Source organism: Bradyrhizobium sp. BWA-3-5, from assembly GCF_032917985.1.
Taxonomy (GTDB): Bacteria; Pseudomonadota; Alphaproteobacteria; order Rhizobiales; family Xanthobacteraceae; genus Bradyrhizobium.
In genome coordinates this window covers 6,559,981-6,675,323 of the sequence record NZ_CP136626.1, presented here as the reverse complement: position 1 = coordinate 6,675,323, position 115,343 = coordinate 6,559,981, and the positions used below count along the sequence as shown (strand labels likewise).

Sequence of the window (115,343 nt, the reverse complement as noted above, 5' to 3'; positions counted from 1 at the left end):
ACGGCGAATTGTCGGGCCCAAGGTCCGTTCTCAGGTAGATCGAACCTCCAAGGCCATTATAGGTCCCGAAGACGGTGAGGGCATTGCCGACGCTAGTGGCATCGTTGCTGGCGACAAAGATCCTGCCTGCGTTGTCGATCGCACCTGCCGTCATTCCGGTTGTCGTCGAGCGACCCGACATGTACGAGGGTACCGTTTGACGCGATCACGAACTTCGCCACGTCTCCGGTGGAGGCGTTAGTGAACTTGATGGTGCCGCCGTTGACGACGCCGACGTTGACGATTGGCCTATTGGCCGGATCGTTGATCACGAAGCCGGTGGCGTTGACGGTAAAAATATTGCCGTTCTCCAGGCTCAGGACATAACTCGGGGCCGTGAAATTGAGCGTGCCAATGGACTGATTGTTTTGGTCGCGGACCGACCTGTTGGCCGCCGTAGCCAGATTAGTGAAGTTCGCAAGCAGGAGCGGCACAGCATGGCCGCCTGACTGGGTTTGCCAGTTGTTTTGATTGTTCCACTGATCTGTCCCGGTACCGCCGATCCATGTCGCCGGCTCGTTGGTAGTGGCGAACGGCGTCTGCGTCCCCGTCCGGGCCCAAGCCGGCGCGGCGAGGCCGAGCGATATGAGCGTCGGCAAGGCAAAGCACTGCTGCCATTTCGCGATTGCAAGACCGAGCACCCGGCGGCGATGCTGCTGAGGTCCTTGGTTGAAAGAAAACATGGCTGCGGAAGCGAAGCGCTCTCGAAGAAAGTCTACCCACATGCCCCAAGTCTAAGCAAATCGCGTCGGCAGCTCGTTGGTACGCATGCGCAATGCAGGCGACCCTACGACCTGCCGGAAATGGGGACTTTTCGCATTGCCTTGTTCGCAGGCACTAAGGTCCCCGACGCAGATGGTTGGGGGACTGCGCCGGGGCCGCCCGTTCCGCCGATATTTAAAGGGGGCTGGGAACCGGGAAACGAGCATGTTGATTAGAACACAACCTTAGCGGTTTTGCCAATGAAGTTTGTGCTAACTGCAGCGAAAGGTTGTGCGCAACCTTTGATCAAGCGAAAGTTTTGAGAGGAGAACCATGAGGCCGTTAGAGCACAAAGACATGCTGTGGTGCTCGCAATCGGGGTCGCAGTCCACCTACGGACACCCATCCCGACTATTTGTCGGACGCCAGCGATTGCGCGACACCGCCCTCGATTTGGCCGCGGCATTGCATCGGATTGGCGACACGGCCGGCATCGGCCGCCTGCACGCTTCTGAGAATCCTGAGTTCGCCGGTGTATTTGTTCACGGCGACACGAAAGCCCTGCACATTGAAGGTGACGGAGCGCGGCGTCGAAAAGATCGCTATGCGCGGACGCAGCGAACGAAAAGCGCACGTATCTGGTGCGGTACTCCCGCTGCGGCAAAACAAGGCCGGATAAGCAACTGAGTTCGCTGGTGGGCCCGGCAGGACTCGAACCTGCAACCAGACCGTTATGAGCGGCCGGCTCTAACCATTGAGCTACAGGCCCCGCCGCGAGACGGCCGCGGGAAGGGCGGCCGGCAACGGTGCCGCCATCGTTTACAGGCATGACAGCGATACGGCAATGCCGGGTTTGGGGCGGAAAACGCGCTTTCACAAGCGGCCGGGCTTGCCTACAACCTCCGTTGCATCATTCGTCCTGGAACGCTTGAGGCCAACAATGAAACTCGCTTGGATTGCCTGCATCGGCCTGCTGCTTGCGGGCAACGCCGGGGCGCAGGAGGGAGGCAAGGCCATTACCAAGATCACGATCAGCTTGGGGACTGCGACGCCGGGCGGCGGCTTCCCGGTTTACGGGGGCGCGTTTGCGGAAATCATGAATGCGGCCGATCCAGCGCTTTCGATCGAGGCGCGCAACACCAAGGGCTCCAACGAGAACATCCCGCTGCTGGAGGCGGGCCAGCTCGACATCGCACTGGTGGCGGGGGAGCCGGCCTATGAGGCCTTCATGGGCATCGGGCGGGCGCCGACAAAGCTGAAGATCCTCACCGCGATGTATTCCAGCCCCGGCATGTTCGTGGTGCGGGCGGACAGTCCCTACAAGACGATCAGGGATCTGGTCGGCCAGCCGGTTGCCTTCGGCGCCAAAGGCTCCGGCCTGCCGATCCTGTCGCGCTATATCCTCGACGGCATCGGGTTGAAGCAGGACGAGGATTTCAAATCGATCTATCTCGACCGCGCCGGAGAAGGCCCGGCCATGGTGCAGGACGGCCGCGCCGCCGCATTGTGGGGCGCGGGCATCGGCTGGCCCGGCTTTGCCGCTGTCGCGCAGGCGCCGGGCGGCGCGCGCTTCATCGCGCCCGATGCCGGCGAGATTGCGCGCGTCCGTGCCAAGCACACCTTCCTGAAGCCGCTGACGGTCCCGGCCAACAGCTATCCGAACCAGCCGGCCGCCATCGATTCCATTGGCTCGTGGAGTTTTGTACTGGTACGCGAAAGCCTTCCGGACGATGTCGCCTATCGCCTCGCGCGCACGCTGCACGGAGCCGAGGCTGCCCTCTGCAAGAAGCTGCCGCAGGCCTGTGAGACCACGGCCGTCAACACGGTCGCGGCCGCGCCGAACGCGGAGCTGATTCATCCGGGGGTGATGAAGTATTTTAAAGAGGCGGGGGTGGTGAATAGGCGAATAACGAATGGCGGGTAGCGAATAGATGTTTCTTCGTATTCGCCACTCGCCACTCGCCACTCACTATTCGCTCTTCATTTCTTCGCCATTGCACAGGCCGGGTCCGGCGGGCCGAACGCTTCATCGCCTGATATCTTGGCGAGGATCTGATAATAGTCCCACGGATATTTCGATTCCTCCGGCTTCTTGACCTGCACCAGCCAGAGGTCGTGCACCATCAGATTGTCCTCGCGCAGTCTGCCGTTGCGGGAGAAGAAGTCCTCGACCGGCTTCTCGCGCATCTTCGCTGCCACCTTCAGCGGCTCGTCGGTGCCGGCCTCCTTGATCGCATTGAGATAGCTCATGACAGAGGAATAGACGCCGGCCTGCCACATCGTTGGCATCCGGTTCATCTTGGCGAAATAGCGCTTCGACCATTCGCGGGTCTTGTCGTCCATGTCCCAGTAGAACGAGGTCGTCAGCAACAAGCCTTGTGCCGCCGGTAGTCCAAGCGAATGGATGTCGGTGATCAGCGCGAGCAGGGCTGCCATCTGCTGGCCGCCCTTGAACACGCCGAACTCGGCAGCCGTCTTGATCTCGTTCATGTTGTTGGGCGGGCCGGCGGCGATGCCGATGATCTTGGCCTTGGAGGCCTGCGCCTGCAGCACGAACGACGACAGGTCCGGCGTCGCGAGCGGCGGCCGCACCGAGCCCAGCACCTTGCCGCCATTCTTGGTGACCACGGCGGAGGCGTCGCGTTCCAGCGAATGGCCGAAGGCGTAGTCGTCGGTGATGAAGAACCAGCTGTCGCCGCCCCGCTTCACCACGGCCTGCGCAGTGCCGACCGCGAGCGAACGGGTGTCGATCACCCACTGCATCGCGTAGGGCGAACAGGATTTGCCGTGGAAGTCCGCGGCCAGGGTCGAATGCGTGATGAACAGTTTCTTCTTCTCGTTCGCGATGCCTTGCACGGCAAGGCCGACTGCCGACACCGGCACGTCGACGATCAAATCGACCTGTTCGACATCGTACCAGCGCCGCGCGATGCCACCGCCGATGTCGGGCTTGAGCTGGTGGTCGCCGACGACGATGCTGATCGGCTTGCCCAGCACCGTGCCGCCGAAATCGTCGATCGCCATTTGCGTGGCGGTGACCGAGCCCTGGCCGGTCGGCGTCGATGCCGGGCCGGTCATGTCGGTGAGGACGCCGATCTTGACCACGTCATCTGAAATTTGCGCGAGCGCCGCGACTGGTGCCAGCAGCGCAGCCGCGACCAGTCCCAGCCTGGAAATGCTCCTGGCGAACATGCGTTTTCTCCCTCAGGATCGGCGTGATTGGCCGTATCGATTGGTCGGCGGTTGCCTCCGCCAATTGGTCTCATTTGCAACTATTTCGCATCGTCGTCAACCAGCCGAAAGGGGAAGGAAGAACGCGAGCGGGTTCTGTTTATTTCCGGCCCGATTCAGGGCATAGCCGGGCCATGACGTCGTCCCAGCGCCTGCCAGCTTCCCTCACGCCGCTCGATGCGGCCGTTGCAACATTGCTTGGCGGTGTGGGAGCGGTCGCGCCGGTGGAACTGGCGCTTGCAGATGCGCTGTACTGCATCGCAGCGGAGACGCCGCCGCTCAAGGCCTGTCCGCGGCGCGATACCGCCGCGGTCGATGGTTATGCGCTTTGCGCCCGCGATCTCGTCGGCGCGTCCTCCTATTCGCCGCTGCCGCTACCGGCCGCGCCCGTTTGGGTCGAGGCCGGCGAGGCCATCCCGGATGGCTGCGACTGCGTGCTGGATTTGGATTCCGTGGATGTTTCCGGGCCGATGCCGCAGGTGCTGGCGGAAGCGATACCGGGGCAGGGCGTGCGCCGGGCCGGCAGCGATATCGCCGCGGGCCGTCTCGTCGTAGAGCCCGGGGAGCGGGTACTGCCGCACGCTCTTCTGATGGCGCGCGCGGCCGGGCTTGAGCGCTTGAACGTCCGCCGTCCACGACTGCGGGTCGTCAACGTTCCCGGCGGCCAGGTAACCTCGGATCTGGTCGCGGAGAGCGCGCGCGCCGCCGGCGCCGCAACGGTTTCCTTCACGGCTGCGGGACGCGATGCCGGATCGATCGGTGCGGCGCTCGATAGCAGTTCCTGTGATCTGCTCCTGATCATCGGGGGCTCCGGCGTCGGGCGCACCGATGCGACGATAACGGCGTTGGCTTCACGCGGCGAGGTGCTCGCCCACGGCATTGCGCTGCAGCCCGGGCGCACGGCGGCCATCGGACGCGTCGACAAGACGCCGGCTGTAGTGCTACCGGGCGCATCGGACCAGGCGCTTGCGGCATGGTGGACGCTGGTGCTGCCCGTGCTCGATCGTCTTTCGGGCCGCTGCCCGCACAGAACGGTCAATTTGCCGCTGGCTCGCAAGATTGCATCTCAGGTCGGCATCGCCGAGATCGTGCTGGTGGAACGGAAACAGGACACGTGGAGCACGCTGGCGGTGGGCGAGTTGTCGCTGGAGGCGATCGTCCGTGCCGACGCCTGGCTCGTTGTGTCGGGCGGCTCTGAAGGATTTGCAGCAGGCAGTCTCGTCGACGCCTATATGCTGCGGGAGTGACAAGAGTTCAGGAATGACCAATACACCCTCGCCAACAGATCGCGATACGAAGGAACAGGATCAGGATCAGTTCCTGACGATCCTGTCGCGCGAGGATGCGCTGGCGCGGTTCGAAGCCGCCTTGTTCCCGCGTACGATAGCGAGCGAAATCCGCCCGCTCGCCGACGTGCTCGGCTGGGCACTTGCGGAAGACGTCGTGGCGCCGATCGACGTGCCGCCGTTCGATCGCTCGAATGTCGACGGCTTTGCGGTGCGCTCAGTCGATCTCGCTGCTGCCGGCGAAGCTTCGCCGATTCGCGTGATGCTGAACGACGAGGTGATCGCCTGCGGCACGGCGCCGACGCGGCCGGTGCTGTCGGGAACAGCGACGCCGATCGCCACCGGCGGCCCGGTGCCGCGCGGAGCGGATGCCGTCGTCATGGTCGAGCACACGCAACCGGCGGGACCGCGCGCGATCGAAATCCGCCGCGCGGCGTCGCCTGGACAATTCGTCTCCTATGCCGGCTCCGATATCGCCTGCGGCGAGGCGCTGCTGCGCGCCGGCACTGTCATCGGCTCGCGCGAGATCGGCATGCTGGCGGCGTGCGGCATCGCGCAAGTCGCGGTCGCGCGCCGGCCGCGCGTTGCCATCATCTCGACCGGCGACGAGCTGGTGCAGCCCGGTCAGCCGTTACGGCCGGCGGCGATCTATGACACCAACGGCGCGATCGTCACCGCGGCGATCTCCGAGAATGGCGGCGAAGCTCACTTTCTCGGCGCCATTCCTGACGATGAAGCGCAGCTCGAAGACGCGATGCGCAAGGCGCTCGCGACCAGCGATATGCTGGTGCTGTCGGGCGGCACGTCGAAGGGCGCGGGCGACGTCTCCCACCGGATCATCGGCCGGCTCGGCAAGCCCGGTATCATCGCGCATGGCGTGGCGCTCAAGCCCGGCAAGCCGCTGTGCCTTGCGGTATGCGACGGCAAGCCTGTCATTATCCTGCCGGGATTTCCGACCTCCGCGATGTTCACCTTCCACGACATGATCGTGCCGGTGCTGCGGCGGATGGCTGGCCTGCCGCCGCGTTCGGACGCCAAGCTCAACGCACGCGTGCCGGTGCGGATCGCTTCCGAGCTTGGCCGCACCGAGTTCGTCATGGTTTCGCTGGTCGAAGGCGCGGATGGATTGATCGCCTACCCCACGGGCAAGGGCTCCGGCGCCATCACCTCCTTTGCCCAGGCCGACGGCTTCTTGCGCATCGATGCGCTGGTCGACCAGATGCCGGCCGGCAGCGAGGCGGAGGTGACGCTGTTCACGCCGCATGTGCGGGTGCCGGACCTCGTCATCGTCGGCAGCCACTGCACCGGGCTCGACCTCGTCACGGCGCCGCTCGCGCATGCCGGGCTCGTCGTACGCTCGATTGCCGTCGGCAGCCTTGGCGGCCTTGCGGCTGCCAAGCGCGGTGAGTGCGATTTTGCGCCGATCCATCTGTTCGACGAGAAGAGCGAGACCTACAACACGCCCTATCTCAGCGACGGGCTGGAGCTGGTGCCGGGCTGGCGTCGCATGCAGGGCATCGTGTTTCGCAAGGGCGACCGGCGCTTCGAGGGCCTGAGTGCAGAAGACGTGGTGCGCGCCGCGCTCGCCGATCCCGCCTGCATCATGGTCAACCGCAACCAGGGCGCCGGTACGCGCATTTTGATCGACCGGCTGCTCGGCGGTGCGCGCCCGGACGGCTACTGGAATCAGCCGCGCTCGCATAATGCGGTGGCGGCCGCCGTCGTGCAGCATCGCGCCGACTGGGGCATGACCATTGCGCCGGTCGCGCATGCGTCAAACCTGGGTTTCATTCCCTTTGCTGAAGAGCATTATGACTTTGCACTGGTGAAGGCGCGCAAGCAGCGGCCGGCGGTCCAGGCCTTTCTCGATGCACTCGCGTCGGAAGCAGGGCGGGTGGCACTGGTGCAGGCAGGCTTTCGGCCGGCCTGACGCGTTCGCGAATTGACGAAGCCGCCATAGAAGCGGCTCGGGCAGGGATAGGAATGGCAAGACCGCTATCGATTGCGATCATCGGCGCCGGCATGGGAGGGCTCGCCACCGCCGCCGCGCTGAGGCGGGTGGGCATCGAGGTCACTGTCTACGAGCAGGCGGCGCAGTTCGCGCGGTTGGGCGCCGGCATCCAGATCGGCTGCAACGCCATGAAGGTGCTACGCGAACTTGGATTGGAGACAAGGCTGCGCGCGCAGTCCTTCTATCCGCGCTCCTGGAACAACCGCGACTGGCGCAGCGGCGACATCAAGTTCGACATGATCTTCGGCGAGAGCGCCGAGCAGAAATTCGGCGCGCCGTATCTTTTGGCGCATCGTGGCGATCTGCATGCGGCGCTTGCCAGCGCGGGGCCTGATGCCTGTATCAGGCTCAACCACAAACTGGTCGGGCTAGATGAAGGCGGCGACGGCGTTCGGCTCGTCTTTGCCAACGGCACGACCGTCATGGCCGATGCCGTGATCGGCGCCGATGGCGTCCATTCGATCGTGCGGGACATCCTGTTCGGCGTCTCGCCGGTGAACTTCACCGGGCGGATCGCTTACCGCACCACCTATCCCGCCGCGCTGCTCGGCGGTGAGAAAATCGACGATTGCACCAAATGGTGGGGCGAGGACCGCCACATCGTCATCTATTACGTCAAGCCGGACCGCAGCGAAGTCTATCTCGTCACCAGCCAGCCGGAGCCGGACTTCCGGATCGAGTCATGGTCGGCAAAGGGCGATGTCAGGGAATTGCGCAAGGCGTTCGCCGGCTTCCACCAGCAGGTCGAGCAGGTGCTGGCGGCATGTCCCGACGTCCATAAATGGGCGATCGTCGACCGCAATTCGCTGGAGCGCTGGGCAGATCGCAACGTGACGCTGCTAGGCGATGCCTGCCACCCGATGACGCCTTACATGGCGCAGGGCGCGGCGATGGCGATCGAAGACGCCGCCGTCCTGTCGCGCTGCCTCGATGGTATCGAGCGGGAAGGTATCGCGAACGCGTTTCGCCGCTTCGAAGCGACGCGCAAGGAACGGACGGCGCGCATACAAACAACCTCGCGCGCCAACACCTGGCTAAGTGGGAAGACGGATACCGACTGGGTGTACGGCTACGACGCGTGGACCGTCCCGCTCGCGGCGTAGTTCTTTAACCCTGAACCCGCAACAATTCGCTGATGATCCGGGACTTCATCCAGCCGACATTGTCGACGATCTCCCGGCGCAGCGCGTCCTTTTCCGCCTCGTATTGCTCTTGCGTCATGCCTTGGCCGCCCAAGGCCGTGACACCGTACGCGTCGAGCGCGGTCTCATGGCGTTGCTTCCAATCGACGACCCGCGTGGTCATGACTTCCGTCACCGCCGGTATCGAGCCGGGATGACCTGCGATGTCACAGGCCTCCTTGGTGCGCATATCCGTGGCGAGCATAAGCACGTTCCACTCGTCGAAGCCGATGAGGTCCATTGAAGCATACAAGAATGCACCATGCTCGCCGTCCCAGATCGTGTGGTCGATCACCAGAAAAGGCGCGGCACGGCAATAGCCATGGCGTGCGGTCATTTCACGGTTGAAGGTCTCGGTGCGCTCTTCCAGCCGCTTCCTGGCGGCGGCGAAAAGAGCGATGTAATCGTCGGCGGTGAGCAGGATGTTGCGCCGATCGTCGGGGGCAAAGCCACACTCCCGCAGCATGTTGCCGATCTTCGGATCGTCCCAGATTTCCTTCGGGATAACGCGGCTTACGCCATCCGCGTCGGGCGTCCGAGGCATTGCTCTTATTTCGGCAACGGTTGGCTGCCTCGTGCCGAAACTTGTCCTGCGACCAAACATGGCGATGGCCTCGCGTCAATTGCGCGGGGGTCATTTTACCGGCAGCTACATTAAATCGTATTTAACCTGGACGCGAAATCCCGACCGATTCCGTCAATATCCTGGTAGCTCGGGAGTCCGGCGTTACTTGATCAGCCGGCACCGGGTTCAAGGCGCCGTCTGCGGCAATCTGGCGCCTAACCGCCATCAAGGGCGGCCAGCCGCTCCGCCTCCGCAATGTCGTCCATGGTGTTGGCGTTGAAGAAGGGATCGAGCGGTTCGATCGGCCACGTCACCGTCGCCAGCCTGTAGCGCGCGGTCCAACGGTCGATCTTCCTGATGTCTTCGACCACAAGCGCGTGACGCAGCTCTTCGCGCAAGCCGACGCTCCATAGGCCGATCACTGGATGCGACTGGCCACCAGAAGCGGCGACAGCCAATTCGGCATTCTCCGCTTCCAGCGCATCATGTAGCCGCGCCACCAGATCGCGCGGCAGGAACGGGCAGTCTGCGGCGGCGCTGAGAACAAGCCTTACATCGGGCCGGTTGGCCGCAGCCCAGTCGAGCCCCGCCAGAATGCCGGCGAGCGGGCCGGGAAAATCGGTGACGCCATCGGCGATGACCGGCAGGCCGAATGCCGCAAAGCGCGCCGGATCGCCATTGGCGTTGAGGATGAGGCCGTCGCATTGCGGCGCAAGGCGCGCGATCACGCGATCCAGAATGGTGCGGCCGCCGATGGTGCGCATCGGCTTGTCGCCGCCGCCCATCCGCCGCGCGAGGCCCCCTGCCAGGAGAACGCCGGGAATTTTAGTCGTCACGCTCTTCGCCCTTGCGCTTGTGCCGCGCGGATTCCTCCTCGACATAGTCGAGGTTCTGGTCGAACACGATCCGCTCCTGTCCCGACAGCGCGATGAAGCGCTTGCCGCGGGTGCGCCCGACCAGCGTCAGCCCGACCTGCCGCGCCAGCTCGACGCCCCATGCGGTGAAGCCGGAGCGCGAGACGAGAATGGGAATGCCCATCCGCACCGTTTTGATCACCATCTCCGAGGTGAGGCGGCCGGTGGTGTAGAGGATCTTGTCGGCGGGATCGACGCCGTGGCGATAGATCCAGCCGGCGATCTTGTCGACGGCGTTATGGCGTCCGACGTCTTCGGTGTAACAGACCGGCGCGCCTTCCTTGCACAGCACGCAGCCATGGATCGCGCCGGCTTCCAGATAGAGCGAGGGCATGGTGTTGATCGCGCGCGTCATCTCGTAGAGCCAGGAGGTACGCAATTCCGCCTTCGGCAGCGCCACGCTTTCCACCGCCTCCAGGAGATCGCCGAACGCAGTGCCCTGCGCACAGCCGGAGGTCTGCGTGCGTTTCTTCAGCTTGGCCTCGAAATTGGTGTGATGCTCGGTGCGCACCACCACGACCTGCAGGTCATCGTCATACTCGACCTCGGTGACGACGTCGTCGTATTTCAGCATGTTCTGGTTGAGCAGATAGCCGAGCGCCAGATATTCCGGGTAGTCGCCGATCGTCATCATGGTGACGATCTCCTGCGCGTTCAGATACAGCGTCAGCGGCCGTTCGACCGGTACCCGGATTTCGACTGAAGCGCCGGTCTGGTCGGTGCCGGCGACGCGCTCGGTCACCCGGGGGTCCTCGGGATTCGGCACGATCAGGGGGGCGGGGGTTTTTTCCATCTTCATCATAGGACAGAGGTTAGCATGACAACGGCTTCCAGCCGATATAAAGCATTTCGGGATATGGACAATCCGGCCACTCGCCGTCATTGCGAGCGAAGCGAAGCAATCCATCGTGCCGCAAGGGAAGCATGGATTGCTTCGTCGCTTCGCTCCTCGCAATGACGGTGGAGAAGCCGCCATCGGAGTATAAGATGAAAGTAATAGGCCTGGCGGGATGGAGTGGCGCCGGCAAGACCACCTTGCTGACGCGGGCGATCCCGCAATTCGCAAAACAGGGCCTTCGCGTCTCCGTGATCAAGCACGCCCATCATGCCTTCGATGTCGACGTGCCCGGCAAGGATTCCTGGCGGCATCGCGAGGCCGGCGCGGCCGAGGTGCTGGTGTCCTCCAGCCAGCGCTGGGCTCTGATGCGCGAATTGCGCGGCGCCAGCGAGCCGCGGTTGCCGGAACTGCTGGCGAAGATGTCGCCGGTCGACCTCGTTGTCGTCGAAGGATTCAAGCGCGAACCGCATCGCAAGATCGAGGTTCATCGCGCCGCCAACGGCAAGCCGCTGTTGTTCCCCGACGATCCCGGCATCGTCGGCATTGCGACCGACACGGCGGTTGAAACCACGCTGCCGACCGCCCATCTCGACGATATCGAGGCGGTGACGGCGATGATGTTGAAATCGGCGATCTCGCTCGAGACGTTTTGGCCAAATGCGAAGCTGAGGGCTGACTAGACACATGGCGCAACTGTCCGACGATTGCTTTGCCTTCGGCGGTCCGATGATGTCGGTCGATGAGGCCGTGGATCTCATCGCTACCCGCGTGACGCCGGTATTGGATGTCGAGAAGGTCGCGCTTGTGCAAGCCGACGGCCGCATTCTGGCGCACGACGTTTTGGCGCCGCTGCCGCTGCCGCCCTTCACCAATTCCGCCGTCGACGGCTACGCAGTGTCGAGCCGCGACCTGCCCCAAAAGGACGAGCAGACCTTTGCGGTGAGCGGCCGTGTTCAGGCGGGCAGTACCGCCTCCGCGTCGCTCAAGCCGGGACACGCGGTGCGAATTTTTACCGGCGCGCCGATGCCTGATGGCACCGATACCGTGTTCATGCAGGAAGACGTTCGCGTCGACGGCGGCAAGGTCGTGCTTCCTGCGGGCCTCAAACCCGGCGCCAATGTGCGTCCCGCGGGCGAAGATATTCCTTTAGGTGTTGCGGCGTTGCAGGCTGGCCAGCGGTTGCGGCCACAGGACGTTGCGCTTGCGGCCGCCTTTGGGTTGACCGGGCTCGAGGTCGTCAGACGTCTACGCGTGGCCGTGTTCTCCACCGGAAACGAGTTGGCTTCACCCGGCGAAGCGCGCGCGGCGGCGCAATTGTTCGATTCCAACCGTTTCATGCTGATGGCGATGCTCGCGCGCATCGGCTGCGAGATCAGCGATCTCGGGATCATCAGGGACGACCGCGCTGCGCTTGCCCGCGCGTTGCAGAATGTGGCTGCCGCGCACGATTTGATCCTCACCACCGGCGGCGTTTCGACCGGCGAGGAGGATCACGTCAAGGCAAGCGTCGAGAGCGTCGGCCGGCTGGTGTTGTGGCGGATGGCGATCAAGCCGGGACGTCCCGTCGCGATGGGCATCATCGGCGGCACGCCCTTCGTTGGATTGCCCGGCAATCCGGTGGCGAGCTTTGTCACCTTCGTCCATGTGGTGCGGCCGACTGTTTTCGCGCTGTCGGGCGCGCGGCCGGAACCGTTGACGCCAATGCCCGTCCGCGCGGCTTTCGCCTACAAGAAGAAGATTTCGCGCCGCGAATATGTCCGCGTCACCTTGCGCAAGGGCGCGGATGGCGCGCTGGAAGCGGAAAAGTTTCCACGCGAAGGCGCAGGCCTGTTGTCCTCGCTGACGGAGACCGATGGCCTGATCGAGCTCGGCGAGGACGTCACGCAGGTATCGCCCGGCCAGATGGTCGGGTTCCTGTCCTATGCGGCGCTGATCAACTGATGTCCGTTGACGATGCCGAGCCGCTTCGCCATGGTCGCAGCATGACCACGACAAAACTCGATCTGGCCGGGCTGAAATGCCCCTTGCCGGCGCTGAAAACACGCAAGGCCTTAAAGAACCTGCCGGCCGGCGACCGGCTGGAGGTGCTGTGCACCGATCCGCTCTCGGTGATCGACATCCCGAACCTCATTCGCGAGACCGGCGACAGGGTCGAAATCACCGAGCGCAGCCAGGACCGCATCGTATTTTTGATTGAAAAAACAAATGGGTCGATAGAAGAAGCGAATGCATGATGTGGGTGTCTGCAAGCCCCGCGTAGGACAACGACCTCATTAAAACGTACGATTGCCGGGTGCGACATACGGTCCTAGAAATCCCGGCATGAACCTCCCAACATCGAAGGCAAGCGCGGCGGCACCCACTGCCACGGCCAATGAGCCGGCGGCAAAGCTCGGCAAATCGGCCGGTACGGCTGAGTTCAGCGCGCTGGCGCAGGCCTCGATCCTGATTATCGATGACGAGCCGGGCATGCGCAATTTCCTGATGCGCACGCTGGGACCGCGCTGCAAGCATGTGGAGGAAGCGGCCGATACGGACGAAGCCTCGCGCAAGCTCGACAAGAGCCGATTCGACATCGTCATCCTCGACAACATCATGCCGGGCAAGAACGGCGTCGACTGGCTGGCAGAGCAGCGCGCCGTCGGCTTCTTTGCCGACGCCATCCTGATCACCGCCTATGCCGATCTCGACACCGCCATTCAGGCGCTGCGCGCCGGCGCGGTGGATTTCGTGCTGAAACCGTTCCGCTCCAACCAGATACTCAATGCGGTCGCACGCTGTCTCGACCGGGTCAGGCTGCAGCGCGAGAACTATGTGCTGCGTTATGCGCTGCGCGCGTCATCCGATCGCACCTTCCTGCGCGACAATCTGATCGGGGAGTCGCCGGCGGCCCGCCGCGTGCGCGAGACCATTGCGCGTGTCGCCCCGCTGCCGACATCGATCCTTCTGACCGGCGAATCCGGTACCGGCAAGGAGGTCGCGGCACGCTCTATCCACTCATTGTCCGATCGCGCCGACAAGCCCTTTGTGCCAGTCAACTGCGCCGCCATTCCGCCCGAGATGATCGAGGGCGAGCTGTTCGGGCACATCAAGGGCGCCTTCACCGGCGCCGAAGGCGGCCGCGAGGGCCTGTTCCTGTATGCGCACGGCGGCACGCTGTTCCTCGACGAAATCGGCGAACTCCCGCTGCCGATGCAGAGCAAGCTGCTGCGCGTGCTGGAAGATCGGCGTGTCCGCCCGGTCGGCGCCGAGCGCGAAGTGCCGGTCGATCTGCGCTTCATCTTTGCGACCAATGCCGATCTGCAGAAGGCGGTGGAGAAGGGACGCTTCCGGGCCGATCTCTATTACCGGCTGAACGTCATGCAAATCCATCTGCCGCTGTTGAAAGATCGCGGCGACGACGTGCAGGAACTCGCCTCGATCTTCATGAACAAGCTCTCGCTGCAGCTCGGCATGCTGCCGGTGCCGATCGACAGCGCCGTGCGGGCTGCGCTGGCGAGCTATGACTGGCCCGGCAATGTGCGCGAGTTGCGCAACCTGATCGAGCGCACCTTGATCCTCGGCGCATTCCCGGACGATTTTGCTGGTCCCCGGAACGACGGCCAGGCCGCCACCGCCGACAGTCTGGCGGATCTGGAGCGCCGGCATATTCTTTCGGTGCTGAAGGAAGCCGGCGGCAACCGCGAGGAAGCGGCGCGGCGTCTCGGCATTTCGCGCAAGACCATCGACCGCAAACTCGCGTTATGGAATGGCTGACCGGGCTGGCAGCATGCAAGACCCCGTTCGCGGACAATCTGTTCGCTTCCGGCTGCTTGCCATCGCGCTGCTGCCGATGCTGGTCATCCTGCCGCTGCTGCTCGGCGTCGCGGCCTATCGCTGGAATGCGCGGTTCGATGCGACGCTGATCTCGAAGGTGAACGGCGATCTCACCATCGCTCATCAATATCTCGCCCGCATCCTGGAAAAGACCGGCGTTCAGATCCGCGGGCTCAGCCTCTCGTTTCGCTTCCGGGAAGTCGAAGAACAGGAAACGCTGTCCGCCGTCGAGACGCTGATCGAACAGTCCCGCAAGGAGATGGGCCTCGACTTCCTTTATTTGATGGATGCAAGTGGAAAAGTCGTCGCTTCGTCGCCCGCGCTCAAGGGGGCGCCGAGATCGGACTGGCCGATCATCGCTTCGGCGCTGTCGGGCCAATCTCCATCGACCGGCATCGATATCTTCACCTCGGATGAGCTTGCGGCGATTTCGCCTGCGCTTGCCGAGCGTGCGCGCCTCGACCTGGTGTCGACGCCAAATGCGGTGCCGACCGACCGGAGCACGGAAACCCATGGCATGGTGGTGCATGCGGCGAGCCGCGCAAGCGCGCCCGGCGGCGGGCCGGGCGCGCTGGTTGGCGGGATTCTGCTGAACCAGAATCTGGAATTCATCGATACGATCAATGACCTCGTCTATCAGGCGGCCAGCCTGCCGGAAGGCAGCCAGGGTACGGCGACGTTGTTCCTGGATGACGTGCGGGTCTCGACCAACGTTCGCCTGTTCGAGGGACGGCGTGCGTTGGGGACGCGGGTGTCGGCGGCGGTGCGCTCCGCGGTGTTGGGGGAGGGGCGCACCTGGCTCGACAGCGCCTTCGTCGTCAACGACTGGTACATCTCGGCCTATGAGCCGCTCGTCGATACCTATGGCAAGCGCGTCGGCATGCTCTATGTCGGCTTTCTGCAGAAGCCGTTCAACGACGCCAAGCTTGAGACGCTACTGATCATTGCGCTCGCCTTCATCGCGATCACGGCGGCGACCGTGCCGGTCTTCCTGCGCTGGGCGCAATCGATCTTCATGCCGCTCGAACGAGTCACAGCGACGATCGGCGAGGTCGAGAGCGGCAATCTCTCCGCGCGCACCAAACTCCCGGCGTCAGGCGACGAGATCGGCCGCGTGGCGGTTCACCTCGACACATTGCTGGACCAGATCCAGGAGCGCGACCGCCAGCTCCGCGAATGGAACGAGGAGCTGAACATCCGGGTGAGTGAGCGAACGCGCGACCTCGAACTCGCCAACCTGAAGCTGGAAGCGACCACCAAGCAGCTCATCATGTCCGAAAAGCTCGCGGCGATCGGCGAGATCACCGCGGGCGTGGCGCACGAGATCAACAATCCGATCGCGGTGATGCAGGGCAATCTCGACGTTATCAGAAGCGTGATCGGCGACGAGGTCGAAAGGGCCAAGATCGAGTTCCGTCTGGTCGACGAGCAGATCCACCGCATCAGCCAGATCGTCACCAAGCTTTTGCAATTCGCGCGACCTGAAGAGTACGCCGGCTATGTCGAGCGTCATGCGCCGGGAGCCGTGGTGGCGGACTGCCTGCCACTGGTGCAGCATCTCCTCAACAAGACGGAAATCAAGGTGGAGAGAAAGGATCGGGCCAGCCGCCTGGTCCTGATGAACCGTACCGAGCTGCAACAGGTGCTGATCAACCTGATCGTCAACGCCATCCACGCGATGCCGGACGGCGGACGCCTGACGCTTCGTTCATACGACGCCGATCGGGATGGAGTGCCTGGTATCACCATCGAGGTGGGCGACACAGGAATTGGCATGGAACCCGACGTCGTGGAGAAGGTCTTCGACCCCTTCTTCACGACGAAGCGCCGGGAAGGCACCGGTCTGGGTCTTTCCATCAGTCAGACGCTGATCAAGCGCCAGCGTGGCCAGATTACGGTGGAGAGCGAAATCGGCCGAGGAAGCACATTCCGCGTGTGGCTTCCGGAGGCCGACTAATGCGACTGGCGGACATTTTGTCCGGCGGTGTCAGGACAATTTGTCCTGATTGCAGGGACGTTCCCTCACAAGTCATTGATTCCAGACATCGAGCGATTTGGCACATGGATTGCTAATCCCTTCTTCAACAAAGTTGAAAGGGAGGACAACGACGGACGGTTGCACTGTCGAATTGAGCTGCTGGCCGTCTGTTCATGCGGGCAAAATCTCACCTCAATTCGCCGGCATTGCTGCGAGCACAATCCAAAAGCATCAGGGTGGAAGCTCCGAATGCGCGAGTCCCGCGCGTTCCGGAAAACCGCATGGAACGGCAGGATGGGGCTGTTCCACTGCAGGCTGAGGGTGACGAAATCGAAGACAGTAACGAAAGCCCGGCTCAAAGCGCGGGCTGCAGGGGAAAATAGCGATGACAACAATCAGCAGCGCCGGGAGCATCCCCGGTGCAGGAACAGGGTTCCTTGACAAGGAGCGTACGATCGCGACGGCCGGCTTCAATCGCTGGCTTGTGCCGCCGGCCGCGCTTTGTATCCATCTCTGCATAGGCATGGCCTATGGCTTCAGTGTGTTCTGGCTGCCGCTGTCGCGCGCGATCGGGCTGAGTGCGCCGAAGGCATGCCCCGACATGACGCTGGTCCAGGAGCTCTTCACCACCACCTGCGACTGGAAGGTCGCCAGTATGGGCTGGATGTACACGCTGTTCTTCGTGCTGCTCGGCATTGCCGCCGCGGTGTGGGGCGGCTGGCTCGAGCGCGTCGGCCCGCGCAAGGCCGGCTTCGTCTCGGCAATGTGCTGGTGCGGCGGGCTCTTCCTCGGCGCGATCGGCGTCTACACCCATCAACTGTGGTTGCTGTGGCTCGGCTCCGGCGTGATCGGCGGCATCGGTCTCGGCCTCGGCTACATCTCGCCAGTGTCGACCCTGGTAAAATGGTTCCCGGACCGGCGCGGCATGGCGACCGGCATGGCGATCATGGGCTTCGGCGGCGGCGCCATGATCGGCGCGCCGCTGGCCAACCTGCTGATGAACTATTTCAAGACCCCGACTTCGGTCGGCGTCTGGGAAACCTTCGTCGCGATGGGCGTGATCTATTTCGTGTTCATGATGATCGGCGCCTTCCGCTACCGGCTTCCGCCGGCGGGCTGGCGGCCCGAAGGCTGGACGCCGCCGGCGAAGGCCAACGCGATGATCTCGCAGAACCACGTCCATCTGAAGGACGCGCACAAGACGCCGCAGTTCTGGCTGATCTGGTGGGTGCTCTGTCTCAACGTGTCGGCCGGTATCGGCGTGATCGGCATGGCTTCGCCGATGCTGCAGGAAATCTTCGCCGGCAAGCTGATCGGGTTGCCCGACGTCGGCTTCAACCAGCTCGATGCGACACAGAAAGCGACGATTGCCGGCATCGCGGCCGGCTTCGCCGGGCTGCTCTCGCTGTTCAATATCGGCGGCCGCTTCTTCTGGGCCTCGCTATCCGACAAGATCGGCCGCAAGAACACCTATTATACGTTCTTCATCCTCGGCATCGCGCTCTACGCGCTGGCGCCGACATTTGCGGCGATGGGCTCGAAGCTCTTGTTCGTGCTCGGCTTCGGCATCATCCTGTCGATGTATGGCGGAGGCTTTGCGACCGTGCCGGCCTACCTCGCCGACATGTTCGGCACGCAGTTCGTCGGCGCTATCCATGGCCGGCTGCTGACGGCATGGTCGACCGCGGGGATCATCGGTCCGGTGGTGGTGAACTACATCCGCGAATTCCAGCTCGCGGCCGGCGTTCCGCGCGACCAGCTCTACAACACCACGATGTACATCCTGTGTGCGATGCTGATCGCGGGCCTGATCTGCAACTATTTGATCAAGCCGGTCGACAAGAAGTGGCACATGAGCGATGCCGAGGTCGCCAAGCTACAGGCCGCGACGGCGAGCGCCGGGAACTCGGCGCCGTCGGGCTCCTATGGTATCGGCTTCGGCGGGCTCGACGCCAAAGCCGCGCTGTTCTGGGCCTTCGTCGGCATTCCGCTGGCCTGGGGCATCTGGAAGACGCTGGAAAGCGCCGTCAAGATCCTCTGACGGTTTAAGGCCGCCGTGCGGGATCAAACCCCACGGCGGCCCGCCAACGCGGGTTCGGCCGCAATGGCGATAGGCGTTCGCTATTGCAGCATGGAACAGCTTTATTGATCCTGCGGTCGTTTCGCGTTCTCATTGCTGGGTCAGGCAGGGCGATACCGGCTAGAATCGCCGGCGGTGCTCGAACGCACGAACCACGCCACCGCCAGCGACTTAAATACCTAGCAAGACATCATAATTCGCTTGGCATCTGGCATACCAGAGATTAGAGTCGATCTAATTTAGGCTCAGAGAACGAGACGCTGTCAATGAACATCCACAATGCGCACGAAGTCCGCTCGTTCGAGCATCCGGGCGCGGGCCGGAAGCGGGCCAAGGCGACGCCGAAAGGCCGCCAGGTCGACCCTACCGCCGCCCACGAAATCGAGCTCTTGCTCGGCGACCGTCCGAGGCGCCGCGATCTCCTGATCGAGCACCTGCATCTGATCCAGGACAAGTACCACCAGATTTCGGCGGCACATCTCGCGGCACTCGCCGACGAGATGAAGCTGTCGTTTGCGGAGGTGTTCGAGACCGCGACGTTCTATGCGCATTTCGACGTGGTGAAGGAGGGCGAACCTGACATCGCGCCGCTGACCATCCGCGTCTGCGATTCGCTGACCTGCGCGATGATGGGCGCGGAAAAGCTGCTGCATGAGTTGCAGGACAAATCCGGCCCCGGCGTTCGCGTGGTGCGCGCGCCCTGCGTCGGGCTCTGCGATGTGGCACCTGTAGCTGAGGTCGGCCACCACTACGTTTTCAGTGCGACGACGTCCGAAGTGCTGGCGACGGCGAAGCGCGGCGAGACCCACCCGATAATCCCGGAATACGTCGATTACGATGCCTATGTGAAGGACGGCGGCTACAAGCTTTTGAATGACCTGCGTGCGGGCCGCGTCAGCAAGGAAGACATCCTGAAGGCGCTCGATGATTCCAGCTTGCGCGGACTAGGCGGCGCCGGCTTCCCGACGGGGCGCAAATGGCGCGCGGTGCTCGGCGAGCCCGGCCCGCGGCTGATGGCGGTCAACGGCGACGAGGGGGAGCCCGGCACTTTCAAGGATCGCTTCTACCTGCTCCGCGACGTGCATCGGTTTCTTGAGGGCACGCTGATCGGCGCGCATATCATCGATGCGAGCGACGTTTATATCTATCTCCGCGATGAGTACCCGGCCGCGCTAAAACTACTTCCTATCGAGCTTGCCAAGCTGCCGCCCGGCGGCCCTACGATCCACATCCGTCGTGGCGCCGGCGCCTACATTTGCGGCGAGGAATCCTCGCTGCTAGAGAGCATCGAAGGCAAGCGCGGCTTGCCGCGCCACAAGCCGCCTTATCCGTTCCAGGTCGGCTTGTTCGGATTGCCGACGCTGATCAACAATATCGAGACGCTGTTCTGGGTGCGCGATATCGTCGAGAAGGGGCCGTCCTGGTGGAATTCACACGGACGCAATGGTCGCCACGGCCTGCGCAGCTATTCGGTGTCTGGCCGCGTCAAGAATCCGGGCGTGAAGCTGGCGCCGGCCGGACTCACTGTGCGTGAACTGATCGATGAGTACTGCGGCGGCATGGCCGACGGCCACACCTTCCACGCCTATCTGCCGGGCGGCGCGTCCGGCGGCATCCTGCCGGCGTCGATGGACAACATCCCGCTCGATTTCGGCACGCTGGAGAAATACGGCTGCTTTATCGGCTCCGCCGCCGTCATCATCATGTCCGAGCAGGACAGCGTGAAGGATGCGGCGCTGAACCTGATGAAATTCTTCGAGGATGAAAGCTGCGGCCAGTGCACGCCGTGCCGGGTCGGCACGCAGAAGGCGGCGCTGCTAATGCAGCGGCCGGTCTGGGACCGGGAACTGCTCGATCAGCTGAGCCAGGCGATGCGCGATGCCTCGATCTGCGGTCTCGGACAGGCCGCCTCGAATCCGCTGACGTCAGTCATTAAATATTTTCCGGAAGAATTCGTGCCGAACGAGGCCGCGGAATGACCAAGATCAAGTTCGAGCTCGACGGCAAGCAGGTCGAGGCCAACGCCGGCGAGACCATCTGGCAAGTGGCAAAACGCCACCAGAAGGAAATCCCGCATCTGTGCTATTCGCCGGAGCCCGACTACCGGCCCGACGGCAACTGCCGCGCCTGCATGGTCGAGATCGAGGGCGAGCGCGTGCTGGCCGCGTCCTGCAAGCGCACGCCGAGCGTCGGCATGAAGGTGAAGACCGAAAGCGCCCGTGCCGTCGCCGCGCAGAAGATGGTGATGGAGCTTTTGGTTGCTGACCAGCCGGCGCGCGAGACGTCGCACGATCCCGATTCGAAATTCTGGCATTGGGCCGAGAAGGTCGAGGTCACCGAGAGCCGTTTCCCGGCGGCCGAACGGTGGCAGAGCGACACCAGCCATCCTGCGATGAGCGTCAATCTCGATGCCTGCATCCAGTGCGGCCTGTGCGTGCGCGCCTGCCGCGAGGTGCAGGTCAACGACGTCATCGGCATGGCCTATCGCAATGCCGGCGCCAAGATCGTGTTCGACTTCGACGATCCGATGGGTGAATCCACCTGCGTTGCCTGCGGCGAATGCGTGCAGGCCTGCCCGACCGGCGCGTTGATGCCGTCCGTGATGCTGGACGAGAAGCAGACCCGCGTCACCTATGCCGACAAGAAGGTCGATTCGCTGTGCCCGTTCTGCGGCGTCGGCTGCCAGGTGACCTATCAGGTCAAGGACGAGAAAGTCATCTACGCCGAGGGCCGCGACGGCCCGGCCAACCACAACCGTCTCTGCGTCAAGGGCCGCTTCGGCTTCGACTATATCCACCACCCGCATCGGCTCACAAAACCGCTGGTGCGGCTGCCGAATGCGAAGAAGGACGCCAACGACCAGGTCGATCCGGCCAATCCGTTCACGCATTTCCGCGAAGCCTCGTGGGACGAGGCGCTGGATATCGCAGCCAAGGGGCTGGTGAAGATTCGCGACGAGAAGGGCGTCAAGGCGCTGGCCGGTTTCGGCTCCGCCAAGGGCTCGAACGAAGAGGCTTATCTGTTCCAGAAGCTGGTGCGCACCGGCTTCGGCTCCAACAATGTCGATCACTGCACGCGGCTGTGCCATGCCTCATCCGTGGCGGCGCTGTTCGAAGGTCTGAGTTCGGGCGCGGTGTCGGCGCCGTTCGCAGCCGCAATGGACGCCGAGGTCATCATCGTGATCGGTGCCAACCCGACGGTGAACCATCCGGTCGCAGCGACCTACATCAAGAACGCGGCAAAGAAGGGTGCGAAACTCTTCGTGCTGGATCCGCGCCGGCAGGCGCTGTCGCGTCACGCGACGAAGCATTTGCAGTTCAAGCCGGGCTCCGACGTCGCCATGCTCAATGCGATGATCAACACGATCATCACCGAAGGCCTGACCGACGACCAGTACATTGCGGGTTACACCGAGGGATTCCAGGACCTCGAGGAGAAGATCAAGGAGTTCACGCCGGAGAAGATGGCTCCGATCTGCGGTATCGATGCCGAGACCCTGCGCGAGGTCGCCAGAACCTACGCCCGCGCAAAGTCCTCGATCATCTTCTGGGGCATGGGCATCAGCCAGCATGTCCACGGCACCGATAACGCGCGCTGCCTGATTGCGCTTGCCCTGATCACCGGCCAGGTCGGCCGTCCCGGCACGGGGTTGCATCCGCTCCGCGGTCAGAACAACGTGCAGGGCGCCTCCGATGCCGGCCTGATCCCGATGTTCCTGCCCGACTACCAGCCCGTCGGCCGCGATGACATGCGCGGCAACTTCGAGAAGCTGTGGAACCAGGACCTTGATCCCGTGCGCGGCCTCACCGTGGTCGAGATCATGAATGCGATCCACGCCGGCGAGATCAAGGGCATGTACATCGAAGGCGAGAACCCCGCGATGTCCGACCCCGATCTGCAGCATGCGCGCCATGCGCTCGCCATGCTCGATCATCTCGTGGTGCAAGATCTCTTTGTCACAGAGACCGCGTTCCATGCTGACGTCATTCTGCCGGCCTCTGCCTTCGCGGAAAAGGATGGTTCGTTCACCAACACCGATCGCCGCGTGCAGCTGGCGCGCCAGGTGATCAAGCCGCCGGGTGACGCGCGTCAGGATCTCTGGATCATCCAGGAGATCGGCAAGCGTATGGGCCTGCCGTGGAATTATTCGGGTCCCGGCGACGTCTACACCGAGATGGCGCAGCTGATGCCCTCGCTCAAGAATATCAGCTGGGAACGGTTGGTGCGCGAAGGAGCCGTCACCTATCCGGCGGATGATCCGAGCAAGCCCGGCAACGAGATCATCTTCACGACTGGCTTCCCGACCGCGAGCGGCCGCGGCAAGATCGTGCCCGCCAAAGTGATCCCGCCAGATGAGCTGCCCGACGCCGAATATCCGATGGTGCTGTCGACGGGCCGCGTGCTCGAGCATTGGCACACGGGATCGATGACGCGGCGTGCGCAGGTGCTCGACCAGATCGAGCCGGAGGCGGTGGCCTTCATGTCGCCGAAGGACATGCGCAAGCTCGGCGTCTGGCCCGGCGACTTCATCCGCCTGCAGACCCGCCGCGGCACGGTCGAGGTCAAGGTGCGCTCCGACCGCGATGTACCCGAGAACATGGTGTTCATGCCGTTCTGCTACGCGGAAGCGGCGGCGAACCTGCTCACCAACCCCGCGCTCGATCCGTTCGGCAAGATCCCCGAATTCAAGTTCTGCGCAGTGCGGGCGGAAAAAGTGGCGCTCCAATCGGCGGCGGAATAGAGCGGGCACTCCCTACGAACCGACAAGGCTTTGGTGCTCTCGCGTGTCCCGGACGCGGCGCAGCGCACAGCGCTGCTCCGCAGAGCCGGGACCCATTCGCTCGGTCCTGGACCCCGGCTCTGCAGGGCATCACTGCGTGCTGCGCTGCGTCCGGGGAACGGAGACCGTCGTGGCCCATGATCGAAGCGATATCCAGTCCTACCAACAGCGCTTTTACTGCGCGGGCAGGACAAAAACCTGACCGGGATAGATCAGGTTGGGATTGCGGATCTGTTCCTTGTTCGCCTTGTAGATGACCGCATAGCGCGTGCCAGCGCCGTATGATTGCTGGCTGAGGCGCCACAGGCTGTCGCCGCGCGAGACCGTTGTGGTCGTGATCTTCGGCACGACGACGGAGGAGGGCGATGAGCTGCCATCCGGCAGGACGGTGGCCCCGGCAGCGGCAAGCTGCGGCTGTTGTGCCGAGTCCGCACGTTTGGACGCACCGGCCTGTGCCGATATGGATGCCGTTGTATCGGGAGCGCTGAACGGAACCTCGGCGCGCGCGCGCACCGCGCCTGAACTCGACGTCTCGTCGAGCCTGACGCGGTAATTGCCCGGCGCGACCCCTTCATTGATGGTAACCGCAAAACGCCCGTCCGAGCCGGCCGTGACCGATGTGATGAAACTGTCGTTGAGATAAAGCCTCAATGCAGCGCCGGGGTTTGCCTGGCCACTCACATGAAACTTGCCGGTTCGCTCGATCTCGACGGTTTCCACGACGACAGCGCCAGCTGCCGGCTTTGGCCCAGCCGGTTGCGACAGCACGACGGTCGGCTTGTCCGGGGTGACCAGCGCCACGACCGGCCGCTCGGTCGATTTCGGCTCCAGCGCCGCGGTCACACGCTGCTTGGATGTCGTCACCGTGCCGTCAGCCTGTTTCGAGCGCAGCGTCAGGTCATAGGTGCCTGAAGGGAGTTTTGGCGGTACAATGACGAATTGGCCGGAAGAGTCCGCAACTGCGCGATCATGTACTTCGCCGTCACGCAGCAGTTCCACCGTTGCGCCCGGCGCGGCCCGGCCGGCGATAACGGCTTCGCCCGACGGCTCGATGCGGGCCACGTCAAATGTCGGCACGCCATCGTTGCTCTCCGGCGCCGGGGGACGTCCGATCAACGCGTCGACGACGGCATTTGCTTCCGACTTGGCCGTCGCGAGCGGGGCCGTGCTCTGGTCCCGCGTCTGCGATGCAGACCCTGAGATCGCCGGGACTGGCGCTGCAGCCACGCTGTCAGCAGGCGGCTCGCGGCGGACATACTGAATGGCGAAGACCGTGCCGCCGACCGCAACAACCGCCAGCAGGGAAAGGACTATTCGGCTGATCGATATGGCAGTCATGATGCTCCCCGTCTACCGGATCGTGGCTCTGCCATGTTATCCCTTCTTGCGCGGGGTGGGTACCCGCTCCACGTCGAGAACGCTCGCCAGTTCGCAGCCAGCCGACGCGCCAGAATCAGCAATACGGTGCCATTTACCCGAATAAAGCTGCTCCGACCACCGGGAAGTGGCCCGTGTTGGCTTGCGGACGCCTTCCTAGCCGGATACCGGAACCCGCGGTCAGACGAAATTGTCCCTGCAGATCCGCTCGGAGATGGCGTCGGGCGAGGCGCGCCCGTCACGCTGGTCCGGTGCGAGCTGTGGCGACAGGGTGCAGCGCCATTCGGCCGCTTAAGGCCCCACTAGCCGCTCGAATCGCTCCGGCTACTCGCAGCCTGTCCCTCAGTTGCCGTCAACCTCCCTTCAGCTCCCCAAAGGTCCCTTCCAGAGCGGTGAACCAGGCGGTGGAAATGGCGCGGACATCGGCCGGTAGGAATGGAAACGATAGCTCTGAATGTCACGGGATAGCGCGCGCCGTCATAGGCGCGAAAGCCATGGCGACTTAGCCTGAGGACCGCCGCGCGGCTCCCACATGATCCAGATCAAAATCGGGGCTTAGTCTTTCGTTGTGCGGTGCGTGGCCGAATCGTAGCGGCTATCTGCGGCGGGCTTGGTCGCGGACGCGCGCATAGGCAGGTCGCGCCAGGCAGACGTTCAGCCATCGTGTCAAATCCGGGTAAGCCGACATGTCCAGCCGCGCCATTCTTGCCCAGATGAGGATGCCCGCGACGTTGAGGTCGGCGACCGTAAAGCTGTTTCCGGCCAAATAGTCGCGTCCGGTCAGCGCATCGTTCAGCACGCTCAGGGGCTTCTTCAGCAGCAATTCGTTCCGCTCTATCGCGGAGGGATCGCGCGCAAACTCCGCCAGCAGTGCGCGGTGCTCTAGAAGATTGAGCAGCAGGTGTTCAATCTCCAACATCGCCCAGAAACTCCACTGCGCGGCGAGGCCGAGCATTTCCGGACCAGTGCAGTGCAGCGGTCCGTCATACTTTTGCGAGAGATAGAGATTGATCGCCATCGACTCCCAGAGCACCAGCTCGCCGTCGACCAGAGTCGGAATCCGGGCATTTGGATTCAATCGCAGATATTCTGCGGTTTGCAGATCGTCTGCACGCGTGGTCTTTTCCACCAGCTGATGGGCCTGCCGACTTCCTCGAGCATCCACAGGCATCGCGCCGCACGCGATCTCGAATTTCCATAAAGCTGCAGCATTGGTGAAGCTCCCGGGCCAATGGTCGTAATGTAGGTGGCAGGCTGGCGGCAGCGGAAATCTACAGGCTTTCGATTGGCGCTGAAAGCTTGCATAGCGATCGGTATCGCGGTCGGCTGCGCGGGTCAGCTTGCCGCACGCAGTCTCTCCATAAAGTGATATGATTCCCTTGGGATATGACTCGGGCCCGCAGCCCGGGTGAATCAGAACAGGGAGGTCTACGGTCATGGCCGAGAGCATGATGTATCACGAAGGCAATCGGCAACTGCAGGACCGCTTCGACAGCCGCCGCATTTCGGACCGGCTGGAAGAGAAGCTGATGCGGAAGGAATTTGCCGCCGACGACAAGCAGTACATCGAGAGCCTGCCGTACTTCTTCCTGGCGACGGCCGATGCCGATGGTCGTCCCGATTGCTCGTTCAAGGGCGGAGCGCCGGGCTTTGTCCGCGTCACCGGCCCTTCCGAACTTGCGTTCCCGGACTATGACGGCAATGGCATGTTCAAGAGCCTCGGCAACATCGTCGTGAACGACAATGTCGGCCTGCTGTTCATTGCCATGCATGACAAGCCGAAACGTTTGCGGGTCAATGGCAGCGCCAGGGTGAGCGACAGTGATCCGCTGCTTGCAAAGACCGTCGGCGCGCAGCTCATCGTTCGCGTCACCGCGCGCGCGATCTTCCCGAATTGCCCACGCTATATTCCGACCATGGGGGCGATCGAGCCCTCGATCTATGTGCCGATCGCCGGGCAGGACGCGCCGGAGCCGGGCTGGAAGGGTTTTGCGGATTTCAAGGACTGTATCCATCCGCGCCAGCCGACGTACAAGGGATGATCACGATCGCGTCAGCAGGCGTAACGAATATTGAGGCCGTGCGAAACACCGTTACGTCGTGCTCGCCGGAAGCTGGCCGGCCCGCCGTCGCAAAAGAGGTCAGCATGGATCAACACGCAATCATAATCGCAGATGCAACAGGGGTCATTCGGCTTTGGAGCAGCGGCGCCGCTGCCCTGTTTGGCTACCCGGCAACGGACGCCGTCGGCAAGAAGCTCGATCTTGTGGTGCCACCGGATCTGCGTGAGGCTCACTGGAGCGGCTTTGGCCACGCGATGGGGGCCGGCAGTGCGGGCGGCGAAGGCACTTTCTTCGATGCCCCAGGCCTATGCAGCAGCGGTGAGGTCAAGACCCTGCGCGGACAGCTCCACGTCCTCCGCGACGAGAACCGGGGGGCCATTGGAGCAATGGCGATCTTCACCTCGCCCGCTGCCGAGAGCTCCTGAGATCATGACAGCGGGCGCCGGGTCAGATCGCCGTCATCTCGCCCTTGGTCCAGGCTTCGCGCAGCTTGAATTTCTGGATCTTGCCCGACCCGGTCAGCGGAAACGCTTCGACCACGAACCAGTACTTTGGCGTCTTATGCGGGGAGAGCGAGGCGCGCATATAGGCGATGAGCTCCTCCTTGTCGATCACAGCGCCCGGTGCGGGCCGGATGAAGGCAGCAACCTCTTCGCCCCACTTCTCGTGGGGGACGCCGATGACCGCAACTTCGCCGACCTTGGGATGCCTGAACAGCAGCTCTTCCAGCTCGCGCGGATAGATGTTCTCGCCGCCGCGGATGATCATGTCCTTCAGGCGGCCTTCCACCGTGCAATAGCCGCGCGCATCCATCGCGCAGAGATCGCCGGTATGCAGCCAGCCTTCGGCATCGATTGCAGCCGCGGTCGCATCGGGCATTTCGAAATAGCCGATCATCACATGGTAGCCGCGGGTGCAGAACTCGCCGATCGTGCCGATCGGCACGGTCTCGCCGGTGTTGGGATCGATGATCTTGGTTTCCATGTTGGGCAGCGGCAGGCCGATCGTGTTGGCCTTGTCCTCGACGCTGTCATGGGTGCGGGTCTGCGCCGCCACGGGAGAGCATTCGGTCTGGCCAAAAACGATGGTAAAAGGCGCACCGAGCTTTTCTTCCAATAGGCGCACCAGCGCCGCCGGCACCGTGGAGCCGCCCGAGCAGATCGCCTTGACGGACGACAGATCGGTAGTGGCGAATGTCGGGTGCTCGATCATCGCCACCAGCATGGTGGGAACGCCGAGCATCGCATTGCCGCGATAGGTTCCGAGCATTTCGAGCACGAGGCCCGGCTCGAAGGCCTCGACCAGCACCGTGGTCGCCGCCATCGACACCGCGCCGATCACGCAGCAGACGCAGCCGCCGGTGTGAAACAGCGGCATGGTGGTGACGAAAACATCGCCGGGATCGACGCCCATCCGCTCCGCCGTGTCGGCGCCGTTGTTGAGCAGGCCGCGATGGCGGAGCAGGGCGCCCTTCGGAAAGCCTGTCGTGCCCGAGGTGTACTGGATCATGACGGGATCGTCGGGGCTGACGGCGGGCAGCTTGATATCATCGTTGTCGCCGCCGGCAACGAACGCATCCCAATCGTCGAAGCAGATGACCTCGCGCAGCTCCGGGCAATTCGGCCTGACCTCCTGCACAGTCTCCAGCATCGGATTGCCGCGAAAGCCGTTGACGACGAAAACGCCGGCCGCGCGCGACTGCTTCAGTACATATTCGACCTCGCGGGCACGGAACGCAGGATTCACGGTGACGAGGATCATGCCCGCCATGCCGGCGCCGAATTCGAGCATCATCCATTCCGGGATGTTCTGCGCCCAGACGGCAATGCGCTCGCCAGGCTTGAAGCGCGACAGCAGCGCACGGGCGGTACGCTGGCACGCGCGGTAAAACGCGGCGTAGGTCCATTGCCGGCGCAGCTTCGGATCGGGGACGCCGGCGATCAGGGCCAGACGATCAGGCGCTTCCTCGGCCGCCTTGCGCAAGAGATCGCCGAACGTCATTTCCCGCACCGCAGGCGTGATCGGTCCCGCAACATGCGACTTGGTCAATGCCATCAAATCCTCCCCGTGCCTGCGCCTGTATTTTTCTGTGGCGTCAGGTTCCGGGGAAAATGCCTTTTGCCTCCGGGTAATGCAAGCGGGATAGAAGCAAGGAAACGGCGTGTAGGAACGGGCTAGCCAGTAGCCCCGTCACTGCGAGCGAAGCGAAGCAATCCATCGCTCAACGCGTGTGGAGAAATGGATTGCTTCGTCGCTTTGCTCCTCGCAATGACTGCAGAGCGAGTCTAGCTCGCCTTTCGATGCCTGGCCCCGGTCCGGTGCGCCCTTTTCGCCGTCCGGCGTGCCGGCGCGTGCCGCGCAGTTGAACCATGAGCCCGTCGCTTTGCCGCCGGCTTGCCCTTCAGGCTCGCCTTCAGCGCATCCATCAAATTGATCACGTTGTCGGGCTTCTCCTCGGGCTCGGGCATTTTGATCGGCTTGCCGGAAGCCTTGCGGCGCACCAGCGCCTTCAGCGCGTCCTCATATTCATCCTTGAACTTCGATGGATCGAAATGCGCGGCCATCTTGTGCAGGATATGGCCGGCGAGCTCAACCATGTCCTTGGTGATCTTCGGGCTCTTGATGCTATCGAAGAAATCTTCCTCGTCGCGCAGCTCGTAGGGATAGCGCAGCGTGGTGCCGAGCAGGCCCTTGCCGAGCGGCTCGATCGCCATCACGTGCTCGCGGTTGGTCAGCACGATGCGCGCCAGTGCAACCCGGTCCTCATCCTTCATCGCGTCGCGGATTACCGCAAAGGCATCGACGGCAGCCTTGCCGTCCGGCGCGATGTAATAGGGGTGGTTGTAATAGCGCTTGTCGATCTCGTCCCGCGGCACAAAGCTGTCGATCTCGATGGCGTGATTGCTCTCGATCTGGACCGCCTCCAGCTCCTCCTTTTCGATCTCGACATACTGGCCCTTTTTCAGCTCATAGCCGCGGCCCTTCTGGTCGCTCTCGACGACATCGCCGGTCTCGGCATCGATCATCTGCTGCTTCAGGCGATTGCCAGTCTCCTTGTTGATCATGTGAAAGCGGGTTTTCTCGACCGAGGTCGAGGCCGGATAGAGCACCACCGGGCATGATACCAAAGAGAGTTTCAGCGAGCCTTTCCAATAGGCGCGGGGGGCCATTTACGATCTCCGGCAAGAGGTTGGGTTTGGGAACTTCAACGGTTAGTATGGGTTTTCGTTCCGGATGCCGTGCGAGCGGCCCCAAGGGGCGAAGCTACCGTCGAGGTTTGCCGTGGCGTTGAAGAAACTCAGCACGTATCGAAAGAAGCGCGATTTCGGCAAGACGGCCGAGCCCTCCGGCGACGTCAAGGTCGCGCCGGCCGCGCGGCGCCGTTTCGTTATCCAGAAGCATGACGCCACGCGCCTGCATTACGATTTGCGGCTCGAGTTCGACGGCGTCTTCAAGTCTTGGGCCGTCACCAAGGGCCCCTCGCTCGATCCGCACGACAAGCGGCTCGCCGTCGAGGTCGAGGACCACCCGCTCGACTACGGCGATTTCGAAGGCACCATTCCCGAAGGACAGTATGGCGGCGGCACCGTGATGCTGTGGGACCGCGGCTTCTGGGAATCCGATGATCCCGAGCGCGGCTTCAAGAAGGGCGACCTGAAATTCACTTTGCACGGCGGCAAGCTGCATGGCAGCTGGGTCTTGGTGCGCATGCGCGGCGACCGCTATGGCGGCAAGCGCACCAATTGGCTGCTGATCAAGCATCGCGACGAATTCGTGAAGGAGGGAAAGGCCAACGATATTCTGGAGGAAGACCGCTCCGTCGCCTCGGGGCGCACGATGGACCAGATTGCACAAGGCAAGGGCAAGGCGCCGAAACCGTTCATGCTGGCGACGAAGACCAAGGCTGACGCGGTCTGGCAGTCGAACCGTGGTGGTGCTGCCGAGGCGCGCGCCACACGGAAGACCGCGGCCCTGCGCGCCACCCCGGAGACGAGGACCCGTACGCCGGCAGCGGCGGCAAAGCCGAAGAAAGTCACCGCGATGCCGGATTTCGTGGCGCCGCAACTCTGCACGGTGGTCGAGCGGCCGCCCGGCGGCGATGGCTGGTGCCATGAGATCAAGTTCGACGGCTACCGCGTGCAGCTGCGGGTTGAAGATGGAGTGGCTGTGCTCAAGACCCGCAAGGGGCTCGACTGGACCGACAAGTTCAAGTCGATCGCCAGTGAAGCAAAATCGCTTTCCGACTTGCTGATCGACGGCGAGATCGTCGCGCTCGATCATAATGGCGCGCCGAATTTTTCGACCCTGCAGGCCGCGCTGTCGGACGGCGATAGCGAAAGCCTGATCTTCTATGCGTTCGACCTGTTGTTCGCGGACGGCGAGGACCTTCGCGGCCTGCCGCTCGGCGACCGCAAGGCGCGGCTGAAGAAGCTGCTGGAAGCGCGCAAGGGTAAGGAGAAGCAGATCCGCTATGTCGAGCATTTCGAAAGCGGCGGTGATGCCGTCCTGCAGTCGGCCTGCAAGCTGGAACTAGAGGGCGTGGTCTCCAAGAAGCTCGACGCGCCCTATCGCTCCGGCCGCTCGGAGAGCTGGACCAAGGCGAAATGCCGCGCCGGGCACGAGGTGGTGCTCGGCGGCTGGAAGACCACCAATGGCAAGTTCCGCTCGCTGATGGCCGGTGTCTATCGCGGCGATCATCTCGCTTTCGTCGGCATGGTCGGGACAGGCTTCGGGCAGGACAAGGTCCGCCGCATCATGCCGGCGCTGAAGGCCGCGGCTTCCGACAAGAGCCCGTTCGGCGGCAAGAACGCGCCGAAGAAAACCCGCGACGTGCACTGGCTGAAGCCCGAACTGGTCGCCGAGATCGAATTCGCGGGCTTCACCGCCGACGGAAACGTCCGCCAGGCGGCGTTCAAGGGCCTGCGGCAGGACAAGCCGGCCGCGGAAGTGGAAGCGGAAGCGCCCTCGACGAAAGGCGTTACGCAGCCGAAGCCCGGCAAGGGCAAGGTAGTGGCCGCGCGCGCAAAGCCTGCCACCAGCAAGACGGGCGAGGTCATGGGCGTGGTGATCTCCAAGCCCGACAAGGAGTTGTGGCCCGATGGCGGCGACGGCGAAGGCGTCACCAAGCTCGACCTCGCCCACTATTTCGAGGCGGTCGGCGAATGGATGATCGAGCACATCAAGGGACGTCCATGCTCTATCGTGCGTGCACCCGACGGCATCCACGGCGAAAAATTCTTCCAGCGCCACGCCATGCAGGGCGCGTCCAACCTGTTCGAACTCGCCAAGGTATCGGGCGATCGCAAACCCTATCTGCAGATCGACCGCGTCGAGGCGTTGGCGGCGGTGGCGCAGATCGGCGGCCTCGAGCTGCATCCCTGGAATTGCGCGCCCAATGCCTATGACACGCCGGGTAGGCTGGTGTTCGACCTCGATCCCGCGCCTGATGTCGAGTTCTCCGAAGTCATTGATGCGGCCAAGGAGATGCGCCAGCGCCTGACGGAAGTCGGCCTCGAAAGCTTCTGCAAGACCACCGGCGGCAAGGGACTGCATGTCGTGGCGCCGCTCCTCTATGGTGCAAGGGACAAGGTGTCCTGGAAGGAGGCCAAAGCGTTCGCACAAGGCATCTGCCAGTGGATGGCGAATGATGATCCCGAGCGCTATTTGCTCAACATGTCGAAGAAGCTGCGCAAGGGAAAAATCTTCCTCGACTATCTCCGCAACGACCGTATGTCCACGGCAGTCGCCGCGTTGTCGCCGCGGGCGCGCGAGGGCGCCACGGTCTCGATGCCGCTAACCTGGACGCAGGTACGCGGCGATCTCGATCCGAAGAAGTACACGGTCCGCACCGTGCCCGGATTGCTGGCAAAGACGAAGGCATGGGACGGCTACGATGATGCAGCCGCGTCGATCAAGCCGGCGATGAAGAAGTTGGCTGGCAAGCTCTAGCCTCGGCACCACTATCTACTCCGCGAAAGCGGGGGTATCCAGTACGCCGGGGCCTCTCGATCATCACGGCTCCCTCTGGAAAACTGGATCACCCGCTTTCGCGGGTGATGACAGCTTCCGTGTGAAATAGACCGCAAGTCGTTTAAAGCTTTCCGAGCAGCAGCAGGATCAGCAGGATCACGATCACCAGACCCAGTCCGCCGCCGCCGTAATAGCCGGTGCCATAGAACGGTCCACCGCCGATGCCGCTGAATCCGCCGAGCAGCGCGATGATGAGAATGATCAGGATAATGGTGCCGATAGACATAAAGCTCTCCTCAGCCCGAATGGGGCGTTTTGCACGTTCTGCCCTTTGCGTGGAACAACAACCGGGAGTCAGCTAAGTTCCGTACTGCACCGCGACAATCACCGCGCCTCTTCCTTTCGAACCGCGAGCTATTACATGCGCTTAAGGTGAGGAGGATTCTTGCGATGACCAAGCCGCTGGTGGTTTCCATCCCGCATAGTCTTGGACGCGAAGAGGCGATGCGCCGGCTTAAGACCGGGCTCTCGCGTGCCGCTTCCAGCGTGCCAGTCTTGAGCGTCGACGAGGAGCGGTGGGAGGACAACCGCATGATCTTCCGCGTGCGTGCCCTCGGTCAGGCTGCTGCCGGCCATGTCGACGTCGCCGAGGACCACGTGCAAGTGGAAGTCGTACTGCCATGGCTGCTGCAACGCTTTGCCGAGGCCGCCCAGGCGGCGATCCAGAACCGCGGCAAGCTGTTGCTTACAAAGAAATAGCCGCCAGGCCCTCGCGCTTTCGCGCCGGTTTCGCCGCAACAGTAAGCTTGGCTTTCAGGACGGCCACCGGCAGATGCGCGAGCAGGTCGGGCAGGCGCAGCTGGGTCGCATCGGCATCGGCAAAGCCTTCGGCCGCATAGCCGGCCACGTTCAGCACCGCCTCATAAGTCTCCGAACTGGGCCAGTGTCTGCCGCCATCGGTGAAGGGCGCGAACCAGCGCGTAACGACGACAATCGCCGCCTCGCGGCCGCGGCGCCGCGCAAATGCGATGAAATGATCGCGGCTCGGCCCGCTCACCTCCAAGGGCTCATAGTCGCCATTCGTGAAGATGTCGGCGAGCTCGGTTCGAAGCTCGAGCAGATGCCGTGTCCAGGCGAGCTTCAGATGACCGCTTGGCCACTTTTCAACGAGCCCGGTCCAGTCCGGATTTTTGAGCGTATCGAGACGGCCCGCGCGCTCAGCAAAGTCCACCGGACGCCGGTTGTCGGGATCGACCAGCGAGAGATCCCATAGCTCGGTGCCTTGATAGAAATCCGGCACGCCCGGCATAGTCGTCTTCAGCGTGATCTGGCTCAATGAATTCAAGGCGCCCATGAGCGACAGCCGCTGCGCCAGTGTCTGCAGGGAAGCCAGAAATTCGCCCGAGAGCGAAGGATCGAGAATCTTCGCGATGAAATCTTTCACACCTTCTTCATAGGCCGCGTGGGGATTGAGCCAGCTCGTTTCCTGCTTGCCTTCGCGCGCCGCTTTCAGCGCATATTCCTGCATCCTCTCCACGAACGACGCGTCGTCCGGCTGCCATGCGCCGAGCAGCGCCTGATAGAGCATGTATTCGAAAGTTGTTGACGGCGCCCGCAGATCGCCGTCAGCCACCACATGCGGCGCGTTGAGCAGCTTCCATCGCGCCACCGCGCTGGTCCATTCGCCCGGAATCTCCGAGAGCGCCATCAAACGTGCGCGAGCGTCTTCGCCGCGCTTGGTGTCGTGGGTCGCGGTCGCGGTCATGCCACGCGGCCATTCCCTGGCGCGTGCCTGCATCATCTGGTGAAAATCGTCGGCCGACAGCGCCTTCGCCGCAGGATCGCCGCCGACCTCGTTGAGCGCGAGCAGGCGGTGGTAGCGGTAGAATGTCGTATCCTCCAGCGATTTTGCCATCATTGGCCCGGTGAACTGCTGGACTTTCAGCGCAAACCGGCGCACGCGCGGCGCGCTATGGTGGGCGCGGCCGGGCTTGATCAGGTCCATCGTCAGCGTGTCGCGCAGGAAATCAAAAATGCCGTCATCGGCGGCAAACCAGTCGCCGCGGGCCCGCTCGATCGTCTGCGAGATCAACTGGCGATCATGTTCTGATGGCCCCGAGGATGTCAGGTAGGTGCGATAGACCGGGAAATGCAGCACATAGAGTTCGAGCGCCTGCCGCAGGCTGTCGGCGGAATAGTCGCGGGTCGAGTAGTGCCCATTGGCGATGCGCGCCAAGAGGCGCGTGAGCACGGTGAACTCGCTGGTGAGAAGCGTTTCCAGAACGCGGCGCTTGGCTTCCCGCAAGATCGGCTCGAGCTGCGGCGAGCGGTTGCTGATCTGCCGCCAGACCTCGTCGAGTGGCTCCAGCCCGCGGCCATCGGTGAGCACGCGGGTGATCGCGTTCATCCACTCATAGCCGGTGGTGCCATGAACGCCGGCAAATGACGGCAGTTTCTCGTGTTCGCCGAGAATCTTTTCGATCACCACATAAAACGGCCTGAGGTGGCCGCCATGCGCATCGCGGACCAGCCGGCGCAGGCGCTGGAAATACTGCACGGGATCGCGCAGGCCGTCGATGTGGTCGAGCCGCAGCCCGTGGAGCTTGTCCTCGGCAATCAGCCGTTTGACCAGGCGGTGGATCGCGGCGAAGGTGCCGGCATCCTCGACGCGCAGGCCTGCCAGGGAGTTGATGTCGAAGAAGCGACGGTAGTTGATGTCGCTGGAGGCAAGTCGCCAATGGCCGAGCTTGTAGTGTTGACGCTCCAGCAGATGGTGCAAGGCGAGGGTCTGAGTAGCCCGGTCCGCCCCGGCGCGGTAGGCATCCAGCCCCCGCGCGATGATGCCGGCGGCTCCAGCAATGCTTTGCAGTTCCGCCTTGAAGCCCGGTGCTTCCTTGCGATTGGGACGGCGCGGGCCCTGATAGCGCAGCGCCAGTGCAAGCATGGCTTGACCGGCTGCGCTTTCCTCTGCGCCGGCCTCCTTGACGACCATGCGCAGGATTTCGCCGTAACGTTCCGGTGCGATCGGCAGCCGGTGCTCATAATACCAGGCTGAGAAGCTGCCTTCGCCGGCATCAAAGCGCAATTCGATCTCGCCATTCTCCAGCGCCTGTCCGTAGGATGAGCCGATGATCGGCAGCAGCACGCCGCCACGGGCCCGATAGGGCAACTGATCCCAATCGATGTCGAAGGAGGCTGCGTGTGGCGACGCCGGACCCCATTCCAGCATGTCGAGCCACCACGGATTATCGGCGCAATGCACGCCGACATGGTTGGGCACGAAATCAAGGATCAAACCCACATCATGCTGCCGCAGCGCGGCACTCAGCCGTTCGAAGCCGGCTGCGCCGCCGAGTTCTGGATTGAACTCGGCATGGTCGGTCACGTCGTAGCCGTGCGTTGAGCCCTTGCGGGCGCGCGTGAAGGGGGAGGCATAGAGGTGGGTGATGCCGAGCGCCTTCAGATAGGGCACCACGGAAGCTGCGGCATCGAAATCGAAGTCCGCCGACAATTGCAGGCGATAGGTCGCGATCGGGATTGCCGGGGGCATTTTCCTATCCGATGCGCCAGTGCACCGACCATGGCGGCACGCTATTGCCCAACTCGTTTCCCCAGATTGGGGTTCCCACGGCTTGGCTATGGCTGACGGACTTTTCCGAGAGATTGGCGAGGAGGCGAAGTGTCGTGCCATCGCCCATTCGCCAATCTGCCGTCAGCAAGCCGTTGTCGGCCGCATCTGCTTTCCCAAAAGAGGAGCCTACCAGACGGGGCACGATCTCGTGCCGCCGGACATGCAGCAACTCTTGCACCATCGTCAGGCGCTTTCGTCCGGCCGACGTATCGCGGCCGTCCCAGTCGAGCACGGCGGAATCGCGGGTCGAAGCGGCCAGCGCGTCGGGGACCTCGTCGCCATATTCGGCATAGGCCCACGCCAGTTCGACCCGGCGGCCCTTGCGAACGGCGTCGGCAAGGTCGCCGCCGAAATCGCAGAAGAACGGGAAGGGGGCCGTCGAGCCCCATTCCTCGCCCATGAACAGCATGGGGATATGAGGCGCGATCAGGAGGATCTGAAGCGCCGCCTCGATCATCCGCGCGTCGGCGCTACCTTCCAGCCGGTCGCCCAGCGCCCGGTTGCCGATCTGGTCGTGGTTCTGCAGGAAGTTGATGAAGGCGGTTGGCGCCAGATGGCCGCTCGGCTCGCCGCGCTTGCCGCGGCGAAATTCCGACGGTTCGCCCTGATAGACGAACCCGGAAGACAGCGCGCGCGCGATGTCAGACCGCGGCGCGCGCTGGTAGTCGACATAATAGCCCTGCTTCTCGCCGGTTATCATCACGCGCCAGGCGTGATGATAATCGTCGTTCCATTGCGCGCGGTATTTGCCTTGCGGCGGATCCTGAACGGGATCGAGGATGCTGGCGCGGTTGTCGCCATTCTCCAGCACGAGATGAATCTGCCGGCCTGTTTCCGCCGCGAACCGCCCGGCGGCGGCGCTGATGTCGTGCAGCAGCGACAGGCCACCCGGCTCGACGATCGAGTTGACGGCATCGAGCCGCAGGCCGTCGAAGCGATAGTCGCGCAGCCAGTGCACGGCGTTCTCGATGGCAAAGGCGCGGACTTGGCTGACGCGATAGTCGATCGCGCTGCCCCACGGCGTATGGGCATCCGTGAAGAAGGACGGCGCATAGCGGCCGAGATGATTTCCCTCGGGGCCAAAATGATTATAGACCACGTCGAGCATCACCATCAGCCCGCGCAGATGCGCCTCGTCGATCAGGGTCTTGAGATCGTCCGGCCGCCCATAGGCGCTGTCGGGCGCATACCACAGCACGCCGTCATAGCCCCAGTTCCGGGAGCCGGCGAAATCCGCCAGCGGCATCAATTCCAGGGCGGTGATGCCGGTCGCGACGAGATGATCGAGCCGGTCGATCATGGCGCGATACGTGCCTTCTTTGGTGAACGTGCCGACATGCGCTTCGACGATGACGGCCTCATGCCACGGCCGCCCGCGCCAGCCTGCGGCGCGCCAGGAAAACGCGTTGTGGTCGATCACTTCGCTCGGGCCGAACACGTCGTCGGGCTGAAACTCGGATGCCGGATCCGGCACGTCGATGTCATCATCGATGCGAAACTTGTAGCGCGCGCCAGCCCTCACGCCGGCGATGTCAGCCGTGAACCAGCCGTCCTCGCCACGGTTCATGGCGTGCGGCCGCTCCAGCATCACATCGACACGTTTCGCCGCCGGCGCCCACAGCCGAAACCGCGTGCCGTAGTCGGCCAGGGAGGGGCCGAATTGGCGGGCATTCATGTCGCGCCCGCAAAGGCAAGCACCGACCGCGGCGGTGCGCTGCTCTCGGCGCCGGAAGCGAATTCGGCGAAGCCTTGGCTGGCCTCGGTCGTGTTCAGCACCTGCTGCCAGTTCTTGTATTCGGGTAGTTTGGGCAAGGTGAAAGCGATCTCTTCGGGGGCGGCGTTCAGCACGATAAAGATCGGCGGCTGGCCTTGTTCCAATGGCGCCAGCACATAGGCGAGGAAGCGGCCCTCCGGAAAATTCCAGTCGGATTCCTGCATCTCCTCGGCCGCGGGTGTCAGCCACAGCCCGTCAAAGGAGCCGTCCTTGCGGCGTCCTGAGAGCCAGCGCTGGGAGCGGAGCTGGGGGAAGCGCCGGCGCAGCGCCGTCATGTGGCCGACGAAATCGGTGAGGTCGTCGCCCGCCTTGCCGAGATTGTCCCAGTTGACCCAGCCGATCTCGTTGTCCTGGCAATAGGCATTGTTGTTGCCGTTCTGCGAATTGCCGACTTCGTCGCCCGCCAGTAACAGTGGCGTTCCCTGCGCGAGGAACAGGCAGGCAAGCTGGTTCTTGCGCAGCTGGCGGCGCAGCGCGACGATCGCGGCGTCCGTGGTCGGGCCCTCATGGCCGCAATTGTTGCTGTGATTGTCGTTGGAGCCGTCGCGATTGTCCTCGCCATTGGCTTCATTGTGCTTGTCGTTGTAGCTGAACAGATCGGCCAGCGTGAAACCATCGTGGACGGTAATGTGATTGATGCTGGCGCGTGTTGCGCGATTGTCGTGATGGAACAGGTCGGATGAAGCGGTCATGCGGCGCGATACTTCGCCGATCAGGCTGCCTTCGCCGCTCCAGTAGCGCCGCATCGCGCTGCGATAGCGGTCGTTCCACTCCGACCATTGCGAGGGAAATGCGCCGACCTGATAGCCGCCCATGCCGAGGTCCCACGGCTCGGCGACCAGCTTGACGGATGCCAGCACCGGGTCCTGGCGCACGGCGGTCAGAAACGAGGAATTGCGGTCGAAGCCGGTCGGCGTCCGCGCCAGCGTGGTGGCGAGGTCGAAGCGGAAACCGTCGACATGACAGACCTCGACCCAGTAGCGCAGCGAATCCATCACCATCTGCAGCACGCGCGGATGGGTCAGGTTGACCGAGCTGCCACAGCCGGTGAAGTCGTCATAGTAGCGCGGATTGTCCTTGCTGAGCCAGTAATAGGATGCGTTGTCGATGCCGCGGAACGACAGCGTCGGGCCGAGATGGTTGCCCTCGGCGGTGTGGTTGTAGACCACGTCGAGCATCACCTCAATGCCGGCGTCGTGCAGCCGCGCCACCGTGGTGCGGAAGGCATCGAGCGCGTTGTCCTGCGCGTAGCGTGGCTCGGGTGCGAAGAACGCCAGCGTGTTGTAACCCCAATAGTTCGCCAGCTTCCGCTCCACCAGCACCCGGTCGTCGATCAGCCCATGGACCGGTAATAGCTCGATGGTGGTGACGCCGAGCAGCTTGAGATGATCGATCATCGCCGGCGAGCACAGCCCGCCATAGGTGCCACGCCAGGCGGGCGCGATGTCGGCGCGCTTCTGTGTCAGGCCCTTGACGTGGGCCTCGTAGATGATGGTGTCTCCCCAGGAAATGTTCGGCCGGATCTCACGGCGGCCCCAGTTGAAGCTCTCGTCGATGACCACGGCTTTCGGCATGCCGCGGGCATTGTCGCGGCGATCGAAGGAAAGGTCCTCGCGCGCGCTGCCGGTGCGATAGCCGAAATGCGCATCGCTCCAGACCAGCCGGCCGGCGAGCCGCTTGGCGTAGGGATCGAGCAGCAGCTTGTTGGCATTGAAGCGGTGGCCGCGTTCGGGCGCATAGGGCCCATGGACGCGATAGCCATAGAGCTGCCCGGGCGAGACGTCGTTGAGATAGCCGTGCCAGACGTCCTCATTGCGCTCGGGCAGTTCGATCCGCTCAATTTCGCGGCGGCCCTGGCCGTCGAACAGGCAGAGCTCGACCTTCTCTGCATTGGCCGAGAACAACGCAAAGTTGGTGCCCCTTCCGTCCCAGCTTGCACCTAGGCGGGCGGGACTTCCCGCGGACAGTCGCATGCGTCAGCTTTCCGGTACGAGAAAGATCGCAGCCAGCGGCGGAATGGTCAGGCTGAGCTCGGGGATGCTGCCTTCCAGGGTATGGACGGTGCCGATATTGCCGACATTGCTGCCGCCGTAATGGCCGGAGTCGGAATTTAGCACTTCCTTCCAGTTGCCGGCGAACGGCACCCGGACGCGGTAATCGCGATAGACATTCGGCGAAAAGTTCACGACCACGAGGCAGCGGGCATGCGGGTCGAGACCCTTGCGCAGCCAGGCAAAGATGTTGTTGCCGGAATCGTGGGTGATGACCCATTCAAAGCCGGCCTGGTTGCAGTCCATCTGGTGCAGCGCCGGCACGCGGCGATAGAGGTGGTTGAGGTCGCGGATCAGGTTCTGGATGCCGGTGTGCCGGTGCTGCTCCAAGAGATGCCAGTCCAGCGACTGATCGTGATTCCATTCGCGTTCCTGGCCGAACTCGCAGCCCATGAACAGGAGCTTCTTGCCGGGATGGCCGAACATGAAGCTGTAATAGGCGCGCAAATTGGCAAAGCGCTGCCACTCGTCGCCCGGCATGCGGCCGAGGATCGACCGCTTGCCGTGCACGACCTCGTCATGCGACAGCGGCAAGATGAAGTTTTCCGAAAACGCGTAATGCAGGCCGAACAGCACGTCGCCGTGATGGTGCTTGCGGTAGACCGGATCCTTGCCGACATATTTCAGCGTGTCATGCATCCAGCCCATGTTCCATTTGAAGCCGAAGCCGAGCCCGCCATATTCGACCGGCTGCGAGACCTGCGGCCATGCGGTGGACTCCTCCGCCGCCGTGGTGGCGTCCGGGAAATGCCCAAATACTTCGATATTGAAGCGGCGCAGGAATTCGATGGCTTCGAGATTTTCCCGCCCGCCATGCCGGTTCGGAATCCATTCGCCGGCGGGCCGGCTGTAATCGAGATAGAGCATCGAGGCGACCGCATCGACGCGCAGGCCGTCGACGCCGTAACGATCGAGCCAGAACAGCGCGTTGGAGACCAGGAAATTCACGACTTCAGTGCGGCCGTAATTGTAGATCAGCGTGCCCCAGTCGAGGTGGCGGCCCTGCATCGGATTGGCGTGCTCGTAAAGCGCCGTGCCGTCGAAATAGCCGAGCCCGTGCGGATCGTCGGGGAAATGTCCGGGCACCCAGTCGAGCCAGACGCCAAGCCCCTCGCGGTGGCAGGCATCGACCAGCGCCGAAAAATCTTCCGGCGTGCCGAACCGGCTGGTCGGCGCATAGAGGCCAGTCGGTTGATAGCCCCATGAGCCGTCGAACGGATGCTCGCTGACAGGGAGAAACTCGATATGGGTGAACCCCATATCCTTTGCGTAGGCCGGAAGCTGCTCGGCGAGGTCGCGATAGCTCAGCCATTCATTGCCGTGCTTGCGCCGCCAGGAGCCGAGATGGACCTCGTAGATCGAAATCGGCGCCTCCAGCGTGTTGATGCCTGACGGCGCCGGCCGCGGTTTCGGAATTCTGGTCTCGTCAACGACGACCGAGGCCGTCGAGGGGCGGAGCTCCGCTGCAAACGCCACGGGATCGGATTTCAGCGGCAGATGCCGACCATCGGGTCCGGTGATGTCGAACTTGTAGCGGTCGCCGGCGCGGGCGTGCGGCACGAACAATTCCCAATAGCCGACGCCGCGCACGCGCATCGGATGCCGCCGCGCATTCCAGAAATTGAAATCGCCGACCACGTTGACTGCCTTGGCGTTCGGCGCCAGCACCACGAAGGCGACGCCTTCGACGCCGTCGAGCGTCATCGGGTGGGCGCCGAGCTTGTCGTAGATCCGCCGGTGGGTGCCTTCGCCCAAGAGGTAAAGATCGAAATCACTGAGCACGGGCGGGAAGCGGTAGGGATCGTCGAGTTCGACGACGTTCTCGCCGAACCGGGCGCGAAGCTGATAGCGCTTGGAGCCGTTCGGAAGCGCGCCGGCAAACAGCCCGGCGTCGTGAAGCCGTTCAAGTTGTGCCGTCTCGCCGTGCTCGCCGACCGCCTCCACATTGGAGGCCTCGGGAATGAACGCGCGCACCACGCTGTGGCCGCCCTCGCTGTGCAGGCCGAGGTAACGGAACGGATCGGAATGCTTGCCTTCGATGATGGCGTAGGCCTCGGCAGGCAACTTTGTCATGAGGCCTCGGGAAATGGTTGTGATAACATTCGCAGGATACCGATCAGGGGCATGCGCAGCCATTCTGGTCGGAATAACAGTTCGTGCTCGATTTCGTTCAATACCTTCTCGAGCAGGAAGAAGGTCAGCAGCCCGTCCGCCGCCCTGGGGTCGGCCGGCCACAGCCGCTGGTCGGTCAGCGCCTCGTGGTAGGCGGCGAGCAGCGTGGCCGTCGCCCGGTCGCGCCATTCGGCAAGCGCAGCGCCGAGCTTGCCATGCTCATCGTGAGCCACTTTGAGCGCGCGCTCAAGAGCGGCGGTGGCCGAATAATCGATCGAGCGGATCAGGCTGGCGACGTCGCGTGCCGCAGGCGTCTTGCGCCGGCGTTCGGCGATGCTGCGCCGCGGCGCGCCCTCGAAGTCGGTGATGAAGATATCGTCCTTGACGATCAATAGCTGACAGAGATCGAGGTCGCCATGACCGCGAATGTTGGCCACGCGCGCCTCGCGCGACAGCAGCGTTTCCAATAGATCGGGCAAAGCGGGCTGCAACGCCACCACCTGGTCGGCCAGCGGACGGTCGGCTTCCCTCAGCGTCTCGCGCCGTTGCCGGAGCGCGTCGAAAACGCGGCCGGCGCACAGCATCAGGTCGTCGATCCAGCGCTGCACGTCGTCGCTGCCGGTCGGCTCCGGCGCGAATTCGGGGAGCTCGCTGTTGCTGGCGAGCGCTGCGTGCAATTCCGCGACGCGCCGCCCAGCCTGCGCCATGTGGCGCAGATAGGGGATTTCTTCCTCGCGCTCACCGGGATGGATGCTCTCCGCCAGCAGGCGCTGCTCCTCGACGAAGCGATCGAGATAGGCCGCGCTCACGGTCCAGAGGTCGCCCTGGTTGGCGACGAAGGCGTGAACGACGCCGATCGCGCTCTTCTCGTTGCCCTCGACCAGCTCGACACTGCCGAGCAGCGCCGGCACGTTGGCAAAGTTGACGACATCGGTGAGGAAGCGTCCCATCTCGATCTCGGGATTGGGGCCGGCCTGTAGCGTCCGGTAGATCTTGACGACGTAGTCGTTGTCGACCAGCGCGGTGCTGCGCGGCTGGTCGGAATCGACGACGCGAATGTGCTCGGGTTGCCGGATCGGCTTGTCGCCAAAGCGGCTGGTCGGACGGAATTCGAGCTGCAGGCCCTGCTCGCTCTCGTCGACGGTCAATGATTGCTGCAGGTTGCGCAGGAGCAGCGATATGAAAATCTGGTCGGTGGCGACGTCGAGCAGCGTGCCTTCACGCGCACCTTGTCTGACCGCGGCGAGCGCCTGCGGGTTGTAGCGTTCGCGGTCGAAGCGCACCCATTCGATCTGCATCGGCAGCACGTAGCGCGTCGCCACGCCGCGCTCGGTGGTTTCGAAGAAGGCAAGCCAGGGCCGGTTGTCGCCGATGTCGCAGAACGGAATGGCCGAGGTCAGCGCTGGCCGGATCGCCTTGGCTGAGCGTTCCGGATACCAGCGGCTGCGCGCCAGATGGCCGGGAAGCACGTCGCGCTCGAACACGCTGCGCTCGCGCGCCAGCGAGACCCAGGTCGAGTTCAGCGGCACCACCAGCGTCTCGAATTCGGGCACCGCGCGCGGCGGCGCCGGCGTCGATTTATCGCGCTCCTGCAGCTCGAACCAGTAGAAGCCGTACGGCGCGAGCGTGATCATGTAGGGCAGCTCGCCGATCGCCGGAAAGCGGGTGCGCCCAAGCATCTCCAGGGGAATGCGGTCCTTGAAGGCAGAAAGGTCGAGCTCGGTCGCCTGCGCCGATCGCGACAGATTGGCGACGCACAGGATGATTTCGCCCTGATACTGCCGCACATAGCACAGCACCGAGCGGTTTTCCGGGCGGATGAAGGTCATGGTGCCGCGGCCGAAAGCGATGGTGGATTTGCGCACCGCGATCAGCTTCTTGGTGGCGGACAGCAGCGAAGACAGGCTGCGCGACTGCGCCTCGACATTGACCGCTTCATAGCCATAGACCGGGTCCATGATGGTCGGTGCGTAAAGCCGGGCGGGGTCGGCGCGGGAGAAGCCGCCATTGCGGTCCGGCGTCCACTGCATCGGCGTGCGTACGCCGTTGCGGTCGCCGAGATAGATGTTGTCGCCCATGCCGATCTCGTCGCCGTAATAGATGATCGGCGTGCCCGGGAAGGAGAACAGCAGCGAGTTCATCAATTCGATCTTGCGCCGGTCATTGTCCATCAACGGCGCCAGGCGGCGGCGGATGCCGACATTGATGCGCGCGCGGGGGTCGTTGGCGTAGGTCGACCACAGATAGTCTCGCTCGACGTCGGTGACCATTTCCAGCGTCAGCTCGTCGTGATTGCGCAAAAACAGTGCCCACTGGCAGTTGGCCGGGATGTCGGGCGTCTGGCGCAGGATGTCGGTGATCGGGAAGCGGTCTTCCTGCGCGATCGCCATGTAGATGCGCGGCATCAGCGGGAAATGATAGGCCATGTGGCATTCATCGCCGCGGCCGAAATATTCCTGCACGTCCTCGGGCCATTGATTGGCCTCGGCCAGCAACACCTTGCCCTTGGCGTAGGCATCGAGCTCGCCGCGCAACCGTTTGATGATGGCATGCGTCTCCGGCAGGTTCTCGTTGTTGGTGCCGTCGCGCTCGCAGAGATAGGGAATGGCGTCGAGGCGGAAACCGTCCACGCCGGTATCTAGCCAGCGCTTCATCACCTGCACCAGCGCACTCACCACCCGCGGGTTGTCGAAATTGAGGTCCGGCTGGTGCGAGAAAAAGCGGTGCCAGTAGAACTGGCCGGCTTCCGGGTCCCAGGTCCAGTTCGATTTCTCGGTGTCGGTGAAGATGATCCGCGTGCCCAGATATTTCTGGTCGGTGTCGCTCCAGACGTACCAGTTGCGGGCGCTCGAATTCGGGTCCGAACGGCGGGCGCGCTTGAACCAGTCGTGCTGGTCCGAGGTGTGGTTGATGACGAGTTCGGTGATGACGCGCAGGTTTCGCTTCTTGGCTTCCTGGATGAAGCGCTTGAAATCCTTCATCGTCCCGAAATCGGGATTGATGTCGCCATAATCAGCGATGTCGTAGCCGTCGTCGCGGCCGGGGGAGGGGTAGAAGGGCAGCAGCCACAGCGTGGTGACCCCGAGATCCTGCAAATATCCCAGTTTCTCGGTCAGCCCGGCGAAGTCCCCGATGCCGTCATTGTTGCTGTCGGCAAACGCCTTGACGTGGAGCTGGTAGATGATCGCATCCTTGTACCAAAGCTCGTCGGTCGCCTCAGTGGTGGTCGGCACCTCCTTTGCATCGGACAGCAGGCCGCCGCCTTTATCCAGCGGATAGGCAGCGTCGATGGGGAGGGAGACGCCGGCGTTGGAGCTGTCGGCGGTTTGCGCTTTTTTGTTCACGGTGATGCCATTGCCATGGAAATGACGTCCCCGTTTCGTTTGCAGAAACGGAGACGTTCCGGACGGAAGATAGAATCCGCCAGCCGCACTTTGGTTCCCGGGAACCGTTGGTGGGTCTCGGCGTTATTCACCCTCTATCCCCTTCCGGTATTTGGACAATTTCGCGACATCCGTTTGATGTTTGCGTGCAAAGTACGTGCCGAATGGACCTTTTTGCAGAAGCTAAAGCCCGCGGGATTCAGACCGAATTCCTGGATGGTCAGGGTCACCGCCGTGTGACGGACGCTGCCGCGCTCAAAATTATCCTGGATGCGCTGCCGCCGGACGCGCCGGGACCGCTGATCGGCCATCCCGTCGTGGTCCGCTCCGGACGGCCGTCGCGAACCGAACTGCCGGCCGCGGCCGCGCTGCCGGTCGCATGGAAAATCGTTGCGGATGTGCGGGTTATCGCCGAGGGCAAGAGTTCGGATCATGCCATCGACTGGCCTACTGAACTGCCGCTCGGCATCTACCGGCTGCAGGTGAGCAATGCCGCGGCGGCGGAGGACGTGCCGCTGATTTCAGCACCGGAACGGGCGTTTGGCGGTGAATTTGACCGCTGCTGGCTGCTCGCGGCCCAGCTTTACAGTGTCCGCTCGGCGCGGAACTGGGGCATGGGCGACTTCACCGACCTTGCCGACCTGGTTCAGCTGGCCGATCAGCTCGGCGCCGACGGTGTTGGCCTCAATCCGCTGCATGCCTTGTTCGACGATCGCCCCGGCGATTGCAGCCCCTATGCGCCGAACAGCCGGCTATTTCTCAACCCGCTTTATATCGACGTTGAAAAGCTTCCCGAATTTCAGCTTGATTCCGAAACAAGCGAAGCGTTGGCGGCGTTGCGGGCGGCCGACTTTGTCGATTATGTCGGCGTCGCCGGCTTGAAGTGGCGGGCGCTCCGCTCGGCCTTTGCCGCATTCAAGGCGGGCGCAAAACCGCAGCGTCAGCAGGATTTCGACAGATTCCGCGCCGAACGCGGGGCGCTGCTGTCGCATTTTGCCTGCTTCGAGGTGCTTCGGCACAGATTTGGCAAGCCGTGGTGGGAGTGGCCGGACGAGTGGCGGCAACCGGATGACGCCAGATGCGCGGCCTTGCGCGCGGGCGAGGACGCCGCCGAGATCGAGTTCGTCGAATTCGTGCAATGGACCGCCGACCGGCAGCTCGGTGCTGCCGCCGATCTCGCAAAGAAGCTTGGCCTCAAGGTCGGGCTCTATCTCGATGTTGCCGTCGGCGTGCAGTCCGACGGGTTCGACGCCTGGAACGAGCAGGTCGCAATATCCCGCCATCTCGGCGTCGGCGCGCCGCCCGATCCGCTCAATACCGCCGGCCAGAGCTGGGGCCTTGCGGGCTTCAATGCGGTGGGACTGGAGCTTGTATCCTTTGCGCCATACCGCGACATGCTGCGCGCCTCGATGCGGCATGCCGGTGCGATCCGCCTCGACCACGTGCTCGGGCTGAAGCGGCTCTATCTGGTGCCGCAGGGTTTCACCGCACGCGACGGCGTCTATGTGCAGATGCCGTTCGAGGCACTGCTCGCGGTCACGGCGCAGGAAAGTGTCGCCAATCGCTGCGTCGTGATCGGCGAGGACCTCGGCACTGTGCCGGTAGGGTTTCGCGACCAGATCGCCGACTGGGGCATCTGGTCATATCTCGTGATGATGTTCGAGCGCGACGACCACGGATCGTTCCGTAACATCGATCATTATTTGACCAACGCGCTCGTCACGCTCAACACCCACGATCTTTCGACCTATGCCGGCTGGCGCTCGTTCGGCGATCTCACGACCAAGCGCGGCCTCGGTATCGATCCCGGAGAGACGGATGATGCGCGCTGGCATGCGCTTGCGATGCTGGACGATGTGCTGCGTCATCACGCCATCGATCGCAATGATCTCTATTCGGTGACGAATTTCCTGGCGCGGACCAAATCTCGGCTGCTCGCGGTCTCGCTGGAGGATCTGCTCGGCGTGGTCGAGCAGCCCAATATCCCCGGCACGGTCCATGAGCATCCGAACTGGCGGCGGCGGCTGCCGGTGCCACTTGAGAAGATAACGTCCGTGGTTGACGTCGCCGCGCTCAAGGGGGCAACACACGAGCGGTCGAGCGCCGCGATCTGACCGAGGCGGTGAAGCACCGTGCCGTGTCGTATTGAAGATTATGGGCTGATCGGTGACTGCGAGACCGCGGCGCTGGTCGGCCGCGACGGATCGATCGACTGGCTGTGCTGGCCGGCCTTCGATTCCGACGCCTGCTTCGCTGCGCTGCTCGGCACCGAAAAGCACGGCCGCTGGTTGATCGCGCCGGCGGCGGAAGTTACCGGCACCTCGCGCCGTTATTGGGACAACACGCTGATCCTGCAGACCAAGTTCGAGACGGCCGATGGCGCCGTCGACCTGATCGATTTCATGCCGCCGCGCGGCAACGCCTCCGACGTCGTGCGGCTGGTGCGCGGTGTCAGGGGCCGGATCAAGATGCACATGCAACTCGTGATCCGCTTCGGCTTCGGCGTCGATATTCCCTGGGTCAAGAAGAGCGAGGACGGTTCTGCGCTGCTTGCGATCTGCGGGCAGGACATGACGGTGCTGCGGACGCCGGTCGAAACCCGTGGCGAGGATCTGACGACGGTCGCGGATTTCGAGGTCGGCGAGGGCGATACCGTTCCCTTCGTGCTCACCTACGGTCCCTCGCATCTGCCTGTGCCGAAACCGATCGACCCCTCCTACGCGCTGAAGGATACCGAGGCGTTCTGGACCGAATGGTGCAGCCGTTGCACCTATCAGGGCGAAAATCGCGACCTCGTAATGCGCTCCCTGATCACGCTGAAGGCGCAGACCTATGCGCCGACCGGCGGTATCGTCGCCGCGCCGACGACCTCGCTGCCGGAAAAACTCGGGGGTGCCAGGAACTGGGACTATCGCTTCTGCTGGCTGCGCGACGCGACGTTTACGCTGCTGGCGCTGATGAACTCCGGCTATACCGAGGAGGCTTCTGCCTGGCACCGCTGGCTGTTGCGGGCCGCGGCCGGTTCTCCGGCCAACATGCAGATCATGTATGGCATCATGGGGCAGCGCCGTCTGCTGGAGTGGGAAGCCGCCTGGCTGCCCGGCTATGAGGGCGCACAGCCGGTGCGCGTCGGCAATGCCGCGCATGCGCAACTGCAGCTCGACGTTTATGGCGAACTGATCGACGCCTTTCACCAGTGGCGCGTGGCCAAGCTCGAGATGGACGCCACCAGCTGGGCGATGGAATGTGTCGTGCTGGAGCACCTTGCCGAACGCTGGGACCAGTTCGATCACGGTATCTGGGAGCGCCGCGGCGCAGGCAAGCATTATGTCTCGTCGAAGGTGATGAGCTGGGTGGCGTTCGATCGCGGCATCAAGAGCGCCGAAACGTTCGGCCTCAAGGCGCCGCTCGAAAAGTGGCGCGTGTTGCGCGATGCCATTCATGCCGACGTCTGCGCCAAAGGGTTCGATCCCGAAATGAACGCGTTCGTCGAGTCCTACGGTTCGAAAATGCTCGACGCCAGCATCCTGTTATTGCCAGCGGTGGGATTTCTGCCGCCTGAGGACCCGCGTGTGCGCGGCACGCTGGCCGCGGTTGAACGGCATCTGATGCGCGATGGTTTTGTGCTGCGGCATGATCCGCGCGAAGTCGAGAAGCAGCCGGCGGAAGGCGCGTTTCTCGCCTGCACCCTCTGGCTGGCCGATGCCTATGTGCTGGCCGGGGAGTTCGGCAAGGCGCAGGAACTGTTCGACCGTGTCGTCGCGATCGCCAACGATCTCGGCCTGCTGGCCGAGGAGTACGATGCGCAAGCCGGCCGCCAGACCGGCAATTTCCCGCAGGCGCTGACGCATATCGCGCTGATCAACACCGCGCATAATCTCTGCGCCGCCAAGACACCGACCGAGAAACCGGCGGTGCAGCGGTCGAAATAGCGTCTCCTGCAAAGTCGCGCGAGCCGTCGCCCTTCTTCGCCGCGGCGGGCCCGGGCTGGGGTGAGCCTGCCTTCATGAGAGGTAACGGCGGCCGGGCACCGGCTCGCGCTTGTAGACAGAAACGGATTTGCCGCGCGAAGACTTTGAGAATTCCTCGATTTATCCTTCAGGCCGGCTTGATAGTTCCACGCAGCCTATCCGAGCTGCAGCATCGTCTCGACCGCACGCGCGAACCCGTCGCGCTCGTTGCTGTCGGTTACATGCGTCGCATGCCGCTTGATGTCGTCGGCCGCGTTGCCCATGGCGAACGAAAATCCGCTGCGGGCGAACATCGGCAGATCATTCTCCATGTCGCCAATGGTCGCGACCTCCGCGGCCGAAATGCCGAGCCGCTTGATCATCGCATCCACGAAGGTGCCCTTGTCGTGGCCGGGCGGCGTGACGTCGAGGTAGTAAGTCTGCGAGCGGACCGCGGTCGCATCCGTACCGACCGCTTCCCGCATCGCGGCCTCGCAGCGCTGCAGCAGTGCCGGATCCGAGCTTGCGCCGACGATCTTGCAGGCCTCCGGCAGATGCGGGGCGAAATCATCGACGATGGTCGGGTCGGCCTTGATCGCGCGTTTCTCGTGCGGGACGTATTCGCCGTCGGGATTGCGCGTGTACCAGCGCTCGTTGCTGAACAGCCAGATATCGACGCCGAAGGCACGGAGCACGTCGAGGCTGCGCTGCGCCGCCGCGGGCTCGATCAGGTGCTGCTCGATCGGCCTGAGCTCTGCATCGACGATCGAGCTGCCGTTGAAGGCGCCGATGGGAAGCGTGATCGAAAGCGGCTCGATCAGAAATCCCATGCCGATAGTCGGCCGGCTGGAGACGACGGTGAAGCCGATGCCGGCGGCATGTAGCCTGCCGACGGCCTCCTTCGCCCCATCGGTCAGGACTTTATCATGCGTCAACAGCGTGCCGTCGACGTCGGAAACCACAAGCTTGATGCGGGTCATTGAGGAACCAGATTCAGTTGATTGACGATATCGTCGACGATCGCCCCGACTGGCGCGTCGATCGATACGATGATCGGCCGCTCATCCGCGCCGGGCCGTTCCAGGGTCGCGAACTGACTCGCGAGCAGGCCCGGCGGCATGAAATGGCCCTTGCGGGCGACCAGCCGGGCGGCGATCAGATCCTGGGCCCCGTCGAGAAAGATGATCCTGACATCGTCGCGGCCATGCACGAGAATGTTGCGATAGGCGTGCTTGAGCGCCGAGCAGGCGATCACGGCGCGTTCGCCGGATGCGGCGACGCGGTCGATCTCGTCGGCGATCGCCTGCAGCCACGGCCAGCGGTCCTCGTCGGTCAGCGGATGGCCGGCGCTCATTTTGGCGACGTTGCTTGCCGGATGAAACCGGTCGGCATCCTCGTAGGCCCAGCCGAGCCGCCGGGCGAGGTGATCGGCGATGGTGCTCTTCCCCGAGCCGGAAACGCCCATCACCACCAGCGCACAGGGAAACTTACTGCCCACCAAAATTCTCCGGAAGCGCTTCCCGGTCCACCAGCCAGACGGTCTCGCCGATGGAGCGCGCGCGGTTGGCGGGCAGATTCTCGCCTGCAAACAGGCGCGTCAAGATCGCTCGCTTGTCCCGTCCGGAAACCTCAAACAGCATTTGGCGGCAGGAGGCAAGCGTCGGCAGCGTGAGGGTCACGCGTGGGACGAACGGGGCGACATGCGCCCGCGGCACGCCGACGACCCAGCGCGCTTGCTCATCGAGCGCGGGACCATCGGGAAACAGCGAGGCCGTGTGACCATCGGGACCGACGCCCATCAGCACGAGATCGAACAGGGGTTTTGCGGGATCGAGCGTGTCCGCCCCGTAAAATGATCGGAGCTCCTGTTCGTACAGCGCCGCGCTCCCGGCGGGGTCGGCGGTCGCGGTCGGAATCGGATGGATATTCGACGCCGGGGCCAATCGATCGAGGAACGCCGATCGTGCCATCCCCATATTGTTGAGCGGATCGTCCGCCGGCACGAAGCGCTCGTCGCCGATGAACCAGTGCACGCGCTGCCATGGAATGCGGCTGCGATAGGGTTCGGTTGCCAGCAAGTGATAGAGCCGCTTCGGGCTCGAGCCGCCAGTCAGGCAGATCGCGATCCGGCCGCTGTTGGCGGCCGTGCAGGCCAACAAATGCTCGGCGGCTGTCGCTGCCAGCGCCGCTGGATGGGCGACCGTGATCAGTTCGCGGTTGCCGTGGCTGGTCATCGCCTACTCGAACTTCCGCCAGGTCCGGCCGTCCCGGGCGAGCAGTTCGTTGGCCTCCTCGGGGCCCTCGCTGCCAGCCTTGTAGGTTTTCAGGCCGTCGGCGCCGGCCTTTTTCCAGGCGTCGATGAACGGTTGCACGGCTTTCCAGCCGGCTTCGACGCTGTCGGCGCGCTGGAACAGGATGTTGTCGCCGATCATGCAGTCATAGATCAAGGTCTCGTAGCCGGTGGAGGGCGCCGCCTTGAAGTAGTCCTTGTAGCGAAACTTCATCTCGACGCCGTCGATCAGGATCGAGGGTCCCGGCACCTTGGTATTGAAGTGCAGGGCAATGCCCTCGTTCGGCGCGACGCCGATCACGAGATAGTTCTGGGCCAGCCGTTCCACCGGCGTGCAGTTGAACATCGCGAACGGGGCCTGCTTGAACTTGATCGCCACTTCGGTGCGCTTGACGCCGAGCGCCTTGCCAGTGCGCAGATAGAAGGGGACGCCGGCCCAGCGCCAATTGTCGATCATCAGTTTCAGCGCGGCGTAGGTTTCGGTCGTGCTTTCAGGCGCTACGTCCTCGATTCCGCGGTAGTCGGCGATGTCGGTATCGCCGATCCGGCCCGCGAGGTACTGGCCACGCACCGAGTTGCGCAAGGCCTCGGCCTCGCTCTGGATCTGGATCGCCGCGAGCACGTCGGCCTTTTCGGTGCGCACCGAATGCGCATCGAAGCGGATCGGCGGCTCCATCGCGACCAGCGACAGCAGTTGAAACAAATGGTTCGGCACCATGTCGCGCAGCGCGCCGGTTTGGTCGTAGAAGCTGCCGCGGTGGCCGACGCCGAGCTGTTCATCGACAGTGATCTGGACGTGGTCGATGTGGTTGCGGTTCCAGATCGGCTCGAACATGCCGTTGGCGAAGCGCAGCACCAGAATGTTCTGCACCGTTTCCTTGCCGAGATAGTGATCGATTCGGTAGATCTCGTGCTCGTCGACGAGCTTGAGCAGTTCGGCATTCAACGCCTGTGCGGAGGCGAGATCGGTGCCGAACGGCTTCTCTACCACCAGCCGCCGCCACGCGCCGTTCTCGGCCAGCATGCCGGTGCGGCCGAGCTCGCGGCTGATTGGTAGAAACGCGACGGGCGGTGTCGCCAGATAGAACAGCCGGTTGCCGCCGGTATTGCGCGCGGCCTCCAGTTCGGCAAGCTGCTTGCTCATCGCATCGAAGGAAGGGGGATCTTTCGGATCGGCCTCGATGCAGGTGAGGCAGCCGAACAGGCGTCTTGCGATGGCGTCATCGACCGGGCGGGTCGCAAACTGGCGCAACCCCTTCATCAGGCTGTCGCGCAGCCTGTCGGTCGTCATGCCCTTGCGGGCGACGCCGACGAGGCAAAACCTGTCCGGCAGAAGATCGCTGGCCGCCAGATTATAGAGCGCAGGAACGACCAGCCGGTGCGCGAGGTCGCCGGTTACGCCGAAAATGACGAAGGAGCAGGGATCGGGTTTGTTCTGAATTGTTTGACCGACCGCCATGGCAGCTCAAGCCTTCGTACCAGGTTTTTTCGGCGGCTCCTTGTGACCGCCGAATCCGGCCCGCATCGCGGACAGGATCTTTTCCGCAAAAGTGTGATCCTTGCGCGAGCGGAAGCGTGCGTAGAGCGCCGCCGTCAGCACTTCCGCCGGCACGGCCTCGTCGATCGCGGCGTTGACGGTCCAGCGGCCTTCGCCGGAATCTTCCACAAAGCCCGAGTAATTATCGAGCGCCTGGTTTTCCGCCAGCGCGGAGGAGGTCAGGTCGAGCAGCCAGGACGGGATGACGCTGCCGCGCCGCCATACCTCGGCGATATCGGCGATATCGAAATCGAAGCGATGCTCGGGCGGCAGCGCCTCGGTATTGGCGTTCTTCAGGATGTCGAACCCTTCGGCATAGGCTTGCATCAGGCCATATTCGATGCCGTTGTGGATCATCTTGACGAAATGTCCGGCGCCGGACGGGCCGGTATGGATGTAGCCCTGCTCGACGCGGGGATCGCGGCCCTCGCGTCCCCCTGTGCGCGGGATATCACCGGCGCCCGGCGCCAGCGTCTTGAAGATCGGATCGAGCCGGTCCACCACGGCCTTGTCGCCGCCGATCATCATGCAATAGCCGCGCTCGATGCCCCAGACGCCGCCGCTGGTGCCGACGTCGAGATAATGCAGGCCTTTTGCCTTCAGCGCCGCGCCGCGGCGGACGTCGTCTTGCCAGAACGTGTTGCCGCCGTCGATGATGACGTCGCCCGGCTCCATCAGTCTTGCCAGCGCGTCGATGGTCGCCTCCGTAATCCTGCCGGCCGGCAGCATCACCCAGGCGGTGCGCGGCTTTTCGAGTCTCGCGACGAAATCTTCAAGCGAGCCGGCGCCTGTTGCACCTTCGCCGGCGAGGCCGGCCACCGCCTTTGAATCCTTGTCGTAGACCACGGCGGTGTGGCCGTTCTTCATCAGCCGGCGGACGATGTTACCGCCCATCCGGCCGAGGCCGATCATGCCGAGTTGCATATCCCTGAACTTTCCTAACTGAGAGCTTCCGAAATCGCGGCGTCGAGCGCAGCAAGTCCCGGTCCAAGGCTGCCCTTGAGATGGATGCGCAGCGCGCGTCGCCCGCGTTCGGTCAGCACGTCGAAATCGCCGCGCGCCTGCGCGGCCTTGATGATGCCGAAACTTGCCTTCTGGCCCGGCACCGGCAGATCCTCGGCGTCGTCGGCCGTGATCTGCAGGAACACGCCGCTGTCGGGCCCGCCCTTGTAGGCCTGACCTGTGGAATGCAGGAAGCGCGGACCGAATTCGGCGCAGGTCGCGAGGTGATGCGTGTCGCGAACCGCGAGCCGCATCTTCTGCAGCGAGCCGATCGTGCCGGGATTGCGCGCGATGTAGGCGAGCAGGGCGACATAGTCGCCGCCGCCGGAGCGTGAAAGCTGCGCCTTGATCCAGGAGCCGAGCGTGCCGTTGGCGCCGGCCTTGCGCAGTTCGGCCGCGTTGTGCTCGTCGGTGTAGAGATCGGCCTCGTCGGTCGAGACCACCGGCGTCTCCGCAGGCAGCGCGCCGGTCTTCTCGAACGCGCCGGTCAGTTCGCGGGTCTTGATCTTGGCCGCTTCGACGTCAGGCTGGTTGAACGGATTGATGCCGAGGATCGCGCCGGCTACCGCAGTCGCCATCTCGAACCGGAAAAATTCCTGCCCGATATGGTCGATCGACTTCATGACGATTCGCACCACCGGATGTCCGGCGGCTTCCAGCGCCTTGAGCCGGTCGTCATGCGAGGCGTCATCTTCGCCTTCGGTGCGGATATCGATGAAGAAGCGATCATCGCCATAGAGCGAGGGCGCACCCAACGGCTCGCCGTCGATCGGGATCAGGCCTTTGCCTTCCTTGCCGGTGGATTCGGCGATCAGCTGCTCCGCCCAGGCGCCGAAATCGGCGACCTTTTCCGATGAAGTGATCGTCACCTTGTCGCGGCCTTCGAGGCCGGCAAGGCCCATCGCCAGCCCGAGCTGCACGCCCGGATTTTCATGTGGCGGCACGTCGGCGCCGCAGGAGCGCACCATCGAAAGCGTATGTGCGATCAGGCCGCCAACATCAATGCCGGCGGCGGCCGCCGGCACCAGGCCGAACGGCGACAGCACCGAATAGCGGCCGCCAACCGCTGGATCGCCGTGGAAGATGCGGGCAAAGCCCTGTTTGATCGCCGTCTTCTCCAGCGACGATCCGGGATCCGTCACCGCGATGAAGCGGTGGCCGGCCTTGGCCTTGCCGATCGTCTTGGCGACGCGATCGTAGAAGTAATCCTTCATCACGTTCGGTTCGGTGGTACCGCCGGATTTACTGGAGACGATGAAGAGCGTGCGGGCGAGATCGACCGTTTCCTCCATTCCGCGCACCTGTGCCGGATCGGTCGAGTCGAGCACATGCAGCTTTGGAAAGCCCGACTTCTTCGGGAAGGTTTCCGCCAGCACTTCGGGACCGAGGCTCGATCCGCCCATGCCGAGCACGACCGCGTCGCTGAAATTCTGCCCCTTCACACGCCGGGAAAAATCCTCGTAATTGTCGATGTCGGCGGCGGCGGGGCTGTTCAGCCATCCCAGCCATTTGTTCTCATCGTCATTGGTCCAGACCGATTTGTCCTTCTGCCACAGGCGACGGACCTTGGCTGACGCGCGCCAGTCCTCGGTGCTCTTCTCGATAAGCTTCCGCATGCCGTCGCCGAGCGCGAACTGCTGCCGGTCGATGCCGCCACCGAGCGAGGCCGCGCGCTTTTGCGCCACCGCGCCATAAAGCTTGTCGGCGGCGTCGGCGAACAGCTTGACGCCGTCCTTGACCAGTTCATCGGTGATGGCATCGAGCGAGATGCCGGATTTTTCGAGCTCTTCCAGCACGCGCCGCGCGTCGTCGATGTTCTCCTCGAGGCTGTCGCGCAGCTTGCCATGATCGCGGAAGGCATCCAGCGTTGTCGGCGGCACGGTGTTGACGGTGTTGGGACCGATCAACTCCTCGACATACAGCACGTCGCTGTAATCCTTGTTCTTGGTGCCGGTGGAGGCCCAGAGCAGCCGCTGCGGCTTGGCGCCCTTGGCGGCGAGCTTGTCCCAGCGGGGGCCGGCGAACAGGCGCTTGTAGTCCTGATAGGCGAGCTTGGCGTTGGCGATCGCGACCTTGCCCTTCAGCGCGCTGAGCCGCTCCTTTTCGCTGGGATCGTTCGCTTTGGCGATCTTCTCGTCGAGCTGCTTGTCAACGGCGGTATCGATGCGACTAACGAAGAACGAGGCCACACTGGCGACGGGCGCGGGGTCGCCGCCATTGGCAATGTATTTTTCAAGTCCGGCGATATAGGCTTCCGCGACCTCGCGATAGACGGCCTGCGAGAACAATAGCGTGATGTTGATGCTGATGCCTTCGCCGATCAGTTGTTCGATCGCGGGCAGGCCTTTAGGCGTCGCCGGCACCTTCACCATTAGGTTCTGCCGGCTGACATCCTTCCAGAGCCGCATGGCTTCGGCGATCGTCCCCTTGGTGTCCATCGCCAGATAGGGTGAGACCTCGAGGCTGACAAAACCGTCGTTGCCGTCCAGGCGGTCGTAGACCGGGCGCAGCACGTCGGCGGCACTCTGGATATCCTTCACGGCCAGCGCCTCGAACAGGTCGGCCACCGGACGGTCGCCGCCTTTTAGAGCCTGGCCGATCGCCGCGTCATACTCGTCCGAACTGCCGATCGCCTTTTCGAAAATCGAGGGGTTCGAAGTCACGCCCTTGACGCCGTCGGTATCGATCAGCGCCTTGAGGTCGCCCTTGGCGACGAAGCCGCGGGCGAGGAAGTCCAGCCAGACGGCCTGACCATGGTTTTCGAGTGCTTTGACGGGATTCATGATGCCTGTTCTGTTTGCGCGGTCTATTTTTGGGTCTCCGGCAGCTTTCGGGCGCAGGGCCGGAAAGTCAATATTTGGTTGGGCATGCTGCCGGATCGAATGGGGCGGTGCGGTATGATAACGCTATTGGTGCCGGTTCGATCCCCCAAAATCGCCGGTCTCGACGGCCTCGAGATTGCCGGATCGGTCGAACCGGCCTCCGTTATGGCGACACTAACGGCACAAGCACGAAGTCGTGAAGGAGGGCATCATGCGCTGTCGCTTTCAGCCGCTCACCTGCCTCGTGATCGTGTGTGGATTGGTGGCGACCGGCCCGGGCACAGCGGAAGCGGCAGGCATCGGCATTCAGTTGAGGGACCATACGCAGAACTTTCCGCGGGCCTTTGCGGCGACGCGCAATCCGCATGTCGGGGCGGGAGCCGACGCACAGTCGCCGTCGCGGACGGCTCCGAACACGAGAAGCATTCAGCTTGATGGCGCAGACGAAAGTGCGGCGACCAGATCGCTCAAATGAGCGGTCGATGTGAATTGTTCACGTAAACCCTCAGCGCCTTATGGCCTGAGGTAGAGATAGCCCTGCGATTGCAGCTCGGCGATCCGCACCACGCCGCCGCGTTCGGCGGCAACGAAGCCCGGCAGCAGATCCTTCAGCGCGACATTCTGCGACTTCATGGTGTTGCCGCAGGCGGCGAGTTCGAGGCCCGCCCTGGAGAACTGGCCGACCCGCTTCGAAAGGTCCGGGTTGGCGGAAGCCGAATGAAACGCCCGCAGCGCCTGGCCATGAACTACCAGCGCGATCGTGACATGCTCGGGACCGCCGACACCTTCGAGATGGTTCTGGACGTTGCCTGTGACGAAGTTCACTTTGTCGAGATCGTTGAGGTGATAGACTACTTTCAGCTTTGCAACAGGTGCTGCTTCGTTAGCTGCGCCTGCGCGAGAGGTCACAAGGGCTGCCCCGAAAGTGGAAAGCGCGGCCCACAGGATATTTCGGCGATGCATGGCGTCCTTTCGGCCTAATAAGTGCGGGTCACAAACCTAAGTAGGTGGCTTGCCAACTTATGTAGAATGGCTCACCTGCGCCTCAGCGCCGCAAGCTCCTTGCGATCAGTCACCAATTCGGAGCATTCGTGCAGATCGGCGCGATCGACGCGAAAAATCTTGTCGTCGGCCCCGGCCAGCAGATCGTTGCTGGCGTCGTCGTCGGTTTTGTTGCGCTCCCAGATCCTGATGCGCTCCAGACGGATGAGCGCGGATCTGTCGTCCTTCATCGCAACTCCGATGCCGCCGCCTTCGCAATCGACACCGCAGCCAAGCCTGATTTCACCGCCGCTGTTCTCGGCAACAACGTGACTGCAGAAGCCGCTGGAATCGAAATTGCCCGCGCGGTGCCGATATTGAATCCGAGACGGAAGGAATAATTGACGGTCTTGTCTTCGGACGTTTATTCGGCCGTCACCAGCAGCTTCATCGCGCTGACCTTTTGCTTTGGATGCTGCGCCAGATGGCTGGCGTCATAACGACGCACGAAGCAGGCGTAGGTCTTCTGGCTGAGCGGGCCGCCGAACATTCGCCCGTCGAAGGCGGCAGCCTTCGCTTTGTCGACGCTCTCCTGGGCGGGACAGACGCCGGCTCCGATGGCGGACAAAACGGCGGCAACGATCCAGGTGAATTTCATGGCAGACTCGGATTAAACGCGCGGCATTTGACTTTAGTTGCAGGCGGCGAGGGGGGCGTTCAACGCCCGGGCACTGAAATGAATGGTTGTTAATGTTGGCCCTTTCTGCGCCTGGCGCGCCCGCCGAAAGTGACAAAAGCCACATTCTCCCACGTTTGGGCCGTCTAGAATGCGAAATTGCGGGCTTCGGATGGCCAAACCGCCGCAGATTCGTGCGGAGCCGCCACTCGGAATCCTTAAAAAATCCCTTACGTCTTGATCAGTACTAAAACGGTGAAAATGTTGCAGCACGGCTACAACCACATCGGAATGGCACCGTATCAATACGAGGGAGAGCCACTTTGCACGACTATTGCATTGCATTGGGAAGTCGCTCGCGTGTCCAATCGGTGCATGTACTGATGGTGATTCGCGAACGGAAGCTGTGACGCTCCGATACTGGAACCCGATGGTGCGTCCCGGCATTTACAGGTGACCATGGAGAGACGGATCATGTACAACGATTCTCTGTTCAATGCTTTCGCCCGGTCCTTCGAAGCTCGAAGTCAGACCGACATGTCGATGGCGGAATATCTGGAGTCGTGTCGAAACGATCCGATGCGATACGCCAACGCTGCAGAGCGACTACTAGCCGCAATCGGCGAGCCTCAGATGATTGATACGGCCAAGGACCCACGCCTTGGCCGTATCTTTTTGAATCGCACGATGCGGCTCTATCCGGCTTTCGCCGGCTTCTACGGAATGGAAGACACGATCGAGCGCATCGTCGGGTTCTTCCGTCACGCGGCGCAAGGACTCGAAGAGCGCAAGCAGATTCTCTATCTGCTCGGACCGGTCGGCGGCGGAAAATCCTCGCTCGCCGAACGCCTCAAGTCGTTGATGGAAGTCCATCCCATCTACGTGCTCAAGGCTGGTGACGAACTCAGCCCCGTGTTCGAAAGCCCGCTCAGCCTGTTCGATCCGGAATCGCTCGGCCCGATGCTCGAAGAGAAGTACGGCATTCCGCGCCGGCGTCTCACCGGCCTGATGAGTCCGTGGTGCTATAAGAGACTCGAATCGTTCGGCGGCGACATCTCGCAATTCCGCGTCGCCAAGCTCCAGCCGTCGCGGCTGCGCCAGATCGCGATCGCCAAGACCGAGCCCGGCGACGAAAACAACCAGGATATCTCCTCGCTGGTCGGCAAGGTCGACATCCGCAAGCTGGAGACCTACGCGCAGAACGATCCCGATGCCTACAGCTATTCGGGTGGTCTCAATCGCGCCAACCAGGGCATTCTCGAATTCGTCGAAATGTTCAAGGCGCCGATCAAGATGCTGCATCCGCTGCTGACGGCGACGCAGGAAGGCAACTATATCGGGACCGAGAACATCGGCGCGATCCCGTTCACCGGCATCATTCTCGCCCATTCTAACGAGGCCGAGTGGCAGAGCTTCAAGACCAACAAGAACAATGAAGCCTTCATCGATCGTATCTGCGTCATCAAGGTGCCGTACGTTCTGCGCGTCGCCGAAGAGCAGAAGATCTACGAGAAGCTGATCCAGGGCTCGGAGCTCGCCAGCGCGCCGTGCGCCCCGGCCACGCTTGAAACGATGGCGCGCTTCTCGGTGATGTCGCGCTTACGCAGGCATGAGAATTCGACCGTTTACGCCAAGATGCGGATCTACGACGGTGAAAGCCTGAAGGAATCCGATCCGAAGGCGCGCAGCGTTCAGGAGTACAAGGATGCTGCAGGTGTCGACGAGGGCATGGACGGCGTTTCGACCCGCTTCGCGTTCAAGGTGCTCGCGGCGACCTTCAACCACGACACCAGTGAGGTCGGCGCCGACGCGGTCCACCTGATGTACACGCTCGAGCAGGCGATCCGGCGCGAGCAATTGCCCGACGAAGTCGAGAAGCGGTATCTCGAATTCATCAAGGCCGAGCTGGCGCCGCGTTATGCCGAGTTCATCGGGAACGAGATCCAGAAGGCCTATCTCGAATCCTATTCGGATTACGGCCAGAACCTGTTCGATCGCTATGTCGATTATGCCGACGCCTGGATCGAGGATCAGGACTTCAAAGATCCCGACACCGGACAGTTGCTCGATCGCGAGCTGCTCAATCAGGAGCTGACCAAGATCGAGAAGCCGGCCGGAATCGCCAACCCGAAGGACTTCCGCAACGAGGTCGTCAAGTTCTCGCTGCGTTCGCGCGCCCAGAACGGCGGCAAGAACCCGACCTGGACGAGCTATGAGAAGATTCGCGAAGTGATCGAAAAGCGGATATTCTCGCAAGTAGAGGACCTGCTTCCCGTGATCTCCTTCGGCTCAAAGAAAGACGGCGAGACCGAAAAGAAGCACGGCGAGTTTGTCGCGCGCATGGTCGAGCGCGGCTATACCGAGCGGCAAGTCCGCCGGTTGGTCGAGTGGTACATGCGCGTAAAACAGGCAGGCTGAGGCGGATGAGACCGTGGCCATTCATATTGTCGACCGGCGTCTGAACCCAGGCAGCAAGAGCCTGGAGAATCGCCAGCGCTTTTTGCGTCGAGCGAAGGCGCTGGTTCAAGGGGCGGTGAAGAAGTCGTCGCAGGAGCGGGACATCAAGGATGTCCTGGAGGGCGGCGAGGTCAGCGTCCCCATCGACGGCATGGACGAGCCGCGCTTTCGCCGCGAGGGCGGCACGCGCGACATGGTCCTGCCCGGCAACAAGAAGTTCGTCGAAGGCGATGTCCTGCCGCGGCCGAGCGGCGGCAGCGGCAAGGGTGGACGGCAGGCCGGGGAGGGTGACAGCGAAGATACGTTCCGCTTCGTGCTCAGCCGGGATGAGTTTGTCGACCTGTTCCTGGACGATCTCGAATTGCCCGACCTCGCCAAGCGCAAGCTGGCCGAGGTGGAGAGCCAGGGCATTCGCCGCGCGGGCTACTCGACATCGGGATCACCAGCCAATATTTCAGTCAGCCGGACGGTCAGCCGTGCGCTGGCGCGGCGCGTGGCGCTGCGGCGGCCGCGGCCGGAGGCGCTGGCGGAGCTCGAGGCGGAGCTGGAGAATTGCAGCGAGGCGCGCCGCGTCGAAATCCTGGCCGAGCTCGAGGCCTTGAAGTCGAAGATCAAGCGGATTCCGTTCATCGATCCGATCGACATCCGCTACCGCCGTTTCGAGACTGTGCCGAAGCCGGTGGCGCAGGCGGTGATGTTCTGCCTGATGGACGTCTCGGGTTCGATGACCGAGCACATGAAGGATCTCGCCAAGCGTTTCTACATGCTGCTCTACGTGTTCCTGAAGCGGCGCTACCGCCATGTCGAGATCGTTTTCATCCGCCACACCGACCGCGCCGAGGAGGTCGACGAGCAGACGTTCTTTTACGGACCGGCTTCCGGCGGCACGCTGGTGTCGAGTGCGCTGCAGGCGATGCATGACATCGTGCGCACGCGCTTCCGCCCGGCTGACTGGAATATCTATGCCGCGCAGGCCTCCGACGGCGACAATTCCTACGCGGATGGCGAGGTCACGGGCCGGCTGCTGACGGATATGATCCTGCCGGTCAGCCAGTTCTTTGCCTATCTGGAAGTCGGCCAGGAGCATGGCTTGAGCTACGAAATGCCCAACTCGGCGCTCTGGACCCTCTACGAGGGCCTGCGCGCCAACGGTGCGGCGCTGTCGATGCGCAAGGTCAACGAACGCAGCGAGATCTTTCCGGTATTTCACGATCTCTTCCAGCGTCGTGGCCCGCAGGAAAGGACCGCATGATGAGCGCGACCGACCAGTTGCTGTTCCGGGGAGCCGACTGGGATTTCCACACCCTGCAGCGCATCTGCGACACCTGCGAGCAGGTGGCGAAGGACGAGCTGAAGCTCGACGTCTATCCCAACCAGATCGAGGTCATCACCGCCGAGCAGATGCTGGATGCCTATTCGTCCGTCGGCATGCCGCTGTTCTACAAGCACTGGTCGTTCGGCAAGCACTTCGCCTTTCAGGAGGCCTCCTATCGCAAGGGCCTGATGGGGCTGGCTTACGAGATCGTCATCAATTCCTCGCCATGCATTTCCTACCTGATGGAGGAAAACACCGCGACGATGCAGACGCTCGTCATCGCGCATGCCGCGTTCGGCCACAACCATTTCTTCAAGAACAACTATCTGTTCAAGCAGTGGACCGACGCCGACGGCATTCTCGATTATCTCGAATTTGCCAAGCGCTATGTCGCTCATTGCGAGGAGCGTCATGGCCGGCTGGCGGTCGAGCAGACGCTCGACGCCGCCCACGCCCTGATGTCGCACGGCATCGATCGCTATCCCGGCAAGAAGAGTCTCGATCTTCGCGCCGAAGAAAAGCGGGCAGGCCGCCGCCGCGCCCACGAGGAGGCCGCTTTCAACGATCTGTGGCGCACCGTTCCCACCGGCCCGGCGAAGACCAGCGCCATCCTGGATGTCGAGCGCCGCCGCCAGATGCTCGGCCTGCCGCAGGAAAACCTGCTGTACTTCCTGGAAAAGACCGCGCCGCGCCTGCGGCCCTGGCAGCGCGAGATCCTGCGGATCGTGCGGCACATCGCGCAGTATTTCTATCCGCAGAGCCAGACCAAGGTGATGAACGAGGGCACCGCGACCTACGTTCACTATCGCATCATGAATCACCTGCACCAGCAGGGGCGGCTGACTGACGGCAATTTCCTCGAATTCCTGCAGTCGCACACAAACGTCGTGTTCCAGCCCGAATTCGATGATCCGCGTTATTCCGGCTTCAATCCGTATGCGCTGGGATTTGCGATGATGCAGGACATCGAGCGCATCGTCACCAATCCGGAAGCCGAGGATCACGAGTGGTTCCCCGACATCGCCGGGAAGGGCGACGCGATGGGCGTGCTGCGCGACATCTGGGCGAATTATCGCGACGAGAGCTTCATCAGCCAGTTCCTAAGTCCGCGCCTGATGCGGCACTTCCGCATGTTCCACCTGCACGACGATCCGGAGGACCGGACCGGCATTCTGGTCGACGCGATCCACAACGAGCGCGGCTATCGCCGGCTGCGCCGCGAGCTGGCGCGGCAATATGACGTCGGCTATATCGACGCCAACATCGAAGTCGTCGATGTCGACCTCGCCGGCGACCGTCGCCTGATGCTGCGCCATACCGTGGTGAAGGGCGCCCAGCTCAGCGAAGCCGACACCAAGCGCGTGCTGCAGCACCTGGCCGACCTCTGGAGCTACGACGTCTCGCTCGTCGAAAGCGACACGTCCGGCACGGTGCTGAAGGAATATGTCGCGCACCCGCGAAGCCTTGCCGCGGTGGCGTAGCCGGGTTTTCGCGAACTTTCGTGGCCTGTTCCTCGGAGATTGTGAAGCTATGTCCGCCCGCCATTGTGAGCGCGGCGAAGCAATCCATCGATCCCCGCGCCGAGAGCTGGATTGCTTCGCTGCGCTCGCAATGACGAGGAAAGAGCTAACGCACTTCCGTCATTCTGAGGATGAGGGGCTTGCGCCGCAGTTACCGCAGGCTGGCGTTGATCTTTTCCAGCGCTGCCGTGCCGGGGCAGAGGTCCTCGGCTTCCAGCGTGTTGAGCGGCTTCTCGACGGTGTCGAGATGGCTGTGCAGGTCTTCCGCATCCGGATCAACATAGAGCAGCCCGGTGACCACCTGGCCCTTGGCGGCGTGCTTCTGGAGGAAGGTCATCGCCGCCAGCCGGTCGCTGGCATCATAGTCGGCGTCGATCTTGCGCAGCGCCAGCCGCGTACCGTCATGCTGCTCGACCACCTGCACTGTGCCAGGCGCGTAATCGACGGTAATGGGGTCACGGCCGGTGAGCACGTCTAAGCGGTTCACCGCGTCATTGTGCTCGCGCACGTAATCGAAGCTCTTGGTCGACCCGGCGTGATTGTTGAAGGCGATACAGGGGCTAATGACGTCGATGAAGGATGCGCCCTTGTGGCGGATCGCGGCCGCTATCAGCGGCACCAGCTGGGTCTTGTCGCCGGAGAAGCTGCGTGCCACGAAGCTCGCGCCAAGTTGCAGCGCAATCGCCACCAGGTCGATGGCGTTGTCGGTGTTCATCACGCCCTTCTTGGACTTGGAGCCGCGGTCGGCGGTGGCTGAGAACTGGCCCTTGGTCAGGCCATACACGCCATTGTTCTCGACGATGTAGGTCATGTTGACGCCGCGGCGGATCGAATGCGCGAACTGGCCGAAGCCGATCGAGGCGCTGTCGCCGTCGCCGGAGACGCCGAGATAGATCAGGTCGCGGTTGGCAAGGTTGGCGCCGGTCAGGACCGACGGCATGCGGCCGTGCACCGAGTTGAAGCCGTGCGAATTGCCGAGGAAATAGTCTGGTGTCTTCGACGAGCAGCCGATGCCGGAAATCTTTGCGACCCGGTGCGGCTCGATCGAGAGGTCGTAGCAGGCTTCGATGATCGAGGCCGTGATCGAGTCGTGGCCACAGCCGGCGCACAGCGTCGAGATTTTTCCTTCGTAATCTCGGTGGGTGTAACCGAGATCGTTCTTCTTCAGGCCGGGATGATGAAATTTTGGCTTTGCGATGTAGGTCATGACACGGCCTTGCGGAGAGGGGTGACCTTCAGGTGGTCCTGATGGTCGCCGATGGCATTGGCGATGAAGCGGGCGGTGATCGGGGTGCCGTCATAGTGCAGGATCGGCACCAGGCGGACCGGATCGATGCCGTTCTCGTTGACGATCAGCTGGCGCAACTGGGCGTCGCGGTTCTGCTCGACGACGTAAACGAAATCGTGGTCGGCGATGAAGCTCGCCACGCTGGAGTGGAACGGGAAGGCGCGGATGCGCATGCGGTCGAGCTGGTGGCCGCGCGCTTCGAGCAGTCCGATCGCCTCGTCCATCGCCGGCGAGGTCGAGCCGAAATAGATCACGCCGTATTTGGTCGGCTTGGCGGCATTGGCCTGGAGCGGCCGCGGCACCATGTCCTGCGCGGTCTCGAACTTGCGCACCAGCCGCTGCATGTTGTCGGCATAGACGGCGCCTTCTTCCGAATAGCGGGCGTAACGGTCGCGCGAGGTGCCGCGGGTGAAGAACGAGCCCTTGGTCGGGTGCGTGCCGGGATAGGTACGGTAGGGAATGCCGTCGCCGTCGACGTCGAGATAGCGGCCGAAATCGCGGCCGGGTTCGTCGAGCATCGCAGCCGTCATCACCTTGCCACGGTCATATTGCCGGGCGTCATCCCATTTCAGCGGGCGGCACAGGCGGTTGTTCATGCCGATGTCGAGGTCGAGCATCAGGAAGATCATGGTCTGCAGCCGGTCGGCGAGGTCGAACGACTGTGCCGCGAACTCGAACGCTTCGGCGGGGTCTTCCGGGAACAGCAGGACATGCTTGGTGTCGCCGTGCGAGGCATAGGCGCAGGCGATGATGTCGCATTGCTGGGTGCGCGTCGGCATGCCGGTCGAGGGGCCGGCGCGCTGAATGTTCATGATCACGGCCGGAATCTCCGCGAAGTAGGAGAGGCCGATGAATTCGGTCATCAAGGAGATGCCGGGGCCGGAAGTGGCGGTGAAGGCACGCGCGCCGTTCCAGGAGGCGCCGATCACGATGCCGATCGAGGCGAGCTCGTCCTCGCCCTGCACGATGGCGTATTTCGCCTTGCCGGTCTTGGGGTCGTGCCGCAGCTTCTTGCAGTGGCTAGTGAAGGCTTCCGCCACCGACGAGGACGGCGTGATCGGATACCAGGCGCAGACGGTGGCGCCGCCATAGACCGCCCCCAACGCCGCTGCGCTGTTGCCTTCGATGAAGATGCGGTCGCCGACCTTGTCCGCCTTCTTCACCTGTAGCCCGATCGGGCATTTCAGGTTCTGCAATGCCCAGTCGCGGCCGAGGTGCAGCGCGTGGACGTTCGACGACAGCAGCTTTTCCTTGCCCTTGTACTGTTCGCCGATCAGCTGCTCGATCAGCTTCGGATCCATGTCAAGCAGCGCACAGAGCGCGCCGAGGTAGATGATGTTCTTGAATAGCTGGCGCTGGCGCGGATCGGTATAGGTCGAGTTGGTGATCGCGGTCAGCGGCACGCCGATCACGGTGATGTCACTGCGAAACTTCGACGACGGCATCGGCTTGGTCGAATCGTAGAACAGATAGCCGCCGGGCTCGATCGAGGCGACGTCCTTGTCCCAGGTCTGCGGGTTCATCGCCACCATCATGTCGACGCCGCCGCGGGCGCCGAGATGGCCGGCTTCGGTGACGCGCACCTCGTACCAGGTCGGCAGGCCCTGGATGTTGGAGGGGAAGATGTTGCGGGGAGAAACCGGCACGCCGTGCCGCAGGATCGAGCGCGCGAACAACTCGTTGGCGCTGGCCGAACCCGAGCCGTTGACGTTGGCGAAGCGGACGACGAAGTCGTTTACGCTGCTGATCGGGCTTTGGTCTGGCATGTCGAACCTGCGTGCGTCATATCGATGAGGTACTTTTGCATGTCCCAGGCGCCGGTCGGACAACGCTCGGCGCACAGCCCGCAATGCAGGCAGACGTCCTCGTCCTTCACCATGACGCGGCCGGTCTTGAGACCTTCGGCGAGGTAGAGCGCCTGGTCGGGATGCGGCGACGGCGCCTTCAGCCGCTGCCGCAAATCTGCTTCCTCGCCGTTCTCGGTGAATGTGATGCAGTCCATCGGGCAGATGTCGACACAGGCATCGCATTCGATGCAGGCCGGTGCCGAGAACACGGTCTGCACGTCGCAGTTCAGGCAGCGCTGCGCCTCGCCGAGCGCGAGCTTGACGTCATAGCCGAGCTCGACCTCGGCCTTGATGTCCTTGAGCGCGATCACCTTGTCGCGATGCGGCACCTTGTAGCGCTTGTCGCCGGAGATGTCGTTGTCGTAGCTCCACTCGTGGATGCCCATCTTCTGCGAAGACACGTGCACTTCGGGCAGCGGGCGGTCGTTGATGTCCTCGCCCGAGATCATCTTGTGGATCGACAGCGCGGCATCATGGCCGTGCGCCACCGCCCAGATGATGTTCTTCGGGCCGAAGGCGGCGTCGCCGCCGAAAAACACTTTCGGATTGGTCGAGACAAAAGTCTTGGGGTCGACTTGCGGCATGTTCCATTTGTCGAAGTCGATGCCGCAATCGCGCTCGATCCAGGGAAACGCGTTCTCCTGACCGACCGCGACCAGCACATCGTCGCATGGGATGGTCTGGTCCGGCTCGCCCGAGGCCACAAGGTTGCGGCGGCCCTTGGCGTCGTACTCGGCCTTTACCTTCTGGAAGGTGACACCGATCAGCTTGCCGGCCACGTGTTTGAACGCGACCGGAACCATGAAATTGAGGATCGGAATGTCCTCGTGGAGCGCGTCCTCCTTTTCCCAGGGGCTCGCCTTCATCTCCTCGAAGCCGGAACGCACGATCACCTTGACGTCCTCGCCGCCGAGCCGGCGCGCGGTGCGGCAGCAATCCATCGCGGTGTTGCCGCCGCCGAGTACGATGACCCGCTTGCCGATCTTCTCGACATGGCCGAACGAGACCGATGCCAGCCATTCGATGCCGATATGGATGTTGGCGGCGGCCTCCTTGCGGCCGGGAATATCGAGCTCGCGGCCGCGCGGCGCGCCGGAACCGATGAAGATCGCGTCGTAATTTTCCTCAAGCAGCTTCTTCAGGCTGTCGATGCGGTGGCCGCCCTTGAACTCGACGCCGAGGTTCAGGATGTAGCCGGTCTCCTCGTCGATCACGGTGTCGGGCAGGCGGAATTTCGGAATCTGGCTCCGCATCATGCCGCCCGCCTTCGGGTCGGAATCGAACACGGTGCAGTGATAGCCGAGCGGTGCGAGATCGCGCGCCACGGCAAGCGAGGCAGGGCCGCCGCCGACCAGCGCGATGCGCTTGCCGTTCTTCGCTGATGGCCTTGGCATGCGGTGCTTGACGTCGTCCTTGAAGTCGGCGGCGACGCGCTTCAGGCGGCAGATCGCGACTGGATTTTCCTCGACGCGGCCACGACGGCATGCCGGCTCGCATGGACGATCGCAGGTGCGTCCCAGGATACCGGGAAACACGTTCGATTTCCAGTTGATCATGTAGGCGTCGCTATAACGCCCTTCGGCAATCAGACGGATGTATTCGGGAACTGGCGTGTGTGCGGGGCAGGCCCATTGGCAATCGACCACCTTATGAAAGTAGTCTGGCGCCGAGATATCAGTCGGTTTCATTCCTACCTTGTCCCGCGCCGGCAACCGCAACGCGGCCTTATTTTGCCTATGAACGCCTTAGCCAGCGTTCTTGTGGTTTTTGAATTGGATCATAGGCTTATCTTATTAGAGCCATTCCATATCAGGCACAAAGGCAATTTTGCGCGATCTCCAATTTTGAATTGCATGGAGGTTAAGGACTGAGCGTCGCAGCGCTCGTGCGGCAGTGCAGCATGTGCAGTGCAGTGTGTATTCAAGCGCGACACGCAAAAGCGCATCGCGCCGATCAATGTATGCAGGTGAAGCAGGATGCTCAGATCAGTCGCAGGATTGCGCCGGTGATAGCCAGCGTGACGACGACGATCCATGGCGGCAGCTTCCAGACCGTTAGCAGCAGGAAGCCGGCCAGCGCCACCGCAAAATCACGCGGGCTGAGCACGGCGCTGCTCCAGACGGGATTGTAGAGCGCGGCGCTGAGAATGCCGACGACGGCGGCATTGGTGCCGCGCATGGCGGCTTGGGCGGTCGGGCGCAGGCGTAGCGCGTCCCAGAACGGCAGCATGCCGTAGACCAGTAACAGCCCCGGCAACGACAACGCGACCAGCGCTATCACGGCGCCGGCGAGACCATTGGGAGCGGGACCGGTCACGGCGCCGAGATAGGCTGCAAAAGTGAAGAGCGGTCCGGGCACCGCCTGCGCCATGCCGTAGCCGGCAAGGAAATCGGCATTGCTGACCCACCCGGGCGTCACGACTTCCGCCTGCAGCAGCGGCAGCACGACGTGGCCACCGCCGAACACCAGCGTGCCGGAGCGATAGAACGCATCGAACAGTGCAAGCCCCTGCGAGCCGGTTCTGGCCGCCACCAGCGGCGTGACTAGAAAGAGAACGGCGAACAGCACCAGCGCGGCGATGCCATCCCGGTGCGACACCGAAAAGCCAAGCTGGCCGGTCGCAGCGGGGCCGTCGCCGCGGCATAGAAGGAGCCCGGCCAAAGCGCCAAGCCCAATCGCGCCGATCTGGCCGAACGATCCGCCGATGAACACCACGATCGCGACGGCGGTAAGCGCGATGGCAGCCCGCGTGCGGTCCGGCGTCAGGCTCTGTGCCATCCCCCAGATTGCCTGCGCGACCACCGCGACCGCGACCAGCTTGAGACCGTGAAGCACGCCTTCGCCGGACGGTCCGCTAAAGATCGTCGCACCTAGCGCGAAGGCGAACATGACGAGGGCGGACGGCATGGTGAAGGCGGACCACGCTGCCAGCCCACCAAGCAGGCCGTTGCCGCGCAGGATCCCGAGCGTGAAGCCGACCTGGCTGGAAGCCGGTCCGGGCAGGAACTGGCAGAGCGCCACGATGTCGGCGTAGCTGCTTTCGCTCAGCCATTTCCGCCGTTCGACGAATTCGGACCTGAAGTAGCCGAGATGCGCGATCGGCCCGCCGAACGATGTGAGGCCGAGCTTGAGAAAGGCGAAGAAGACTTCGGCGACATTGCCCGCAGGTTTTTCTTCGTTCATTGGCAGGCCACCTCGCGGACGACCGCTCACGAGCCTGAAACTTCATTGGTCAACGTCATGTGATCGGGGCTCTCTTGCGGGCCGACGTTATCGGGAACCGACGATGTCGCCAAGTGTTTGCCCTCCTTAACCCCAAGCAAGGGAGCGGGCGCATGGTGTCCTCAGCCGATTGGTGCCCTCATGACTGACAAATATTCTCCTGGAAGACGAGAACTAATGGTGGTCGCCGCCGGAGCAGCCGCGTCCAGCGGATTGATCCTGCCGGTTTCCTTCGCGAGGGCAGACAAGCGCCGCAAGGAACACGAAAAGGAACACGAAGCCGAGGCCAAAGTCACGCCGCCGGAAGATTTGATGCGTGAGCACGGGGTGCTCGACCGCGTGCTGCTGGTCTATGAAGCGGGCCTGGAAAGATTTACCTCAAATCAGGAATTCGATCCCGCGCATCTCGTCAACGCGGCCGAGATCGTGCGCGACTTCATCGAAGACTATCACGAGAAATCGGAAGAGCAGGCGGTTTTTCCGCGCTTTCGAAAAGCCGGGAAAATGGTCGACCTTGTCGATACGCTTCAGACACAGCACCAGGCCGGGCGACGGGTGACGCAGACGATCATCCAGCACGCGCCCGGCAGCCGGAAGGACGGCGATGACCGGCGTGAGCTGGTAACCGCTATCCGCGCGTTCATCAGAATGTACCGTCCGCACGCCGCAAGAGAAGATACCGACCTCTTTCCGCTTCTAAAGGACGTGGTGTCATCCCACGAATACGACGCCATGGCGGAGGATTTCGAGAAGAAGGAGCATCAGCTCTTCGGCGAGGATGGATTTGAAAAGATGGCCCATCGCGTTGCGGAGCTTGAGAAGGCGATCGGCATCTCCGATCTCAGTCAATTCACGCCCGGATAGTCTCGCTTCGCTATGTCCTTCGCTATGCCGCTGCCTCATGTGAGCGAGGCTCATGCCGTTTGGCGATTACAAACAACGGCAATGATGCGAGTTAAGGCGGCGACCGCGAACGCAATGAGCGCAGATCGGGATTGGTCGTAGAGCAGGCCGGTTGCGATGTTGCCGACCAGCCAGCCGACCCCGTAGCCGGCATAGAAAAGACCGAAAGCCAGATTGCGTTTGCCCTCGGGCAGGACGTTGGCGACCCCGGCCTTCAGCAGCGTGTCCTGCGTTGCGTAGCCGATGCCCCACAGCGCCATGCCGAACACAATCGCCATGTAATTGCCAAGGAAGGCAAACGGCGTGAACAGCGCGGACAGAAAGACAGCTACCAGCAATGTCGGTAGCCTGGCCCGGTCGTACAGCTTGCCGAGAACGAGACTTGCGATCACCCCACAACCTGTCGAGAAAGCCAGGAAAACCGGTATCCAGTTCTCAGTGACGATCTTGGCCGTGGCCAGGTAGTAGGCGATCAGCTCATAGCTCATCAGTCCGGCCGCGAAGCAGGCGGCGGCCACCATGTAAAGCCAATATCACCGACCCAATTCCCGCGCGGGCGCCGTTCGCCCTTCTTCCAAACGCTCCGGCACCGGAAAGTTGATGCGGGCGACGATCAGCGCACCAAGCGCCAGCACGCTCGAAATCAAGAGCAGCGCGTATCCGGTCCGATAGTCGCCACGAAAGAACAGGACAAGGGCGATGATGAGCGGGCCGAGCGTCGCGCCGGTCTCGTCAAGCGCGGTATTGACGCCGTATACCCAGCCGCGTCCATGCTTGCCTGTCGTATAGGACAGCATGGCCTCGACGGTTGGCTTGCGCAGTGCACGGCCGATGCGCTCGGCGAGGATCAACAACGCTGCGACCTGCCAGTTTCCGGCTAGCCATCGCGGGAACGGCGAACAGATTGATGGCATAACCGATGAAAGTGACGAGCCAGTATCGGCCGGTTCGGTCGGCGATGTAGCCCAGGAATTCGCCGAGACCCGCCGTGATGCTGACGATGGCGCTGGCTCCCAATGAGGCCATGAATTGGCCGTTGATGGCCCCGCCACCTTCGTATGTCATATCGCCGAACAGGTTCACGATCCCCATCGTCAACAGGAAGGTGAAGGCGGGCGAAGATCCGGTCGCGAGACGCGTTGCGGACATGGTGGCCTGCTCTTTCGAGAAGTCTCGCGCCGTTCGTGCTGCGATGGCCGATTGCCGGCGTGGCGATTTCCGCGTCTTCAGCCAAACGGCAGGCGCGGTAATCCGTTCCTGGCATGAAATGCGAGCAAGGTAGACCTGCCCAAGCTGGGCAAGTTTCGAGCCGAAGAGGGTCAACGGTTGCTTGTCGCGGGGAGCCCGAGTGTTAGGCATTCGTTAATCGCGCCTTTACCCGTCACCGATACGTTGCCGCAATTGCAGTTCCTGCGCAGGAACACCTCAGCCCATGTTATCAGAAGCACGTCGAACGTCGCGCGTGGAAGCGCTCGATCTGCTCCGCCTTGCGGCCGTGCTCGGCGTCCTGCTCTATCATTTCGGCTTCTGGGGCCCGGCTTCGCACGGCGTGCCGCAGGTGGCGCTGCCCTGGCTGACGCCGGTTGCCAAATACGGCTATCTCGGCGTGCCGGCCTTCTTCGTCATCTCTGGCTTTGTGATCGCCTATTCGGCCGAGGGCAGGACCGCGACCGGCTTTGCCATCGCCCGTTTCAGCCGGATCTACCCGACCTTCGTCTTCTGCATGACGCTGACGTGCCTGGCGATCGCGTTTCTCGGCGTGCCGCACTTTGATACCAGCGCGACACAGTGGCTGGCCAATCTGTTCATCGCCGCGCCGGCGCTCGGCCAGCCCTACATGGACACGTCCTATTGGTCGCTGGTGATCGAAGTGATGTTCTATGCCTGGGTCGCGCTGCTGATCGCGGCCGGGCTGTTCCCGCGCGGGATCAATCTCATTATCCCGATCTGGCTCGGCATCACCCTCGCCAACGAGCTGACCGTCGATGCCCCGCTGGTCGAGAAGCTCTTCATGACCGACGACAGCGGCTTCTTCGCCGTCGGGCTCCTGATCTATCAATTCTACCGCGGACGCCGCGGTGCGGTGCTCTACGGCCTGTTCGCACTGTCGATCGGGGCTGCGGTATTCCAATCCATCCATAAGGCGGTGAAGCTGGCGCCGCACACCGGCGGCGTGTTCGACCCCTGGACGGTTGCCGCGGTCTGCCTCGCGTCCATCGCCGTCATCTTCATGGCCACGCGAATTCGCCACGTCCCGTTGCCGCCGGCACTGGTGCTGGCGGCCGGCGGCCTGACCTATCCGCTCTATCTCCTGCACATGCAGTTCGGCTACGTGCTGTTCACCCGCCAGGCGCCGGCCAACCCAGTGCTGATGGTCGTGGCGATCATCGTCGGCATGACGCTGCTGGCCTGGATGGTGTGGCGTTATGTCGAACGGCCGGCGCAGCGTTGGGTGAGGGATTTCCTGTCGGGCCGCGCCAGCCGGTTCGGCTGGCCGCTCAAACTGCGCGCTACTGTCGGCAGCGGCGAAAGCGCCTAGCCGATATCGCTCTTCGCCAGGTCCCACATCAGCCGGTAGATACCGCTGGAGATGATCAGCGGCTTGAATGCGATATTGCCGGAAAAGCGCAGCATTGCCGCCGGCACCACGCCCACGTCAGTCGCATCGATCAGCACGAACCAGTCGCCGGCGCCGGGATTGGGCGCGGAGGGATCATCGGTGATCGGCTTGGACAGCGCTGGATCGCTTTCGATCAGGTGCAGGGAAATGATCCCGTCGAGAGCTGTGGGGTCGCACTGCTCGGCGAGCGCTGCGCGCAGCCTGTCTTCGCCGCCATCAGGAGGACGCAGCCGCACGATGCCGAGCGCCGCGCCGCGGCCGCTGCCGCGGCTGATCGTGATGCGTGCCACCGCGCGGATCATATTCTGAAAACGGGCTATGTTGGCTTTCGACCACGCGGTCTGGTTGGCCAGCGCGGTGCGATAGGCCGGGCTGTCCAGCACCTCGAAGTTTTTGGTGGAGTAGAGGCTGAGATATTTCGGGTTGCCGTCATGGGCGACATAGCGGCGGGCTTCGAGGAAGCCGTCGATGGCAACGCGCTCTTCGAGATGCTCGCGGTCGTACCAGCGATTGAACTCGGCCTCATGTGCCGCATCGATGTTCATCGAGGTCAGCAGCATGCCTTTTCCCGCCATCGGCATGTTCTTGTTTTCCTATTGTTGCGTTCTGGAAGCCATATCCGCGATTGCTTTCATAACGGCGTCGCGGACGCCGGGGTCATACAGGGTGTGGCCTGCGCCCTCGACCATGCGGATTTCCGCACCGCGCCACACGGCGGCCAGTGCATGCGAGGTCGCGGGCGGACATAAAAGGTCGTAGCGCCCCTGCACGATGATGCCGGGGATACCGGCCAGCTTGCCGGCCTCGCGCATCAATTGGTTCGGCTGCATGAAACAGTCATTGGCAAAGTAGTGCGCTTCCATGAACGGCGTCGTCGGCAGGTTCCGTGACGAACTGAGCGCCGCCATGTCGAGCCGCGTACGGTTCGGTGTGTGTTCGGAAAGAATGCGCTCCGTCTCGCCCCAGGCCCGCGCCGCCGGGATGTTCACGTCGGCGCTGGGATCGAGGATCCTGCGGAAGTAAGACCGGATCGGCTCGGCGCGTTCATCTTCCGGCAGCACGCTCATGAAGTCGTCGTAAAGGACGGGATAAAACCTTGGCAGCGTGCCCAGAAATCCGTTTTCGATCTCCTCGATCGTGCCGAGAAAGGTCGCGCGCAACACGATGCCGGTGACGCGGCGCGGATGGGCCTGCGCATACGCCAGCGCCAGCGTGGCGCCCCAGGAGCCGCCGACGACCATCCAGCGCTCAAGTGCGAATTTTTCGCGGATCATTTCCATGTCCGCGATCAGGTGCGGCAGGGTATTGGCCTGCCGGCTGCCCTTGGGGCGGCTGCGGCCGGCGCCGCGCTGGTCGAACAGCACGGCATGAAACCGTTCCGGATCGAAGAGACGGCGATGGTCAGTCTGGCAGCCGCTGCCGGGCCCGCCATGCAGATAAACCGCGGGAATGCCGCCGCTCCGGCCGGCGCTTTCGACATAGATGTCGTGGCCGTCGCCGACCGCGAGGTGCTCCGAGGTCAGCGGCGCAAACGGATCGTCAGGCTTGATGGATTTGCCGGCGTCGGCGTCAGGCGCCATGCTCGCCTTCCGTCTCCAGCGTGCCGCCGGCGAAATTGCGATAGAGGAAGCGGTCCTGGTGCGCGGCGGCCTCGCGCTCGGCGGTCTTGAAGATCTCTTCATGCCGCGGCGACAGCGTGCAGGCCGGGTCGGTATTGCCGGCATCGCCCGTCAGCGCAAAGGCCTGGCAGCGGCAGCCGCCGAAATCGACCTCGCGGAATTCGCAGCTCTTGCACGGCTCGGGCATCCAGCCGGTGCCACGGTAGCGGTTGAAGGCTTCGGAGTTCTGCCAGATCCAGGCGATCGAATGGTTCGAACGCACGGATTCGAATTCGAGCCCGGTGATGCTCTCGGCCGCGTGGCAGGGCAGCACCTTGCCGGCGGGCGAAATGTTGAAGAACTGCCGGCCCCAGCCGCCCATGCATTTCTTCGGGCGCAGCGCATAATAGTCCGGCACCACATAGTCGATGGCGAGAATGCCCTTCAGGCGCGTTGCGGCTTCCTCGACGATGCGGCTGGTCTCGTCAATCTGCTCGATCGTCGGCATCAACGCCGCGCGGTTCTTCAGGGCCCAGCCGTAATACTGGACGTTGGCAACCTCGAGCCGGTCGGCGTCGAGGTCGACCGCCATCTGGATGATGTCAGGGAGCTGGTGCAGGTTCTGGCGGTGCATCACCGCGTTGACGGTCAGCGGCAAGTCGAGCTCGCGCGTCCATTTCGCGACTTCAAGCTTTTTCTCATGCGCATTTTTCAGCCCGGCAACGCGATCGGCGACAACAGGCTCATTGCCTTGGAAACTGATCTGCACGTGGCACAGCCCGGCATCGGCGAGCGCCGAAAGCTTTTCCTTTGTAAGCAGTACCGCCGAGGTGATGAGATTGCTGTAGAGCCCGACATCGCTCGCATGCTGCACCAGCTCCACCAGGTCCTTGCGCGCGGTCGGCTCGCCGCCGGAGAAATGGATCTGCAGCACGCCAATTTCGGCGAGCTCGGTCAAGACCTTCTTCCATTCTTCTGTAGTGAGTTCGCTGCTGCCGCGGTCAAGTTCGACCGGGTTGGAGCAATAGGGGCATTGCAGCGGGCAGCGGTGCGTCAGCTCAGCGAGCACGGCGAGGGGGATGCCGAACGTCTCCGCGGTCGAGCGCTGCGATTCCAGCACCGCGAGCCCGTCGCTGGGTGCAGCGGTGCCGGTTGTTTTGCTATCGGCGAGAATGTCGCTCATGACGTCTTCTCACGCGCTTCGGTCAAAAAGCCCTTGTCGGCGAGGTCTTGCAGCATCGCGATGACGTCGGTTGCGATCGCCTCGCGCGGCGCGGCGTACTTCACCGCAAGCTGGTCGGCCATCTCGCCGACGCTGCGCACGCCGTCGCACAGCTGCAGCACCTCGACCGCGATCTCGTCCGGCGCCAGCACGCGCTCCGGCGCCAGGATCACCCAGACCTGCCGCGTCTCATCGAATTTCAGCTTGGCGTGCCGCGGCAATTTTGGCCGGCTCGCCTCGCTGATACTGATGTTACGGCTCACGGCCATGATTAGTCCCCTTTGGGCACGAACGCGCCGGGCGGAATGTGGCCGTCGACATAGGCATGATACAGCGCGTCGAGCTGAACCCATAGCACATTGGTCTTGAAGATCAGTGCGTTGGCGACCGCCTCACGCTCCGCCGGCGTCTTGGCATTCTTCCTGACGTAGTCCAGCGCGAAGTTGGCATCGCGCGGAGCCTGGGTCAGGCGGCGCTTGAAATAGCTCATGATGTCCGGATTGACGAAGTCGTAATGCGCCAGCATGCCGGAAATACGCTCCTCGTGCAGGCTCGGCGCGAACAATTCAGTCAGCGAGGAGGCGATCGCCTCCAGCGGCGTCCGGTCGCGGCAGAAATGCACATAGGCTTCCACGGCAAATCGCGTCGCTGGCAAAATTCCTTCGGTCGATTCCACGTAAGCCGTGTCGAGCCCGAGGCCCTCGGTCAGTTTCAGCCAGCGTTCGATGCCGCCTTCACTGCCGATATCGCCGTCGTGGTCCTCGATGCGGTGCCGCCATTCGACCCTGGTGGCACGGTCGCGGAAGCGGGAGATCACCATCGCGTCCTTCAGCGGGATCGTGCTCTGGTAAAAATAGCGGTTCAACGCCCAGGCCTGCACCTGTCCCTTGTTGAGCTTGCCGCCGTGCAGCAGGCGGTGGAACGGATGCAGATTGTGATAGCGCGTCGCGCCGATGTGGCGGAGCATCGCTTCCAGTTCCTCGGCATTGTTGAGCGTGACGCCCTTGCCGATCGACAATGCGGTCATTCCGCTGGTGGGGACGACATTCACAGCGTGATCTCCGTTCCATCGGCTGGGATCTGCCAACCCGCCTGTTCCAACGCCTTTCGCTCGTCCGAGCCGGAGAGCAAGGCAGGGTTGGAGTTGTTGATATGCAGGAACATCCGGCGACCGATGTCGAGGCCGGCGAGGCTCTCGATCGCCCCATGTTCGCCTGACATTGAAATATGGCCCATGCTCTGTCCCGTTTTGGCGCCGAGGCCCTGCACGATCAGTTCATCATCGCGCCACACCGTGCCGTCGAAGAAGACCAGCGCGGCGCCCGAAAGGCGCGATTTCAGGTCGTCGGTCATTCGCGCGCAGGCGGCCAGGAAATAGAAATACTTGCCGCTTGTCTTGTCCAGAATGCGAAGCCCGAGCGTGTCGCCCGCAGCGTCGCCGCCGGTCGGGTGCGCCTTGCCTTCGAGATACCACGCGCCCTTGCCGGGAACCGCGAAGGGGAGAATTTCGATGCCGGACGGCGAGCCATCGGGTAGGGCCGGCTCGAATTCCTTGTCGATCTCGATCGGCCGGCGCTTCACGTTATTTTCGCCCAGCACATTAAAGATGCTGTTGGATCGCAGAATCGCAAGCACCCGTTCATGCGCGTAGAGCGTAAAGGGCGAACCCTCGCGCATCGATAGCAGCCCCGCGACCGCATCGACTTCGCCGTTGGTCAGGATGACGCCGGCGATCGGGCTGTGGCGTAGCTGGCCGGCTTTGGGATGAAGCCGCGGTGTTGCGATGAGTTGCTGACGGAGGTCGGGAGAGGCATTGACGAGGTACCAGTGCTCGCTATCGGCACTCACCGCGATCGAAGCCTGCGTGCTTTGCAATTCCCGGTTTTCGCTTCGTGCTTTCCGACATACCGGACAGCCGCAGTTCCACTGCGGAACACCGCCGCCCGCCGCGGCGCCCAGGACGACGACGCGAAGCATGATCCCGTCTCCTGGAGACTCCCTAGAAACAAATCCGGGCTTGTTAAGCCCGGCGAGAAAAACGGCGCGAGGTGGAAACCGACCTGGCGACATATCTCCCCATTCGGGAAGATGTTCGCCCGGCGATCCACCTGCGCGAAGAGTGAAATTGCGCTACCGCTTACTTACGGGTGGCGCACATATACATGTTGATTTCCATGCCTACCGACACTTCGACGATCTTCGGTGCTTTCCAGGCCATCATGCTCTCCCTTTTGCTACCGGACGAACTCCGCCCTTGAGGCTAAGGTAGCGCGGATCGAAAAGTTCGCCAGTTAAATCTTTTGCCCGGAACCTGTATTGTTGATGCTGCACTGCACAGGGGTCTCACGGAGTTGTGCGGAGAGCGTCGGTCAAAACAACGTGGGATCAAGCCCTTCACGGTTGTTGGGACCGTCGCGAATGACGATTCTGGGGTTGGGACGGAGCGGTTGCAGGCTCCGAACAAAGAACGATGTGATCATTCGGCCTCCCGCGACAGGGGGCCCTAACCGGAGCCAGGTTTGAGCCGATGCCGCGATATTATTTCAACACCCGTATCGGCGACGAGCTGATTTCCGATCCTGACGGCGAAGTGCTGGTTGATCCCGATCGCGCCTGGGAGATGGCGCGTGCGATGATCCGCGAGTTGCTCAAGACCGATGGCGCGGAGGGGGCCCTGCTGAGCGCGACCATCGAGGTGACCGACGACGACGGGGAGATCGTGCTGGAGTTTCCGTTCGCGGAAGCGATCCTCGATGCGCCCGGCGGTCCCATTACAAGACACTGACGACGCCCGGCCCGGCGCCCGTTGTGGGTGCTGCTTGCAGGCGCGACGTTTTCCGATTGCGCACCGGTATCGAAATATGGAGAGTGCCCGCCGGGAAAGCCTCCGGCGCGGCCGTCATGTGAGCCTGCGCGGCGAGAAAGGCTTCCGTCAGGGAGAACGCCCATGGTGAACTACGTGCCGGTGCCGCGCAGCCTGTTGCTGTCCGGTGCATTCTTGACTGCCCTCACGCTCAGCGCCGTTGCCCAGCAGGCTGCCGATCCGCCCGCTGCCGCCACGCCGCCGGCCGCCCAACAACCTTCCGCGCCGCCACCCACGGCTGCCTCGCCACCGCCCGCCGCGCCTACAGCGGCAGCGCCGCTTCCCCCCGGTTCGCCGCTGATCGGACGTCCCGCGGGCAATGAGGCCGCGGCCAAGCTTGCGCCGATTGCGCCTCCGCCGATCCCGGCCGCGCCGGACAAGCTGCCGACCGCCAAGCTGAAGGTGCCGGCCGGCTTCAACATCGAGGTCTATGCCGCCGGCATGGCGAATGCGCGCTCGCTCGCGCTTGGCGACAAGGGCACCGTGTTCGTCGGCAGCCGCCTGGTCGACAAGGTCTATGCCATCATCAACAAGGACGGCAAACGCGAGGTCCAGGTGCTGGCCTCCGGCCTCTACCGTCCGAACGGCATCGCCTTCAAGGACGGCACGCTGTACATCGCCGAACTCTCCAAGGTCTCCAAGATCGAGAAGGTCGAGGATGTCCTGGACAACCCGCCGAAACCGATGGTGATCTTCGACAAGCTGCCGAAGGACGAGGCCCATGGCTGGAAGTTCATCGGCATCGGTCCCGACAACAAGCTCTATGTTCCGGTCGGCCAGCCCGGCAACAACGTGCTGCACAGCGACGAGCACGGCCTGATCAGGCGGATGAACCTTGACGGCTCCGGCGCGGAAGTGATCGCCCGCGGCGTTCGCAACACCGTCGGCTTCGACTGGCATCCGGAGAGCAAGCAGCTCTACTTCACCGACAACGGCCGTGACTGGATGTCGGAAGACGTACCGGAGGACGAGCTCAACCGCATCACAAAGGTCGGCGAACATTTCGGCGCGCCCTACTGCCTGCAGGGCAACATCGTCGATCCCGAATTCGGCTGGGGCAAATCCTGCAGCGAGTTCACCGCGCCAGTCGGCCTGCTCGGTCCGCATTCGGCGTCGCTCGGCATGCGCTTCTACACCGGCAGCATGTTCCCGAAGGCCTACAAGAACGTCGCGATCATCGCGCGGCACGGCTCCTGGAACCGTTCCAAGAAGGTTGGCGGCGATCTCGTCGTCGCCAAGTTCAACAAGGACGGCACCATGAAGTCGCTGGAGCCGTTCCTCACCGGCTTCCTGGAGGACAACAAATATATCGGCCGTCCGGTTGACGTGCTGCAGATGAAGGACGGCTCGCTTCTGGTCTCCGACGACTATAATGGCGCCGTCTACCGCATCACCTACGGCAAGCAGAAGGTGGCGGGGAAGCCGTAGTTCAGCCGTCACCGTAAGTAGCAGTCATTCCGGGCTGGTGCGTTAGCACCAGACCCGGAATCTCGAGATTCCGGGTTCGATGCTTCGCATTGCCCCGGAATGACGAAATGCCGGGAATTGGCCGATGCGTAAAACAATAACGATATCTGTATTCGCCTTCATCGCAGCCTCAGCCAATGCGCAGATTATCGAACAGCGCATCGCGCCATGCCTTGCCTGTCACGGCGAGAACGGCCAGTCGCAAACCGAGAACACACCCTCGCTCGGCGGCCAGCAGGCGCCGTACGCCCTGATCCAGCTCTTCATGTTCCGCGATCGGCTTCGCGTCTTTGAGCCGATGAACGAGATGGCAAAACCGCTCACCGACGACGATCTTCGCACTTTCTCCGACTTCATCGCCAAAATGCCCAAGCCCGCGCCGCCTCCGGAAAATGGCGATCCGGCGCGGATGCAGCGCGGGCTGGCGCTGGTGCAGCAGCACCGCTGCGATACCTGCCACAATCCCGATCTGTCGGGGAAGGAAAACGTCCCGCGCATCGCCAACCAGCGCGAGGATTACCTGGCCAAGACCCTCGCCGAGTACAAGGACAACAGCCGCCACGGCTACGATGCCAGCATGGCCGATGTGATGGCGCCGGTTGCGGCAGAGCAGATCGCCGATCTGGCTTATTTCATCGCGCGCATGCGGTAGTTTACTTCTCCCTCTCCCCGCCCTTCGCGGGAGAGGGTCGGGGTGAGGGGGCTGCCTCCGCATCATCACTGCGATTTGTGGCCGCGGAGAGAGCCCCTCACCCCAGCCCTCTCCCCGTAAGAACGGGGAGAGGGAGTCGACAGCTCTCCCGCTGGCATTGCCCTGCGCCCGGCGCTAAAAGGGCGGCAATCGGATGGAGTTTTGCATGCAGGATCTCTGGCGCCTGTCGGCGGCCGAAATGGCCGCGCTGATCAGGACGAAAAAAGTTTCGGCAAAGGAGGCGGCGACCGCCGGGCTGGCGCGGCTCGACGCGGTCAATCCCAAAATCAATGCCGTCGTCGATCACCGGCCCGAGGATGTGCTGGCGCAGGCTGCCGCCGTCGACGCCGCGATCGGGCGCGGCGAGGACGTCGGTCCGCTCGGCGGCGTGCCGATTACGGTAAAGGTCAACATCGATCAGCAGGGCTATGCCACCACCAACGGGCTGAAGCTGCAGCGCGACGCCATCGCAAAGACCAACAGCCCGGTGATCGACAATCTGCGGAAATCCGGCGCCGTCATTCTCGGCCGCACCAATTGCCCGGCCTTCTCCTACCGCTGGTTCACCTCGAATCTCATCCATGGCGACACGAAGAACCCCCGCGATCCCTCGGTCACCCCGGGCGGCTCGTCCGGCGGCGCGGGCGCTGCCGTCGCGGCTGGCATCGGCCATATCGCGCACGGCACCGATATTGCGGGATCGATCCGCTATCCCGCCTATGCCTGCGGCGTGCATGGCCTGCGGCCGACCATGGGCCGCATCGCGGCATTCAACGCCGCACTACCCGAGCGTCCGATTGGGCCGCAGATCAGCGCCGTCTCGGGCCCGCTGGCGCGCACTATCGGCGATATCAGGATCGCGCTGGCCGCAATGGCCGCGAAGGATTATCGCGATCCTTGGTGGGTGCCGGCACCGCTGGAGGGGCCGGCGACGCCGAAGCGCGTCGCGATGTGCCTCAACCCTGACGGCCTCGATCCTGTGCCCGGAGTGAAGGCTGCGGTGGCCGATGCCGGCCAGCGGCTGGAGCGGGCGGGCTGGATTGTCGAGGAAATCGCCAACACGCCGCCCCTGCGCGAGGCTGCCGATCTGCAGACAAAACTCTGGCTCGGCGACGGCTATGAGGCGCAGCTCGAGATGGCCGAGCGCGAGGGCGACCCCGGCGCGCTGGCCTGCCTGCGCGGCAATCGCGCAAAAGTGCATCCATTCGACCTGTCGAAGGCGCTGACGCGCCGCGCGACCCTGACGCGCGAATGGCTGTCGTTCTTCGAGAACTACGCCGTGCTGCTGATGCCGGTGTCGGGCGAATTGCCGTTCCCCGATCAACTCGACCGCAAGGACGAAGCGTCGTTTGCGCGCGTCTGGCATGCGCAATTGCCGCAGATCGCCATTCCCTTCATGGGGCTGCCCGGGCTAACGGTTTCGACCGGACTGGTCGGGCGCGTTCCCGTTGGCGTGCAACTGGTCTCCGGCCGTTACCGGGAGGATCTATGCCTCGCCGCGGGCGAGGCCATCGAAGACGGTGGCACGCCGTCGGCGGCGATCGATCCGGCGGGCTAGAGCATGATCCCGAAAAGTGGGTACCGGTTTCGGATAAGATCATGCTCCGGTAACAAGCGAGAGGACCATGCCAGGCGTTTATGATTTCACGGCGCAGTCGCTTGCCGGCGAAGAGGTTCCGCTGAGGCGGTTCGAGGGGCAGGTGCTCGTGATCGTCAATACCGCGAGCGCCTGCGGATTCACGCCGCAGTATAAGGGCCTGGAGCAGTTGCATCGTGATTTCTCGCCGCGCGGATTTGCAGTGCTGGGCTTTCCCTGCAACCAGTTCGGCGGCCAGGAGCCGGGCGATAACAGGCAGATCGAGGAGTTCTGCACGCGCAAGTATGACGTGACGTTCCCGATGTTCACCAAGATCGACGTCAACGGTAGCAAGGCCCACCCGTTGTTCAACCATCTGAAGAACGCGAAATCGGGATTGTTGGGTCCGTCGATCAAATGGAATTTCACCAAATTCCTGGTCGACCGGTCGGGAGTAGCGGTCGGGCGTTATGCGCCGACCGCGACACCCGAAGGATTGAGAAAAGAAATCGAGGCACTGTTGTGAGTGAGAACGACAAAGCGATGAGCGACCAATTTCCCGACCGCCTCTCGGTCGATCCGAACAGCCCTTACTACAACGCCGACATCCTTTCGCGCGACGTCGGCATTCGCTTCAAGGGCGTCGAGAAGACCAATGTCGAGGAATATTGCATCAGCGAGGGCTGGGTACGCGTCACCGCCGGCAATGCCAAGGACCGCCACGGCAATCCGCTGACCATCAAGGTGCATGGCGTGGTCGAGCCGTATTTTCGGGATAAGCCGAAGTCTTGAGAAGGTCTCTCCCGCCTTAACAGTCGTCATCCCCGCGAATGCGGGGATCCAGTATTCCAGAGGCCGTAGTGATTGAATCGACAGGCCGCGGCGTACTGGATACCCCGCCGGAGCCTGTCATCTGGCGCGCATTCGCGCGACCCGTTGGCGGGGTATGACGGTGGTAGTAAGTCGCTCTCTCTGACGTCATTGCAAAGACCGAAGGGCCAAACACCATGTCCGTCCGCATCGTCGACGTCTGCGAAATCACAAAACCGATCTCCTCGCCGATCCGCAACGCCTATATCGACTTCACCAAGATGACGACGAGTCTGGTTGCCGTCCTCACCGACGCCGTGCGCGACGGCAAGCGCGTAGTCGGCTACGGCTTCAATTCCAACGGCCGTTACGGCCAGGGCGGTTTGATCCGCGAACGCTTTGCGCCGCGGCTGAAGGAGGCCGATCCCAACAGCCTGCTCGATGCCTCCGGCGGCAATCTCGACCCTGACAAGGTCTGGGCCGCGATGATGGCGAATGAAAAGCCCGGCGGCCATGGCGAGCGCTCGGTTGCGGTCGGCACGATCGACATGGCGGTATGGGATGCGGTGGCGAAGATTGCGAATAAGCCGCTGTTCCGCCTACTTGCCGAGCGCCACGGCCTGACGGCCGACCCGCGCGTGTTCGTCTATGCCGCCGGCGGCTATTATTACCCCGGCAAGGATCTGGCGGCGCTGCGCGGCGAGATGCGCGGCTATCTCGATCGCGGCTACAACGTCGTGAAGATGAAGATCGGCGGTGCGGGAATCGCGGAAGACCGCGAGCGCATCGAGGCCGTGCTGAAGGAGATCGGCAAGGACGCGCAGCTCGCCGTCGACGCCAACGGCCGCTTCGACCTGGAGACCGCGATCGCCTACGCCAAAATGCTGCGCGAATATCCGCTGTTCTGGTACGAGGAGGCCGGCGATCCGCTCGACTTCTCGCTGCAGGCCGCGCTCGCCGATTCTATCCGGCGCCGATGGCGACCGGCGAAAATCTGTTCAGCCATCAGGACGCGCGGAACCTGATCCGCTATGGCGGCATGCGCCCCGACCGCGACTGGCTGCAGTTCGACTGCGCGCTGTCCTATGGCCTATGCGAATACCAGCGCACGCTGGCGGTGCTGAAAATCCACGGCTGGTCACCAAGCCGCTGCATTCCCCATGGCGGCCATCAGATGTCGCTCAACATTGCGGCCGGCCTCGGCCTTGGCGGCAATGAGAGCTATCCGGACCTGTTCCAGCCCTACGGCGGCTTCCCGGACGGCGTCCGCGTCGAGAACGGCTTCATCACCATGCCCGATCTCCCCGGCATCGGATTCGAAGGGAAATCCGACCTCTACAGGGAAATGAAGGCGCTGGCGGCGTAGCGCCGGATGCCATAGGAAGGACCGGAATCGGCGGCCTGGATACGGCGCTCGCCCTGCCACCGCCATTTTACCCTTCATCCATCGCCAGAGGACGCCGCTCACTTGGCCACCACGCTTCCCAAACTCTCGCTCGCAAAGGACAAGATCCGGGTCTTGCTCCTTGAAGGTGTCAACGACAGCGCCGCGCAGATGATTGAGGCTGCCGGCTATTCCAACATGACGCGCCTGTCCAAGGCGCTCGAGGGCGATGCGCTGAAGGAGGCGATCAAGGGTGTGCATCTGCTCGGCATCCGCTCGCGCACGCAGATCACGACGGATGTTCTTGAAGCCGCGGACCGCCTGATCGCGATCGGATGTTTCAGCGTCGGCACCAACCAGGTCGACCTCGACGCCACGCGGCGCAGCGGGATTCCGGTGTTCAACGCGCCGTTCTCCAACACACGGAGCGTGGCGGAACTCGTGATCGGCGAGATCGTCATCCTGCTGCGCCGGATCGTCGCGCGCTCCAACGCCGCCCATGAGGGGCGCTGGGACAAGTCGGCCAACGACAGCTACGAGGTGAGGGGCAAGACGCTCGGCATCATCGGTTACGGCAATATCGGCTCACAGCTCTCCAATCTCGCCGAAGCGATGGGGATGCGAGTCATTTTTTACGACCACACCGACAGGCTCCGTCACGGCAACACCGAGCCGACCGCGAGCCTGCATGAACTCCTGGCGCAAAGCGATGTCGTATCGCTCCATGTGCCGGAAACACCGGCCACGCATGGCATGATCGGACGCGAGGAAATTGCGGCGATCAAACCCGGCGCATATTTCATCAATAACAGCCGCGGTACGGTCGTGGACCTCGAAGCGCTTGCCGACGCACTGCGGGAAGGCAGGCTTCGCGGCGCTGCGGTCGACGTTTTCCCGGTCGAGCCGCGCTCGAACGCGGAGCGCTTCGTCTCGCCGCTGCAGGGGCTGGAGAACGTCATCCTCACCCCGCATATCGGCGGCTCGACCGAGGAGGCGCAAGAGCGCATCGGCGCCGAAGTCGCGCGCAAGCTGGTCGACTACAGCGATTCCGGCTCGACCATGGGCGCCGTCAACTTTCCGCAGGTTCAATTGCCGGCGCGGCCGACCGGCACGCGCTTCATCCAGGTGCAGCGTAACCTGCCGGGCATGCTCGGGCGCTTGAACGAGGTGCTGGCGCGTCATGCCGTCAACATCGCCGCGCAATATTACGAGACCGCCCATGACGTCGGCTACGTGGTGCTCGACGCAGATGCCTCCGCCGCCGACGGCCAGCGTGTGCTCGCGGACATCCGGGCGCTGGACGGCACGATCAGGGCCCGGTTGCTCTATGAGTACAAGGCCTGAAGGCGCCGGAGCTTAACACACGGTGTCATCGTCCGCGCAGGCGGACGATCCAGTACGCCGCGGCTTCTCGATCCTCACTGACGTCATCGAGTACTGGATGCCCGCCTGAGCCTGTCATCGGGCTCGCCGAAGGCGAGACCCGGTGGCGGGCATGACGGGAGAGGTGAGGCGCGATTGATCGCTCGCGATCAGTCCTCGGACAACAGCCCCTTGTCGATCGCCGACTGCCGGTTCCTGAACATCGCCATCGCAGTCTTCATCCGCAGGAAGCCGAATTTTGCATAGAAGGGTTCGCGGCCGGCGACCGAATAGAGGATGATCTTGGCGTGGTCTTGCGACATCGCAAGCAGCCGTTCGACGATCTGTTTTCCAAGACCCGTTCCCTGATGGCTCGGCAGAACCGCGACGTCGCAGAGATAGGCGCAATCACGCCCGTCCGCCAGGACGCGGCCGGCGCCGACGAGGCGGCCGTTGTCGCGGGCAAAGCAGCAGAACATGCTGTTGCCGAACACCACCCTGAGATCATCGGCGTTCTTGTTGCCGAGCGGCGCGGCTTGGTAGAGCGCTTCGAGTTCCCGCCAGTCCACGTCTACCCAATCGTCGGTCCAGTCTATCGTCATCGCACCGCCTCGATCCGTAACCGCAGCATCGGTTGCGCCTCACCATACATCAGCGTGCGCCACAGCCACTCGACCGGGCCGTAGCGGTAACGCCGTAGCCACCATTTGCTGAAAAACACCTGCCCGACATAGACGGCGAGGCCAATGGCCAGCGCATGGGCGACGCCGAGGCGGCCGAACAGGCCGAGACCATAGCCATAGAAGATCCAGCCGAAGATCACGGACTGCATCAGGTAGTTGGTGAAAGCCATGCGTCCCAGCGGTGCGGCCCAGCCGAGCAGGGTCTTACCGCTTGCGAGATTGGCGATGCCGATGATGGCCGCAGCATAACCCAGCGCCAGCAGGATGGTGCCTGAAGGATCGGCGAACATCGGGTTCTTGCGATAATCGAGGATGGTCAATGTCGCGCCACTGACAATTCCGGCGGCGGCGATGACGAACATCAGGCCTTGATGCGGTGTACGCAGGATGCCGCTGCGCCAGGTGTAGGCGCCGAGCAGGAACAACCCGATCGTGCGCGGGAAAATAAAGGCGTGCAGGGAAAAAATGTAAGGCATTTCGCGTAGCCGCAACGCCAGCACGTCGGCATATCCGCCCGTGGCGTAAATGCGGTGTTCGTCGGCGACCGCGCGCGCGAGCGTTTGCGCGTCGGGGAACAGACCATATGGCGGATAGGCCTGCATCAGGAGATACATCGTCAAAAACGCGAGCGCGCTGCATGCCAGCAGCCAGCGCGGTCCCCACAGCAGCGGCAGCACGATCAATCCGGCCAGCGCATATTCGGTGAGGATGTCGCCGTGCCAGATCAGGCACAGATGAAGGAGGCCGATCGCCAGCAGCACCGCCAGCCGGCGCACCAAGAGCTGCGCGCGCCGCGGGCTCGTGGCAAGCCGTTCGAACTGAATGGCGAGGCCGATGCCGAACAGCAGCGAGAACAGCGCAAACGCTTTCAGGTCGACGCCAAGTATCAGGATCGTTTCGACGACGCCATCGAGCGTGGACCCGGTGGTTTTGGCGATCAGGAACTGTTCGAAGATGGAAACACGGAATCCCATCACGAGGTTCATGGCGAGAACGCCGAACAACGCGACGCCACGCAAGGCATCGATGGCATCGATCCGCTCGGTCGGATTTATCGGCCGGGGAGATGCGGCCCTATCGCCCATTGCATCATGATCTCCAGCCGCACGGCGAGCCCATTACTCGCCGGTCAACGACAGCCGCATATCCAGTAGCCGCCGACCCTCGGTCTTGAGCAGTTTCTTCACCGTGCTGGACGCGGCGATCTCGCCCTGGTTGGCGTAGGCCTCGTGGTTCTTCTCGATGTCTTCGAGCCGGTAGAGGTAGTTGACCATGACGCCGGCGGATTCACGCAGGCCCTTGGGCGAGAGATCGCCGAGCCAGTTGATCTTCTCCAGCCGCGCGCCGTTGCCGATATGGAAGCGGGCGACCGAATCGACCAGCCGGCCTTTTGACGTCCGTGCCTTCAGGAAATAATGCGCGGCCAGCGGCTCCGCCACGGCGCGGAGTTGCGTGGTCAGTTCCGCGTTCTCGAACCAGTCGGGCTTGTCGAGCGCCTCCAGCAGCGTGCGTTCCTCATCGCTGACTGGCACATCGTCGGCCTTTTTCAGCCATTGCATGAAGCCGGGCACCGGCGACAGCGTGATGAACGTATCCAGCTTCGGCAGTTCGCGCCGCAATTCCTCGACCACCTGCTTGATTAGGAAGCTGCCGAAGGAGATGCCGCCGAGCCCTTTTTGCGTGTTCGAGATCGAATAGAACACGGCGGTGCGCGCGCGCTCGACCGGCACCGGCTGGCGCTCGGCGGCGAGCAGCGGCGCGATCGCGGTCGGAATCGACTCGGTCAGCGCGACCTCGACGAAGATCAGCGGCTCGTCGTTCAGCTGCGGATGGAAGAAGGCGTAGCAGCGGCGATCGATCGGGTCGATGCGGCGGCGCAGATCGTTCCAGTCGCGGATTTCATGCACCGCCTCGTAACGGATGATCTGTTCCAGAATATTGGCGGGTGTCGACCAGTCGATCCTCCGCAGCACGAGAAATCCCCTGTTGAACCAAGAAGACAGTAGATGGACCATGTCGCGGTCGAGCGCGGCGAGGTCCTTGTTGCCCTTCATCAGCGAAAGCAGGTCGGCGCGCATCGCCACGAGGTCGCTGGTGCCGCCGGGAGCGCGGTTGAGCCGGCGGATCAATTCCTGCCGCCGCGGCTCGGAAGCAAAGTGCAGGTCGCTGGCGTCGGAGTCGTTCGGCTGGTTGCGCCAGCTCTCGATCGCCTGCGACAGTTTCTCGCGGTCGGGACCGAAATCGCGGGCGATCGCCTCGAAGAAGGTGACGCGACCGGCGGTGTCGAGATCGTGGTAGCGATCGAGCACCTCGCGCGCCATAGCCGTGCCGGACGCTTCGCCGCGGCCCGACAGCAGCGCCTCGCACAATTCGACCAATTCGGACGCATCCTGGCCGTCGTCGGACGGCCCGGCGCGCCGCAGCAGCGTGCGGCCGCGTTCTGATATCGTGGCTAACAGGTCGGAGAAGAAGGCATTGGCCATGAGGCGGGTCGAATCCAGCTGAGGTCGTGGAATCTTACATGGAATTTAGGGCGGTGCCGATCACAATCAAGATTCGAAGGTGGTCATACCCCGCGCATGCGGGGTATCCAGTACGCCGCAGCCTCTCGATTTCATCGTTAACGGCTCCAGGATCTGGATTACCCGCTTTCGCTGACAATGACGACAATAGGATGTCCTTACCTCGGGATGTCTTTAACCTCACGTCTTGCCGGCAAACTCCGTCGGCGTCTTGCCGGTGACCTGCCGGAAGGCATGGGAGAACGCCGGCACGCTGGCATAGCCGAGGTCGGAGGCAAGCTGCTTGACCGAGACGCCGCCGCCATCGGTCGAAAGCTTTTCGATTGCCGCGGCAATCCGCGCGCGCTGGCACCAGCTCTTGAAGCTGAGTTGCGTCTCCGACGAGAATAGGCGTGACAGTGTCCGCACTGACGTGCCGACCTCGCTGGCCAGGCTCTCGATCTCGTGGTCTGCGGTGGGGTCGGCCAGCACGATGTGGGCGGCGCGCCGGCAGCGCGGCTCGCGCGGCAGCGGGATGAAGGTCGCGGAGTCCTCGGCGCGATCGAGCTCCATCATGGCGAGCCGCAGCAGCAGCGCGGTCCGTTCACTGTGGCTACGGTCGTCGAACAGAGCGAGGATGGTCTGGTGCAGCAGCGGCGACACCCGCACCACAAACTCCGCCTCGAGGCTGTGGCTGCGCGCCTCGCGGCTGAGCCAGTCGAGCTCGAAATAGAGTGTCCGCATCTCGATATCGGCGAGCACGTCGATCGCGTGTTCCGACAGGGCAGGGACCCACACCGCGCGGTCCGGCGGCACCAGCCAGCGGCCCTTCGGTGTCGTCACCTGCATGGTGCCCTTGGCCGCATAGACCAGCTGCGCCTCGCGGTGCATGTGGGTCTCGATCCGAAAGCCCTTTTGATAGCTGTTGGCGATCATGTGGATGCCGTCGCCAGTCGAGGTGCGGCGGCCGATAATGGCGGCAATTGGCTTTTCGGCGATATTCATTGGCGGCATCCCGTCAGGACTACCCCGTATAACGTATTTTGCAACTGTGCGGGATTCGGGATTAGGCCATGAACAGCCCCTCCAGGGTGATCACCTTCGTTAACGCCGCCCATTTCATCGACCATTATGCGATGCTGATCTTCGCCGCCGCGGTCATCATCATGGGGCCGGCGCTCGGCATGGCCTATTCGGAACTCTTGCCTTACGCCACCCCGGGTTTTGTCGCCTTCGGCGCCGGCTCGCTCGTCACGGGCTGGCTCGGCGACCGCTGGAGCCGCCGCCACATGATGGTGATCTTCTTCATCGGCATCGGCGCATCAATGATCTCGGTCGGCTTCGTCTCCAGCCCGCTGCAGCTTGGCGCGGCGCTGCTGGCGATCGGCCTATTCGCCTCGATCTATCATCCCGTCGGCACCGCGATGATCGTGTCCTATGCTGACAAGCTCGGCCGCGAGATGGGACTGAACGGCGTCTGGGGCAACCTTGGCGTCGCGTCCTCGGCGCTGGTCACCGGCGTGATCGGGCAATATCTCGGCTGGCGGGCCGCCTTTATTATCCCGGGGATCCTCACGATCCTGCTCGGGATCGCCTTCGCACTGATGGTGGTGCACGAGGATCGCACCGGCACCAGGCAGGCGGCGGCGCAGGCACGCATTGCGAAGCAGGATATGTGGCGGGTGCTGCTGGCCTTGCTGATCGTGGTGATCGCCATCTCCACCACCTTCAACGCCATCACGGTCGCGATGCCAAAGCTGTTCGCCGAGCGGCTGGCCGGCATGACCGATAGTCCGGCCATGCTCGGCATCATCGCGGCCGGCGTCTACGTCTTCGGCGCGATGACGCAGTATACGATCGGCAAGCTGATCGACCATTATTCGCTGAAAACCGTGATGCTGCCGCTGTCGTTCCTGCTAGCGCCGTTCATGTATTTCGCGGCGACGCTGTCGAACCTGCCGCTGATCATTGCCGCCATCGGCATCGTGATGGGCGCGTTCGGCCAGGTCACCGTCAACGACGCCATGGTCGGTAAGTACACGACCGAGGAATGGCGCTCGCGCGCCTATTCGGTGCGCTACTTCGTCGGTTTCACCGCGGCGGGCGCTTCCGTCGGCCTGGTGGCGTGGCTCTACGAGCGGGGCGGCTTTGTCACCATGCTGCAGGCGTTCGGCGCCCTGTGCCTGCTCGTGATCGTCGCAGCGCTCATCCTGCCGCAGGAGATCAAGGTGCCGGCGGCGCAATCCACACCGTGATTCAGGTTGGCGGTGTTATTAAGTTGTCATGGGCAGGCTGCCCGCGACGATTTGTTGCGGCGCAATAGAGCAGGGAGAACGTAACTAGATCAAACAGAGCACTTGACCATGGCTACCCTCCTTGTGTGAGGTGCGGCCATGACCCGAATCCGGCTTTTCCTTTGCATCATTGCGATCTCAATGCCGTCGCTGGCCGCCGCGCAGCAGGCCATGAAATTCGAGGAGGCCGCGGCCATGCTGGCGGCGAGCTGCGGCAAGGACATCGATGACAACTGCCGCGGGGTCAATCTCGACGCGACGCGCTTAAGGGAATGCCTCGGCCGCAACCAGGATGTGGTGTCCGCGAAATGCAAGGCCGATTATCCGACGGCGCTCGGCGCCATCCAGGCCCGCATCACGGCGCGCACCTCGCTCGTCAAGCTGTGCAATTGGGAGCTGAACAAGCTGTGCGGCGAGGTTCGGACCGATCCCGTCAAGGGCCTGCAATGCCTCTTGGATTCCACCAAGAAGGCAACCCCGAACTGCAACAAGGCGATCAGCGCAGCGGGGTATCGCTGATGCAGGGGGCAAGGAAGTTGCGCGGCCTCGGCCTCTTGTTGGGCGTCACGGCCCTGTTCGTTCTGCCGGCCGCTCCGGCTTCCGCCCAAACGGCGACCTCGACGGCTGACATCATCGAAAAGCTCGCCGTCGATGGCGAGGCGGATATCGACATCGCGGCCCTGCGCCAGCAGGCCGCCGACCGCATCAAGGCGAGGGCAGATGCCCAACCGCAGAAGCGACCGCCGATCGCGCCGCAACTATTGAAGCTGCCGCAGGTCCGTTTCGACATCGTGTTCGACCAGGATTCTTCGCTGATCCGGCCAGCGTCCTACCAGACCATCGGCAGCATCGCCGACGCGCTGACCGATCCGAAAACGCGGCCCTACCGCTATCTGATCGTCGACCATGTCGAATCCGCCGGCCGGCGCGACCACAATCTGATCCTGAGCCAGCGCCGCGCCGAATCGATCCGCGACGTCTTGGTGAACACCTTCAAGGTCTCCCCAAAGCGCCTGCTCGCGCTTGGGCTCGGCGAGGAACAGTTGCAGGATGTCAGCCGTCCGCCATCGCCTGCCAATGCGCGCGTCCAGCTCATCTTGATCGGCAAGTTCGAAACCGAGCCACCCAAGCCGGCAGCGGCGCCGGCCGCAGCGCCAAAAGGCGGGGCGGCGAAGAAGAAGCGCTGAATCATCCGCGACAAGGATGAATGCGACACGGTGACTGGCTGGGGAGGAGCACCTGATGTTCAATCAACTCGCGCCGCGCATGGCCGGCTTTTTTCTGGGATGGACAGTGATGATGACGGCGCCCGCCGCTGCAGATGCGTTGAAGGATGAGATCGCGCCGACCGGAAAGCTGCGGGTGGCGATTGCGATCAGCCCGGCCGGCGGCGCGTTCTGGTCGACCAAGACCGAAACCGGCTTTGCCGGCGTGCCGGTCGATCTCGGCAAGGCAATGGCCGAGCAGCTTGGCGTTCCCGTGGAATATGTGCCGCACAACAATTCCGGACAGATCGTCGACGCGGTGACGAAGGGCACCTGGGACATCACCTTCTTGCCGAAAGATCCGGAACGCGAGGGCAGGATGGCGTTCGGGCCGATCTATGAAGTCGCCGACGCGACCTATATCGTCAAGCCGGGTTCGACGGTGACGAACTTCGCGACGCTCGATCAGTCGGGCGTCAAGGTTGCCGCCGTCAACAACACGACGACGATGCGTGGCGCGATCGCGCATTTGAAGAATGCCAAGGTGACGGGCTATCAGACCTATGACGAGATCTTCGGTCTGCTCAGAGGCGGCGAGATCGACGCGTTCGCGCTGTCGCGCGACCAGCTCAACGCCATGGCCAGGCAAATTCCGGGCACGCGCGTGCTGGACGAAACCTTCAAGCAGACGGTCACGGCCGTTGCGGTGCCGCCCAACCGTCCGCTGTCGCTGGCATTCGCCGTCAAGTTTCTCAATGACTCGATTGCCAACGGCACCCTGCGCAAGGCCTATGACAATAACGGCCTGAAGGACCGGCCGGTGCGGACGCAGACGAATTAGGCTTCACGGGTCGAATTGCATTGCGGGTTGGCGCTACCGCACCCCGGAATCACCGATAGGCCGGGCTGCACAGCGGGTGCCAACATATGTGCAACTGCACAAATACAAGGCATTGGCTGCGGCTGGAAATCGCGCGATGGCGGCCGTAACCACGTAAAGATACGCGGTTTTCGCCCGCCTGCGGCTCGATTCAAGGTTGGCACATCGATTGCTTAATCCACCTCAGTCAATGACGACTGCCGTCCGTTCGGACTGCCAAGGCCAGCGTTGGCCGATGGCGCTGGGATCAAGCAGCCTCAGATGAGGCGCTTCGAGCAGTCTTCGAGGCCACTTACGATGGCTAGCGCATCCCAAGTCCCTGATCGGGTGTGACCTCGCGTATTCTGTGCCGTGCAAAGCCGGCGCGGGATTCGTCGCGCGCGAGGACGGCAAGATTTTTCATTCAATCGGTGCACGGCTGCGCAGCATCCGGCGCGCTTTAAACGCTGTCTCGAAAGGGGAACAGGAATGGCCTATCTCGCGCCTTCGGAATTCGTGACAAAGATGGTCGACGCCGGAGAATCCAAGATCTTCATGTCGACGCGCGATACGGTCATCCGCGCCTACATGGCCGGTGCGCTGTTGACGTTGGCAGCCTGGTTCGCCGTCACGATGAGTGTCAACACGGGACAGCCGATCATCGGCGCGCTGCTATTCCCGGTCGGCTTCTGCATGCTCTATCTGTTCGGCTTCGACCTGCTCACCGGCGTATTCGTTCTGTGTCCGCTGGCGCTGATCGACAAGCGCCCGGGCGTCACTCTCGGCGGCGTGCTGCGCAACTGGGGTCTTGTGTTCATCGGCAACTTCGGCGGCGCTTTTACTGTCGCGACGATGGCGGCGATCGTTACTACTTTCGGATTCTCGTCGCCGCCCGACAAGGTCGGCATCGCACTTGGCCATATCGGTGAAAGTCGCACGGTGGGTTATGCCGCGCACGGCGCAGCCGGCATGTTGACGCTGTTCGTCCGCGGTATGCTCTGTAACTGGATGGTGTCGGCGGGCGTCGTCGGCGCGATGATCTCCACCACGGTCCCCGGCAAGGTGCTGGCGATGTGGATGCCGATCATGCTGTTTTTTGCGATGACCTTCGAGCACTCGATCGTGAACATGTTTCTGTTTCCCGCAGGCCTGCTGCTCGGCGGCAAGTTCACCTGGTTCGACTATATCTTCTGGAACGAGATCCCGACGGTCGTTGGCAACCTCGTCGGCGGTCTCGCCTTCACCGGCCTGACGCTGTACACGACCCACGTCAAGACGGCACCGAAGCGAGCTGCTTCGCAGCAGCAGGCTTCCTCGCGCATCGCCGCTTGATCTTTCCATGCGGATCGGCCTTTCCTCGAAAGGGGAGAGGCCCTTTTGCCGCGAAAGCCGGGAATGCCGCGCGAGTTGAAAATAACGGTCGGACAGTTTTCCGATAAAGGAGCCAAGGAAACCAACCAGGATTTCCATGGCGTCCTGATCCCGGACGAGCCGCTGCTCAGCCTCAAGGGCATTTCCATCGTGCTGGCCGATGGCATCAGCACCAGCAAGGTCAGCCGGATCGCCGCGGAATCGGCGGTCAAGGGTTTCTTGACCGACTACTACTGCACCTCGGAATCCTGGTCGGTGCGCACCTCGGCGCAGCGCGTGCTGGAGGCAACCAATTCCTGGCTGCATTCGCAGACACGCAGCCAGTACGCCTATGACAAGGATCGCGGCTACGTCTGTACGCTCTCCGCCATGGTCATCAAGTCGACCACCGCGCATCTGTTTCACATCGGCGATTCCCGCATCTATCGTCTCTCCGGCAACACGCTGGAGCAGCTGACCAACGACCACCGCATCGTCATTTCCTCGCAGCAGAGCTATCTCGGCCGCGCCCTCGGCGCAAATCCGCAGATCGAGATCGATTACCAGATGCTGCGCATCGAGCCGGGCGATATTTTTGTGCTCGCGACCGACGGTATCTACGAGCATCTTAGCGCCCGTCGCATTGCAAAGGCGGTAAACGAAGACGGCGCCGATCTTGACGCCACCGCAAAGGCGATCGTCGACCAGGCCTTTGACGCAGGTAGCACGGACAATCTCACCGTCCAGATCGTTCGCATCGATGAAGTGCCCGACGGCGAAGCCGCCGAGGTGTTCGCACGAGCGACCGAATTGCCGCTTCCACCGTTGTTGGAGGCGCGGCAGATTTTCGACGGCTACCGGATCGTTCGCGAACTGCATGGCTCCAGCCGCAGCCACATCTATCTGGCCGTCGACATCGAAACCGATGCCGTTGTCACCATCAAGATTCCGTCGATAGACCTGCGCGACGATCCCGCTTATCTGAAGCGATTCATGATGGAGGAGTGGGTGGCACGGCGGATCGACAGCCCGCATGTGCTCAAACCCTGCCTGCAGCAGCGCAAGCGCAACTTCGTCTATGTTACCGCAGAGTATATCGACGGGCAGACGCTGACGCAGTGGATGATCGATAATTCAAAGCCGAGCCTTGAGACCGTGCGCGACATCGTCGAGCAGATTGCCAAGGGCCTGCGTGCCTTCCACCGCAAGGAGATGCTGCACCAGGACATCAGGCCCGACAACATCATGATCGATGCCACCGGCACCGTGAAGATCATCGATTTCGGCTCGACGAAGATCACCGGCGTCGTCGAGGCCGAGCCGTCAGGCATGCGCAACGATATTCTCGGCACCCAGCAATATACCGCGCCCGAATATTTTCTCGGCGAGCGGGCGACGACGCGCTCCGACCTGTTTTCGCTAGGCGTCATCACCTATCAGATGCTGACCGGAAAACTGCCTTATGGCGCGCAGATCGCGCAGGCGCGGACGCGATCGCAGTTCAACAAGCTGGTCTACCGCCCGGCATCGCATGGCGACCGCGATATTCCACAATGGATCGACGGCACGCTGGAACGGGCGGTGCATCCCAACCCCCTCAAGCGCTACGACAGCTTTTCGGAATTCCTGTTCGACCTGCGCCATCCCAATGCGAACTACCTCTCGACGTCGTCAACGCCGCTGATCGAGCGCAATCCGCTGTTGTTCTGGAAGAGTACGACCGTCGTGCTCGCGCTCGCCGTGATCGTGCTGCTGGCGATGCAGCACATGCATCGGTGAATCCTGTCATGCCCCGCTTCGGGCGGGGCATCCAGTACTCCGAGTCGTCAGTTTTCTTTCACAATACCGGCTGCGGGGTACTGGATCGCCCGATCAAGTCGGGCGATGACGGCTCAGTTTGTGGGAATCGGATCAAGCCCGCTCTTGACGATTTCGCCGCGCGCGGCCGGCGACGCCAGGAAATTGATTAGCGCCTTGCCGGCGTCAGGCTCCTTGGAGACGCTGGCGATGCCTGCGGAGAACACCGTAATCTTCTGCAGCTCATCCGGCAGCGGGCCGATGATGTCGATGCCTTCCACCGGTTTCAACTCGCTCATCTGCTGGAATCCGATTTCGGCCTCGCCATGCGCGACGATCTCGCCGACCGGGGTTGCCGGAATCTTTCGCGCCTTGCCCTCCATCGCCTGCTTGATGCCGAGCTTGTCGAACATCTCGGTCGAGACGTAGACGCCGCTGGCGCTGTCGGAATACGCGATGGTCTTGGCCCCGAGCAGCGCCCGTTTGACCGCATCCGCCGTCGAGATATCCGGCTTCGGCGCACCCGACTTCACGGCGACGGCGATCGGCGATTTGACGAGATCGACGCTGGTCCCGGCGGCCACCTTGCCTTTTTTGGCGAGGTCTTCCAGCGCATAGCCGACCATGATCAACACATCGGCCGGTTCCCCCCGTTCCAGGCGCACCGGGATGGCGTTGGTCGTCGTACCCATCGACGGCCCATAGGCGGTCAGCACCTTGTGGCCGGTGGCCTTTTCGAATTCCGGCACCAGTGCCTTGTAGGCGGCCGACAATCCGCCCGAGATCATCACCCGCACATCGGCGGCCGAGGCCGTGACGGTCAGCAGGAGTGCGCCGGCAAGGCCGAGCGCGAAGGGGCGAAGAGTTTTCGAAAGCCGCATGATAATTCCTCCCGGGACGACTCTTGGGCGGTCGGCCTTGGGAGGGTTTTACAGCGCGAGAGGGAAGGCGGCTAGTGCTGCCGCGTCGTCATTGCGAGGAGCAAAGCGACGAAGCAATCCATCTATCCTCGCGCGTGAGGTGGATTGCTTCGCTCCACTCGCAATGACGGGAGAGAGAGCAGTGCACAATTCCCTCACGAATTCACATGCACAAAATCCCGCAGCAGCGGGTAGATCTCGTTGTTCCACTTCTTGCCGGAGAACACGCCGTAGTGGCCGACGCCAGCCTGCATGTGGTGCACCTTGCGATAGGCGCGCACGCCGGTGCAGACGTCCTGCGCGGCGAGCGTCTGGCCGATCGAGCAGATGTCGTCCCTTTCGCCTTCGACCGTCATCAGGCCCATGCGCCGGATCGAAGCCGGGTCGACCTTCCGTCCCCGGTGCATCAGTTTGCCTTGCGGCAACAGATGCTCTTGAAACACGTCGCGCACCGTCTCGATGTAGAACTCCGCCGGCAGGTCCATCACGGCGAAATATTCATCGTAGAAGTCTTTGATGATGGCAGCTTTCTCTTTTTCGCCCTTCGCCAGATGGTTGGCGAGATCGATATGCTGCTTGATGTGCCGCTCCAGGTTCATCGAGACGAACGCGGTGAGCTGCACGAAGCCGGGATAGACCCGGCGGAAGGCCCCCTTGCACTGCATCGGCACGTAATTGATCAGGTTCTTCTCGAACCAGTCGAGCGGCTTGCTCTTGGCGAATTCGTTGACCTTGGTCGGCTGGATCCGGGTGTCGATCGGGCCGGCCATCAGGGTCAGCGTGGCCGGACGGGCCGGGTGATTGTCATCAGACATGACGGCGGCGGCGGCGACCGCCGAGACCGATGGCTGGCAGATCGCGACCATGTGCGCGCGCGGGCCGATCTTGTCGAGAAAGGTGATGAGGTGGTCGGTGTAGTCCTCCAGCCCGAACCGGCCATGGCCAAGCGGAATGTCGCGCGGATTGTGCCAGTCGGTGATGTAGACGTCGTGGTCCTGCAACAGCGTCTTCACGGTGCCGCGCAGCAGCGTCGCAAAATGGCCGGACATCGGCGCCACAAGCAAGAGGCGGGGTTGCTCGGGCCCGTTTTCCTTCTTGAAGTGCAGCAGCGAGCCGAACGGGGTGGCGAAGCTGACCTCCTCGGTCACCTCCAGCTCCCGGTTGCCTACCAATACGCTATCAATGCCGTAGGCCGGCCGGTTATAGGTGAGGGAGGAGCGCGAGATCAGCTCGAGCGCGGCTGAAAGCCGGCCGAACAGCCGGTCGGAGACGCCCTGTGGCACCAGATTGAGGTATTTCAGCGCCGCCGATGCCCCGGTCCGCCATGGAGCCATCAGGTCCATATGGTTCTGGTAGGCTTGGTACATCATTGACATCATTCACATCAGCCCCCTGTCATCAGGGGCCATGCAATATCGACGCCAGAGCGGGGCATGCTGCCTCCTAAACTGGCACGTGGCTTGCTGGTAAAATGGCCCGGTGCACAGGGCTTCAGCGGCGGCGCGGCCGGCTGCCCACAAGGCAGGGGACGTTTTCCGCGTTTGAGGGAAGGCCATATGGCGACGACGACACTGACCATCAGCAGCAAGAATTATTCGTCTTGGTCGCTGCGCGGCTGGCTGCTGGCGAAGTTCGCGGGGCTGGAGTTCGAGGAGGTGGTGACCGCCCCGGACGATGCGTCGGCGCGGGCCGAAATCCTGCTGCTGTCTTCGTCGATCTTGGTGCCCTGCCTACGCCACGACGGCGCCACCATCTGGGACACGCTGGCGATTGCGGAATATCTCAACGAGATCAGGCCGGAGGCCGGCTTGTTGCCGGCGGACCGCATCCCCCGCGCGCATTGCCGATCGATCTGCGGCGAAATCCATTCCGGCTTCACCACGCTGCGCGCATCGCTGCCGGTCAACCTGAAGGGACACTTTCCCGGCTTCAAGATCTGGTCGCGCGCGCAGGCGGACATCGACCGGGTCTGCACCATCTGGCGCGATTGCCTCAAGGTGTCAGGCGGCCCGTGCCTGTTCGGTACGCGCACCATGGCGGACGCGATGTATGCGCCGGTCGTTACCCGCTTTATGACCTATGACGTGAAGCTCGAACCCGCGCTCGCGGCCTACGCGGCTACCATCATGGCGATGCCTGAGATGCAGGAATGGATCGCGGCCGCCAAGGCCGAGCCGAGCGAGATCGAAGAGCTCGAGGTCGAATATTAGGCACGCCTGGCGGGCCTTGCGCGTCTGAGAAGCTCAGCCAATAAGCAGGCCGTGCTCACGCCAGTGCCAGCCGCCAACAGCGTGCGGCCGCGCCGCCGGCGGTTTTCCACACGCCGCTGAATCCTGATTCCTGTCTCCGGCCAGACGGTTCAGTGCACCGACGTCGATGCCGTCGTTGCCACGCGCTGCGGCTGGCGCGGATTTCGCATGGCAGCATGCAGGCGTGAACGCGACGATGCGAGGCTGCCGAAAATTTGGAGCACTTCGCGCGTGGTCCGCGTTCCCGCAACCGAGAACCGTGGAGGCTCCAATGAACAAGCAGGCCGTCGTCAGTAAGTTCTCTCACGTCAAACCCGGCGATACCGAGTTCAAGGGCGGAGGTCTGCGCGACTTCTTCCTGTATCGCGATCTCGGCATTGCGGATGCCACCGGCGGGCAGGTGATCTGCCATCTGGTCAAGGCCAATCCCGACCTGCCTCCCGAGGAGGGCACCGGCTGGCATCGCCACGACTGCGAATTCCAGATCGTGATCATGACCAAGGGCTGGGCCCGCTTCATGTATGAGGACAAATCGACGCTGGTGCAGGCCGGCGACGTCGTGCATCAGCGGCCCGGCATCACGCACTACCTCTACGACTACTCGGAGGACATGGAGTACCTCGAGATCGTCAGCCCGGCCGATTTCAAGACCGTCGACGTGCTGCCGGCCGTCGACAAGGTGCCACCGCCGACCCCATGGAGGTGACCGACATGTCGTCCCCCGAGGAATTAACGCTTGTGCTCGGCCGCTGGCTGCGGCCGATCGTGTTCATGCTTGATGTTGTGCGTTGGCTCGGATGGCAGCCGACATCTAGCCGTGAACAGGAGCGTACGACGCTCGATCACTGATTCGGACGCGGTTCGTTCCAGCCGCGTTCCGAACCTTAACAATCCGTCGCGCTCCCGTCGCATTCTGGCACAGCGCGCGCAAAGGCGCCTGCGCCGGATGTTTCAGGCCGCGCCCGAGCGCGGCAACCGCCAGCCGACTACCGTAGCTTCGACCATGCCGCCGGTCCTGTCATTGCGCCACCTGCCATCGATCCAGCGGCAGGCGAAGGGCAGTTGATAGGTTCCGCTGTGATCCTCGCAAAGTACCTCCAGCGGCAGGTCCGGCGGCGGATCTCCGTTGCCATCGAACTGCGCCAGCCGCTTTTCACGCGTTGCCATACAATCAATCTCCACTGCCGCGAATGCCCAAACGTGTCTGGGCTCGCGGCTAAATCCATCCACCGTTAAGGGGATGAAGCACAACGCCTGAATGAGGTATCAGTATGGTATCTCTGGGGTGGGAAACCCGCTTCGCGCAAATTGCCGTGATGGGCGTTCCGCCCGGTGTCAGACGCTTTGGAACGAGGATTTTGATGATTGCTCCGATCGCCAGGATAAGTTTCGCCGCCTTTGCGCTGTCGCTGGCTTCATCGCCGACGGCGGTTCGCGCGCAGGACGTTCCCGGCATCGAAATCTGCACCGTCGAAAAGACCATGGAACGGCGCACCTCGTGCCTGCAGAGCAATGTCGATTTCCTGCAGAAGTCGATCACCAAGCTCACGACGGATCATCAGCAGAAACTGGATGCCGCCAACCGGCAGATCGAAGCGCTGAAGGCCGCGGTCATTGGCTTGCAGAAAATTGTCGGCGAACTACAGGCGGTACAGAACAAGGCGGCGGAGGACGCGAAGAAAGCTGCCGCGCCCCCGGCGAAGGATGCAGCGCCGGCCGCAAAGGATGCCGCGCCGGCGAAGGACGGCGCGAAGTAGCTGCGTCACGACACGCGGTACTGCTCCATCACGGCCTTGTCCGGTTCATAGCCGAGACCGGGTCCCTGGGGCACCTCGACATCGCCATTGGCGTCGACGTCGATGCGGCCGCGCCACAGGCATGCGGCGCGCTTCATCGAGAACACCTCAATGAGGCTTGAATCATCGCGCAGCGACATCAACTGCAATGTCGCCAAGAAGCCCGGCCCGAAATATGGCGAATGCGGCGCGAGCCTGACGCCGAGCTGGTCGGCGAGATCGACAACTTTCAAATACTCGGTGATGCCGCCGACCTTGATGACCGAAGGCTGCGCATGGCTCACCGCGCCGGCCTGCATCATCTGCCTGAACTGATGGACCGTGCAGGCGTTCTCGCCGGCCGCCACGTTGAGCCCACCCTTGCTCCGCACTTCGGCCAGTGTTGCAAAATCTTCCGGCGGCCACACTGGTTCTTCAAGGAACAGCGGCGCGGCGTCGCGGCAGGAATGCGCAAACGCGATCGCCTCCTCGCCGGTCAGCGGACAGTTCATGTCGACCATCAGCGGAATATCGGGGCCGATCGCCTGCCGTGCGGCATACACTGCAGGGGTCGTCGTCTCATGCAATTTGATCGCCTTGTAGCCCTGGCGCAGCGCCGTCTCGCACTCGCGCGCGATCAATTCGGGCTTGCCGATCCGCAGCAGGCTGGCATAGGCGGGAATCCGCATCCGCTTGATCTCGCCGATCAATCGGTGCAACGGCACGCCCTTCACTTTCGCGGCAATATCCCACATCGCGATATCCAGCGCCGATATCGCGAACATGGTGATGCCATAGCGGCCGAACAGATGCAGGTTGCGCTGGATCTGCTCCATGAAGGCGGGAATGCCTGCCGCATCTGGGACTTCCTGCCCCTGCGCCTGCGGCGCGATCATCTCCTCGATCGCGGCATAGCTGGTGCGCGGGCAAACATAGGCAAAGGCATCGCCCCAGCCGGTGATGCCGGCATCGGTGGAAACCTCGACCATGGCGATTTCCAGCGCGGAGATCGAGGAGGCGCCTTGCTTGAAGCTTGCGACGCCTGCGTCATAGGGAATACGGATGTGGTGCGCCCGGACATTGGTGATCTGCATGGTTGCTCTCGAAGGTGCCAACAGGACCTTGGCATCATAACGAATTGGGAGGTTCCCGATATGGCTGATGCAAATGGTGCGCAGCGGCAAAAATGGAGAGCAAGGACTGTCAAACGAAGCGCGCGACATCAGCTCATGATGCCGTGGCTTTGTAGGAAGGCTGTTAGTCATGAATCCAGCCCAGAAGGCGCTCTGGTACGTTGAGGGCCATCTCTCGGATGCGCTGACGCTCGATGAGATCGCGGCCGTTGCCGGCGTCTCGCGCTTTCACCTGGTGCGGGCATTCGCGGAGGCGACCGGCATGCCGGTCATGCGCTATGTGCGCGCCCGTCGCCTGACCAAGGCGGCACGCGCGCTCGCCAAGGGGGCGCCCGACATTCTCACGCTGGCGCTGGAGGCGGACTACGGCTCCCACGAAGCTTTCACCCGCGCGTTCCGCGACCATTTCGGTTTGACACCGGAATCGGTTCGCGTCGCAACGTGCCTCGACAAGCTCAGGCTACAGGAGCCGATCATGATGGATTCGACCCCCGCGACCAATCTGCAACCGCCGCGCTTTGCGACCGCCAAGGCCCTGCTCGTTGCCGGCGTCGGCGAGCGCTACAATCACTGCGACAATGGCGGCGCCAACATTCCCAACCAGTGGCACCAGTTCCACCAGAAGGTCAGCAATATTCCCGACCGCGTCGGCAACATCGCTTATGGCGTCTGCTGCAACGGCGACGATTCCGGCAATTTCGACTACATCGCCGGCGTCGAGGTCGCCGATTTCTCCGACCTGCCGCGCGAATTCGCTCGCGTGCGGATACCCGAGCAGAAATACGCGGTGTTCACCCACGCCGAGCACATCTCAACCATTCGACGCACCGTCAGCGCAATCTGGAATCAGTGGCTGCCGCAGTCCGGCCTGACGGTCGCCGACGCGCCGAACTTCGAGCGCTACGACGAGAAGTTCGATCCGACCACTGGCAATGGCGGGCTGGAGATATGGGTGCCGGTGCAATAGCGATTGCACCGAGGCCCAGGATTGCACCGCTTCCGCAATGCTGCCCTGCGCCGCGGGTGCCTGCTGTTGCTTGGCAAGCGAAACCAGCTTTGCCATAACCGGCGCATCAAGAAGCGTTGCGCGTGCGGGGACCGGGCCAAAAATCCTCCTGCAGCCGAGCAAGCCGGGAGGATTTCATGGCCGATATTCGTGTTCTCGCCACTGACCTGGAGTTTCCGGAAGGGCCGGTGGTGATGCCCGACGGCTCTGTGGTGCTGGTCGAAATCCGCGGCAAGCGGCTGACGCGGGTTTATCCCGACGGACGGAAAGAGGTGGTGGCGCAGATTCCCGGCGGACCCAACGGCGCGGCGCTCGGCCCCGACGGCAAGATGTACATCTGCAACAATGGCGGCTTTAGCTGGATCCCGACCGGCAAGATGATCATGCCGGGGCCGCAGCCGGACGACTATCAGGGCGGTTCGATCCAGCGCGTCGACCTGCAGAGCGGCAAGGTCGAGACCGTCGTCGACAAATGCGGCGAGCACGGCCTGCGCGGGCCGAACGACCTGGTGTTCGATCGTCATGGCGGCCTCTGGTTCTCCGATCTCGGCAAGCGCCGAGCCCGTGAGATGGATGTCGGCGGGATGTACTATCTCAGGCCCGGCATGAAAGAGATCGTCGAGGTCGTGCATGGCGTGCTGCCCGCCAACGGCATCGGGCTTTCTCCCGATGAAAACACCGTCTACATCGCGGAGACGCCGACCGCGCGGCTGTGGGCGTACGATCTTTCCGCGCCCGGCACGCTGAAGCCGCGCGAGGTGATCTATCGCGGCGAGCGCGGCAAGCCGATCGCCGGCCTCGGCGGCTACCAGATGTTCGACTCGCTCGCGGTCGAAGCATCCGGCAATGTCTGCGTGGCGACGCTGGTGTCGGGCTGCATCTCGGTCATCGCGCCCGACGGCACGCTGGTCGAACAGGTGCCGACCGGCGACCGCGTCACCACCAACATCGCCTTCGGCGGGCCGGAGCTGAAGACAGCGTACATCACGCTGTCAGGCAAAGGCGAATTGATCGCGATGGACTGGCCGCGGCCAGGGCTGGCGCTGAATTTCTTGAACAAATAGTACGCTGAAGATGCTAGCCCCGTCATTGCGAGCGCAGCGAAGCAATCCACGCCGCCACCCGAGGGATAGATGGATTGCTTCGCTGCGCTCGCAATGACGCGGATGGCAGTGGAGAATTAAATGGCCTTTCTTGAACCGGTAACCCTGCAAGCCGCACACGCCCGGCTCGAGCCGCTATCGCACGACCACACCGATGGCTTGGTGGCCGCGGTGTCGGACGGCGAGCTATGGAAGCTCTGGTACACCTTCATCCCGACTGCCGATAAAATGAAGCAGGAAATCGACCGCCGCCTCGGCCTGTTCGCGGCCGGCTCGATGCTGCCGTTCACCGTGTTCGACGCCGACGGCAAGATCGCGGGCATGACTACCTATATGAACGTCGACGCCGCCAACCGCCGCGTCGAGATCGGCTCGACCTGGTACGCACGGCGCGTGCAGCGCAGCGCGCTCAATACGCAGTGCAAACTGCTGTTGCTGACGCACGCGTTCGAGAAGCTTGATTGCATTGCGGTCGAGTTCCGCACGCATTTCTTCAACCACCAGAGCCGCCGCGGCATCGCACGCCTGGGCGCCAAGCAGGATGGTATCCTGAGAAGCCACCAGATCGCGCCGAACGGCACGTTGCGCGACACCGTGGTTTACAGCATCATCGCCAGCGAATGGCCGACGGTGAAGGCGCATCTGACCTATCAACTCAACGACAAGCCGCGGTAACAAAGCCGCGCCAGAAACGAGACGATGGAAACGTTCGATTATGTGATTATCGGCGCGGGCTCCGCGGGCAGCGTGCTCGCCAACCGGCTGGGCGAGGATTCTGCGAGCCGCATCTGCGTGCTCGAAGCGGGCGGCAAGGACTGGCATCCCTACATCCATCTGCCGGCCGGCTTCATCAAGACGTTCCATATGAAGAGCGTCAACTGGGCCTATCAGCAGGAGGTAGGCCCATGGACCGGAGGGCGCAGCATCTACGCGCCGCGCGGCAAGACGCTGGGCGGATCGTCGTCGATCAACGGCCACATCTACAATCGCGGCCAGCGCCAGGACTTCGACACCTGGGCGCAGCTCGGCAATCGCGGCTGGGGCTATCCGGACGTGCTGCCCTATTTCAAGCGGCTGGAATGCCGCGTCGGCGAGTGCGACGAAACCTATCGCGGCCGTGAGGGCAGCCTCACCGTCACCACGATGGACTGGCAGGATCCGCTCTGCGAAGCCTTCATGGAGGGCGCCGTCAGCCTCGGGATTCCGCGCAACCCCGATTACAACGGTTCGACCCAGGAGGGCGTGTCCTACTGCCAGCGCACCATCGAAAATGGCCTGCGCATGAGCGCTGCAAAGGCGTTCCTGCATCCGGCGCGCAAGCGCGGCAATGTCGACGTGCGCACCCATGCGCATGTCACCAACATCATCTTCGAAGGCAAGCGCGCGATCGGCGTGCGCTATCTCCGCGGCGGCAAGGGCGGCACCCCCGTCGAGGTGCGCGCCAGCAAGGAAGTCATTCTATCCGGTGGCGCCTATAATTCGCCGCAGGTGCTGCAATTGTCCGGCGTCGGCTCGCCGGAGCTGCTGCAATCGCACGGCATCGAGGTCCGTCACGCGTTGCCGGGCGTCGGCGAAGGCCTGCAGGATCACTACGCGCCGCGGTCGGTCGCGCGCGTCAAGAACATCAGGACTATCAACGAGCTCCGGCGCGGCGTCAGCCTCTGGGTCGAGGCGCTGAAATGGGCGACGACGCGGCGCGGCCTACTATCGCTGTCGCCGACCATGGTCTACTGCTTCTGGCATTCCGGCGAGACTACCGAAAGCTCGGACCTGCAGCTCACCTTCACGCCGGCGAGCTACAAGGAAGGCGTGCAGGGCCAGCTTGAGGACGAGCCGGGCATGACGGTCGCCTCTTGGCAGCAGCGGCCGGAAAGTCGCGGCTATGTCCGCATCCGCTCGTCCGACCCGTTTGCGGCGCCGATCATCCAGACCAATTACCTGGTCGAGGAGATCGATCGCCGCGTCGTCGTCGCCGGCATGAAGCTGGCGCGCCGGCTGCTCGCCTCAAAACCGCTGGCGCCCTATTACGCCTATGAGGATTTCCCTGGGCCGAAGGTGCAGAGCGACGACGAATTTTTGGCCGCCGCCACCGAGCGCGGCACCACCACCTTCCATCCCGGCTGCACCTGCCGGATGGGCCCGGCAGATGCCAAATGGGCCGTGGTCGACGACCAGCTGCGCGTGCATGGGCTGCAGGGCCTGCGTGTCGTCGACGCCTCCGTCATGCCGCGGATGATCTCGGCCAATCTCAATGCCTCGACGCTGATGATCGCCGACAAGGCCTCGGACATGATCCGCGGCAAGACCGCGCTGGAGGCAGTGCGATTCCCGGTGTCGGCCTAGCATTGGCACCGGAGAGCATGGCGTTCGCGATCAAGGCCGAGATTTCCGATTCGAGGCAAAAGACGTTCGCGTTGACAGCGCAAAAGACCATGTATGGCGGCAAGCACATCGCCGAAGGCGACACGGTTTTTCTGTTCGCGAGCGAGAATGAGGGCGGGCAGGGTCTCATCGCGCGCGGCATTGTTGTTTCAGCCGAAGCGGTCGCCAGGAAGCGTGGTGTCACCAGGCAAACGCCGCGCGTGAACATCACCGTTAGACGCGCCGCGCTGGCGAAGCGGCCGCTGGGACGGCGCGAGATCAAGCATTTCACCAACTGGGACGACGGCCGGCCCGAGACCGAACTCAATTTCAAGTTCTATCGTCAGGCAACGAACAAGATCGTCGGCATCTCGGACGAAGCGGCGGCGTTTCTCAACGAATTCTTCTAGCCAGACTGGTGGTCCGGGGCCTAAGCCGCCTCGGGCCGGTACAGTGTATCAATGGTGACAGTTCCGATCGCGCGCGAGACACATGGGAAGATTTTGCGGTTTTCGTGCTTCTGCGCATCGCTGAAGAACACGTCGCGGTGATCGATGTCGCCCTCGACGGCGACGACATCGACGGCGCAGACGCCGCACTCGCCGCGCTGGCAGTCCGACATCACCTCGAAGCCGGCGGCGTTGAGCGCATCCAGCATCGAGCTGTTCGGCGGCACGACGAGTTCAGTCTCCGTGTCCTTCAGCCGCACGCGGAATTCCGCGGTCGGCATCAAGCCGCTGGAGCCGAAGGTTTCGTAGCGCAGATCGGCGGGCGCGCGGCCCAGATCGTTCCAGGCACGCCGCGCCGCCTCCAGCATCCGCATCGGCCCGCAGATGATGGCGATCGCGTCGTCCGGCAGCGCAAGGAAGGTGGCGTCGAGATCGATCCGGGCGCTTTCGTCGGAGGCATAAACGGTCAGCCGTTCGCCGAGCAGTGCCGGGAGTTCGTCAAGGAACGCTCCGTCACACCGTGACTTCACGGCATAGTGCAGGGGCGCGTCGATATTCCGGCGGCGCAGGGCGGCCGCAATACTTGTGATCGGCGTGATGCCGATGCCGCCGGCGATCAGGCAGTAGTGCTTGCGGCACCAGTCGATCTCGAGCAGCGAGGTCGGGTTGGTCGCCTCGATTCGCGCGCCTTCTTGCAAATTCCACATGCCGCGCGAACCGCCGCGGCTGTCCGGCGCGAGCCGCACGGCGATGCGATAGGTGCCGGCATCGCCATTTTCCACCAGCGAATAGGAGCGCCGCGCCGGCTGGCCGTCGATCAGCAGGGAGACTGTGATATGGCTGCCGGGCGGGCAGGGCGCCACGCGGCCGTTCTCGGGGCGCAGGCGGAATTCGCGGATCGTCGGCGTCACGTCGCGGATGGAATCGACGGTGCACCAGTTCCATTGCTCGGCAAAGCGCATGGGAAAACCTATTCGGCTGACGATTTGAGCAGGGCGAGCGCCGGCATCAGGTCGAAATGCGTACGGTTGCGCACCGCGAGCCGCAGATTGCGCGCGGCCAGCCGCGAATGCTCGCGCATCACGGCCTCCGCCCGCGCGCCTTCGCGGTTCTCGATGGCGTCGACCACGATGCGGTGATGGTCCTGGCCGAGCAGCAGGATCTGATGCGCCTCCGGGAGCGCCGACTGCGCCATCACGAACGCGCTTGGGGATGCAAACGGCAGCGCCGAGACGCGGTCGATCTCGCGGATCACAGGCGCGCTGGCGGAGAGTTCGTTGAGCAATGCATGGAAGCGCGCATTCATGGTCACGTAGGCGGAAAAAGCTTCCACCGAAATCGGGTCCTGCCGCACGAGCTGGTCGAGATCACCAAGGCATTCCTTGAGCGGCTCGAGGCTGCGGGCGCTGACGCCGCGCTCGGCGGCAAAGCGGGCGGCAAGGCCTTCGAGCGTGCCTCGCAGCTCGATCGAATCCAGGATGTCGCGCTCGGTGAACGCCTTCACCATGAAGCCGCCGGAGGGGATCGCCTGCAACAGCCCTTCATCCTCGAGCCGCACCAGCGCCAGCCGCACCGGCGTCCTGGATACGCCCGTGATGTCGACCGCCTGCCATTCCGAGATGCGTTCGCCCGGGCGCAGCCGCCCGGAAAGGATCATGTCACGCAGCGCAAGCTGCGCCCGCACGGTCTGCGAGACGGAGCGTTCGGCGTCGCGCTCGCTCATGCTCCTACTCCGCAGCCTGAACGGTCTGCGGTCCGGTTTCGCGCGCGACCATGCGGTCGATCACGCGCCGCGCCCACATCGCGCCAGCATCGATGTTGAGGTTGTAGAAGGTGCGGTCCGGGTTCTCGTCCATCGCGCGCTGCTGCGCTTCGAGGATGATTTCATCCTCGTGGAAGATGCCGGCAACGCCCTCGCGGATATCGGTGGTCAGCTTCTGCTCGGTGGTCCGGTAATTGCGGACGAAGGCCCAGAAGTAATGACAGGTGGTCGCCGTCTCCGGCGTCATGGTGTTGAGCACAAAACCGTTGACGCCCTGCGAGCGGTCGCCTTCCGGCGCGCCGGTGCCGGCGGGGGCGACGCCGACGTCGATATTGACGGTGCCGGGCGCCTGAAAATGGATGATCTGCCAGCGATCGACCGGGCCGGGTTTCTGCAACTGCGCGGCCCAGAACGGCGGCGCGTCGATGCCCTTCATCCAGCGCGTCACCGTCACGGTCTTGTCGCCATGGGTGACGTCGAACGGCGCTTCGGCGACGTGGTCGTTGCCGATGCTGGAGCCGTGCACGAAGGTCTCGTGGGTGAGATCCATCAGATTGTCGACCACGAGGCGGTAATCGCATTTGACGTGAATGGTCTTGCCGTCGCCGGCCCAGGCCGGATCGTCGTTCCAGTGCATGTCCGGCACCAGCGCGGGGTCGGCGAGCGCCGGATCGCCCATCCACAGCCAGATGAAGCGGTGACGCTCAACCACGGGATAGGAGCGCACGCAGGCGGACGGGTTGATGGTGTCCTGCGAGGGCATGTAGGTGCAGCGGCCCTGCGCGTTGAACTTCAGCCCGTGATAGCCGCAGACGACGGCGTCGCCGTCGAGCCGTCCCTTCGAAAGCGGCACCAGTCGATGCCAGCAGGCGTCTTCCAGCGCAGAGACCTGCCCGTTGGACTGGCGGTACATCACGACATGCTTGCCGCAGATCGTGCGCGGAAACAGCGCGTGCTTGATGTCAACGTCCCAGGCGGCGGCGTACCAGGCATTGAGCGGAAATGAGGACGGCATGGCTCTACACTCCGTGCTGAGTGCAGGATGTATACATAACTTGCGCTCATTAGGCAAATTAAGTGGGTTAGAGGTTATATTATACCCATAAAGTATACATATGCGTTGTGAACTGTGTCATTTTGTTGGGTCCGATTACCCGTCACCATGATCGCGGCGGCGCGGAGCTCCTACGAGCGCGTCGAGGCAAATGCATGCCGTGCTCGCCCGAGGGAACGGCCGACGAAAATCGCAAGGCAATCCGAACCAGCGTTCAATGAGAGGCGCCGTGACGATGTTCTCGCAGAGATCTCGTGGTTCAACATGGGCCACCCGTCGCACTTCCTCCGGAAGCTCTGCCCAGCGCAGTGCGCGGCGGCTGCGATCGTTCGTGGCTTTTGCGACCTCCGTTATGGCGCTTGTCGCGCCAGTGTCCGCGCGCGCCGATTGGCCCGAGCGACAGGTCAAGCTGATTGTGACGTTCCCACCCGGAAGCGCAAACGACGCTGCGGCCCGCATTCTGGCCGACGCGCTTGGCAAGAAATGGGGCAAGCCTGTCGTCGTGGAGGATCGGCCCGGCGGCGAGGGCACGATCGGCGTCGGTTCGTTCATCGCAGGCCAGGATGATCACACGCTGCTGTATACCGTGGGTGGTTCGATCACCGTCGCGCCGATGTTGGTCGACAAGCTGTCATACGACGTCAACCGCGACTTGGTGCCGATTTCCGCCACTACCGCCATCGCCTTGACGCTCACCGTCAGCAACCAGCTTTCCGTAAGCAGCATCCCCGAATTGATCGAGACGTTGCGGGCCAATCCGGGCAAGTATGTCTGGACGTCAGGGCCGACCCTGCCGCGATTTGTATTTTCGGCGTTCCTGAAGCAACACGATCTCAAGATGAACTTCGTCAGCTATCGCGACGCGTCCCAGCCGCAGGCCGATTTGGGGGAGGGCCGCATCCAGGCGCTCGTGACTTCATGGGCGGCGTCCTCCTCGCCCGTCCAGGCCGGAAAGGCGCGCTTCCTCGCTGTTCTCAATCCGAGCCGCGCCGCCTACACTGCCTGACATCAAGACCGTGCGCGAACTCGGATATCCCGAGCTCGAAATCGAGGGGTTGGCAGGAATCTTCGGCAGCAGGATCATGCCGCAGGGGGTGCTCAGCAAGATCGCCGCCGACGTCGCGGCCATCTGCGGCGATACAGAAATTCGCCGCAAACTCGAGGCTGGCGGACACATCGTGTTGAGCGGCACGACCGAGGAACTGACGGCTGGGATTGTAAAGCAGCGGTCAGCCATGAACGAACTGGCAAAGATAATCGATATCCGAAACCCCCAATGACGCAGCGTAAGGAGGCACGATGGCATCGCAAGTATCGGCGCTCAGGCTTTTCGACCTGATCCAGTCGCACCGCGTCACCGCGGTCATCCATGTGGCGGTCAAGCTCGGCATTGCCGAGTTGCTGCGTGATGGACCGCGTCCGTTGGGCGAACTCGCCAAGGCGACGGGCGCAGATGAGCCCGCGCTTGGACGACTTCTCACCGCGCTTTCAACCATCGGCGTATGCGAAAGGTCTGGCAAGGACGTTTACGCGTTGACGGAAATCGGTGCCGGCCTCGACGGCGCGGCTGAGCACTCGTTCAAGGCGTGGGCAATCCTTGAGGCCGAAATGCTTGTGAAACGTTGGAGTGGATTGCTCGAAACTGTGATGACCGGCAAGACAGCGGCGGAACTGCAGGGCTTCTCCAGCAGCTTCGAACTGATGGGGCGGTCTCCCGAAGACGTCGAGAAGTTCAACGCTGCGATGACCGAGCTCACGCGGCTGGTCACGCCGGCAATCCTGCGCGCCTACGATTTCAGCGGCATATCCCATTTGATGGACGTCGGCGGCGGCTCCGGCGAATTGCTCGGCGCCGTCGCGCAGCAAAACCCGAAAATGCGCGGCACCGTGTTCGATCTGCCGCGATGCGCCGAGGCCGCCGGAAAGCATCTCCGCCAGATCGGCGTCAGCGATCGCGTCGAATTCGTCGCCGGTGATTTCTTCAAATCGATTCCGGCGGTCGCGGACGCGATCGTTCTGAAGAGCATTATCCACGATTGGAATGATGCGCACAGCATCTCGATCCTGCGAAATTGCAGCGCGGCGCTACCGAACAACGGTAAGCTGTTGCTCGTCGAGCGCCTGATGCCGGAAAGGCCAGCCGCCACCGACGAGGACAAGGCACACGCGATGAGTGATCTGAACATGATGCGCGGGCCGGGCGGGGCCGAGCGCACCGAGCGGCAGTACCGCGAGTTGCTCGAACAAAGCGGCTTCGGGCTGGCAAAGGTCTATCCTGCCGGCCGCTTCAACGTGATCGAGGGGCGTTTAGCGCGATGACGGCCTAGCCACGGAATGTTGCCGTCATTGCGAGGAGCGAAGCGACGAAGCAATCCATGCCTCCGCGTGCGGAGAGGCGGATTGCTTCGCTTCGCTCGCAATGACGAGAATAAGTCGCGCTCACTCCGCCGTCAGGCGAGGGCCTCAGCCGTAAACGAACGCCTTGTCCTTGAGGTCGATTGCGGGGAATTCGTCCTTCTCTGCCCAGTAGTCCTGGTTATGCTGCCATTCCGGCTTGTCGCCGCGCTTGGGCAGCAGATGCATGCCGCGCATCATGTAGCCGGGATTGAAGTTTTCCGGATCGATCCACGGCAATAGCGGCATGTTGTGGTCTTCGGGGCGAAGCTGCGGCGTCACCTTCTTCGCGCCCGTCGCCTTCATGTGCGTGAGCAGCCGGCAGACGAAGTCGGCGACGAGGTCGACGCGCAGCGTCCAGCTCGCGCGGAAATAGCCGAACACCCAGACAAGGTTCGGCACGCCCGTGAACATCATGCCGCGATAGGTCACAGTGTCGGCGAAGTCGAGCGGCTTGCCGTCGATGGCGAATTCGATGTCGCCATTGGCGCAGAGGTTGAAGCCGGTGGCGGTGACGATGATGTCGGCCTCGAGCTCCTTGCCGGATTTCAGCAAAATGCCCTTTTCGGTGAAGCGGTCGATCTCGTCGGTGACAACGGAAGCCTTGCCGGACTTGATGCCCTGGAACAGGTCGCCGTCGGGGATGAAGGCGATGCGCTGCCGCCACGGCCGGTACTTTGGCGTGAAGTGGGTCGCGATGTCGTAGTCCTTGCCGAGATAGGCCTCGACCGCCGACAGCAGATCCTTCTTCGCCGCTTCCGGCTCTGCGAATGTCTTGCGGGTGAAGGCGTCCTGGTCGAACAGGATTTTGCGGCGGGTGATCTCGTGGATCCAGGCCTCGTCGACCTGCAGTTTCCGCAGCTCCTCGGCGATTTCAATCGCGTTGCGCCCGGTGCGAAAGTAAGTCGGCGAGCGCTGCAGCATGGTGACATGCGCGCATTCGGGAGCCATCGCCGGAATCAGCGTCGCGGCGGTTGCGCCGGAGCCGATCACGATGACGCGCTTGTTCTTGTAATCGAGATCTTGCGGCCATTTCTGCGGATGGACGATCGGGCCCTTGAACTTGGCCATGTCCTTCCACTCCGGCGTATAGCCCTCGGTGTGGCGGTAATAGCCCTGGCACATCCAGAAGAAATTGGTGGTGAAGCGAAGCTGCTCGCCGGTATCGATACGCGTGGCTTCGATGGTCCAGAGGTTTTCCTCGCTCGACCATTTTGCCGAGGTGATGGTGTGCTGGTAGCGGATGTGCGGCGCGAGATGATT

Annotated in this window: 98 protein-coding genes, 1 tRNA gene and 3 pseudogenes (2 of these 102 only partly in view); 51 read left to right on the top strand and 51 right to left on the bottom strand. The window is 63.1% G+C overall.

Going from position 1 to position 115,343, the window contains the following annotated elements:
• The 4 genes and pseudogenes from RX331_RS32065 to RX331_RS32050 form a co-directional block, all read right to left on the bottom strand.
• Window positions 1-154, bottom strand: the start of a protein-coding gene (locus RX331_RS32065; RefSeq protein ID WP_317253586.1) for an autotransporter outer membrane beta-barrel domain-containing protein. It extends 245 nt beyond the left edge of the window; 154 of the gene's 399 nt are visible here — the first part of the coding sequence; its start codon is at window positions 152-154; the stop codon falls past the left edge of the window.
• The gene (locus RX331_RS32060) at window positions 93-764 is read right to left on the bottom strand and encodes a hypothetical protein (RefSeq protein ID WP_317253585.1); all 672 of its coding nucleotides are present in this window, start codon (window positions 762-764) and stop codon (window positions 93-95) included. Before RX331_RS32060 ends, RX331_RS32065 begins: the two co-directional genes overlap by 62 nt.
• Before the next feature lie 397 nt (window positions 765-1,161).
• A pseudogene (locus tag RX331_RS32055) lies at window positions 1,162-1,332 on the bottom strand (molybdopterin cofactor-binding domain-containing protein); the annotation flags it as partial.
• Between the two features lie 102 nt (window positions 1,333-1,434).
• Window positions 1,435-1,510, bottom strand: a tRNA-Ile gene (locus tag RX331_RS32050).
• A 171-nt stretch (window positions 1,511-1,681) separates the two neighbouring features.
• On the opposite strand from RX331_RS32050, the gene RX331_RS32045 reads away from it, so the two are divergent.
• Entirely contained in the window at window positions 1,682-2,665 is a 984-nt protein-coding gene (locus RX331_RS32045; protein WP_317253584.1) for a TAXI family TRAP transporter solute-binding subunit, read from the top strand.
• 56 nt (window positions 2,666-2,721) lie between these two features.
• On the opposite strand, the gene RX331_RS32040 is transcribed toward RX331_RS32045, so the two are convergent.
• Complete coding sequence (locus RX331_RS32040) at window positions 2,722-3,933, bottom strand: ABC transporter substrate-binding protein (RefSeq protein WP_317253583.1); 1,212 nt, start codon at window positions 3,931-3,933, stop codon at window positions 2,722-2,724.
• Between the two features lie 173 nt (window positions 3,934-4,106).
• Here RX331_RS32040 and RX331_RS32035 point away from each other — a divergent pair, with 173 nt between their 5' ends.
• From RX331_RS32035 to RX331_RS32025, 3 genes are read left to right on the top strand one after another with little or no spacing between them, the layout of a single operon-like run.
• Window positions 4,107-5,219: a molybdopterin-binding protein gene (locus RX331_RS32035; RefSeq protein WP_317253582.1), complete on the top strand. Its 1,113-nt coding sequence runs from the start codon at window positions 4,107-4,109 to the stop codon at window positions 5,217-5,219.
• Between the two features lie 13 nt (window positions 5,220-5,232).
• On the top strand, window positions 5,233-7,188 hold the full coding sequence (locus tag RX331_RS32030; protein WP_317253581.1) for a molybdopterin biosynthesis protein: 1,956 nt from the start codon (window positions 5,233-5,235) through the stop codon (window positions 7,186-7,188).
• A 53-nt stretch (window positions 7,189-7,241) separates the two neighbouring features.
• Window positions 7,242-8,372 carry an FAD-dependent monooxygenase gene (locus RX331_RS32025; RefSeq protein ID WP_317253580.1) on the top strand — a complete coding sequence of 377 codons (1,131 nt, stop codon included), beginning with the start codon at window positions 7,242-7,244 and terminating at the stop codon, window positions 8,370-8,372.
• Between the two features lie 4 nt (window positions 8,373-8,376).
• Here the strand turns inward: RX331_RS32025 and RX331_RS32020 are convergent, their stop codons facing one another.
• The 3 genes from RX331_RS32020 to fdhD form a co-directional block, all read right to left on the bottom strand.
• A complete protein-coding gene (locus tag RX331_RS32020; protein ID WP_317253579.1) occupies window positions 8,377-9,054 on the bottom strand; it encodes a hypothetical protein in 678 nt (225 codons plus the stop codon).
• Window positions 9,055-9,230: 176 nt separating this feature from the next.
• Window positions 9,231-9,896 (bottom strand): molybdenum cofactor guanylyltransferase MobA, encoded by a 666-nt coding sequence (gene mobA / locus RX331_RS32015; RefSeq protein ID WP_317253578.1) that lies wholly within the window; start codon window positions 9,894-9,896, stop codon window positions 9,231-9,233.
• Window positions 9,841-10,731 (bottom strand): formate dehydrogenase accessory sulfurtransferase FdhD, encoded by an 891-nt coding sequence (fdhD, locus tag RX331_RS32010; RefSeq protein WP_317253577.1) that lies wholly within the window; start codon window positions 10,729-10,731, stop codon window positions 9,841-9,843. The genes mobA and fdhD overlap by 56 nt, the downstream gene beginning before the upstream one ends.
• Window positions 10,732-10,916: 185 nt before the next feature.
• Between fdhD and mobB the strand changes: the two genes are divergently transcribed.
• The 8 genes from mobB to fdhF all read left to right on the top strand — a co-directional run bounded on the left by mobB (window position 10,917) and on the right by fdhF (window position 23,382).
• Window positions 10,917-11,447 (top strand): molybdopterin-guanine dinucleotide biosynthesis protein B, encoded by a 531-nt coding sequence (gene mobB / locus RX331_RS32005; RefSeq protein ID WP_317253576.1) that lies wholly within the window; start codon window positions 10,917-10,919, stop codon window positions 11,445-11,447.
• Window positions 11,448-11,451: 4 nt separating this feature from the next.
• Entirely contained in the window at window positions 11,452-12,708 is a 1,257-nt protein-coding gene (gene glp / locus RX331_RS32000) for a gephyrin-like molybdotransferase Glp (protein WP_317253575.1), read from the top strand.
• 41 nt (window positions 12,709-12,749) lie between these two features.
• Window positions 12,750-13,001: a sulfurtransferase TusA family protein gene (locus RX331_RS31995; RefSeq protein ID WP_317258284.1), complete on the top strand. Its 252-nt coding sequence runs from the start codon at window positions 12,750-12,752 to the stop codon at window positions 12,999-13,001.
• A gap of 88 nt (window positions 13,002-13,089) precedes the next feature.
• On the top strand, window positions 13,090-14,523 hold the full coding sequence (locus tag RX331_RS31990) for a sigma-54 dependent transcriptional regulator (RefSeq protein ID WP_317253574.1): 1,434 nt from the start codon (window positions 13,090-13,092) through the stop codon (window positions 14,521-14,523).
• Between the two features lie 13 nt (window positions 14,524-14,536).
• Window positions 14,537-16,540 (top strand): cache domain-containing protein, encoded by a 2,004-nt coding sequence (locus RX331_RS31985; RefSeq protein ID WP_317253573.1) that lies wholly within the window; start codon window positions 14,537-14,539, stop codon window positions 16,538-16,540.
• Between the two features lie 406 nt (window positions 16,541-16,946).
• Complete coding sequence (locus tag RX331_RS31980) at window positions 16,947-18,602, top strand: OFA family MFS transporter (protein ID WP_317253572.1); 1,656 nt, start codon at window positions 16,947-16,949, stop codon at window positions 18,600-18,602.
• A 305-nt stretch (window positions 18,603-18,907) separates the two neighbouring features.
• Complete coding sequence (locus tag RX331_RS31975) at window positions 18,908-20,620, top strand: NADH-ubiquinone oxidoreductase-F iron-sulfur binding region domain-containing protein (RefSeq protein ID WP_317253571.1); 1,713 nt, start codon at window positions 18,908-18,910, stop codon at window positions 20,618-20,620.
• Window positions 20,617-23,382, top strand: coding sequence for a formate dehydrogenase subunit alpha (gene fdhF / locus RX331_RS31970; protein ID WP_317253570.1), 2,766 nt, complete (start codon window positions 20,617-20,619; stop codon window positions 23,380-23,382). The genes RX331_RS31975 and fdhF overlap by 4 nt, the downstream gene beginning before the upstream one ends.
• Before the next feature lie 213 nt (window positions 23,383-23,595).
• Here the strand turns inward: fdhF and RX331_RS31965 are convergent, their stop codons facing one another.
• Entirely contained in the window at window positions 23,596-24,759 is a 1,164-nt protein-coding gene (locus tag RX331_RS31965) for a LysM peptidoglycan-binding domain-containing protein (protein ID WP_317253569.1), read from the bottom strand.
• A gap of 634 nt (window positions 24,760-25,393) precedes the next feature.
• Window positions 25,394-26,248 (bottom strand): glutathione S-transferase family protein, encoded by an 855-nt coding sequence (locus RX331_RS31960; RefSeq protein ID WP_317253568.1) that lies wholly within the window; start codon window positions 26,246-26,248, stop codon window positions 25,394-25,396.
• On the opposite strand from RX331_RS31960, the gene RX331_RS31955 reads away from it, so the two are divergent.
• Window positions 26,235-26,840, top strand: a complete 606-nt coding sequence (locus RX331_RS31955) for a pyridoxamine 5'-phosphate oxidase family protein (protein WP_317253567.1) — start codon at window positions 26,235-26,237, stop codon at window positions 26,838-26,840. The genes RX331_RS31960 and RX331_RS31955 overlap by 14 nt on opposite strands.
• Window positions 26,837-27,286, top strand: coding sequence for a PAS domain S-box protein (locus tag RX331_RS31950; RefSeq protein WP_317253566.1), 450 nt, complete (start codon window positions 26,837-26,839; stop codon window positions 27,284-27,286). Before RX331_RS31955 ends, RX331_RS31950 begins: the two co-directional genes overlap by 4 nt.
• Before the next feature lie 22 nt (window positions 27,287-27,308).
• On the opposite strand, the gene RX331_RS31945 is transcribed toward RX331_RS31950, so the two are convergent.
• Together RX331_RS31945 and RX331_RS31940 are read right to left on the bottom strand one after the other, a co-directional pair.
• A complete protein-coding gene (locus RX331_RS31945) occupies window positions 27,309-28,916 on the bottom strand; it encodes an AMP-binding protein (protein WP_317253565.1) in 1,608 nt (535 codons plus the stop codon).
• Between the two features lie 230 nt (window positions 28,917-29,146).
• Window positions 29,147-30,031 carry a Ku protein gene (locus tag RX331_RS31940; protein WP_317253564.1) on the bottom strand — a complete coding sequence of 295 codons (885 nt, stop codon included), beginning with the start codon at window positions 30,029-30,031 and terminating at the stop codon, window positions 29,147-29,149.
• A gap of 112 nt (window positions 30,032-30,143) precedes the next feature.
• Here RX331_RS31940 and ligD point away from each other — a divergent pair, with 112 nt between their 5' ends.
• Window positions 30,144-32,810 carry a DNA ligase D gene (ligD, locus tag RX331_RS31935; protein ID WP_410708030.1) on the top strand — a complete coding sequence of 889 codons (2,667 nt, stop codon included), beginning with the start codon at window positions 30,144-30,146 and terminating at the stop codon, window positions 32,808-32,810.
• Between the two features lie 142 nt (window positions 32,811-32,952).
• Here the strand turns inward: ligD and RX331_RS31930 are convergent, their stop codons facing one another.
• Window positions 32,953-33,117, bottom strand: a complete 165-nt coding sequence (locus RX331_RS31930; protein ID WP_065752791.1) for a DUF3309 family protein — start codon at window positions 33,115-33,117, stop codon at window positions 32,953-32,955.
• 164 nt (window positions 33,118-33,281) lie between these two features.
• On the opposite strand from RX331_RS31930, the gene RX331_RS31925 reads away from it, so the two are divergent.
• Window positions 33,282-33,590, top strand: a complete 309-nt coding sequence (locus RX331_RS31925; RefSeq protein WP_317253562.1) for a polyhydroxyalkanoic acid system family protein — start codon at window positions 33,282-33,284, stop codon at window positions 33,588-33,590.
• Here the strand turns inward: RX331_RS31925 and treY are convergent.
• From treY to treS, 5 genes are read right to left on the bottom strand one after another with little or no spacing between them, the layout of a single operon-like run.
• Complete coding sequence (gene treY, locus RX331_RS31920; RefSeq protein ID WP_317253561.1) at window positions 33,577-36,381, bottom strand: malto-oligosyltrehalose synthase; 2,805 nt, start codon at window positions 36,379-36,381, stop codon at window positions 33,577-33,579. The two genes, RX331_RS31925 and treY, sit on opposite strands and share 14 nt — an antisense overlap.
• 4 nt (window positions 36,382-36,385) lie before the next feature.
• On the bottom strand, window positions 36,386-38,137 hold the full coding sequence (gene treZ / locus RX331_RS31915; protein WP_317253560.1) for a malto-oligosyltrehalose trehalohydrolase: 1,752 nt from the start codon (window positions 38,135-38,137) through the stop codon (window positions 36,386-36,388).
• Entirely contained in the window at window positions 38,134-40,209 is a 2,076-nt protein-coding gene (glgX, locus tag RX331_RS31910; protein ID WP_317253559.1) for a glycogen debranching protein GlgX, read from the bottom strand. The genes treZ and glgX overlap by 4 nt, the downstream gene beginning before the upstream one ends.
• Window positions 40,210-40,212: 3 nt before the next feature.
• Window positions 40,213-42,360, bottom strand: a complete 2,148-nt coding sequence (gene glgB, locus RX331_RS31905) for a 1,4-alpha-glucan branching protein GlgB (protein ID WP_317253558.1) — start codon at window positions 42,358-42,360, stop codon at window positions 40,213-40,215.
• Window positions 42,357-45,653 carry a maltose alpha-D-glucosyltransferase gene (gene treS / locus RX331_RS31900; RefSeq protein WP_317258283.1) on the bottom strand — a complete coding sequence of 1,099 codons (3,297 nt, stop codon included), beginning with the start codon at window positions 45,651-45,653 and terminating at the stop codon, window positions 42,357-42,359. The genes glgB and treS overlap by 4 nt, the downstream gene beginning before the upstream one ends.
• 293 nt (window positions 45,654-45,946) lie before the next feature.
• Between treS and malQ the strand changes: the two genes are divergently transcribed.
• Together malQ and RX331_RS31890 are read left to right on the top strand one after the other, a co-directional pair.
• Window positions 45,947-47,896 (top strand): 4-alpha-glucanotransferase, encoded by a 1,950-nt coding sequence (gene malQ, locus RX331_RS31895; RefSeq protein ID WP_317253557.1) that lies wholly within the window; start codon window positions 45,947-45,949, stop codon window positions 47,894-47,896.
• Between the two features lie 18 nt (window positions 47,897-47,914).
• Window positions 47,915-49,714, top strand: a complete 1,800-nt coding sequence (locus RX331_RS31890) for a glycoside hydrolase family 15 protein (RefSeq protein WP_317253556.1) — start codon at window positions 47,915-47,917, stop codon at window positions 49,712-49,714.
• A gap of 194 nt (window positions 49,715-49,908) precedes the next feature.
• Here the strand turns inward: RX331_RS31890 and RX331_RS31885 are convergent, their stop codons facing one another.
• From RX331_RS31885 to RX331_RS31860, 6 genes are read right to left on the bottom strand one after another with little or no spacing between them, the layout of a single operon-like run.
• Window positions 49,909-50,712, bottom strand: a complete 804-nt coding sequence (locus RX331_RS31885) for an HAD family hydrolase (protein WP_317253555.1) — start codon at window positions 50,710-50,712, stop codon at window positions 49,909-49,911.
• Complete coding sequence (locus tag RX331_RS31880; protein ID WP_410708334.1) at window positions 50,709-51,197, bottom strand: gluconokinase; 489 nt, start codon at window positions 51,195-51,197, stop codon at window positions 50,709-50,711. The genes RX331_RS31885 and RX331_RS31880 overlap by 4 nt, the downstream gene beginning before the upstream one ends.
• Before the next feature lie 22 nt (window positions 51,198-51,219).
• Window positions 51,220-51,966: a 6-phosphogluconolactonase gene (gene pgl / locus RX331_RS31875; RefSeq protein ID WP_317253553.1), complete on the bottom strand. Its 747-nt coding sequence runs from the start codon at window positions 51,964-51,966 to the stop codon at window positions 51,220-51,222.
• Window positions 51,967-51,969: 3 nt separating this feature from the next.
• Entirely contained in the window at window positions 51,970-53,481 is a 1,512-nt protein-coding gene (gene zwf / locus RX331_RS31870; protein WP_317253552.1) for a glucose-6-phosphate dehydrogenase, read from the bottom strand.
• 6 nt (window positions 53,482-53,487) lie between these two features.
• Window positions 53,488-54,483: a phosphogluconate dehydrogenase (NAD(+)-dependent, decarboxylating) gene (gene gnd, locus RX331_RS31865; RefSeq protein WP_317253551.1), complete on the bottom strand. Its 996-nt coding sequence runs from the start codon at window positions 54,481-54,483 to the stop codon at window positions 53,488-53,490.
• A 14-nt stretch (window positions 54,484-54,497) separates the two neighbouring features.
• A complete protein-coding gene (locus RX331_RS31860; RefSeq protein WP_317253550.1) occupies window positions 54,498-57,344 on the bottom strand; it encodes a bifunctional transaldolase/phosoglucose isomerase in 2,847 nt (948 codons plus the stop codon).
• A gap of 250 nt (window positions 57,345-57,594) precedes the next feature.
• Here RX331_RS31860 and RX331_RS31855 point away from each other — a divergent pair, with 250 nt between their 5' ends.
• On the top strand, window positions 57,595-57,858 hold the full coding sequence (locus RX331_RS31855) for a hypothetical protein (RefSeq protein WP_317253549.1): 264 nt from the start codon (window positions 57,595-57,597) through the stop codon (window positions 57,856-57,858).
• Window positions 57,859-57,896: 38 nt separating this feature from the next.
• Here the strand turns inward: RX331_RS31855 and RX331_RS31850 are convergent, their stop codons facing one another.
• Together RX331_RS31850 and RX331_RS31845 are read right to left on the bottom strand one after the other, a co-directional pair.
• The gene (locus RX331_RS31850; RefSeq protein ID WP_317253548.1) at window positions 57,897-58,346 is read right to left on the bottom strand and encodes a DsrE family protein; all 450 of its coding nucleotides are present in this window, start codon (window positions 58,344-58,346) and stop codon (window positions 57,897-57,899) included.
• A gap of 71 nt (window positions 58,347-58,417) precedes the next feature.
• Window positions 58,418-59,022 (bottom strand): annotated as a pseudogene (locus RX331_RS31845) (hypothetical protein).
• 492 nt (window positions 59,023-59,514) lie between these two features.
• Here RX331_RS31845 and RX331_RS31840 point away from each other — a divergent pair.
• Genes RX331_RS31840 through RX331_RS31830 form a run of 3 tightly spaced genes read left to right on the top strand, consistent with a single transcriptional unit; the run spans window position 59,515 to window position 64,293 of the window.
• Window positions 59,515-61,458, top strand: a complete 1,944-nt coding sequence (locus RX331_RS31840) for a PrkA family serine protein kinase (protein WP_317253547.1) — start codon at window positions 59,515-59,517, stop codon at window positions 61,456-61,458.
• 13 nt (window positions 61,459-61,471) lie between these two features.
• Window positions 61,472-62,749, top strand: coding sequence for a YeaH/YhbH family protein (locus RX331_RS31835; protein ID WP_317253546.1), 1,278 nt, complete (start codon window positions 61,472-61,474; stop codon window positions 62,747-62,749).
• Window positions 62,749-64,293 (top strand): SpoVR family protein, encoded by a 1,545-nt coding sequence (locus RX331_RS31830; protein WP_317258282.1) that lies wholly within the window; start codon window positions 62,749-62,751, stop codon window positions 64,291-64,293. The genes RX331_RS31835 and RX331_RS31830 overlap by 1 nt, the downstream gene beginning before the upstream one ends.
• A 190-nt stretch (window positions 64,294-64,483) precedes the next feature.
• Here the strand turns inward: RX331_RS31830 and RX331_RS31825 are convergent, their stop codons facing one another.
• From RX331_RS31825 to chrA, 4 genes are all read right to left on the bottom strand, one after another.
• Complete coding sequence (locus tag RX331_RS31825) at window positions 64,484-65,539, bottom strand: 2-oxoacid:ferredoxin oxidoreductase subunit beta (protein WP_317253545.1); 1,056 nt, start codon at window positions 65,537-65,539, stop codon at window positions 64,484-64,486.
• Entirely contained in the window at window positions 65,536-67,386 is a 1,851-nt protein-coding gene (locus RX331_RS31820) for a 2-oxoacid:acceptor oxidoreductase subunit alpha (protein ID WP_283029802.1), read from the bottom strand. The genes RX331_RS31825 and RX331_RS31820 overlap by 4 nt, the downstream gene beginning before the upstream one ends.
• A complete protein-coding gene (locus RX331_RS31815; protein ID WP_317253544.1) occupies window positions 67,356-69,155 on the bottom strand; it encodes an FAD-dependent oxidoreductase in 1,800 nt (599 codons plus the stop codon). The genes RX331_RS31820 and RX331_RS31815 overlap by 31 nt, the downstream gene beginning before the upstream one ends.
• Before the next feature lie 292 nt (window positions 69,156-69,447).
• Entirely contained in the window at window positions 69,448-70,650 is a 1,203-nt protein-coding gene (gene chrA, locus RX331_RS31810; RefSeq protein ID WP_317253543.1) for a chromate efflux transporter, read from the bottom strand.
• A gap of 216 nt (window positions 70,651-70,866) precedes the next feature.
• Between chrA and RX331_RS31805 the strand changes: the two genes are divergently transcribed.
• Window positions 70,867-71,553: a hemerythrin domain-containing protein gene (locus tag RX331_RS31805; protein WP_317253542.1), complete on the top strand. Its 687-nt coding sequence runs from the start codon at window positions 70,867-70,869 to the stop codon at window positions 71,551-71,553.
• Between the two features lie 50 nt (window positions 71,554-71,603).
• Here RX331_RS31805 and RX331_RS31800 read toward each other — a convergent pair whose 3' ends face one another.
• Together RX331_RS31800 and RX331_RS31795 are read right to left on the bottom strand one after the other, a co-directional pair.
• On the bottom strand, window positions 71,604-72,113 hold the full coding sequence (locus RX331_RS31800) for an MFS transporter (protein WP_317253541.1): 510 nt from the start codon (window positions 72,111-72,113) through the stop codon (window positions 71,604-71,606).
• 12 nt (window positions 72,114-72,125) lie between these two features.
• The gene (locus RX331_RS31795) at window positions 72,126-72,443 is read right to left on the bottom strand and encodes a hypothetical protein (protein ID WP_317253540.1); all 318 of its coding nucleotides are present in this window, start codon (window positions 72,441-72,443) and stop codon (window positions 72,126-72,128) included.
• Between the two features lie 140 nt (window positions 72,444-72,583).
• Here RX331_RS31795 and RX331_RS31790 point away from each other — a divergent pair, with 140 nt between their 5' ends.
• On the top strand, window positions 72,584-72,874 hold the full coding sequence (locus RX331_RS31790; protein WP_317253539.1) for a hypothetical protein: 291 nt from the start codon (window positions 72,584-72,586) through the stop codon (window positions 72,872-72,874).
• 150 nt (window positions 72,875-73,024) lie between these two features.
• The gene (locus RX331_RS31785) at window positions 73,025-74,131 is read left to right on the top strand and encodes an acyltransferase (protein ID WP_317253538.1); all 1,107 of its coding nucleotides are present in this window, start codon (window positions 73,025-73,027) and stop codon (window positions 74,129-74,131) included.
• On the opposite strand, the gene RX331_RS31780 is transcribed toward RX331_RS31785, so the two are convergent.
• The 7 genes from RX331_RS31780 to pqqA form a co-directional block, all read right to left on the bottom strand.
• Window positions 74,128-74,793, bottom strand: a complete 666-nt coding sequence (locus RX331_RS31780) for a DUF4286 family protein (protein ID WP_317253537.1) — start codon at window positions 74,791-74,793, stop codon at window positions 74,128-74,130. The genes RX331_RS31785 and RX331_RS31780 overlap by 4 nt on opposite strands.
• A gap of 12 nt (window positions 74,794-74,805) precedes the next feature.
• On the bottom strand, window positions 74,806-75,792 hold the full coding sequence (gene pip, locus RX331_RS31775) for a prolyl aminopeptidase (protein WP_317253536.1): 987 nt from the start codon (window positions 75,790-75,792) through the stop codon (window positions 74,806-74,808).
• Window positions 75,782-76,993, bottom strand: a complete 1,212-nt coding sequence (pqqE, locus tag RX331_RS31770; protein WP_317253535.1) for a pyrroloquinoline quinone biosynthesis protein PqqE — start codon at window positions 76,991-76,993, stop codon at window positions 75,782-75,784. Before pqqE ends, pip begins: the two co-directional genes overlap by 11 nt.
• The gene (gene pqqD / locus RX331_RS31765) at window positions 76,990-77,301 is read right to left on the bottom strand and encodes a pyrroloquinoline quinone biosynthesis peptide chaperone PqqD (protein WP_317253534.1); all 312 of its coding nucleotides are present in this window, start codon (window positions 77,299-77,301) and stop codon (window positions 76,990-76,992) included. Before pqqD ends, pqqE begins: the two co-directional genes overlap by 4 nt.
• 2 nt (window positions 77,302-77,303) lie before the next feature.
• Window positions 77,304-78,059, bottom strand: a complete 756-nt coding sequence (gene pqqC / locus RX331_RS31760; RefSeq protein WP_317258281.1) for a pyrroloquinoline-quinone synthase PqqC — start codon at window positions 78,057-78,059, stop codon at window positions 77,304-77,306.
• A gap of 20 nt (window positions 78,060-78,079) precedes the next feature.
• Window positions 78,080-79,009 (bottom strand): pyrroloquinoline quinone biosynthesis protein PqqB, encoded by a 930-nt coding sequence (gene pqqB / locus RX331_RS31755; RefSeq protein WP_317253533.1) that lies wholly within the window; start codon window positions 79,007-79,009, stop codon window positions 78,080-78,082.
• Window positions 79,010-79,169: 160 nt separating this feature from the next.
• Complete coding sequence (gene pqqA / locus RX331_RS31750) at window positions 79,170-79,250, bottom strand: pyrroloquinoline quinone precursor peptide PqqA (RefSeq protein WP_035635412.1); 81 nt, start codon at window positions 79,248-79,250, stop codon at window positions 79,170-79,172.
• A 309-nt stretch (window positions 79,251-79,559) separates the two neighbouring features.
• On the opposite strand from pqqA, the gene RX331_RS31745 reads away from it, so the two are divergent.
• The 8 genes and pseudogenes from RX331_RS31745 (at window position 79,560) to serA (ending at window position 87,167) form a co-directional block, all read left to right on the top strand.
• Window positions 79,560-79,817 (top strand): DUF6894 family protein, encoded by a 258-nt coding sequence (locus RX331_RS31745; protein WP_317253532.1) that lies wholly within the window; start codon window positions 79,560-79,562, stop codon window positions 79,815-79,817.
• Between the two features lie 162 nt (window positions 79,818-79,979).
• On the top strand, window positions 79,980-81,323 hold the full coding sequence (locus RX331_RS31740; protein ID WP_317253531.1) for a PQQ-dependent sugar dehydrogenase: 1,344 nt from the start codon (window positions 79,980-79,982) through the stop codon (window positions 81,321-81,323).
• Between the two features lie 124 nt (window positions 81,324-81,447).
• Complete coding sequence (locus tag RX331_RS31735) at window positions 81,448-82,014, top strand: c-type cytochrome (RefSeq protein ID WP_317253530.1); 567 nt, start codon at window positions 81,448-81,450, stop codon at window positions 82,012-82,014.
• A gap of 205 nt (window positions 82,015-82,219) precedes the next feature.
• The gene (locus tag RX331_RS31730; RefSeq protein ID WP_317253529.1) at window positions 82,220-83,611 is read left to right on the top strand and encodes an amidase family protein; all 1,392 of its coding nucleotides are present in this window, start codon (window positions 82,220-82,222) and stop codon (window positions 83,609-83,611) included.
• 67 nt (window positions 83,612-83,678) lie between these two features.
• On the top strand, window positions 83,679-84,155 hold the full coding sequence (locus RX331_RS31725; RefSeq protein WP_317253528.1) for a glutathione peroxidase: 477 nt from the start codon (window positions 83,679-83,681) through the stop codon (window positions 84,153-84,155).
• Window positions 84,156-84,172: 17 nt separating this feature from the next.
• On the top strand, window positions 84,173-84,421 hold the full coding sequence (locus RX331_RS31720; RefSeq protein ID WP_317253527.1) for a DUF3297 family protein: 249 nt from the start codon (window positions 84,173-84,175) through the stop codon (window positions 84,419-84,421).
• 215 nt (window positions 84,422-84,636) lie between these two features.
• A pseudogene (locus RX331_RS31715) lies at window positions 84,637-85,805 on the top strand (mandelate racemase/muconate lactonizing enzyme family protein).
• 102 nt (window positions 85,806-85,907) lie between these two features.
• A complete protein-coding gene (gene serA, locus RX331_RS31710; protein WP_317253526.1) occupies window positions 85,908-87,167 on the top strand; it encodes a phosphoglycerate dehydrogenase in 1,260 nt (419 codons plus the stop codon).
• Window positions 87,168-87,355: 188 nt separating this feature from the next.
• Here serA and RX331_RS31705 read toward each other — a convergent pair whose 3' ends face one another.
• From RX331_RS31705 to RX331_RS31690, 4 genes are all read right to left on the bottom strand, one after another.
• Entirely contained in the window at window positions 87,356-87,787 is a 432-nt protein-coding gene (locus tag RX331_RS31705) for a GNAT family N-acetyltransferase (protein ID WP_317253525.1), read from the bottom strand.
• Window positions 87,784-88,953, bottom strand: coding sequence for a DUF418 domain-containing protein (locus tag RX331_RS31700; RefSeq protein ID WP_317253524.1), 1,170 nt, complete (start codon window positions 88,951-88,953; stop codon window positions 87,784-87,786). The genes RX331_RS31705 and RX331_RS31700 overlap by 4 nt, the downstream gene beginning before the upstream one ends.
• A gap of 33 nt (window positions 88,954-88,986) precedes the next feature.
• Window positions 88,987-90,351 (bottom strand): malonyl-CoA decarboxylase, encoded by a 1,365-nt coding sequence (locus RX331_RS31695; RefSeq protein WP_317253523.1) that lies wholly within the window; start codon window positions 90,349-90,351, stop codon window positions 88,987-88,989.
• 219 nt (window positions 90,352-90,570) lie between these two features.
• Entirely contained in the window at window positions 90,571-91,374 is an 804-nt protein-coding gene (locus RX331_RS31690) for a helix-turn-helix transcriptional regulator (protein WP_317253522.1), read from the bottom strand.
• Window positions 91,375-91,442: 68 nt separating this feature from the next.
• Here RX331_RS31690 and RX331_RS31685 point away from each other — a divergent pair, with 68 nt between their 5' ends.
• The 6 genes from RX331_RS31685 (at window position 91,443) to RX331_RS31660 (ending at window position 97,856) form a co-directional block, all read left to right on the top strand.
• Window positions 91,443-92,624, top strand: coding sequence for an MFS transporter (locus RX331_RS31685; protein ID WP_317253521.1), 1,182 nt, complete (start codon window positions 91,443-91,445; stop codon window positions 92,622-92,624).
• Window positions 92,625-92,762: 138 nt separating this feature from the next.
• Window positions 92,763-93,182 (top strand): hypothetical protein, encoded by a 420-nt coding sequence (locus RX331_RS31680; RefSeq protein ID WP_317253520.1) that lies wholly within the window; start codon window positions 92,763-92,765, stop codon window positions 93,180-93,182.
• Window positions 93,182-93,850, top strand: a complete 669-nt coding sequence (locus RX331_RS31675; protein ID WP_317253519.1) for an OmpA family protein — start codon at window positions 93,182-93,184, stop codon at window positions 93,848-93,850. Before RX331_RS31680 ends, RX331_RS31675 begins: the two co-directional genes overlap by 1 nt.
• 112 nt (window positions 93,851-93,962) lie before the next feature.
• Window positions 93,963-94,709, top strand: coding sequence for a transporter substrate-binding domain-containing protein (locus RX331_RS31670; RefSeq protein WP_410708333.1), 747 nt, complete (start codon window positions 93,963-93,965; stop codon window positions 94,707-94,709).
• 507 nt (window positions 94,710-95,216) lie between these two features.
• The gene (locus RX331_RS31665) at window positions 95,217-96,059 is read left to right on the top strand and encodes a formate/nitrite transporter family protein (RefSeq protein ID WP_317253518.1); all 843 of its coding nucleotides are present in this window, start codon (window positions 95,217-95,219) and stop codon (window positions 96,057-96,059) included.
• Between the two features lie 63 nt (window positions 96,060-96,122).
• Window positions 96,123-97,856 carry a bifunctional protein-serine/threonine kinase/phosphatase gene (locus tag RX331_RS31660; protein ID WP_317253517.1) on the top strand — a complete coding sequence of 578 codons (1,734 nt, stop codon included), beginning with the start codon at window positions 96,123-96,125 and terminating at the stop codon, window positions 97,854-97,856.
• A gap of 113 nt (window positions 97,857-97,969) precedes the next feature.
• Here the strand turns inward: RX331_RS31660 and RX331_RS31655 are convergent, their stop codons facing one another.
• Both RX331_RS31655 and RX331_RS31650 read right to left on the bottom strand, forming a co-directional pair.
• Window positions 97,970-98,755 carry a substrate-binding domain-containing protein gene (locus RX331_RS31655; protein WP_317253516.1) on the bottom strand — a complete coding sequence of 262 codons (786 nt, stop codon included), beginning with the start codon at window positions 98,753-98,755 and terminating at the stop codon, window positions 97,970-97,972.
• A 194-nt stretch (window positions 98,756-98,949) separates the two neighbouring features.
• A complete protein-coding gene (locus RX331_RS31650) occupies window positions 98,950-100,173 on the bottom strand; it encodes a polyhydroxyalkanoate depolymerase (RefSeq protein ID WP_317253515.1) in 1,224 nt (407 codons plus the stop codon).
• A 177-nt stretch (window positions 100,174-100,350) separates the two neighbouring features.
• On the opposite strand from RX331_RS31650, the gene RX331_RS31645 reads away from it, so the two are divergent.
• From RX331_RS31645 to RX331_RS31635, 3 genes are all read left to right on the top strand, one after another.
• Window positions 100,351-101,004 carry a glutathione S-transferase family protein gene (locus RX331_RS31645; RefSeq protein WP_317253514.1) on the top strand — a complete coding sequence of 218 codons (654 nt, stop codon included), beginning with the start codon at window positions 100,351-100,353 and terminating at the stop codon, window positions 101,002-101,004.
• A 310-nt stretch (window positions 101,005-101,314) separates the two neighbouring features.
• A complete protein-coding gene (locus RX331_RS31640; protein WP_317253513.1) occupies window positions 101,315-101,749 on the top strand; it encodes a cupin domain-containing protein in 435 nt (144 codons plus the stop codon).
• Between the two features lie 5 nt (window positions 101,750-101,754).
• Window positions 101,755-101,892, top strand: a complete 138-nt coding sequence (locus RX331_RS31635; RefSeq protein ID WP_317253512.1) for a hypothetical protein — start codon at window positions 101,755-101,757, stop codon at window positions 101,890-101,892.
• Window positions 101,893-101,994: 102 nt separating this feature from the next.
• Here RX331_RS31635 and RX331_RS31630 read toward each other — a convergent pair whose 3' ends face one another.
• Window positions 101,995-102,210, bottom strand: coding sequence for a hypothetical protein (locus RX331_RS31630; RefSeq protein WP_283029766.1), 216 nt, complete (start codon window positions 102,208-102,210; stop codon window positions 101,995-101,997).
• A gap of 194 nt (window positions 102,211-102,404) precedes the next feature.
• Here RX331_RS31630 and RX331_RS31625 point away from each other — a divergent pair, with 194 nt between their 5' ends.
• Window positions 102,405-102,800: a hypothetical protein gene (locus RX331_RS31625; RefSeq protein ID WP_317253511.1), complete on the top strand. Its 396-nt coding sequence runs from the start codon at window positions 102,405-102,407 to the stop codon at window positions 102,798-102,800.
• Between the two features lie 5 nt (window positions 102,801-102,805).
• Here RX331_RS31625 and RX331_RS31620 read toward each other — a convergent pair whose 3' ends face one another.
• Window positions 102,806-103,912, bottom strand: coding sequence for a mandelate racemase/muconate lactonizing enzyme family protein (locus tag RX331_RS31620; protein ID WP_317253510.1), 1,107 nt, complete (start codon window positions 103,910-103,912; stop codon window positions 102,806-102,808).
• Window positions 103,913-104,081: 169 nt separating this feature from the next.
• Between RX331_RS31620 and RX331_RS31615 the strand changes: the two genes are divergently transcribed.
• The 5 genes from RX331_RS31615 to RX331_RS31595 all read left to right on the top strand — a co-directional run bounded on the left by RX331_RS31615 (window position 104,082) and on the right by RX331_RS31595 (window position 108,831).
• On the top strand, window positions 104,082-104,918 hold the full coding sequence (locus RX331_RS31615; RefSeq protein WP_317253509.1) for an AraC family transcriptional regulator: 837 nt from the start codon (window positions 104,082-104,084) through the stop codon (window positions 104,916-104,918).
• A gap of 176 nt (window positions 104,919-105,094) precedes the next feature.
• Window positions 105,095-106,021 carry an SMP-30/gluconolactonase/LRE family protein gene (locus tag RX331_RS31610; protein WP_317253508.1) on the top strand — a complete coding sequence of 309 codons (927 nt, stop codon included), beginning with the start codon at window positions 105,095-105,097 and terminating at the stop codon, window positions 106,019-106,021.
• Window positions 106,022-106,141: 120 nt separating this feature from the next.
• On the top strand, window positions 106,142-106,735 hold the full coding sequence (locus RX331_RS31605) for a GNAT family protein (protein WP_317253507.1): 594 nt from the start codon (window positions 106,142-106,144) through the stop codon (window positions 106,733-106,735).
• A 24-nt stretch (window positions 106,736-106,759) separates the two neighbouring features.
• Window positions 106,760-108,403: a GMC family oxidoreductase gene (locus RX331_RS31600; protein ID WP_317253506.1), complete on the top strand. Its 1,644-nt coding sequence runs from the start codon at window positions 106,760-106,762 to the stop codon at window positions 108,401-108,403.
• A gap of 17 nt (window positions 108,404-108,420) precedes the next feature.
• Window positions 108,421-108,831, top strand: coding sequence for a hypothetical protein (locus RX331_RS31595; protein WP_317253505.1), 411 nt, complete (start codon window positions 108,421-108,423; stop codon window positions 108,829-108,831).
• A gap of 20 nt (window positions 108,832-108,851) precedes the next feature.
• Here the strand turns inward: RX331_RS31595 and RX331_RS31590 are convergent, their stop codons facing one another.
• From RX331_RS31590 to RX331_RS31580, 3 genes are read right to left on the bottom strand one after another with little or no spacing between them, the layout of a single operon-like run.
• Entirely contained in the window at window positions 108,852-109,832 is a 981-nt protein-coding gene (locus RX331_RS31590) for a PDR/VanB family oxidoreductase (protein ID WP_317253504.1), read from the bottom strand.
• 8 nt (window positions 109,833-109,840) lie between these two features.
• The gene (locus RX331_RS31585; RefSeq protein ID WP_317253503.1) at window positions 109,841-110,593 is read right to left on the bottom strand and encodes a GntR family transcriptional regulator; all 753 of its coding nucleotides are present in this window, start codon (window positions 110,591-110,593) and stop codon (window positions 109,841-109,843) included.
• A gap of 4 nt (window positions 110,594-110,597) precedes the next feature.
• Entirely contained in the window at window positions 110,598-111,647 is a 1,050-nt protein-coding gene (locus tag RX331_RS31580) for an aromatic ring-hydroxylating dioxygenase subunit alpha (RefSeq protein ID WP_317253502.1), read from the bottom strand.
• A 190-nt stretch (window positions 111,648-111,837) separates the two neighbouring features.
• Between RX331_RS31580 and RX331_RS31575 the strand changes: the two genes are divergently transcribed.
• Genes RX331_RS31575 through RX331_RS31565 form a run of 3 tightly spaced genes read left to right on the top strand, consistent with a single transcriptional unit; the run spans window position 111,838 to window position 114,005 of the window.
• The gene (locus RX331_RS31575) at window positions 111,838-112,692 is read left to right on the top strand and encodes a tripartite tricarboxylate transporter substrate binding protein (protein ID WP_317253501.1); all 855 of its coding nucleotides are present in this window, start codon (window positions 111,838-111,840) and stop codon (window positions 112,690-112,692) included.
• A 10-nt stretch (window positions 112,693-112,702) separates the two neighbouring features.
• Window positions 112,703-112,966 carry a hypothetical protein gene (locus tag RX331_RS31570; RefSeq protein WP_317253500.1) on the top strand — a complete coding sequence of 88 codons (264 nt, stop codon included), beginning with the start codon at window positions 112,703-112,705 and terminating at the stop codon, window positions 112,964-112,966.
• A gap of 19 nt (window positions 112,967-112,985) precedes the next feature.
• A complete protein-coding gene (locus RX331_RS31565; protein WP_317253499.1) occupies window positions 112,986-114,005 on the top strand; it encodes a methyltransferase in 1,020 nt (339 codons plus the stop codon).
• A 144-nt stretch (window positions 114,006-114,149) separates the two neighbouring features.
• Here RX331_RS31565 and RX331_RS31560 read toward each other — a convergent pair whose 3' ends face one another.
• Window positions 114,150-115,343, bottom strand: the 3' portion of a protein-coding gene (locus tag RX331_RS31560; RefSeq protein WP_317253498.1) for an NAD(P)/FAD-dependent oxidoreductase. It continues 309 nt past the right edge of the window; the window shows 1,194 of its 1,503 coding nt (coding positions 310-1,503); the start codon falls outside the window, past its right edge; it ends in the stop codon at window positions 114,150-114,152.

Coding starts and splice junctions, on each gene's coding strand:
- RX331_RS32060 (WP_317253585.1), bottom strand. CDS start 764: ATGTGGGTAGACTTTCTTCGAGAGCGCTTCGCTTCCGCAGCCATGTTT.
- RX331_RS32045 (WP_317253584.1), top strand. CDS start 1,682: ATGAAACTCGCTTGGATTGCCTGCATCGGCCTGCTGCTTGCGGGCAAC.
- RX331_RS32040 (WP_317253583.1), bottom strand. CDS start 3,933: ATGTTCGCCAGGAGCATTTCCAGGCTGGGACTGGTCGCGGCTGCGCTG.
- RX331_RS32035 (WP_317253582.1), top strand. CDS start 4,107: ATGACGTCGTCCCAGCGCCTGCCAGCTTCCCTCACGCCGCTCGATGCG.
- RX331_RS32030 (WP_317253581.1), top strand. CDS start 5,233: ATGACCAATACACCCTCGCCAACAGATCGCGATACGAAGGAACAGGAT.
- RX331_RS32025 (WP_317253580.1), top strand. CDS start 7,242: ATGGCAAGACCGCTATCGATTGCGATCATCGGCGCCGGCATGGGAGGG.
- RX331_RS32020 (WP_317253579.1), bottom strand. CDS start 9,054: ATGTTTGGTCGCAGGACAAGTTTCGGCACGAGGCAGCCAACCGTTGCC.
- mobA (WP_317253578.1), bottom strand. CDS start 9,896: ATGTCGAGGAGGAATCCGCGCGGCACAAGCGCAAGGGCGAAGAGCGTG.
- fdhD (WP_317253577.1), bottom strand. CDS start 10,731: ATGATGAAGATGGAAAAAACCCCCGCCCCCCTGATCGTGCCGAATCCC.
- mobB (WP_317253576.1), top strand. CDS start 10,917: ATGAAAGTAATAGGCCTGGCGGGATGGAGTGGCGCCGGCAAGACCACC.
- glp (WP_317253575.1), top strand. CDS start 11,452: ATGGCGCAACTGTCCGACGATTGCTTTGCCTTCGGCGGTCCGATGATG.
- RX331_RS31995 (WP_317258284.1), top strand. CDS start 12,750: ATGACCACGACAAAACTCGATCTGGCCGGGCTGAAATGCCCCTTGCCG.
- RX331_RS31990 (WP_317253574.1), top strand. CDS start 13,090: ATGAACCTCCCAACATCGAAGGCAAGCGCGGCGGCACCCACTGCCACG.
- RX331_RS31985 (WP_317253573.1), top strand. CDS start 14,537: ATGCAAGACCCCGTTCGCGGACAATCTGTTCGCTTCCGGCTGCTTGCC.
- RX331_RS31980 (WP_317253572.1), top strand. CDS start 16,947: ATGACAACAATCAGCAGCGCCGGGAGCATCCCCGGTGCAGGAACAGGG.
- RX331_RS31975 (WP_317253571.1), top strand. CDS start 18,908: ATGAACATCCACAATGCGCACGAAGTCCGCTCGTTCGAGCATCCGGGC.
- fdhF (WP_317253570.1), top strand. CDS start 20,617: ATGACCAAGATCAAGTTCGAGCTCGACGGCAAGCAGGTCGAGGCCAAC.
- RX331_RS31965 (WP_317253569.1), bottom strand. CDS start 24,759: ATGACTGCCATATCGATCAGCCGAATAGTCCTTTCCCTGCTGGCGGTT.
- RX331_RS31955 (WP_317253567.1), top strand. CDS start 26,235: ATGGCCGAGAGCATGATGTATCACGAAGGCAATCGGCAACTGCAGGAC.
- RX331_RS31960 (WP_317253568.1), bottom strand. CDS start 26,248: ATGCTCTCGGCCATGACCGTAGACCTCCCTGTTCTGATTCACCCGGGC.
- RX331_RS31950 (WP_317253566.1), top strand. CDS start 26,837: ATGATCACGATCGCGTCAGCAGGCGTAACGAATATTGAGGCCGTGCGA.
- RX331_RS31945 (WP_317253565.1), bottom strand. CDS start 28,916: ATGGCATTGACCAAGTCGCATGTTGCGGGACCGATCACGCCTGCGGTG.
- RX331_RS31940 (WP_317253564.1), bottom strand. CDS start 30,031: ATGGCCCCCCGCGCCTATTGGAAAGGCTCGCTGAAACTCTCTTTGGTA.
- RX331_RS31930 (WP_065752791.1), bottom strand. CDS start 33,117: ATGTCTATCGGCACCATTATCCTGATCATTCTCATCATCGCGCTGCTC.
- RX331_RS31925 (WP_317253562.1), top strand. CDS start 33,282: ATGACCAAGCCGCTGGTGGTTTCCATCCCGCATAGTCTTGGACGCGAA.
- treY (WP_317253561.1), bottom strand. CDS start 36,381: ATGCCCCCGGCAATCCCGATCGCGACCTATCGCCTGCAATTGTCGGCG.
- treZ (WP_317253560.1), bottom strand. CDS start 38,137: ATGAATGCCCGCCAATTCGGCCCCTCCCTGGCCGACTACGGCACGCGG.
- glgX (WP_317253559.1), bottom strand. CDS start 40,209: ATGCGACTGTCCGCGGGAAGTCCCGCCCGCCTAGGTGCAAGCTGGGAC.
- glgB (WP_317253558.1), bottom strand. CDS start 42,360: ATGACAAAGTTGCCTGCCGAGGCCTACGCCATCATCGAAGGCAAGCAT.
- malQ (WP_317253557.1), top strand. CDS start 45,947: ATGGACCTTTTTGCAGAAGCTAAAGCCCGCGGGATTCAGACCGAATTC.
- RX331_RS31885 (WP_317253555.1), bottom strand. CDS start 50,712: ATGACCCGCATCAAGCTTGTGGTTTCCGACGTCGACGGCACGCTGTTG.
- RX331_RS31880 (WP_410708334.1), bottom strand. CDS start 51,197: ATGGGCGTTTCCGGCTCGGGGAAGAGCACCATCGCCGATCACCTCGCC.
- pgl (WP_317253553.1), bottom strand. CDS start 51,966: ATGACCAGCCACGGCAACCGCGAACTGATCACGGTCGCCCATCCAGCG.
- zwf (WP_317253552.1), bottom strand. CDS start 53,481: ATGGCGGTCGGTCAAACAATTCAGAACAAACCCGATCCCTGCTCCTTC.
- gnd (WP_317253551.1), bottom strand. CDS start 54,483: ATGCAACTCGGCATGATCGGCCTCGGCCGGATGGGCGGTAACATCGTC.
- RX331_RS31860 (WP_317253550.1), bottom strand. CDS start 57,344: ATGAATCCCGTCAAAGCACTCGAAAACCATGGTCAGGCCGTCTGGCTG.
- RX331_RS31855 (WP_317253549.1), top strand. CDS start 57,595: ATGCGCTGTCGCTTTCAGCCGCTCACCTGCCTCGTGATCGTGTGTGGA.
- RX331_RS31850 (WP_317253548.1), bottom strand. CDS start 58,346: ATGCATCGCCGAAATATCCTGTGGGCCGCGCTTTCCACTTTCGGGGCA.
- RX331_RS31840 (WP_317253547.1), top strand. CDS start 59,515: ATGTACAACGATTCTCTGTTCAATGCTTTCGCCCGGTCCTTCGAAGCT.
- RX331_RS31830 (WP_317258282.1), top strand. CDS start 62,749: ATGAGCGCGACCGACCAGTTGCTGTTCCGGGGAGCCGACTGGGATTTC.
- RX331_RS31825 (WP_317253545.1), bottom strand. CDS start 65,539: ATGACCTACATCGCAAAGCCAAAATTTCATCATCCCGGCCTGAAGAAG.
- RX331_RS31820 (WP_283029802.1), bottom strand. CDS start 67,386: ATGCCAGACCAAAGCCCGATCAGCAGCGTAAACGACTTCGTCGTCCGC.
- RX331_RS31815 (WP_317253544.1), bottom strand. CDS start 69,155: ATGAAACCGACTGATATCTCGGCGCCAGACTACTTTCATAAGGTGGTC.
- chrA (WP_317253543.1), bottom strand. CDS start 70,650: ATGAACGAAGAAAAACCTGCGGGCAATGTCGCCGAAGTCTTCTTCGCC.
- RX331_RS31805 (WP_317253542.1), top strand. CDS start 70,867: ATGGTGGTCGCCGCCGGAGCAGCCGCGTCCAGCGGATTGATCCTGCCG.
- RX331_RS31800 (WP_317253541.1), bottom strand. CDS start 72,113: ATGGTGGCCGCCGCCTGCTTCGCGGCCGGACTGATGAGCTATGAGCTG.
- RX331_RS31790 (WP_317253539.1), top strand. CDS start 72,584: ATGCTGACGATGGCGCTGGCTCCCAATGAGGCCATGAATTGGCCGTTG.
- RX331_RS31785 (WP_317253538.1), top strand. CDS start 73,025: ATGTTATCAGAAGCACGTCGAACGTCGCGCGTGGAAGCGCTCGATCTG.
- RX331_RS31780 (WP_317253537.1), bottom strand. CDS start 74,793: ATGCCGATGGCGGGAAAAGGCATGCTGCTGACCTCGATGAACATCGAT.
- pip (WP_317253536.1), bottom strand. CDS start 75,792: ATGGCGCCTGACGCCGACGCCGGCAAATCCATCAAGCCTGACGATCCG.
- pqqE (WP_317253535.1), bottom strand. CDS start 76,993: ATGAGCGACATTCTCGCCGATAGCAAAACAACCGGCACCGCTGCACCC.
- pqqD (WP_317253534.1), bottom strand. CDS start 77,301: ATGGCCGTGAGCCGTAACATCAGTATCAGCGAGGCGAGCCGGCCAAAA.
- pqqC (WP_317258281.1), bottom strand. CDS start 78,059: ATGACCGCATTGTCGATCGGCAAGGGCGTCACGCTCAACAATGCCGAG.
- pqqB (WP_317253533.1), bottom strand. CDS start 79,009: ATGCTTCGCGTCGTCGTCCTGGGCGCCGCGGCGGGCGGCGGTGTTCCG.
- pqqA (WP_035635412.1), bottom strand. CDS start 79,250: ATGGCCTGGAAAGCACCGAAGATCGTCGAAGTGTCGGTAGGCATGGAA.
- RX331_RS31745 (WP_317253532.1), top strand. CDS start 79,560: ATGCCGCGATATTATTTCAACACCCGTATCGGCGACGAGCTGATTTCC.
- RX331_RS31740 (WP_317253531.1), top strand. CDS start 79,980: ATGGTGAACTACGTGCCGGTGCCGCGCAGCCTGTTGCTGTCCGGTGCA.
- RX331_RS31735 (WP_317253530.1), top strand. CDS start 81,448: ATGCGTAAAACAATAACGATATCTGTATTCGCCTTCATCGCAGCCTCA.
- RX331_RS31730 (WP_317253529.1), top strand. CDS start 82,220: ATGCAGGATCTCTGGCGCCTGTCGGCGGCCGAAATGGCCGCGCTGATC.
- RX331_RS31725 (WP_317253528.1), top strand. CDS start 83,679: ATGCCAGGCGTTTATGATTTCACGGCGCAGTCGCTTGCCGGCGAAGAG.
- RX331_RS31720 (WP_317253527.1), top strand. CDS start 84,173: ATGAGCGACCAATTTCCCGACCGCCTCTCGGTCGATCCGAACAGCCCT.
- RX331_RS31705 (WP_317253525.1), bottom strand. CDS start 87,787: ATGACGATAGACTGGACCGACGATTGGGTAGACGTGGACTGGCGGGAA.
- RX331_RS31700 (WP_317253524.1), bottom strand. CDS start 88,953: ATGGGCGATAGGGCCGCATCTCCCCGGCCGATAAATCCGACCGAGCGG.
- RX331_RS31695 (WP_317253523.1), bottom strand. CDS start 90,351: ATGGCCAATGCCTTCTTCTCCGACCTGTTAGCCACGATATCAGAACGC.
- RX331_RS31690 (WP_317253522.1), bottom strand. CDS start 91,374: ATGAATATCGCCGAAAAGCCAATTGCCGCCATTATCGGCCGCCGCACC.
- RX331_RS31685 (WP_317253521.1), top strand. CDS start 91,443: ATGAACAGCCCCTCCAGGGTGATCACCTTCGTTAACGCCGCCCATTTC.
- RX331_RS31680 (WP_317253520.1), top strand. CDS start 92,763: ATGACCCGAATCCGGCTTTTCCTTTGCATCATTGCGATCTCAATGCCG.
- RX331_RS31675 (WP_317253519.1), top strand. CDS start 93,182: ATGCAGGGGGCAAGGAAGTTGCGCGGCCTCGGCCTCTTGTTGGGCGTC.
- RX331_RS31670 (WP_410708333.1), top strand. CDS start 93,963: ATGACGGCGCCCGCCGCTGCAGATGCGTTGAAGGATGAGATCGCGCCG.
- RX331_RS31665 (WP_317253518.1), top strand. CDS start 95,217: ATGGCCTATCTCGCGCCTTCGGAATTCGTGACAAAGATGGTCGACGCC.
- RX331_RS31660 (WP_317253517.1), top strand. CDS start 96,123: ATGCCGCGCGAGTTGAAAATAACGGTCGGACAGTTTTCCGATAAAGGA.
- RX331_RS31655 (WP_317253516.1), bottom strand. CDS start 98,755: ATGCGGCTTTCGAAAACTCTTCGCCCCTTCGCGCTCGGCCTTGCCGGC.
- RX331_RS31650 (WP_317253515.1), bottom strand. CDS start 100,173: ATGATGTCAATGATGTACCAAGCCTACCAGAACCATATGGACCTGATG.
- RX331_RS31645 (WP_317253514.1), top strand. CDS start 100,351: ATGGCGACGACGACACTGACCATCAGCAGCAAGAATTATTCGTCTTGG.
- RX331_RS31640 (WP_317253513.1), top strand. CDS start 101,315: ATGAACAAGCAGGCCGTCGTCAGTAAGTTCTCTCACGTCAAACCCGGC.
- RX331_RS31635 (WP_317253512.1), top strand. CDS start 101,755: ATGTCGTCCCCCGAGGAATTAACGCTTGTGCTCGGCCGCTGGCTGCGG.
- RX331_RS31630 (WP_283029766.1), bottom strand. CDS start 102,210: ATGGCAACGCGTGAAAAGCGGCTGGCGCAGTTCGATGGCAACGGAGAT.
- RX331_RS31625 (WP_317253511.1), top strand. CDS start 102,405: ATGATTGCTCCGATCGCCAGGATAAGTTTCGCCGCCTTTGCGCTGTCG.
- RX331_RS31620 (WP_317253510.1), bottom strand. CDS start 103,912: ATGCAGATCACCAATGTCCGGGCGCACCACATCCGTATTCCCTATGAC.
- RX331_RS31615 (WP_317253509.1), top strand. CDS start 104,082: ATGAATCCAGCCCAGAAGGCGCTCTGGTACGTTGAGGGCCATCTCTCG.
- RX331_RS31610 (WP_317253508.1), top strand. CDS start 105,095: ATGGCCGATATTCGTGTTCTCGCCACTGACCTGGAGTTTCCGGAAGGG.
- RX331_RS31605 (WP_317253507.1), top strand. CDS start 106,142: ATGGCCTTTCTTGAACCGGTAACCCTGCAAGCCGCACACGCCCGGCTC.
- RX331_RS31600 (WP_317253506.1), top strand. CDS start 106,760: ATGGAAACGTTCGATTATGTGATTATCGGCGCGGGCTCCGCGGGCAGC.
- RX331_RS31595 (WP_317253505.1), top strand. CDS start 108,421: ATGGCGTTCGCGATCAAGGCCGAGATTTCCGATTCGAGGCAAAAGACG.
- RX331_RS31590 (WP_317253504.1), bottom strand. CDS start 109,832: ATGCGCTTTGCCGAGCAATGGAACTGGTGCACCGTCGATTCCATCCGC.
- RX331_RS31585 (WP_317253503.1), bottom strand. CDS start 110,593: ATGAGCGAGCGCGACGCCGAACGCTCCGTCTCGCAGACCGTGCGGGCG.
- RX331_RS31580 (WP_317253502.1), bottom strand. CDS start 111,647: ATGCCGTCCTCATTTCCGCTCAATGCCTGGTACGCCGCCGCCTGGGAC.
- RX331_RS31575 (WP_317253501.1), top strand. CDS start 111,838: ATGCATGCCGTGCTCGCCCGAGGGAACGGCCGACGAAAATCGCAAGGC.
- RX331_RS31565 (WP_317253499.1), top strand. CDS start 112,986: ATGGCATCGCAAGTATCGGCGCTCAGGCTTTTCGACCTGATCCAGTCG.